A 115,343-nucleotide genomic window follows, 5' to 3' on the forward strand; every position below is an offset into this window, starting at 1 on the left:
ATGGCGGCGGCGACGGCTCCAACGCCTTCGTCATCCCGACGATGGGATGACGCGCGTGCTGGCGCGGCTTCTCGCCGGTCTCGGCGCGCTGCTTCTGGCGGCCTGTGCCAGCGTGCAACCCGCGCCGACGAACAAGCGCATCGCTCTCACCTTCGACGACGTGCCGCGCGGGGCGGGGGCTTTCCTGCCGGTGGAGGAGCGCGCCGCCATGTTGCGCCGCGAGCTGCGCCGGGCGGGGGTCAGCCAAGCGGCGTTCTTCGTCAATCCGGGCCACTATGCCGAGCATCCCGAACGCATCGCCGACCTGATTGCCTACGCGGCGGAAGGGCACGCGGTGGCGAACCATTCGAATACCCACCCGGCCCTCACGGATCTTCGCGCCGAGGACTACCTGCTGGACATCGACCGGGCCGAACGATGGCTCGTCCAGATACCCAACCACCGCGCATGGTTCCGCTATCCCTATCTCAACGAAGGGCGCAGCGACCTCGCCAAGCGCGATGCCGTGCGCGCGGGGCTTGCCGAGCGGGACCTCGCCAACGGCTATGTCACTGTGGACGCCAGCGACTGGTTCTACGAAGGCGCGGCCGTGGCAGCGCGCGATGCCGGGAAGACCATCGACCGCGAGGCGCTGCGCGATCTCTACGTCGAGAGCCACGTCGAGGCCGCCGAGTTCTACGACCGGCTGGCGCGCGAGGCCACGGGCCGCTCGCCCGCCCACGTCATGCTGCTGCACGAAACCGACCTCGCCGCGCTGTGGATCGGCGACCTGGTGGCGGCCCTGCGCGCGGCGGGCTGGACGATCGTCTCCGCCGACGAGGCCTACGCCGACCCCATCGCGCCGCTCGCCGCGACTTACGAGACACCCTCCGCGCAAGGCACGCTGACCGAGCAGGTCGCCTGGCAGCGTGGCTTGCCCGCCCCGCGCTGGTATGCGCGCAACAACACCGATCTGGCGCAGGCCGAGTTCGACCGCCGCGTACTGCACCTGTCCGATGATTGACCCCGCCCGCCCCGCTGTGCCACGCGCCACGAGGTAAAGGAGCACGAATGTCCGCCAACATCGCCGAACTCGAACGCCGTCGCGAAGCTGCCCGCTTGGGGGGCGGTGAGAAGCGCATCGCCGCGCAGCACGCCAAGGGCAAGCTGACCGCGCGCGAGCGTCTCGAAGTGCTTTTGGACGAGGGCAGCTTCGAGGAGCTCGACACCTACGTCGAGCACGACTGCAATGATTTCGGCATGGCCGAGCAGAAAATCCCGGGCGACGGCGTGGTGACGGGCAGCGGCACGATCGACGGACGGCTGGTCTATGTCTTCAGCCAGGACTTCACCGTGTTCGGCGGCAGCCTGTCGAAGCGCCACGCGGAGAAGATCCTCAAGGTCATGGACATGGCGCTGAAGGTCGGCGCGCCGGTCATCGGGCTCAACGATTCCGGCGGCGCGCGCATCCAGGAGGGTGTGGCCTCGCTTGGCGGCTATGCCGAGGTGTTCCAGCAGAACGTGCTGGCATCGGGCGTCGTGCCCCAGCTCAGCCTCATCATGGGCCCCTGCGCGGGCGGGGCGGTCTATTCGCCGGCGATGACCGACTTCATCTTCATGGTGAAGGACAGCAGCTACATGTTCGTGACCGGGCCCGAGGTGGTGAAGACCGTCACCAACGAGGTCGTGACGCAGGAGGAACTGGGCGGCGCGATCACGCACACGACCAAGACGAGCGTCGCCGACCTCGCGCTGGAGAACGACATCGAGGCGCTGCTCGCCGCGCGAGAGCTGATGGGCTTTTTGCCTTCGAGCAACCAGGCCGAGCTGCCGGTGCTGCCCACGCAAGATCCGTGGGACCGCATCGAGGACAGCCTCGACACGCTGATCCCGGCCAACGCCAACCAGCCCTACGACATGCACGAGCTGATCCGGAAGGTGGTGGACGAGGGGACCTTCTTCGAGATTCAGCCCGCCTTCGGGGCGAACGTGATCACCGGCTTCGGCCGCGTGGAGGGGAGCCCTGTGGGCTTCGTCGCCAACCAGCCGATGGTGCTGGCAGGCGTGCTCGACATCAACGCCAGCCGCAAGGCGGCGCGCTTCGTGCGCTTCTGCGATGCGTTCTCCATCCCCCTCGTCACCTTCGTCGACGTCCCCGGCTTCCTCCCCGGCACGGCGCAGGAACTGGGCGGCATCATCAAGCACGGCGCGAAGCTGCTGTTCGCCTATGCCGAGGCGACCGTGCCCAAGATCACCGTTATCACCCGCAAGGCCTACGGCGGCGCTTACGACGTGATGGCGTCGAAGCACCTGCGCGGCGACCTCAACTACGCCTGGCCCACTGCCGAGATCGCCGTGATGGGCGCGAAGGGCGCGGTGGAGATCATCTTCCGCAACGAGCGCGACGACCCGGACAAGATCGCCGAGAAGACGAAGGAATACGAAGACCGCTTCGCCAACCCCTTCGTGGCGGCCTCACGCGGCTATATCGACGAGGTGATCTACCCGCACTCGACCCGGCGGCGGATCGCGCTGGGGCTGCGCAAGCTGGCAAACAAGCAGCTCGAGAACCCGTGGAAGAAGCATGATAACCTGCCGCTGTAGCGTGACGCATGACCCTTAAGATCATCTTTGCCGGCGTGTTCGGGCTGCTCATGGCGATAGCGACGCTCTTCGCCCTGAAACGAGGCGACATGCGAAGTCCAGAGGGTATCGTCTATGCCGCGAAAGACCGGAAAGCAGGCTTGTACTGGACGATGATCGTCGTGCGGTTCGCCGTCGCCGCGCTCCTGCTGTGGTTGTTCTTCGACGCTTGGAGCCATGCATGATGAAGCTCGGCCGTCTCAACCACATCGGCATCGCCACGCCGTCCATCGCGGATAGCATCGCACATTACCGCGAGACGATGGGCGCGACCCAGATCACCGAGCCGTTCGACTTGCCTGCGCAGGGGGTGAAGGTCTGCTTTGTCGACACGCCTACCGGCTCAGATGGTTCGGGCGGCATGAACGGCACGCAGATCGAACTGATCGAGCCTCTGGGCGAAGACTCTCCAATCCACGGCTTCCTCGCGAAGAACCCCGCCGGGGGTCAGCACCATGTCTGCTTCGAGGTCGAGGATGTCGCCGAGGCGCGTGCGTGGTTCGAGGGGCAGGGCAAGCGCGTGCTCGGCCCCACCCGCATCGGCGCGCACGGGACGCCGATCTTCTTCCTCCACCCCAAGGACATGATGGGCCAGCTGACCGAGATCATGGAGACGCCGCGTGACCACTAAGTCCGACTGGCACGCCGCCGCCGCGAAGGAAGTGAAGGGCCGCGACCTTACCTGGCATACGCCGGAAGGCATCGCCGTGCGGCCGCTCTACACTGCCGAGGACGTGCCCGCCGAGCCCGCCATGCCCGGCTTCGAGCCCTTCACCCGTGGCCCCTACGCCTCGATGTACACCGGCCGCCCGTGGACGATCCGCCAGTACGCGGGCTTCTCCACCGCCGAGGAATCGAACGCTTTCTACCGCCGCAACCTCGCCGCCGGGCAGAAGGGCTTGTCGGTCGCCTTCGATCTCGCCACCCACCGCGGCTACGACAGCGACCACCCGCGCGTGGTGGGCGACGTCGGCAAGGCGGGCGTCGCCATCGACACGGTGCGCGACATGGAGATCCTGTTCGACCAGATCCCGCTCGATGAGATGAGCGTCAGCATGACCATGAACGGCGCCGTCATCCCGGTGATGGCCTTCTACATCGTCGCCGCCGAGCGGGCCGGCGTGGCGCAGGACCAGCTCAGCGGCACGATCCAGAACGACATCCTCAAGGAGTTCATGGTCCGCAACACCTACATCTATCCGCCCGAGCCATCGATGCGGATCGTGTCGGACATCATCGCCTACACCTCGGCGCACATGCCAAAGTTCAACTCGATCTCGATCAGCGGCTATCACATGCACGAGGCAGGGGCGACGGCGGTGCAGGAGCTCGCCTTTACCATCGCCGACGGCAAGGAATACGCCCGCCGCGCCTTGGCGACCGGGCTCGACATCGACGCCTTTGCCCCGCGCCTCAGCTTCTTCTGGGGCATCGGCATGAACTTCTTCATGGAGATCGCCAAGATGCGCGCGGCGCGCACGCTGTGGCACGAAGTCATGACCGAGTTGGGCGCGAAGAACCCCAAGTCGAAGATGCTGCGCACGCATTGCCAGACCTCTGGCGTCTCGTTGCAGGAGCAGGACCCCTACAACAACGTCGTGCGCACAACGCTGGAGGCGCTCTCGGCCGTGCTCGGCGGCACGCAGTCGCTGCACACCAATGCGCTGGACGAGGCCATCGCGCTCCCCACCGACTTCTCCGCCCGCATCGCGAGGAACACGCAGCTCATCCTGCAGGAGGAGACCGGCATCACCAACGTCGCCGACCCGCTGGGCGGCAGCTACTACATCGAGGCGCTGACGGCCGAGATCGCCGGCAAGGCGCGCGAGCTCCTGGCCGAGGTCGAGGCGGCGGGCGGCATGACCGCCTACGTCGCCAGCGGCGCGCCCAAGGCCGCCATCGAGAGCGCGGCGGCCGCCAAGCAGGCGAGCGTCGATAGGGGCGAGACGGTGATCGTGGGCGTCAACAAGTATCGCCTGTCCGAGGAAGCCAAGATCGACACGCTCGACATCGACAACCACGCCGTGCGCGCGAGCCAGGTCGCGCGGCTGGAGGCGGTGCGGGCAGGGCGTGACGAGGCGGCGTGCCGGTCGGCACTGGATGCGCTCACAGAAGGTGCCCGAGGGGGAGACAACGTGCTGACGCTCGCCATCGAAGCCGCGCGCCACGATGCCACCCTCGGCGAAGTGTCCGCCGCGATGGAGGAGGTGTTCGGCCGCTACGATACCGTGCCGACCCCGGTGAAGGGCGTATACTCGGCCGCCTACGAAGGCGACACCCGCTATGCGCAGGTGGTGGAGGGCGTCGAGGCCGTCGCCCGCCGCCTCGGCCACGCGCCGCGCGTGCTGGTCGCCAAGATGGGCCAGGACGGCCACGACCGCGGCGCCAACGTGATCGCATCCGCCTTTGCCGACATGGGCTTCGAGGTCGTCTCCGGCCCGCTGTTCCAGACTCCGCAAGAAACCGCAAAGATGGCGCTCGAGCACGAGGTCGACGCGGTCGGCGCCAGCTCGCTCGCGGCGGGCCACAAGACGCTGATCCCCGAACTGATCGGGCATTTGCGCGATGCTGGGCGGGCGGACATAAAGGTTGTCGCCGGCGGCGTGATCCCCCCGCAGGACTACGACTTCCTGCGTGAAGCGGGGGTGCAGGGCATCTACGGACCCGGCACGAACGTGGTCGAGGCGGCGGCGGACCTGCTGCGCCTGCTCGGGCACAATATGCCGCCTGCGGGCGAAGAACTGGAGGCGGCGGAGTAGCCATGTTCAAGAAAATCCTCATCGCCAATCGCGGCGAGATCGCGTGCCGGGTCATCAAGACGGCGCGGCGTATGGGCATCGCCACGGTGGCGGTCTATTCCGATGCCGATGCGCGCAGCCCCTTCGTGCGACAAGCCGACGAGGCGGTGCATATCGGGCCGTCGCCTGCGTCCGAGAGCTACCTGATCCCCGAGAAGATCATCGCCGCCTGCAAGCAGACCGGGGCCGAGGCGGTGCATCCGGGGTATGGCTTTCTCTCCGAGCGCGCGAGCTTCGTCGAGGCGCTGGAGGCGGAGGGCATCGCCTTTATCGGGCCGCCCGTGGGTGCCATCGCGGCGATGGGCGACAAGATCGAGAGCAAGAAGCTGGCGAAGGAAGCGGGCGTCAACGTCGTCCCCGGCTTCGTCGGCGAGATCCGCGATACCGAGCACGCGGTCCAGATCGCGGACGACATTGGCTACCCGGTGATGATGAAGGCCAGCGCGGGCGGCGGCGGCAAGGGGATGCGCCTCGCCTACAGCGAAAAGGACGTGCGCGAGGGGTTCGAGGCGACGAAGCGCGAGGGGCTGAACTCCTTCGGCGACGACCGGGTCTTCATCGAGAAGTTCATCGAGGACCCGCGCCACATCGAGATCCAGGTGCTCGGCGACAAACACGGCACGGTGCTTTACCTCAACGAGCGCGAATGCTCGATCCAGCGCCGCCACCAGAAGGTGGTCGAGGAAGCGCCTTCGCCCTTCGTCACCCCGGAAATGCGCCGCAAGATGGGCGAGCAGGCGGTCGCGCTCAGCAAGGCGGTCGGCTACCACTCGGCGGGCACGGTCGAGCTGATCGTCAGCGGGGCGGACCCGACGGGCGAGAGCTTCTACTTCCTCGAGATGAACACCCGCCTGCAGGTGGAGCATCCGGTCACCGAGGCGATCACCGGCATCGACCTCGTCGAATGGATGATCCGCGTCGCGGCGGGCGAGGCTTTGCCGTGGGCGCAGGAGGAGATCGGCATCGACGGCTGGGCCATCGAGAACCGCATCTACGCCGAGGACCCCTACCGCGGCTTCCTGCCCAGCACCGGGCGACTGGTGCGCTATCGCACGCCGGTCGAGGCCTGGGCAGGGGACCTGCGCGGTATCGACGGCGTGCGCGTGGACAGCGGGGTGCAGGAGGGCGGCGAGGTCTCGATCTTCTACGACCCGATGATCGCCAAGCTCGTCACCTGGGCTCCCACGCGCGAGGAGGCGGCGGACCTGCAGGTCGCCGCGCTCGATGCGGTGGAGCTCGACGGCCTCGGCCACAACGTCGACTTCCTCTCCGCCCTCATGCAGCACCCGCGCTTCCGCTCGGGCGGGCTCACCACCGGCTTCATCGCCGAGGAATACCCCGACGGCTTCGAGGGCGCGGAGACGGGCGAGCGCACCATCGGTGTGCTGGCAGCGGTCGCGGGCGTCATCGCCACCGCCGATGCCGACCGCGCGCGGCGCATCTCCGGCCAGCTCGGCGAGGCGCAGCTGCCGCCCGGCGACTGGATGGTCCGCATCGCCGGAGAGGACCACTCGGTCTCGCTGGGCGAGGACGGCATCACTGTCGACAGCCACAAGGTCACGCTCGCCTTCGACTACACGCCGGGGGACCGGATGGTGCATGTCGCGCTCTACGACAGCGACGAGGACGATGCCGAGGCGGTCGCCCGCTTCGGCATCCGCCTCCAGCCCTCCCGCACCGGCTACCGGATGACCACCCACGGCCGCAGCCACGACGTGCGGGTGCTCCAGCCGCGCCATGCCGAGCTCGCGCGCCACATGATCGAAAAGGTGCCGCCCGATACCAGCAAGATGCTGCTCTGCCCTATGCCCGGCCTGCTGGTCGCGCTGCACGTGGGAGAGGGCGACGCGGTAGAGGCGGGCCAGCCGCTCGCCACGGTCGAGGCGATGAAGATGGAGAACATCCTGCGCGCCGAAAAGGCGGGCACGGTCGCCAGGGTCAACGCCGCCGAGGGCGAGACGCTGGTGGTCGACGCGGTGATCCTCGAACTCGAATAGGAAATTGCAAATGGCTTACGAAACGATCCTCGTCGAACAGCGCGACGCCGTCACGCTCATCACGCTCAATCGGCCCGAGGCGCTGAATGCGCTCAACACCAAGGTGCTGGCCGAACTGACCGAGGCGCTTGCCGCGTTCGAGGCCGACGCCTCGCAGGGCTGTGCGGTGGTGACGGGATCGGGCGACAAGGCCTTTGCCGCTGGCGCCGACATCAAGGAAATGGCCGACAAGCCCGCCGCCGACTTCTTCAACGAGGACTTCTTCGCCGGCTGGAACCGCATGGTCGCCGCGACGCGCAAGCCGTGGATCGCCGCGGTCAACGGCTTCGCGCTGGGCGGCGGGTGCGAGGTCGCCATGATGGCGGACTTCATCATCGCAAGCGAGAACGCGAAGTTCGGCCAGCCCGAGATCAAGCTCGGCGTCGCGCCCGGCATGGGCGGCAGCCAGCGCCTGACCCGCGCGGTCGGCAAGGCCAAGGCCATGGACCTTTGCCTGACGGGCCGGATGATGGACGCCGCCGAGGCCGAGCGCGCCGGGCTCGTCGCCCGCGTCGTGCCGCACGAGCAGCTCCTGGACGAGGCGCTGCAGGCCGCCGCCACCATCGCCGGCATGGCCCCGATGGCGGTCAAGGTGAACAAGGAACTGGTCGATGCCGCCTACGAGACGACGCTGAGCCAAGGGATGCTGCACGAGCGGCGGCTGTTCCAGATCCTGACCGCGACCGAGGACAAGGCCGAGGGCATGAAGGCCTTCGTCGAGAAGCGCCCGGCGAACTGGAAGGGCCGCTAGCCCTCCAGATAACCGCGCAAGGACGAGAGGTCGTAGCCCGCCGCCTCGGCGCGCTCCATGCGCTCGTCGACCGATAGCCCGTCCGGGTTCGCCAGCGTCTCCAGCGTCATCGAGCGCGTGCCGCTGCGGCAGTAGGCGAGCAGCGGCCCCTTGGCATCGTGCCGGAGGCGGGCGAAGTCGCTCACCGCGTGTTCGGGAAAGGCGCCGCCCGTTACCGGCACATGGTGGAAGGCCAGCCCCGCCGCCTCCGCCGCGGCGCGCAGCTCGGCGAGCGGGGGCTGACCCGGCTCCTCGCCGTCGGGCCGGTTGCACATGACATCGGTGAAGCCGGCATCAGCCAGCGCCTGCATGTCGCTCGCGTGCACCTGCGGGGCCACCGCGAAACTCTCGTCCACCCGGCGAATATCCATCAGTCGTCTCCTTTGCCTGCCAGCATAGCGAGCAATGCGAATGTCGCCAGCCAGTGTGAACCCATGTAGTCGCCGTCAACCGCGGGGAGCGACTGGGCCATGTGCCGCTCGGCGAGATCGCCCCCGAGGCCAAGCTCGCGCCAGCACCACACCCGGGTGAAGTTCACCCCGTCGAGGTGCGCGGCCTTGCCGTCACTGGCATCGGTCACCCGGCACGGTTCGAACAGCGCGGCAGGCTCGCCAAGATGCAGTCGCGGCAGGAAACCGCGCAGCCATGCGGCGAAGTCGGCGGGCGGCAGGACGCGGCGCATCAGCGCGGCCTCGACCAGCGGCGCGGAGAGAAAGGCGTCGCCCGCCACCTCCTCGCGCGCGTCCTGGTCCTCGCCGTAGAAGCGCACCGCCCTTTCCCGCAGCAGCGCGGCGAGGTCGGCGTCGAACCTGTCCGCCCATTCCAGCGACAGGCGCATGGCGAACGCCGTATTGGGGTGCGTAGGGTTCCGGATCGGGTGGGCGAGCGTAGCAAGGTAGTCGCGCCAGCCAGCGGCGAAGTGGCGCGCCAGCGGTTCGATGTGCGCGGCCCAGGCGTGGTCCGAATGCCGGCTCACCTCGAGGTGCAAATAGAGCAGCCATGCCCAGCCGTAAGGCCGCTCGAACCCGCGCGCCTCGGGCCGCCGGGCATAAGCGAGCTCGGCGGCAAGGTTGTCGGCGGTGAGCACCTCGTCCGCCAGGACGGCAATCTCGCCCGCCTCGGGGGCGTCGGGATGCAGCCGCCGAAGCGTCAGCAGCGTCCACCAAGAATGCACGCAGCTGTGCCAGTCGAAGCTGCCGTAAAAGGCGGGGTGCAGCTCGCGCGGCGTGCGCGCATCGCCGCGCCCGGCCATGACATGGTCGAGCTTATTGGGATACTCCAGGGTGACGTGCCCAAGCGCGGTGCGGGCGAAGCGGCGAGCACTGGCGGCATCGATCATGCGGGTTCTCCATAACCGCCGCCGCCGGGCGTGCGGATGACAACGATATCGCCCTCGGCAACGTCCGCCGCCCCGGTCGCGCCGAGTTGGCTGAAGCGCCCGTCGGCGTGTTCGACATAGGTCTCGCCCTTAAGCGCATCGCCGCCGCCCGCCAGCCCGCGCGGGGCCACGGTGCGGCGGTTGGCGAGCATCTGCACGCGCATCGGTTCGAGGAAGGCGATGCGCCGCTCCACGCCGTCGCCCCCGCGATGCGCGCCCGCGCCGCCCGAGCCTTTCCGCACGGCGAAGCTCTCCACCCGCACCGGCAGGCGGGCCTCCAGCACCTCGGGGTCGGTCAGGCGGCTGTTGGTCATGTGCGTCTGCACCGCGCTCGCTCCATCAAAGCCCGGCCCCGCGCCCGCGCCGCCGCAGATGGTCTCGTAGTACTGGTGGCGCGCGTTGCCGAAGGTGAGATTGTTCATCGTACCCTGGCTGGGCGCCAGCGCCCCGCAGGCGGCGAGCACGCAGTCGGTGACGACCTGGCTGGTCTCGACATTGCCCGCGACCACGGCGGCGGGCGGGCGGGGGTTGAGCATCGAGCCTTCGGGCAGCACCAGCTCGACCGGGCGCAGGCAGCCTTCGTTCAGGGGCACATCGTCGGCCACGAGGCAGCGCAGGGCGTAGAGCACGGCGGCGCGGGCGATGGCGGCGGGCGCGTTGAAGTTGTCGGCCAGCTGGCTGCTGGTGCCGGTGAAATCGAAGCCGGCTGTGCGCGCCTGCCGGTCGATGCCCACGGTGAGCGAAACCTCGGCCCCGTTGTCCATCGCGTAGGTGAACTTGCCTTCGGGCAGGGTCGCCAGCAGGTCGCGCACCGCCGCCTCGCCGTTGTCCATCACGTGGCCCATGTAGGCGGCGAGGACGGCGCCCGAGTGCTCCGCCGCCGCCCGCGCCAGCAGGTCCGCCCCGCGCGCGCAGGCGGCGAGCTGGGCCTTGAGGTCGGCAATGTTGCGGTCGGGATTGCGTGCCGGATGCTCGCCCGCGCCGAGCAGCGCGCGGATATCGGCCTCGAAGAAGCGGCCTTCGTCCACCAGCAGCGCATCGTCGATCCGCACGCCTTCCTCGTCGATCGTGCGGCTGTCGGGGGGCATGGAGCCGGGTGCGATGCCGCCCACGTCCGCGTGGTGTCCGCGTGCAGCGACCCATGCTTGGGGAGAGGAGGCTTGCGAACCCGTCGCCGCATCGTTCCAGAATACCGGCACGATCACCGTGATGTCGGGCAGGTGGGTGCCGCCGTGATAGGGATCGTTGAGCACGTAAGCATCGCCCCGCCGGATGCCGCGTTCGCTGCCAGCGCGGTTGGCGATCACCCGGCGCACGCTCGCCGACATGGATCCGAGATGGACCGGGATGTGCGGCGCATTGGCGATCAGCGCGCCGTCCGCGTCGAACACCGCGCAGGAGAAATCCAACCGTTCCTTGATGTTGACCGAGCTCGCCGTGGCTTCCAGCACCACGCCCATTTCCTCGGCGACGGCCATGAACAGGTTGTTGAACACGGCAAGGCGCAGCGGGTCGACCTGGGTGCCGCCCGCGACGGTAGCTCGGCGAGGGGCGACGCGGGTGAGGATGAGGCTGCCGTCCGGCGCGGGCGCGGCGCGCCATCCGGGCTCGACGACGGTGGTGGATCCCGATCCGGGGATGACGGCGGGGCCGTCCACGGGCGCGTCGATAGGGGCCGCGCCAGTTTCCGCCGCCAGCGTACCGACGCTGCCCTGCGCCTCGACGCTGATGGCCTCGAGCACGACCGGCGCCGCCGCGTCCGACCAGCCGAAACGGCGGCGATGCTCGGTGCGAAATTCCTCCTCCACCCGGTCTGAAAGGGGCAGGTCGAGCGTGGTGTCGCTATCCTCGAACCGCAGGCGCAGGCGAGGGAAAAGCGCGATGCGATCCGCCGCAATACCTTGGGCAATCATATCTGCGCGCGCCCGCGATTCCACGGTCGACAGCAAGGGACCGAAATTGCACGGCAGGGGACGGATTACGCCCACCTCGCGGATGGCGACGACCGGGGCGAGGCCGATGCCGTAGGCGCTGAGCAGTCCGGCGAGCGGGTGGACCAACACGGTCTCGATGCCCAGCGCATCGGCCACGCGGCAGGCCAGCTGGCCGCCGGCGCCGCCGAAGCAGGCGAGCGCATGGGTGGTGACGTCGTGGCCGCGCGCGGTGCTGATCTTGCGGATGGCGCCGGCCATCTCGTTCACCGCGAGGGTGAGGAAAGCCTCGGCAAGCTCGGCCTCGGCCATCGGGTGCGGCAGGGCGGCGGCGATTTGCGCGAGGCGGGCGCGGGAGGCTTCGGGATCGAGCGGCTGGTCGCCGCCGGGTCCGAAGACGGCGGGAAACTCGGCCGGGTCGATGCGGCCCAGCGCGAGGTTGCAGTCGGTCAACGTCAGCGGGCCGCCCTTGCGATAGCAGGCGGGGCCGGGGTCCGCGCCCGCGCTTTGCGGGCCGACGCGCAGGCGCTGGCCGTCGAAGCGGCACACCGAGCCACCGCCTGCCGCCACCGTTTCCACCTGCATCATCGGCGCGGCGATGCGCACGCCGGCGACCACGCTGTCGCCGGTGCGCTCGTACTCGCCCGCGTAGTGGCAGACATCGGTGCTGGTGCCGCCCATGTCGAAACCGATCAGGCGCTCGTATCCCAGCGCCCGCGCCGTCTCCACCATGCCGACAACACCGCCCGCCGGGCCGGAGAGCACCGCATCCTTGCCGCGAAAGGCGCGCGCATCGGCGAGGCCGCCGTTCGACTGCATGAAGCGCAGCGCCCCGTGCGGCGGCAGGCGCTGCGCCAGCTGCTCGACATAGGCGCGGATGACGGGCGAGAGGTAGGCATCGGCAACGCTCGTGTCGCCGCGCGGGACGAGGCGGATCAGCGGTGAGACCTCGTGGCTGGCGCTGACCTGCGCGAAGCCCAGCTCGCGCGCGATTTCTGCCAGTCGCGCCTCGTGCGCGGTAAAGGTCCACCCGTGGAGGAGGACGATGGCGAGCGAGTCCACGCCCCGCTTCCGCAATTCCGCAAGTGCGGTCCGCGCCGCCGCCTCGTCCAGCGGGCGCAGCACCGTGCCGTCCGCGCCCATGCGCTCGTCGATCTCGACGACATGGCGCTCCAGCCGCTCCGGCTTCACGATGTCGAGCGCGAAGATGTCGGGCCGCGCCTGGTTGCCGATGAGCAGGGCGTCGCGGTGGCCGCGGGTGATGGCGAGCGCGACCTCGGCCCCCCGCCGTTCCAGCAGGGCATTGGTGGCGATGGTGGTGCCGATGCGCAGCTCGGCGATCGGCGCCTCGCCGTGCTCGGCCATGATCCGCCGCACGCCCTCGCTCGCGGCGTCTTCGTAGTGTCCGGGATTGCTGGAGAGCAGCTTGGCGGTGACCAGCGCGCCGCCCGGCACCTCGGCGACCACGTCGGTAAAGGTACCGCCGCGGTCGATGGCGAAGCGATAGGAGCCGGTCATGTCTGCGCTCTTGGCCGCGGTACGCCGGCCTTGCAAGCGACAGGCACGTCTTGGCCATCTCCTTCCGGCACGCATCGCCTTTACAGGGATTTATGGGCTCGGGGTTGAAATGTCCGGACTTTTTCGTATCCCTTCGCACAAGGGAGCGCACAGGAAGGGACCTGGGGTAACATGGACGAGGAACTGGATCGCTACCCGTTGACGGGGCGATTCCTGATGGGCCGCCTGCGCGACGCGCTGAGCGAGGACGAGAAGCAGACCGTCGAGAGCCTGATCGAGAAGGTCGAGCAATATGACCGCGACACGACGATCCTCGCGCGCGGCCAGCTGTCGGACCGCTCGACCATGCTGATCGACGGCTTCGTGCTGCGTACCATCAGGGATGGCGACAAGCGCTTCGTCGTCGGGGTGCAGGTGCCCGGCGACTTCGTCGACCTACACGCCTTTGCGCTGAAGCGGCTCGACCACGACGTGGTGACGCTTGGCCCTGCGCGGGTCGGCTACGTCTCGCACGACCGGCTGCGCGCGCTGATGGAGGAGAACGCCCACCTCACGCGGCTGCTGTGGTTCTCCACCCTGCTCGACGCGGCGATCCACCGCGAATGGATCATGAAGCTGGAACAGCTGCGCGCATCGAAGCGGGTGGCGCACGTCTTTTGCGAGATTCGCCAGCGGCTCGATTTCGTCGGTCTGGGCGGGGGGCGCGCCATCGACACTCCGCTGATCCAGCAGGACCTGGCGGACATGTGCGGTACCACGGCCATCCACATGAACCGCGCGCTGGGGCAGCTGCGCAAGGAAGGGCTGGCGGATTTCCGCCGCGGCACGATCCGCGTGGCCGATCGCCGCAAGCTGGAAAGCTATGCCACCTTCGATCCGACATACCTCTACGGCGAAGGCATCCTGGGCATGAAGGGCGAGCTCAGCCTTTCCTGACGAGGCCGTTTCGCCGCCTCGCGCGTTGGCTTATCCGGCTGTATGGAGGATAAGACGATCATGACTGGGCAGGCCGGGGCAGGCTTCACCACGGCGAAGAAGCGGCTCGACTGGAAGCTGGTGGTGCTGATCGCGCTGCTGCATGTCGTCGCGCTGTACGGCCTTGCCCGCCTGCTCGCGCCCGAATTCACCGCGAGGGTGATGGAGAGCGCGACCTCGATGGTGACGGTTACCGTGCGTACCTATGAGGAGCCCGAGACCGAGCCCAGCATTCCGCCGCCGCAGCCCGACGAGGGCGCCGCGGGCGAGGAAGGGCGCGAGGCCACCCCGCGCGAGGTCGTCGCCCCGCCGCAGCCCTTGCCGCGCCCCAGCCCCGCGCCGCGCGCCTCCTCCACCGGCAGCGCCAACACCAGCGGCGCGCGCGAGGAGGGCGAGGGCACCGGCGCGGGCGGCACGGGCGATGGCACGGGCAGCGGGCGCGGCGGATCGGGCGCCGGCGGCGCGGTCGCCGTAGGGCCATCGGTGCGTTCCGGCCAGATCAACGCCGCCAGCGATTTCCCCGTGCCCGAGGGCGGGCGGCAGGCCCGCTTCGGCAAGTCGGTGACGGTCAGTTTCATCGTCGGCATCGACGGGCGCGCGCGCAATTGCCGGGTCGTGGATACCCAGGTCGATGCCGAGGCGACGGCCCGCGTGTGCCCGCTGGTGATCGAGCGCATCCGCTTCAATCCCGCCACCACCGCCGACGGCACGCCGGTGGAGGCTGCCTACGGCTGGCGACAGGATTTTCGCGGCCGGTAATTTCTGCTTGAACCCGCGGCGCTTAGGCGCGAACTGCAAGGGCATGACCACCATCCATCCCGTCATCATGTGCGGCGGCAGCGGCACGCGCCTGTGGCCGCGCAGCCGCAAGTCCATGCCCAAGCCCTTCCTGCCGCTTGTGGGCGAGGCCACGCTGTTCGAGGAAACGCTGGAGCGCTGCGACGATCCAGGCCTGTTCGCCGCGCCCGTGGTCGTCACCGGCACGGCGCACCTTGCCCATGTCGAGGCGCAGACCGCCGGGCGCGAGGCCACGATCGTGGTCGAGCCCGAGGCCAAGAATACCGCGCCCGCCATCGCGCTCGCTGCCGCGCTGCTGCCCGCCGACGCCATCATGCTGGTATGCCCGAGCGATCACCACATTGCCGACATCGCCGCCTTCCGCTCTGCCGCGCTGGCCGCCGCGGCACTGGCGGGCGAGGACTACATGGTCGCCTTCGGCATCGAGGCGACCCATCCCGAAACCGGTTATGGCTACATCAAGAGCGGCGAGGTTCTGGGCAAAGGCCGCAAGGTCGAACGATTCGTCGAGAAGCCCGATCTCGAAAGCGCGCGGGCCTTTGTCGTCGACGGCGGCTATTCGTGGAACGGCGGCATCTTCGCCTTTCGAGCCGGGGCCTTCCTGGCAGAGCTGGAGGAGCAGCGCCCCGACATGGCCGTTGCCGTGCGCCGCTCGGTCGCACAGGGCCGCCACGATGGCGCGCGCTTCCACCCCGCCGCCGAACCCTTTGCCGCCATCGCCGGGGAATCGGTCGATTACGCGGTGATGGAAGGCACGCGCCGGGCGGCGATGGTGCCGGTATCGATGGGCTGGTCCGATATCGGCGGCTGGCCCGCGCTGCGCGACGCCCGCGCCGGCGACGCGCACGGCAACCGGGTGCGCGGGAACGCCGAGCTCGTCGATTGCCGCAACGTGCTGGTCGAGAGCGACGGCCCCCGGGTTTCGGTCATCGGCCTTTCGGACGTGGCCGTGGTGGTCGACGGCGACGAGGTGCTGGTGACGACGATGGACGGCGCGCAGCTCGTCGGCAAGCTGGGCGGCGCGGCTAATCAATAGCAGGTTCTGGCCAGTAGCCCTCCGTCAGCCGCCCAGTTCGGCCACGATCATCGCGAGATCGTCCGCGGAATAGGGTTTCTGGATGACCCCGCGCGCGTCGCTGTCGGACAGCTGCGCAACCGCTTCGCCGTATCCGGTGACGAACCAGAACGGGATGCCCAGCGCCGTCAGGCGTTCGGCCACGGGCTCGCTGGTCTCGTCGCCGAGGTTGTAGTCGAGGATGGCGAACATCGGCTCGTGCCGGGCCAGTTCGTTCAGCGCCATTTCCGCGTTCGAGGCGACATTCACCGTCTTGAAGCCGAGGCCGCGCAGCAGTTCCTCGGCATCCATCGCGATGATCATGCTGTCCTCGACCACCAGCACGCCGTCGCGGCTGTCCGAAGGGCTGAGCGGCATCGGCGTCACCGGCTGGGCAACATTGCTGGAATCGGACGCCTCGCCGTTGTCGGACGGCGCCGCGTACTTCGAGGGAATCACGAAATCGGCCTCCACGCCGCTCAGTTGGTAACGGATCTGCGCATCGCCCTTCAGTTCGAAGGGGATCGAGCGCTCGATGATGGTCGAGCCGAAGCCGCGCCGTTCGGGCGCCTTCACCGGCGGCCCGCCGCGCTCGCGCCACTTGATTTCGAGGTCGGTGTGACGGTTGAACGCGAGCTCGATCCTCAGCTGTCCGGAGCTGTCGCACAGCGAGCCGTATTTGGCCGAATTCGTCATCATCTCGTGCACCACCAGCGCCAGCACGGTGTAGGCGGTGGGCGCGATCTGGGCGTCGGGGCCGGTCACGATGACGCGGTTCGCCTTGCCTGAAAGGTAGGCCTCGGCCTCGGCCCGGATGAGTTCCTTGAGCGAAGCGGGCGCCCACTGATGCCGCGTGATCTGGTCGTGCGCCATCGCCAGCGCCTGGATGCGCCCGCCGATGATCTGGGCGAAGGTCTCGACATCGGTGGCTTCCGAGCGCGACTGGCCGATTACGCTGCGGATCAGCGTAAGGATGTTGCGCACGCGGTGGTTGAGCTCTGCGATCAGCAGTTCCTGCCGCTCCTGCGCCTTGGCGCGTTCCTGCATCTGCTCGTCGGTGATGCGCAGGATCACCTCGAGCAGCGTCACCCTGAGGTTTTCTGCGAGGCTGAGCTCCTCTGGCGTCCACGGCGCGGACTTGCCGTCGACCGACTGCTGCCACGCAGCAAAGCTCTTGCGCGGGGTCAGCCGGTCGCCGTTGGGGCCGACCTCGACCACCTTTTCCGGGTTGCCCGCCCACTTGACGACCTGGTTCAGTTCCTTGCGCCAGAGGGTCACGTAGTCGCGCGGGCGGCGCGAGACGGGAATGATGAGCGCACCCACCACGCGGTCGGCGAAGGCGGAGGCGGCGGGAATCAGGCCGGCAAGCGAATCCGAGGACAGGATGCGGCTGGTGGACGAGGTGTTGAGCGAGGGGACCAGCGCTCTGAACTCCTCCTCGTTCGGCGCGATGCCGCGGGTCGTGTATTCCCCGTCGATATAGGCCGACATCCCGTCGTGCGGGATCAGCCGCGCAATGGCCTGGTCGATCGACTTGAGATTATCGGTCAGAAGCTCGCCGCCGATCAGCTGGTTCATCAGCTGTTCGTGCAGCGCGCGGGCCTTGTCCTTGACGAGGCTGCCCGCGGTCTCGATCGCCAGCTGCAACTGCATGGAGAACAGCTGCGAGAACAGCTCGGCCATCGTGCGCTTGGGATAGCTCAAGGGCATCGGCGAATAGTGGTGGCACGCGAACAGGCCCCACAGCTTGCCGTCGATGACGATGGAGATGCTCAGCGAGGCGCCCACGCCCATGTTGCGCAGGTACTCGATATGGATCGGCGAGACCGCGCGCAGCGTGCTCATCGACAGGTCAAGCGGTTCGCCTCCTATCGAAAGCGCAGGCTCGATGGGCACCGGCTCTTCCGCGATATCGGCGATGATGCGGAACAGGTTCCTGAGATAGAGCGCGCGCGCCTGGGCGGGGATGTCGGTCTTGGGGTAGCGCAGCCCCTCGAAGGGCTCGAGGTGCGGCTCGCGCGCCTCGGCCACCACTTCGCCGCTCTGGTCGGGATGGAAGCGATAGACCATGACCCGGTCGAAGCCGAGGAAGCGCTTGAGCTGGGCGGCGGCCTCCACGCACAGCTGTTCGATCGAACTCGATTTCTGCAGCTTGTCCATCAGCGGGCGCAGCGAGCTGGAGAGCTCCGCGGTGCCCTCGCTAGAGCCCGGCTCGATCTCGATGATGACGTAGGAGCCGGAGACGTGGACGGCGATGTCGAACAGCCGCCCGTCCTTCAGCAGGTCGATGCCGAAGACGCGCTCCACGATGCCCATGTCGTGCGCGTCGGCGGCACGGCTGCGGATGGCCTGCATGGCATCCTGCGAGAAGTGTTCCGCCAGCCGGTCGCCGATGGCGATTTCGCCGCGCGGCTGCACGATCTCGCCCACGTTGACCGAGCGGAAGGCGACGATCCAGTCGGCGGTGACCGCGATCAGCGCGCCGAAGCCTTGGATATGGCCGAGCTGGTGGATGGGCTCGCGATCGCAGCTGGAGAGATCGACCTGGTGCATCGTGTCGGTCATGCTGCGATCCTCTCCGATGCGTGCGCGGCAAAGGCGGCGAGGAAGTGGTCGAAGACGGCTTCCGCCGCCAGCGCGGCTCCTTCGGCCTCGGCCGGCGAGACCTGCGCTTCCAGCCGCGGTCGCAGCGCCTTCCAGAACGCCTGCATCCGTTCGTCGGCGAGGAAGGCGGCGGGCGTGCCGGGCGCTTCGCGCCGCAGGCGGGCGAGCATGGCCCGGTTGCCGAGATGCGACCCGGCGACCACCCAGGCGAGACCGAGGGGATCGGCACCGGCGGGCAGCGCGAAATGGCGGGTGGGATAGTGCGGAAAGGCGCAGCCGTTCGCGGCAAGGTCGTCCGCCAGCAGCTCGGCCATCGGTGGCGGGGCCAGGTCGGCGGGGCAGTACAGGGCTACCCAATGCTCGAGACCGAGGCGCGCGGCGAACTGGCGGGCGAGGAAATCGCAATAGGCACCGCGATCGGCGAAGCTTTCGGGCGCGCCGAGCGCATCGAGCACGTCATGACGGCCCGCGGTGCGGGCCTTCAGATAGCCTCTCAGCTCTACAGTCTGTTCATGCGACAAAGCGCCTGCGACCCCCGGTTTCAAGGCGGCGCAAAGGGGGTCTCTGCGAAAAGCGCCTTGAAGTTGACATAAACACCTATAGCTGGAGCCGGTTCCCACAAGATGAACGAGGCCAAAAGCGGTCATGCCCCTTGCCGACACCATGATCGCGCAGACCATCCAGCTGGCGCTGGCACCCGTTTTCGTGCTGGTCGCCATCGGCAACATCATCGCCACGCTGACCCAGCGGCTGGGCCGGGTGGTCGATCGCAGCCGGCAATTGCAGACCCAGCACGGCGAGACCGAGGGCATGGCGCACGACCTCGTGGTGCGCGAGATACGGCTGACCGACCGCCGCATCGAGCTGATCGGCAAGGCGCTGCTGCGGCTCGTGCTGGCCGCGCTCTCGATTGGGCTGACGGTGGTGCTGCTGTTCGTCGAGGAGTTCGCCCATATCGGGCTGAATCCCGTGGCCGCGGGCACCTTCATCCTCGCCATCGCGCTGCTGATGTGGGCGCTGCTGCTGTTCCTGAGGGAAACACGCGAGGCGACGGCATCGCTGCGGATCCCGGAGATGTACCTGGAGCGTGAGCGGACGCTCTAGCTGTCCGCCCCTACGCCTTCGGCGGCGCCAGCATCTTCTGTCCCTGATCGCGCAGCGCGCCCTCGACGATGGGCTTGATGAAGCCGAGGGCGGGCGGCAGCAGGACGTGGAACACCACCTGGTGATCCTCGATGTCGATATGCCCGGTGATCGCCTGGCCCATCGCGGTGATCGAGAGGTTCATGCGGTCCTCGCTCGGCCAGCTGGTCTGCACGTCGGCCATGCCGCCGGGGATCTGGTCGCCGATCTTGTGGCTGTTGTCGCGCATCCGGCGGCGCACTTCCTCGCGGCCGAGGTTGTGGGGAATGGCGACGTCCATCAGACCTTGCTCCTGTCGGCGGTGAAGTCGGGCAGCGGCACGCCGGAGCCGGCCGCGTCCGGCGCGGAAATCGCGTCCCGTTCGCCGTACTTGTAATCGAGATAGCGCGTGCGGATAGCGAGATCGTCCAGTGCGCCGTCGGCCAGCTGGCGGGTGACGCTGTCGATCTCGCGGCTGATCTTGCCGAGGCTGTCAACGAGTTGCGCGTCGGGCGTGGAGCCGGCGCGCTCTTCGCCGCGCAGGTGCGCGGGGATGCGACCATAGGCCTCGATGGTCTCGGGCAGCACGTCGCCCACCAGCTTGCGCGTTTCGGCGGCGGCGGGGTGCGCGGGATCGACGTGGGCAAGCTGCTTGCCCAGCGCATCGAGCTGCACGCCCAAATCGTCCACCAGCTGCGCCGCGTGAGCGGGCAGGGCGGGGCGCTGGCTCTCCAGCCACAGCTCGGTGCGGGCGACGAGCTGGCGCGCATCCTGCGTGCGGGCGAGATCGGCGCGCTGCGGGGTCTTCATGCGCGGGAAGGTGCCGAACACGAAACCCGCCACGATCAGCGCGAAAATCGTCAGCATGACGCCAGCAAACCCGATGCCGTCGATGACGAGGCCGACGGCTATGGCTGCGGCAAAGATCGCGGCGGCGGCGAACATGATATTGCGCAGCTTGGTCTTGTAGTGGCGGTTGCGCAGCCGCCGGCTGCCCTCGCCGATGGGACGACGTCGCGGCGGTCCGCCGCTGCCGCCGCGCCGGTGCCGCCCGCCATCGCGGTTGTCGCGCAGCAGGGCGCGGCTGTCGGCGAGGATGCGGTCGGAATGGCGGGTGGTGTCGTCCATCAGTTCTTTCCGGTCACCCCTCCAGGCTCAGGAGGCCGCTGTCCTGCACCTGCGCCGCGGCCTGGTTCTGCCCTTCGGCGCGGGCGATGTAGCCCTTGGACTTCTCGACCTCGCCCGAGAGCACCTCGACCGTCTGCTTCATCGATTCGAGAGCGCGGACCTTGAAGTTGTCGACCTCGTCCATGGTGTCGTAGATGTTCTGGAAGGCGCGTTGGAGCGTCTCCAGCGGGATCGTGCTGGCGGCGGCCTGTTCGTGGATCTTGCCGGTGTTGTCGCGCAGCAGGGTGCTGGTGCTGTCGATGATCCCGGCAGTCGTCTCGTTCAGCGCCGTGATCTGGCCGAGCACGAGGCGCTGGTTGGTCATCGCCTGCGCCACGGTGACGGCGATGCGCAGCGCGCCCACGGTGGTGGTGCTGGCGCGGTCCACGCCCTTCACCAGTTCCACGTTGTTCTTCTTGACCAGGTCGAGCGCGAGGTAGCCCTGCACGCTGACCGCCATCTGCGTCAGCAGGTCCTGCGTGCGCTGGCGGACGTAGAACAGCGCCGTCTCACGGATGGCCTTGGCCTTGGCCGGATCGGTCGCATCGAGGCTGGCGGCTTCGTCCTCCAGCCGCGCATCGAGCGTCTTGGCGATGTGCGCCATCTGCTCCAGCTTGCCCATCGCCTCCCACAGCTTCTGGCGTTCGACGTCGATGGCGGCGTTGTCCATCAGCAGCTCGTCCTTGCCGCTGGACAGGCGGGCGAGGATCGACTGGATGTGCCCCTGCGCGCTGGTGTAGCTGTCGAAGTAATTCTTCAGCTTGTTGCCGAAGGGGATGATGCCGAGGAACTTGCGCCCCGTCATCTTGCCCTTGCGGCCGGGATCGAGCTCCTCGACCGTGCGGCGCAGTTCGGTGAGGTTCGCGCCCACGCCGCTGTCGGCATCCATCGCGCGCACCGGGCGATCGAGGAAGCGGTTGGACATCTGCGAGGCGGCCATGATCTCCTTGCGGCCCATGCCGGTGATCTGGTCCACCTTCTTGCCGAACTCGGGCGAGTTGGCGTCGAGCGCGACCAGCTCGGCGACGAAGCCGTCGACCTTTTCCTCCAGCGCGCTCTTCTTCTCGTCGGAAACGGGCACCAGGCCCGCGGCCCGCTCGGGCGCGACCTGCGGCACGGGATCGGGCGGAGTCAGTTCGAGGGCGGTCTCGGTCTTGGTGGTCGTTGCACTGGTGGCCATCGTCGCGGGTGTCCCCTAATCGTCTCCTGCCACTGTATTAGTGGCACAAGACACGCGTTTCAAGTCCGCCGAGCGCACCCCGGCGCTTGCGGTGTCACGGTTTTCAGCGATAACCGCCGTCAATGCAAACCCCAAACGCGCCTGCTGACGCTGCCCCGCCACCTGCCGACGAGCCGCTTGCCCGCGCGCGGCGCAGTGTCGCCGACGGCTGGGACCGTCTGCTCCACTGGTGGGGCCGCGAGGTGGCGGGCACGGTCGACCAGGTCGCGGTGATCGAGACCCGCCGGGCGGAGTGTGCGCTGTCGGCCCGCTACCTGTTGATGACCTGCATGTCGGCGGGCATCGCCATCCTCGGCCTGATACAGGGATCGGCCGCAGTGGTGATCGGCGCCATGCTGCTGAGCCCGCTGATGGACCCGATCATGGGCGTTGGCTTCGCGCTCGCCATCGGCGACTACAAGTGGCTGCGGCAGTCGGCGCGCTCGCTGGCCGTGGGCACGCTGGTGGCGATCCTGTTCACCGCGCTGGTGGTCTGGGCCTCGCCCCTGCAGACGATCACCAGCGAGATCGCCTCGCGCACGCGGCCGAGCCTGCTCGACCTCGGCGTCGCCATCTTCTCCTCGGTCGCGGGCGCCTATGCGATGATCCGCGGGCGGCTGGGGACGATCGTGGGCGTCGCCATCGCCACCGCCCTCATGCCGCCGCTGGCCGTGGTCGGCTTCGGCCTAGCCACGCTCAACGCAACGGTGTTCTGGGGCGCGCTGTTCCTGTTCGTCACCAACCTCACCGCCATCGCGCTGACGGCAACCGCCATGGCGCGGCTCTACGGCTTCTCGGCCAGCCTGTCGGACAAGCAGACGCGGATGCAGACCGTGCTCATCATTGCCGCCTTCATCGCGCTGTCGGTGCCCCTGTTCCTCTCGCTGCGGCAGATCGTGTGGGAAGCGCAGGCCACGCGCCAGGCGACCGCGACGGTGGAGGAGGTGTTCGGCGGGCGGGCCACCATCTCGCAGCTCGCGCCCAGCTTCGATGCCGAGCCGATGCAGGTGAGCGCCACGGTGTTCACCCCGCAGATCGTCGGCGAGGCGGAGCAGCAGGCCGAGCGATTGCTGACCGAGCGGCTGGGCCGCGAGGTGGACGTCACGTTGACGCAGGTGCGCGTCGGCTCCAGCGCGCAGGCGCAGGAGGAAGCCCAGCTCGCCGCGGCCCGATCCGCCGAGGCCGAGGCCGCCGCGCAGGCCGCCGACATCGCCGAGCGCCTCTCGCTGCTTGCAGGCGTGCCGGTCGATGCGGTGACCGTCGATCGGGCCCGCCGCCGCGCCATGGTGCGCGCCCGCCCGCTCGACGGTGCTAGCCTCGCCGCCTATTTCGAACTCGAACGCCGCATCGACGCGACCGAACCCGAGTGGGACATCCGCCTGACCCCGCCGCTCCGCCCGCTGCCGAGCGTGACGTTCGAGCGCGGCGAGGGCGGGGATGCCGCGCTCCAGCCTACGACGCAGGGCCAGCAGGCGCTGGAGCTGATCGGCTGGGCGCAGCAGCGCACCGGCGTGCCCGTCCGCCTTTCCGGTCCGGCCGAAACCGTCGCCGCAGCGGGCTCGGTGCTGGCCGGGCAGGGGGCCGAGGTGCTTGCGGCGGCGGAAGGCGGGAGCGGCCCGGTCTCCGCAAGCTGGACAACGGGAGAATGACCATGCCGATCGAACTTACCATCCTGGCGCTGGGAGCGGTGCTGCTCATCGTCCACATCCAGGTCGCCATCCGCGCCAAGACGAAGCAGTACGGCGTGGAATGGAACACCGGCCCGCGCGACAAGGACATGCCGCCGCTGGGCGAAGTGCCCGCCCGGCTGGAACGCGCCCGCGACAATTTCCAGGAAACGCTGCCCGTCGCCATCATCGGCCTCATGGGCGTGGTGGTCGCCGGCAAGACGAGCGAGATCACCGCAATCGCCGGCTGGGTCTGGCTGGCCGCGCGCGTGATCTATTTGCCGCTCTACTGGACCGGCGTCAGGCTGTGGCGAACGGTCGTGTTCGGCGTGTCGGCGCTGGCGCTGGTCGTGCTGATCGGCGTGCTGCTGCTCGGCTGAACTACGCCGCCAGGTCGAGCGGCGCGATTTCGCCCGAGAGGTAGAGCTTCTTTGCCTTGGCGCGGCTCAGCTTGCCGGAACTGGTGCGCGGCAGGGTGCGCGGGGGCACCAGCTCGACGACGCAGTTCATCCCGGTGACCGAGCGCACCTTGTCGGCGATCTGGTCACGCAGGCGCACGCGCTCTTCCGGGTCCGACACGCGGCAGTGGACGAGCACCGCGGGGGCTTCCTCGCCGCTTTCGGTCTCGACCGAGAAGGCGGCGATGTCGCCGTGGTTGAAGCCCGGCAGCTGCTCCACCGCCCACTCGATATCCTGCGGCCAGTGGTTCTTGCCGTTGATAATGATCATGTCCTTGGCGCGGCCGACGATGTAGAGATAGCCCTTGGACATGTAGCCCATGTCGCCGGTGTCGAGCCACGCCTCGCCGCCATCCTCGGCCGGCACGAGGCAATCGCGCGTCGCTTCCTCGTTTCTGAAATAGCTGTGCATCACGCTGGGGCCGCGGCACCAGACCTTGCCGATCTGGTGGTCGCCCTTGACCGCGCCGTTCTCGCCGCGGATTTCCAGTTCCATCTCGGGCAGCGGCTTGCCGCAGTTGACGATGGCGCGGTAGCGCGCCGGGCGGCTGAGGTCGCGGGGGGAGCCGCTGAGCCGTTCCTCTTCGACCAGTTCCACCTGGATGCCTTCGCCCGGCGGCATGACGGTGACCGCCAGCGTCGCCTCGGCAAGGCCATAGCTGGGGGTGAAGGCGCTGGCCTTGAAGCCGGCCTCGGCAAAGGCGTTGACGAAGCACTGCATCACGTCGGGCCGGATCATGTCCGCGCCATTGCCGGCCAACCGCCAGCGCGACAGGTCGAAGCGTTCGGCCACGTGGCTCTGGCTGGAGATGCGCCGCGCGCAGATGTCGTAACCGAAGGTGGGCGAATAGCTCATCGAATTGCCCGGATTGCGGGTGATGAGGTCGAGCCAGGCTAGCGGGCGCCGGGCAAAGTGCTCGGTGCGGATGTAATCGACGCTGACCTGGTTGCCGATCATCGACAGGAAGCAGCCGACGAGGCCCATGTCGTGATAGAGCGGCAGCCAGCTCACCCCGCGGTCGCCTTCGCCGATATTCATCGAGCGCGAGTGGCCGGAGAGGTTGTGCAGCAGCGCGCGATGGGTGACCGCGACGCCGGTGGGAAAGCGCGTGGAGCCGCTCGAGTACTGCAAGTAGCAGATGTCGTCGGGATCGAGTGCGGGCAGCTCCGCCTCGGGCGCATCGAGCGCGGCGAATTCGTCCCAGTCCATGCCCCTGCAACCCTGGTTGGCGGCGGCGGCGGCGGCCATGTCGCCGATCTCGGCGGGATAGAGCAAGAGGACGGGATCGCTGCTGGAAAGCTGCACGCCGAGCTGCTCGATATAGCTGTCCTTGCCGCCGAAGGTGGTCGGCAGCGGCAGCGGCACCGGCCAGGCGCCGGCATAGACGCAGGCGGCGAAGGCGGCGCAGAACTCGGCCGAGGTCTCGGCGATCAGCGCCACCCGGTCGCCGCGCCCCACGCCCATCCCGATCAGCCGCGCGGCGTGGCCCAGCGCATCCTCGCGCAGCTGCGCGTAGGGGTAGGCCCGTTCAAGCTGGCCGCGCGCGTCATGGAAATTCATCCCCTTTGCGCTTCTCGCGGCGTAGTCGATCGCCTCGTCGAAGGTGTCGAAGTCCGCACGCCGCCGCGGCAGCGGGCAATCGTTGGGGGTGTAGTCGAGTTCGCTCATGGGGGGACAGGTACCTTGTCTCTCGGCGTTTCTGACGACGCCTTCGTGCGATTCGCTGCCGTCCCGAATCGCGGGCGGCGAGGCTCCGATATCCAAAAAAGCGGCGCCGAAAACGTTCCGACACCGCATCAAACCTCCCCATTTGAGGGGAACTGTGGCACGAATATGGCCGAGCATGGCCTATTCCGATGGTAAACGCAGCGTCCCCAGGCCCAAAAAGCCGCTGACCCGGCAGTCGCTGGAAGACCTCGCGCTGTCTTACGCCGCGCGATACGCCACCAGCGCCGCCAAGCTGGAGCGCTATCTCGCGCGCAAGCTGTTCGAGCGTGGATGGGAGGGCGAGGAGGAGGCGGACCTGCCCGCCCTCGTCGCCCGCTTCGTGGAAAAACGCTACGTCGACGACGAGGCCTATGCCCGCGCGCGGTCGTCCGACCTGTTGCGGCGCGGCTACGGCGGGCGGCGCGTGCGGCAATCGCTGGGGCAGGCGGGTATCGGGGAGGCGGTGGCGCAAAGGGTCGCGCCGGGAGAATATGCCGCGCGCGAGGCGGTGCTGCAGATGGCGAGGAAACGCCGTCTCGGCCCCTACGCCGTCGAACCCGTGCCGCCCGAGAAGCGCGAGAAACAGATTGCGGCCATGCTGCGCGCGGGCCACAGGTTCGACCACGTGCGCGCCGTGCTCTATCTTGCAGGAGAGGACGCGGCGGAAGAGTGGCTGTTCGAGGCGAGGGACGATGATGGCGTGGCGTAACCGGATGATGGCGGCGATGGCCGCGCTGGCACTGGCGGGCTGTTCGCAGGCGGCGGAGCAGACTGCCGAGCGGGAAACTGCGCCGACGGCCTCGGCCACCACCGCCGCCAATGCGCATCCCCTGTCGGGTCTCGAGGTCGTGCCCGTCACGGTCACCACCGCCGACGGCACGGCCCACACCTTTCGCGCCGAACTCGCCGCCAGCGCCGACGAACAGCGCCGAGGGCTGATGTTCCGCACCGAAATGGGGCCGGACGAGGGGATGCTGTTCCCCTACGCGGCGCCGCAGGTGCTCAGCTTCTGGATGCACAACACCGTGCTGCCGCTCGACCTCGTCTTCATCGATGCCGATCGCACGATCATCAACATCGGCGCGGGCGAACCCTACAACGAGACCAGCATCACCTCGGATCGCCCCGGCATCGCCGTCCTCGAACTCAACGCGGGCCGTGCTGCGGAACTCGGCATCGCGCCGGGTGACCGGGTAGATTGGTGAGGACGCGGCGGCATCGCTGCTCTTGGCGCGGGCCTGCGGGGCGGCTAAGGGCGCTGGCATGAGCATCTTGGGCAAGATCTTCACCTGGTGGAACGGCGCCACCATCGGCACCCTGCTGTGGTCGCGGCGCAACGGCGAGCAGGTCGGCACCGATGCGCAGGGCAACACCTATTTCCGCTCGAAGAACGTCAAGGACGGCGAGCGGGAGCGGCGCTGGGTGATCTACGAAGGGCTCAACGATGCCAGCCGCGTGCCGAGCGAATGGCACGGCTGGCTGCACGGCTCCTACGACGACCTGCCCGAGAGCCATCTGGCCCCGGCTAAGGTCTGGGAAGCCGACTATTCGCCAAACGCCACCGGCACCGATGCGCGCTACCTGCCCGCGGGCTCGCTGGAGCGGGGCGGCCGGCGGGCCGCGGCGCGCGGCGACTACGAAGCCTGGTCGCCCGACGCATGATCCGGCGCGCCGCCGCATTGCTGGCGCTGGGCCTGTTGCCGCTGGCCGCGTGCCAGGGCGAAGCGCCCGTGCCCGAGGCGCAGCAGACCGAGGTGCCCGAGGAATTCCGCCAGCCGACGCCCGTGCAGGTCACCGGCGGGGCGGAGGCCGTGGGTACGCCGATGGAGGAGCGCGTGGCGACCATCGGCCTCGTCAACAAGCGCAACAACATCAGCCAGGACTTCGAGATGAAGCCCGGCGAATCGGTCCGTTCCGGCGATGTCATCATCCGCCTCGCTGCCTGCGAGAAGCCCGCGCCTTGGGAAGACGGCGGCATGACCGGCGCCTTCGTGCAGGTCTTCGTGAACGAACGGGCCGACGTCGATTCCGAACGGACGTGGAACCGCGTATTCTCCGGCTGGATGTTCAAGGAATCCCCCAGCCTGAACGTCGTCGAGCACCCGGTCTACGACGTGTGGATCAAGGACTGCGCGATGACCTTCCCCGACGAGGAAGCGCCCGCCGAGGACGCTTCGGATACGACCGAGGCATAGGCCGCGTTCAGCGACATGGCTGGCGGCCCGCTCGTGGCATCGCCCAGCAGTTGCTGATAGCGTTCGCGGGTGATCTCCACGGCTCCGAGCGAGGCGAGGTGGTCGGTCATGAACTGGCAGTCGAGCAGCACGTATCCCGCACGCCGCAGCAGCACGACGAGCCAGGCGAGCGCCACCTTGCTGGCGTTGTCGGCGCGGCTGAACATGCTCTCGCCGCAAAACAGCTGGTCGACCGCCACGCCGTAAAGGCCGCCGACCAGTTCGCCGTCCTGCCAGCATTCCACCGAGTGCGCCGCGCCCTGGCGGTGCAGGTTGCGATAGCTCTCCTCGATCGTCTCGCTGATCCATGTGCCTTCCCCGTCCGCGCGTGGGCCGGCGCAGGCGGTGACCACCGCGGCGAAGTCTGCATCCACGCTCACGCGATAGCGCCCCTGCTTCAGCACCTTGGCGAGCGACTTCGAGCACCGGAAGCCGTCCAGCGGCAGGATTGCGCGGCGGCGCGGTTCGACCCAGAACACCTCGTCGTCGTGGCGCGCGTCCGCCATCGGAAACACGCCGCTGCGATAGGCGAGCAGCAGGATGTCGGGCGGGATCAGCTTGGCGGCCGGGGCGTGCATTGCCGCCACCCTAGCACGGCGGGTGGACGAGGTCGCTTGCCTTTGGCCCCACGCCCGATTAGAGGCGCAATCCGTCCAGTGCAGGGGTGTAGCTCAGCTGGTAGAGCATCGGTCTCCAAAACCGAGGGCCACGGGTTCGAATCCTGTCACCCCTGCCATTTTCTTCGGGATGCGCGAGCACCCGCTGAGGACAAAGCTCTCCTGCGATACGAGCGGCGCGGCCCCTTGGCGTGACTTTTGCGAATCACGGATCGCAAGCCGATATGGTTCGTTCCCAAAATTGTTAGATCAAGCTCGCCAGATTGTCCGAGGATGCGGCAATTGGACTGACCGGGTGCCAATACGTTCGGACGATCTCACGGTTTTGAGGAGTATTTGCCCGATCGACAGGACACAACTTTTCGAACGTTGCCGTGCAGAAAAGGACGGGCTTCTCTGGCGTGGCGTGGTCGCTTTTGCGGTGACGCAGCGCGCTATTCCTGTCCTGCCAGAAATGGCCCCAACGGCGCGCTTGCCCCTCTTGCTCGCTATTCTCGAAGATGCGCGCGTGAGTAATTTCTTCTGCCGACCTTGGCTCCGGGCCCTGGCCTTCCGGTTGTCTCCGGCGTGAGGCGATGGCGCGACTTACCGGGGCCCGGACAGATCAGTGTCTGGGACTTCCCTCGGCCCGCCATTGCACGAGCCGGCAGCGACAGCGTTGTGATCGAACACGGCGGCATCGTCATCGCTCGCACCCGTTCGCCCGTCCTTACGTTCGAGACCAGCCACCCACCCAGCTACTACATACCGCCGGGCGATATCATGCCGGGCGTCCTGCGCCGAGCCGAAGGATCGAGTTTCTGCGAATGGAAGGGTGCCGCAGTGTACTGGGACGTGATCACGCAGGACGGCGTGCAGTCTCGCGTCGCGTGGAGTTACCCCAACCCCAGCCCGCCTTTTGCTATGTTGCGCGACCATGTCGCGTTCTTTGCCGGCTCCTTCGACAGGTGCAGTGTGAACGGCGAGACAGTGGTGCCCCAGCCAGGGCAATTCTACGGCGGTTGGATCACCAGCCGCTATTCCGGCCCGTTCAAGGGCATACCGGGCAGCACGGGATGGTAGTGGGTGAGCGGTAGCGACCGGGACGATAGAGGCCGCGCAGTGCCTCACAGCCGCATCGCGCGTCTGGGGCAATTCGGGCGATTGGCCGGCGGGATCGCGGGCGGGATGGTGGCGGAGGGCGCGCGCCAGCTGGCGGAAGGCAAGCGGCCGCGGATGCGCGATATGTTGCTGACGCCGGGCAACGCCATGCGGCTCGCCGAGCGCCTGTCGCATCTTCGCGGTGCGGCGATGAAGCTGGGCCGGATGATCTCGATGGATGCAGGCGATATGCTCCCGCCGGAGCTGGCAGCAATCATGGCTCGCCTGCGCAGCGATGCGCACCACATGCGGCCACAGCAGCTGCAACAGGTTCTGGCGGCCGAATGGGGAAAGGACTGGCGAACCAGGTTCCGCCGCTTCGATCCGCGCCCCATGGCGGCGGCCTCCATCGGTCAGGTGCATCGCGCCATTACGCATGACGGCCGAGATCTGGCGATCAAGATTCAGTATCCAGGCGTGCGCGAAAGCATCGATGCGGATGTCGACAACGTAGTGGTGCTTCTTCGCATGTCCGGCCTCCTGCCAGCTGGTCTGGATATCGCGCCGCTTCTCACCGAGGCCAAGCGGCAGCTGGCTGAGGAAGCCGATTACGTCCGGGAAGGCGTACAGTTGACGCGGTTCGGTACGCCGTTGGCCGACAGGCCTGACGTCGTCGTTCCCGCAATGGATGCGGCGCTGAGCACGTCGCGCGTCCTTGGCAATGGATTTCATCGAAGGTCGTCCGATCGAGTCTCTGGAGACTGCTTCGCAGGCGCAGCGCGATGCCGCCGCGCGTACGATCATCGATCTCGTCTTGCGCGAGATGTTCCAGTTCGGGCTGATGCAGATCGATCCCAACTTCGCGAATTATCGCTACCAGGAAGACAGCGGACGCATCGTTCTCCTCGACTTCGGCGCGGCGCGGGAGGTCGGGTCACGGACCGCCGAAGGCTACCGTCGCCTCTTGCGGGCAGGTCTGGACGGCGATCTTGCAGAGGTGCGCGATGCCGCGATTGCGGCGGGATTTCTCGGCGTCGGCGCGGTGGCGCGCCATCGCTCGCGGATCGACGCAATGATCGGGGTCATCCTGCGGGAAATGAACCGGGACGGCCCTTTCGATTTCGGCGATCGCCAGTTCGTGGAATTGCTGCGCGACGACGGCATGGCCATCGCTCAGGACAGGGATGCCTGGCATGTTCCGCCGGCCGATGTGCTGTACGTTCAGCGCAAGATAAGCGGAACCGCGCTGCTCGCCGCCTGGCTGAAGGCGAGAGTAAACGTGCGGGAGATGATCATGCCATGGCTGGAAATGGGCAGGGATGTTGCATCGCCAGAAGCTGCTGGCACGGTCTGGTAATGGTGTCAATTTGCCTCGGGTAGCAGTGTGCCCGTTTGTCCCTGTAATCAGGGTGCGATTTCCGTGCCATCCCAGGCAAAGCAATGGCCGGTATCGGTGGGGTCCAGGTTGTCCAGAACCGTGAGCAGGTGAGCAGCCGAAGTCTCCGCCGAAAACAGGCGATCCGAGGGAACAGCGCGCTGGAAGGGCTTGCTAAGGTCCGTGTCGACAGTACCGGGATGAAGGCCGACGCAGATCGCTTCGGGCCGGGTGCGTGCCAACTCGATCGAAATCGTTTTGATCAGCATGTTGAGAGCGGCTTTCGATGCCCTGTAGCCGTGCCATCCACCAAGGCGATTGTCGCCGATGCTTCCAACTCGCGCAGACAGCGCCGCGAAGATGCACCGTCCGCTTTTCGGGAGGAGCGGGATAAAATGCTTGGCGACGAGCGCCGGTCCGACCGCGTTGACGGCAAACAGCTGCATCAGGTTATCCTGATCGAGTTCGCGCAAGGCCTTTTCCGGTTTCAGGTTCTCGTTGTGCAACAGACCAGTGCAGACGAGTATGAGCGAGAATGGCGCTTGATCGCGCAATTGCACGGCGGCAGTCTCGATGGTGTGTTCTCGCGATAGATCGACCGACATCTGGTGCGAACTTGTGGGGAGCGAACGTGAAAGTCCGGTGACCAGCATTCCTCTGGCCCTGAGCTGCCGTTCGAAAGCGGCGCCAATCCCGCCGGAATTTCCCACGATGAGCGAGCGAGGCGGGGGATCGTCGAGCTTGTCGGAGAGCATCGCTAAGCCCTGTCATGGTAAGAGAACCATGTCATCGAACAATTGCAGCGGGGTGCGCAGGTGGCGAGCACGACGATGCTCTGACAGCCTAGGCGGCGGGTACCGAGTGACCTTGGCGTCCAGGTGCCAGATCGGACAAACTGGGATGAGTGCTGCGGCAGCTAAAAGGCGATGGATCCTGACGCCTTGATTGTGCGTGGGGCACCCTGAAGCAACGCCGGGTTGAAAGCGTCGAATGCGCTTGCCCAATAGGCCTCGTCTGTGACGTTATCGACCGTCAGCCGCAGCGTGATCGGCGCCTCGCCTGCAGTAAAGACATAGCGTGCACCCAGATCGAACACCGTCCAGCTGTCCAGTTGCAAAGTGTTCGCAGCATTCGCCTGCTGCTCGCCGGTATGAGTGACGCGGCCGTTCAGCGTCAGGCCGGGGAGGAAGGGCAGGTCCCATTCGACATTGGCGTTGGCGGCGAACTCGGGCACGCCGGGAGCCTCCAGCCGGCTGTCGAACTCGGCCTCGGCCAGCGCCAGGCCGGCGATGACGCGCAGGCCGCTGGCGACTTCACCGTTAAGCGTCAGCTCGACCCCGCGGTTGCGCTGCTCGCCGACGTAGCCGAAGCGTGTTCCGCCCGCGCCGTCGTCCTCGAACCCGTCGCCCGGTCGTTCGATCTGGTACAATGCCAGCGTGGCGAAGATCGACGGGTCGAAGTAGAATTTGCCGCCGATCTCGAGCTGCGTCGTCATGCGCGGGGCCAGCACCTCACCGGGGTTGACGATGTTCGGGTCGAGCGGCGCGACCGCGCCCTGCTGCAAGGCCTCGATGTAATTGGCGTAGAGCGAGAGCCCCTCGATAGGCTTGATCACCAGCCCGGCGACGGGCGTGACCGCGTCCTCGGTATATTCGCTCGTCAGCGCACCGCCGAGATAGCTGAAGCCCTCGACATCGATGCTCTGCCAGCGCGCGCCCAGCGTCAGCAGGAAACTGTCGCCGAGGAAGCCCAGCGTGTCGGAGGCGAAAACGCTGCCGATCTGCTTTTCCGTGATCGGGAACGGCTCATCAAGGTCACCCCCGGCAAAGGCGCGCTGCTGGACGGCGACCTGCTGCGGCGCGTAAAGGTTCGTATCGAACGGCGAGAAGAAGTCGTACGCCGTGCGGTCCTGCTGCCAGACCATGTTGCCACCAAGGTTCAGTGTGTGGGTCACCGCGCCGGTGGTGAACCCGGCACGTACTCCCGCTTCCACCGCCTCGGCGTTTTGTTCGTAGGGGATGTAGGAATGAAAGCCGCTGGTAGCAGCGCCGGTAGCGGCATCGGTGACCTCAATGCCGCCGTAAATTCCTTGCTCGTCTCCTCGCCGCGCACCCGCCCGTCCGTAGAGCATCACTTCGTCGGAAAGGTCGAATTCAAGGCTGAGCGTGCCGAACACGTCGACAAGTTCGGTGTACGTATAATCTTGCGCGTAGTTTGCGCCGGCATCGGGCACGCGGGGCAGGGTCGCCGTGCTGAAGCTGACCTTTGGGCGCAGGCTATCGATCCGCACCTCTTGGTAAGCGAAATCGAGCGCTGCGCGGAAGTCCCCGCCGTCGTAGTCGAATGCGCCGCCAAGCACCTGCGCGCGGCGATCCTCGCGTTCGATGGATACCTCTCCGTCGCGGTACGCACCGTTGACCCGGACGCCCCATTCATCGCCAGCGCCAAAGCGCCGGGCTATATCGAAGCTGCCGCCGATGTGACCTTCGCCAACGAACGTGGCGGTGGCGCGCGTCAGATCCGCGTCGGCGCGCTTCAGCAGGAGGTTGACGCTGCCGCCCAGGCCGGATCCGCCGGGCGCCGCCCCGTTCATGAAGGCGCTCGCCCCATTCAGAACCTGGACCTGGCCGAACAGTTCGGGCGCGATCAGCTGACGCGGCGCGATGCCGTAAAGGCCGTTCACGCCCACGTCGTCGCCGAACAGTGAGAAACCGCGGATTACGAACTGCTCCGCCGCGTTGCCGAACCCATAGGTTGTGCGAACGGTGGGATCGTTTTCCAGCACCTCGCCGATCGTGAGGGGCTGCTGGTTGTAGATCAGAGTCTCGTCGAAGCTGCGGATGTTGAACGGCAGGTCTTCGGCGGCGACGTCGCCAAGCGCGCCGGCGTCGCCGCCGTTGACGATCTCGGTCGCGTTGTCCCGCTGTGCGGTCACGACGATGGCATCACCCTCGTCCTGCGCGGCGGCAGGCGCCACCAGCGCGGCGGCGATAGCGAAGGTGGAAGCGGCGAGGCGGAAAGTCATGGTCGGTCCTGTCCAAGTCGAGAGGTGTTCAGCCGCGCCGTGCCCAAGCGAGGGCGAGCGCGAGCAGAGGGAGCGCGGCAAGCAGCCACGCGAGAACGTCCCGCGCCCTGTCGCCGGTAAGCCCGATGACGAGCCCGGCGAGGGTCGCCAGAAGCAGGGCCAGCGGGATAACAAGTGGGCGGGCGTAAGAGGCACGTGCGGTGCGACGCTTGCGGGCAGCGGTAATCATGCGGCGGCTACGCGTGCGATTTCGTCAACCCGGCGCTCCGTGTGGCCGGGACCGCGCCGCAACCAAAGCAGCAAGCCGGTCCACAGCACCCAGATCGTCAGCAGCGTCATCGCCGCCCAAATGAGCTTCAGGACCAACCCGCCATAGTCGCCGAAGTGCAGCGGCTTCGACAGCATCAGGGCCTGGTTGAGCGCCGGCATCTCGCGCGCATCGGTCAGTTCGCCGGTAGCGGCATCGACCAGTGCAGGGGTCAGCAGGTAACTGGTAAGGGGCCGATCGCCCTGGAAGAAAATTGCGTAGTGATGCCCGGTGCTCCAGGCGCCGCCGGGAAAGCCGATGAATTGCGGCGAGCGTCCCGGCAACGCCGCCTTTGCGGCCGCCATCGCCGCGTCGAGCGAGCCGTAATCGGCAGGTGCGAGCGGGGCCTCGCCCGCGTACTGCGCAGTCATCGCGGCGAGCTCGCCGGACTGCCAGCTTTCGGTCACGGGATCGGCCAGCGCGTTGATCACCCCGGTGGCGCCGACCACCAGCATCCAGCCCAGCGCGACGATGCCGACGAGGTTGTGACGATCGAGCGTTCGGACGCGAGCACTGCGTTTCTCGCGCAGGGTGCCAAACGGCAGGCGGCGCATGAAGGGCGCGTAAAGTACCGCGCCAGAGGCGAGCGCTAGGACAAACAGGAAGCCCATTGCACCAAGAAACAGCATGCCCGGCGTGCCGAGAAACAGGTCCGTATGCAAGGTGAGCACGAAATCCATCAAGCCTCCGGTCGGCGCCGGGCCTAGCGCCGCGCCCGTAGCGCGGTCGAAGAACAGGAGGGTCATCGCATCGCCCGGCGCGTCGGGCGCGGGGCCGGTCGTGACGGTGAGCAGGGGGCTGTCCTGGCTAAAGGCCATGAACAATGGCACCTCGCCGGGGCGCTCGGCCAAAGCGGTCGCTAGCATCGCGTCGAGCGGGCGTCCTGCGCTTGCAGATGGCGGTCCGGCAAGCGCGCCTTCGTAATCCTCGCCCAGTGCGGCGTCGATCTCGTCGTGAAAGACCAACGGCAGGCCGGTGACGCACAGCATCAGCAAGGATGCGGTTGCCACGAGGCTCGACCACTTGTGCACCAAGAACCAGAAACGAATGCTGCGCCGCGTCATCGGGTGCCCGACTACGGACGCGGAAACCAACCGTCAATGATAATCATTCGCAATAGCACCGGACGTGATCCGAGCTTGTCGGAACATTCCTATCTCGTCGATGTCGGGTGCCAGTAAATCGCAAGTATGCCGAAGTGGGGTCGATTGTCGCAGACGCGGTTACTGCTCTTCAGGCGTGCGCGCTATCAGACCTTCAAGTTGCGGTGTAATGACCACCTGGCACGCCAAACGCGAATTGGGGGTGCGCTCATCGGTGAAATCCAGCAGTGCATCCTCGTCGTCGCCCATGGCACCGGTAAGCGGCAGATAGCGATCGTCGATATAGACGTGACAAGTAGCGCACGCTGCCATCCCGCCGCACTCGGCAACTATGCCCGGAATTCCGTTGTCGCGCGCGGCAAGCATGAGTGTGGAGCCCGGTTCGGCCTGGACCTGGCGTGCTGTGCCTGCGCGATCGATGAAGGTGACGGAGACCATCATGCCGGCTCCAGCGAAGCGGATGCTGACGACATTTTCGCATATTTCCGGATTGCCCGGCGTGCCATCATGCGTGCCGCATCGGCAGCATTGTCGAACAGGCGCTCCTCGCCCAATTCATCGACGCGCAGTTGCTGAGCCTCGATGAACACCTTGTCTTCTGCGATGGCCTGCTCGATCTGCTCGAAGATGACATCGGTCGCGCGCGGATCGTCGATCGCGTGGCCGTTCTGGAGGGACCAGAAATAATAGCAGCTCGTGTCGGTGGCTGGCGTGGCGGAATGGAAAATGCGCATATCGAACCGCGGCGCTGGCGCGATGGCGCGGTCGCTGCCGGCGGGGACGCCGCCCGAATATTGCAGCACGGTGCTGGGAACCACGAAGTCGAATTCCTGCCAGCGATCGATTTGCTTGGGCAGGTCGGGCACACAGGCGGAATAGGCGGGCGGCGGCGGAGCCCCGCGCATCAGCCGCTCGAAACGCAGGCCGTTTTTCGCGGGCTTCAAAGAGCTTTCCGCGACCATGTGCACATTGGGATCGCTGCCACCCACGGTGCTGCCGTGGACGTAGGCAAGATGGGTTGCATCGAGCAGGTTGTCGGCGATCAGCATGAAGTTGCCGGCTACCGGGGCCATGGAAAATCGCGCGGGCCAGGCAGGGTCGCGATGATAGGGATAGTCGACGATCAACGTCGGATCGGCCTTTGCCGGGTCCCCGTGCCATAGCCAGACGATGTCATCCTTTTCGACCAGCGGAAAGCTCGTCACCCGGGCCTTGTCTGGAATCAAATCCTGATTGGGTATGCGGGTGCAGATGCCGTCGCCGCCGAAGACCACGCCGTGGTAGTTGCAGCGAATACCATCGGCAACGACAGTCCCGAGGCTGAGGGGCGCCCCGCGATGTGCGCAGCTGTCGATCAGCGCGCAGGCCTGTCCGGCCAGCGATCGATAGAGGACCACGGGTAGGTTGAACAGGCGGCGGGCGAGCGGATGTGTCGTGACCTCGTGCGACCATGCCGCGACGTACCAAGCGTTTTCCAAGATCATTTGACGATTCTCCTCGCTCCCAATTATCAATATACGAGAATTACCGCTCTTGCAATTGTTTGGGTGGGGAGAAATACTTTGCCTCACACGACGCATGCGGAAAGGGACGCTTCATGGCAACGACTGCCGACAGGGTTCTCAGCCTGCTTGCCTTGTTCACCGAACAACGTGCGAGATGGACAGTGGAAGAGGCGGCGGACGCGCTGTCCGTTCCTACCAGTACGGCCTATCGCTATTTCCGCAGCCTCGCCGATGCCGAACTTCTTTCTTCGGATTTGCCTGGCAGCTACGTGCTGGGTCCTGCCGTGTGTGCACTTGACCGGGCGATGCTGATCAACGATCCCTTCATCAATGCCGCCGCGGCGCAAATGCATCGGATGGCGGAGGAGCATCCGGATACGATCGTCCTGCTTGCCCGCCTCTATCGGGGTACGGTGATGTGCGTGCATCGAGAGGGCGACCGCCTGGCAGCCGATGGTTACGAACGCGGCCGTCCGATGCCACTGGGCCGCGGTGCCGCATCGAAAGTCATCCTGGCGAACCTGTCCTCGCGCCAATTCCGGGCGCTCGCCCGCGCGGAAGGCAGCGAGGCCGAAATTGCCTCCGCACAAATGCAGGAGACGTTGCGCCGTATCAGGGTCGACGGGTTCGCGGTGACGTATGGCGAGATCGATCCCGACAAGATCGGCCTGTCGGTACCGGTGATGCGCGACGATACAGCGGTGGAAGGCAGCTTGTCGTTCGTCATCCGCAAAGGGGCGGCACATGACGAGCGAGCCCTTCTGGGCAAACTCATCCGCGGACGCAAGACGATCGAGGGCAACCTGATGCTCGCGCGCTTGTCGGCTTCGCACCGGCGGGCCGGAACATCGGATTAGAATTTACGCGCACAAGATTTCTCACAGATTGATATCGTGCATTGACCGGTCGCATATCGATGACGTAGATTTCTGGGCAAGGCGCAGCAAATGGCGCACGACCCACGGAGAGGTATCATGATCGCACGACTGCTCGGATCGGCTTCCGCCGCTGCTATCTTTCTGACGCTGGCATCCGCTGCTGCAGCGCAGGACGTCCCGCCCGAACAGCAGGATGACGACCGCGATGCGGGCTTCTCCGGCGAGATTATCGTCACCGCGCAGCGCCGCGAGGAATCGCTGCAGGATACCGCCCTCGCCGTCACTGCACTGGGCGGCGACCGATTGCAGAACCAGCAGGTGACGACGCTGCAGGATCTGCAGGTGGCCGTGCCCGCGGTAACCTTCGGCAACGACTTCAACATGGCCAAGGTCTTCATCCGCGGCGTAGGTGCCAACACATCGACCACCGGCAGTTCGACTGGCGTGGCGTTGCACGTCGATGGCGTCTATGTCGCGCGCGCGGAAGCGCAGCTGACTTCGCTGTTCGATCTCGAGCGGGTAGAGGTTCTGCGCGGCCCGCAGGGTACGCTATACGGGCGCAATGCCGTGGGCGGCTCGATCAACCTGATCACCGCCAAGCCGACCGACTATTTCTCCGGCTACGTGCGCGGGACCTACGGAAACTACAACCGCTTCATCGGTGAGGCGGCCATCGGCGGCCCTATCACCGAGGGCATACGCTTTCGCGTGGCGGGGATGTCGCAGCAGGGCGACGGCTTCGGCGTCAACCCGGTCACCGGGCAGGACGTGGATGACATGAACCGCTGGATGGGCCGTGCGCATCTGGAATTCGACCTCGGCAGCACCGGCGAACTGCTGCTGACCGGAGAGTATTTCCGCCAGAACGACAGCGCTGGCGCGGTGCATTATCTCGCCCCGTCCTTCCCCGGTGTGCCGCGCCTCGCGCCGTTGGGCGTTGGCGGCTACGCCATCGAACCGCGTGATCTTGCCAGCGAGATCCAGCCGGGTACCGATACCGAGAGCTACGCCTTCACCGGACGCCTGTCGTTCGATCTCAACGATAGCCTGAGTATCGCCAACATCGCCAGCTACCGCGATTTCTACAGCAAGCTCTATCAGGATCTCGACCTGTCGGGCGTCCAGAACGGCTTTACCGTCAATGGCCGCCCGTCGACCGTGCAACGCCGCACCATCGATGCCGAGCAGTTCAGCAACGAACTGCAACTAACCTACACGTCCGATCTGATCGAGGGCGTGCTCGGCGGCTATTACTTCACCGAAGAGCAGCATCCCAACGATACGCTCGGACTTGGCCGTGAAACCGGGGTTCCGACCAACACCGCGATCCTTGCGCGCGACGGCGTGCCGCTCGACCGCGCCTATTTTCTCTGCGGCTTCCAACCCGACGGCACGACCGGGGGTAGCGCGCTGCAAACGCCCAAGCGCGTGTGTACGCGGTCCAATCTCGATACCGAGGCCTGGGCCATTTTCGGGCAGGCGACTTTCGATGTCGGCCAGCTCGTCCCGGCGCTCGACGGCTTCTCCGTGCGTCTGGGCGGTCGATTCAGTCATGAGCGGGTCGAAAGCGAGAATCCCGGCGTCGTGATCCGCTATGCCGCCGGCGCGCCCAACAACGCTCTGCCGACGCTCGTGGCGACCGAGGAAGGCACCCATGCCGAGCGTACCTTCGAGGACTTCAGTCCCGAATTCGGCCTGCAGTACCGCCCCAACCCCGACCTGCTGTTGTATTACACCTACTCTGAGGGCTTTAAGGCGGGCTCGGGCGAGAACGCCTTTGCCAGCACCACGATCGTCGATCCGGAATACATCTCCAACCACGAGGCGGGGATCAAGTACACCTTCATGGATGGGCGCCTGAACGCCAGTCTCACGGGTTATACCTACGACCTCGAAGGCCTGCAGCTCAACAAGACGATCGCCGGCGGGCCCACCGGCTACACCACCGTGTTCGACAACGCCGCCGACAGTTCGGCAAGCGGTATCGAATTCGAACTGTTCGGCAGTCCTTTCGATGGCTTCCGTTTCAGCAGCGCCGTTTCCTATACCGACGCCAGCTTCGGCGATTATGTCACTATCGATCCGTTCCGTCCGGCCAACGTCGCCGGCGGCACACCCTACAACGCGGTGACCAATCCCGATCCGACCGCCTTTGGTGCTCCCTGCGACAGCCCCGAAGACCTGCCGACCACTCAGACCTGCGAGATCAATCTGGCCGGCAATGCTTTGCGCAACACGCCCGAATGGTCGGTCAACACTCACCTCGAATACGATCTGCCCTTCGAACTCGGCGACGGCGGCGTGCTGACCGCGCAAACCGACTTCAGCTATCGCAGCCGGATCTACTTCACCGAATTCGAGCGCGAGATCGAAAGCTCGGCCCCCTATGCGCTGGTCGATGGCGCACTGCGCTACGAAAGCGGCGACGGCGATTTCACGGCGTCGGTCTGGGTGCGCAACCTGTTCGACGTCGACCGCAAAAGCAGCACTTTCGCTCTTGCGACAGGCCGCCTTATCGGCGCGACCTATCTGCCGCCGCGGACCTTCGGCGTGACTGCCGGTTACGAATTCTAGCGCGGGATTGCTGCGGGCGCCGAAACAAAGGCAGGTTTCGTGCATCATGGTCGATGGTGGGTCCGACCCGATCGGCCTTGATGCAGCCTGCCTTCCGCCCCGCAATTCTCCACAACTCGCGCCAGGTCCGCATTTCCTTGCCTGCGTGTGAGGGCGCATGACGCGGCGATGGGGCGAGCGATTTCTTTCCTGCGCGAGGCGGAGTGGCTGACGGGGGAGCGGGTGCGTGGCTATGCCGTGATCCTCGGGCTCGCCAGCCTGGCGCTGCTTGCCAATTCCTATCTCAAGGCGATGGGGCCGGGCGGCAGCGATTTCCTCGCCTTCTGGGGTGCCGGGCACGTCACCGCGGCAGGCGATCCCGCCGCCGCCTACGATCTCGCCGTGCAGGAGCGGGTGCAGACCGGCACCGGGAGCGAGGGCTGGTTCGCCTTCGTCAACCCGCCGCCGTTCCTGTTCCTCGCCGCGCCGTTCGGAGCCCTGCCGTTCCCGCTCGCCTGGATCGCCTGGGTCGCGGCGACCTATGCCGCCTATGCCTGGGCGGGCATCCGCGCTTTTCCCCGACTGTGGCCGCTGGTGCTGGTCTTCCCCGGGGCGCTGCTGGCGGCAGGCCACGCGCAGACCGGGCTGCTGACAGGCGCGCTGCTGATCGGCGGGGCGGCGCTGCTGGACAGGCGGCCGGCGCTAGCGGGCGCGCTGCTGGGCGCGCTGGTCATCAAGCCGCACCTCGCGCTGCTGATACCGTTCTGGCTGGCGGGCGCGGGCAACTGGCGCGCCTTTCTCGCCGCCGGGGCGAGCGCGCTGGGGCTGATGCTGGCCGCCTGGCTGGCCTTCGGCATCGACACGATGGCAGGCTACACGACAAGCTGGCAGGCAAGCGCCCTGCTCATGCAGAGCGAGAACCCCGATTTCTACCTGCGCATGGCGAGCGCCTACAGCCAGCTGCGCCTCGCCGTCGATCCGGGCCTCGCGCTGGCCGCCAACCTGGCGTTGGCGCTGGCGGCGATCATGCTGGCCTTTCTCGCCTGGCGGCGCATGGGCGAGGACGGGCTGGCGAGCGGGGCGCTGGTGCTTGCCGCCACCGCGCTCGCCTCCCCTTACCTCTTCAACTATGACCTGCCGTTCCTGCTGCTGCCGCTGCTGTGGCTGGTGCACACGGGCCTTCACCACGGGTTCCGCCCGTTCGAGAAGCTTGCGCTCGTCGCGCTGTTCCTCGCGCCCTATGCCACGCGCGCGGCGGCGCTGGAGATCGGCGTTAACCTGATGCCGCTTGCCTCGCTTGCGATCGTCTGGTTCGTGTGGACGCGTGGCACAAGCGAGACAGGTGTGGCCCATTTGCCATTCCCATCCCGCTTGCGGTGAGCCGAGGGGAACCGGATGCCGCGCTGAACATTTTTCCGCCTAGAGACGGGTTCACCGAAAGGAGGCATAGCCAGTGTCCATGATATTTCGCAGCAGCCGCCCCGACGGGTGGAGCAGCCCGCGCCCCTACAGCGACCCCAGCTACCGTTCGATGTCGCACGGCAAGATCCTGCCGATGGAAGAGCCGGGCTTCTTTGAGCGCCTGTTCGGCCGCCGCTGACCGGCATTTCCGTTTGCCGCCCGCGCAGCGGCCACGAAAAAAGGGCGACCGTTTTGCGGGCCGCCCTTTTTTGTTGCCTGTAACTCTCGCCGCGCCGGATCAGGTGTTCGCGCCCACGCCCGACTGGCGCCAGCTGTCGGCATAGGCCGAGCGGGCGACGTTGGAATAGGGCACCGGGCTGATGACGGCCTTGATCTCGGTCTGCTCGTGCGGCTCGACCGTGGGCTTGCTGGTGCCGCCGTCGGGCTCGCCCCAGACCAGCGTCACCTCCTTGCCCATCTCCACCTCGTCGGGGTCGAGCATGGCGAGGCTGAGCATCTTGCCCTCGTTCGAGCTGTAGCCGATCCAGGTGGAGACGCCGATGTCCTTGCCGTCGGCATTCTTCACCGTGTCGAACGGGTGCATCGCATAGACCGCGCTCGGAAACTCGAACCACTTGGCGCGCCCGCCGCTCGCGAACATCGAGCTCATCACGCGGGCCACGTTCTCGTCGTCGAGCGCGAGGGTGACCTTCTGCTTGTGCTTCTCGTCCTTTATCCGCTCCAGCGCCTCGCGCCCGATGAAGTCGTGGTCGAACTTGACGATGTGGCCGTAGCCGATGTCCCATGGGGTGAGGTAGTAGCCCTCGACGCTATCGGGCACGTAGCTGCCGCCGATGGAGGCCTTGCCGGCATAGCTGTTGGCACCCGCCCAGGCGCGGAAATCCTTCATCATCTGGCTGTCGCCGGTGTAAAAGGCGGGGAGCGGGGAGGGCAGCCAGCCCGATTCGAGCGTGTTCGAGGAATAGGCGCGGCCGCCGACCAGCTCCAGCCCGTGGTCCTTGCCAGCCGCGACCAGCGCCGAATGCACAACCTCGTAGTCCGCCCAGGGACCGAACAGCTCGTAGCCCGGCTGGCCCGCCATGCCATGGCGCAGCGCGATCACGTCCTTCCCGGCGATGTCGACGTGGGCCATGTTGAAGAACTTGAGGTCGGGCGGGGTCTTGCCCATCGCCTGTTCCAGCACCTTCATGGCGTTGGGGCCCTGCAGCTGGAAGCGGTAGTTCTTGCGCACGCCGTCGCTGCGCATGGCGGTACGCTCGTCGCGCTCCACGGTCACGTCCCATTTGCTGCCGTCGGGTTTGGGATACTGGGCGTGGAACTCCAACCACTCGATGGCGGGCGCGCGGCCTACGAGGCTGAACTCGTTCTCGGCGAGGTAGAACAGGATGACGTCGCCGATGACGTAGCCATCGGGGGTCACGGGCACGTATTGCTTGGCCTTGTTGACCGCGAAGTTCTTGAAGCTGTTGATGCCGGTATATTCCAGCAGCGCCAGCGCGTCGGGGCCGCGCACGTAGAGCTCGACCATGTGATAGCTCTGGTTGAACAGCACCGCCGCGTCGCCCCAGGCCTTCTGCTCCTTGCGCCAGTTCGAATACTCGGCCGGAACGCCGGGATAGACGTTGGGGCCGGTCTGCTGGTTGCGCAGGAAGTGGACGACGTCGCTCTCGCCGTCGAGTCTGGATTGCAGGGTCTGGTCGCTCATTGTCGTTGGTCCTCTCATGGGTTCGGTGAAAACTCAGTCGGCGGGGCGGGCGAGCCAGCGGGCGATGGCCGCGTTCACTTCGCCGGGTGCCTCGCGCATGATCATGTGCCCCGCGCCCGGCACGACGACGAGCTCGGCATCGGGAACGGCGTCGGCGATGGCGCGGTGCTGCGAGGGCGGGGCCCAGACGTCCAGTTCGCCCGTCATCACCAGCACCGGGCAGGTAAGGTGAGGTAACAGGTCGTCGATCGGCGGACGGGCGAGCAGCGCCCTTATCTGCGCGTCGAACAGGGCCTGGCCCTTCGACAGGCTCATTTCGCGCATCTCGGCATAGGCGGGAGTGTCGCGGTTGGCCTCGGCCACCATCGGCGGCAGCCATTGGTCGACGAGCGCCGCGAAGCCGTGGTCGTAGCCGACCTGTTGCAATGCCGCGCGCTTGGCGGGTTCGCCCTCGCCGACGGAATGCACGCCGGTGGACACCAGCGCGAGGCGCCGCACACGCCGGGGCGCCATGCGCGCCACCTCCATCGCCACGCGCCCGCCCATCGAATGGCCGAACAGGTCGAGGCGGTCCGCCCCGTTCTCGTCCGCGGCGGCCAGCGCCACCCGGGCCATTTGGGTGATAGAGTCCGCCATTCCGTAGCCATCGACCACAAGGGCGCCGGGAAATGCTGCCACCTGCCGGGCATACATCCGCGAATCGCAGACAAGGCCTGGCAGGAAAGTCAGCATTTCGGCGATTTCCACTCCGTTTGTTCGCGCTCTTGAAAATTTCATCTATACGAACAAACAGGCTTTCGCTAGGGTTTTGTCGCGTTGACGGGACTCGCGCTGGCGAGCGGAAAGAGGAGAGCGAGCGTGGGCTATGAGACGATCCATCCGAACTGGGAGAAGCCGGCAGGCAACATGGTCGATGGATATTCGCTGGAAATGACGGCGAAGGAGATCGATGGCCTGCGTGAGGCCGCGCCGCTGATCCGCCCGGACACCCAGATCGCCGTCACCTTCCTGCCGGGAGAGGAGATCGAGCAACGCATCGAGGCGAGCAGCGTGGTACGCGAGCTGGGCTTCGAGCCCATCGCCCACGTCTCCGCCCGCCGCATCAGGAGCCACGAGGAGCTCGACTACTACCTCAGCGAGACCGCCCGGCGCGCGCAGGCGAAGCGCATCTTCGTGATCGCCGGCGATCCGCCCGAGCCGGAAGGCCCGTTCGAGGACAGCCTGCAGATCATCGAGACCGGTCTGCTGGAGAAATACGGTTATCAGGTGATCGGTGTAGGCGGCCATCCCGAAGGCCACCCGAACGTCGACAAGGATGCGCTGTGGACGTGGATGAAACGCAAGCTGGATGCCGTGCGCGCCCGCGGCATGACCCCGCTCATCGTCACCCAGTTCGCCTTCGACGACGACGCCATCGTCGAATGGCTGGGCGAGATGCGGCGGCGCGGGATCGATGTGCCGGTGCGCCTGGGCGTGCCCGGCCCGGCGGGCATCAAGCGACTGCTCGGCTTTGCCAAGCGATGCGGTGTGGGGGCGAGCGCCAGCGTGATGAAGAAATACGGCGTCTCCATCACAAACCTCATCGGCACTGCCGGGCCGGACAAACTTGTCGACAACCTCGACAAGAAGCTTGGGCAAGAGCATGGCCGCGTCAGGTTGCACTTCTATCCCTTCGGCGCGCTGTCCGCTTCGGCGGAATGGATCAACGATTACGACGCTCGCCACAGCTGAGACGAATACAATGGCTGAGATCATCGACGGCCGCGCGATCGCGCGCCAGCTGGACGAGCGCACCAAGGCCGAGATCGACGCCATGCTCGCCGCCGGATGCCCCGCGCCGGGCCTTGCCGTAGTGCTGGTGGGCGACGATGGCGCGAGCCAGGTCTACGTCCGCCGCAAGATCAAGGCCTGTAAAAAGGTCGGCATCCGCTCCATCGAGCATCGCCTGCCCGGCGATACATCGCAGGCCGACCTGTGCGCGCTTATCTCTCGCCTCAACAAGGACGACAGCGTGCACGGCATTTTGGTGCAGGTGCCGCTGCCCGAACAGATCGATACGCGCGGCGTACTGCGCTCGATTTCGCCGGACAAGGACGTCGACGGCTTCCACCCGGTCAATGTCGGTCGCCTGACCACCGGGGTCGGCGGCATCGTGCCGTGCACCCCGCTCGGCATCATGATGCTGATCGAGAGCGTGCTCCCCGACCTGAAGGGCAAGGACGTGGTGGTGATCGGCAAGTCCAACATCGTCGGCAAGCCCGTGGCCAACCTGCTTCTGGACGCGGAGGCGACGGTCACCGTCACCCATATCTACACCGAGAACCTGCCCGACATCTGCCGCAAGGCCGACGTGATCGTTGCCGCCGCCGGCGCGCCGGAACTGGTGCGCGGGTGGTGGGTGAAGCCGGGCGCGGTGCTGATCGACGTCGGCATCACCCGCCGCACGGGCGCGGACGGCAAGGAGAAGCTGGTCGGCGACATTGCCTTTGCCGAGGTCCAGCATGCCAAGGCCGTCACCCCGGTGCCGGGCGGCGTGGGCCCGATGACCATCGCCTGCCTGCTATCCAACACGGTCAAGGCCGCGCGGTTGCTGCTGGGCGGGGCGCGGGAGGACGGCGACGACTACGCCGACGCGCCCGATCGTTCGATGTACGCCAAGGGCCAGACCGCCGAGGTTTAAGCGCGCTTGCCAAGGGCGCGGCGATCGGGGATCATCGGTGCCATGGCCGAAATCATCGACGGGCGCGCCGTGGCGCGGGAGCTGGACCAGCAGACGCAGGAGATCGTCCAGTCACTCGTGGCAGAGGGCCATGCGCCACCCGGACTTGCCGTAGTGCTGGTGGGCAATGATCCGGCGAGCGAAATCTATGTCGGGCACAAGACGAAGGCGTGCGAGCGACTCGGCCTCGCATCGTTCGAGCACCGCCTTGCGGAAACCACGTCCGAAGGCGCGTTGCTGGCCCTGATCGGCGAGCTCAACGACCGCGATGAGGTCGACGGCATCCTGGTTCAGGTGCCCCTCCCGGATCACATTGACGAGGCGCGGGTGCTGGAGGCCATCGACCCTGCCAAGGACGTCGACGGGTTCCACCCGGTCAACGTAGGCCGCGTCAGCGCCGGGACTGGCGGGATCAGGCCGTGCACTCCGGCGGGCGTGGTGATGCTGATCAAGTCGGTCGAGCGCGATATCGCCGGGCTCGACGCGGTGGTGATCGGTCGCTCCAACATCGTCGGCAAGCCGGTGGCCACGCTGCTGCTCGCCGAGGGTTGCACCGTCACCGTAACGCATTCCAAGACCCGTGACCTTGCCGCCAAGTGCGCCCGGGCCGACATCCTCGTCGCCGCCGTGGGCAAGCCGGAACTGGTGCGCGGCGACTGGGTCAAGCCCGGCGCCATCGTGATCGATGTCGGCATCAACCGCACGCAAGGTGGCGAAGGCAAGGGCAGGCTGTTGGGCGACGTGGCTTTCGACGAAGTGCAGCACGCCCGCGCCGTCACCCCCGTGCCCGGCGGCGTTGGCCCCATGACCATCGCCATGCTGCTGCACAACACGGCGCAAGCCGCGAGGACATTTGCCAGCGGCGGCGAAGGCGGTATGACGCAAGACCAGTAGCAATCCGCAACCAGACACAGGCCGCCCATGAACGCTCCCGGTACCGACGTCATCATTATCGGCGCGGGTATCTCGGGCATCTCGATGGCCGCGCACATGGGGATGCTGTCGCCGGGGCTCGATTACCTCATCCTCGACCGGCGCGAACAGATCGGCGGCACCTGGGACCTGTTCCGCTATCCCGGCATCCGTTCGGACAGCGACATGCACACGCTGGGCTTCGCCTTCGAGCCGTGGCGGCACGAGGATTCCATCGCCGACGCGCCCGCCATCCTCGAATACCTCAACCGCATCGCCGACGAACGCGGCATTCGCGAACGGATGCGCTTCGGGCAGGAGGTGCTGCGCGCCGACTGGGACTCGGCCGGCGCGCGGTGGACCGTCACCGCTCGCGCCGCCGACGGGTCGGAAACCGCCTACACCTCGCGCTGGCTCTATTTCGCCAGCGGCTATTACGATTACGACAACCCCCACGACGCGGCGATCCCCGGGATAGAGAGCTTCGGCGGCGAAGTCGTTCATCCGCAGTTCTGGCCGCAGGACCTCGACTACGCTGGCAAGGACGTGGTGGTGATCGGCTCGGGCGCGACGGCGGTCACGCTGGTCCCGGCGATGGCGGAGAGCGCGAACAGCGTCACCATGCTGCAGCGCACGCCGACCTGGATGGGCGCGATGCCGCGGCAGGACGCGGTCGGCAAGGTGCTGCAACGCTGGCTGCCGGACGAGTTCGCCTATCGCCTCACGCGGTGGAAGAACATCTTTCTGCGCGACTACATCTTTCGGCTCTCGCGCCGCAATCCGGGCAAGATCGCCGACCGCCTGCGAACGATGACGCGCGAGGCGCTGGGCGACAATTACGACCCCGTGCATTTCGAGCCGCCCTACAATCCGTGGGAACAGCGCCTGTGCCTGGTCCCCGACGGCGACCTGTTCGAGGCCATCAACGCGGGCAAGGCGAGTATCGTTACCGACCGCATCGCAGGCTTCGACGAGGGCGGCGTGCTGCTGCAATCGGGTGAGCGCCTGCCCGCGGACATCGTCATTACCGCAACCGGCCTGAGGCTGGCGCTGGCGGGCAAGGTGGCAGTATCGCTCGACGGCGAGCCGCTCGAGTGGACGCAGCACTATTTCTATCGCGGCACGATGTTCTCCAACGTGCCCAACCTGTCGTTCGTGTTCGGCTATCTCAACGCCAGCTGGACGCTGCGGGCGGACTGCAACGCGCGCTATGCCTGCGAGGTGCTGAACCACATGGACACGATCGGCGCGGACATCGCCGTGCCCGAACTGGCAGAGGCGGACGAGCCGGGCGCGGTCGATCCTTGGGATTACACTTCCGGCTATCTCGAGCGGGCGCGTAGCCTGATGCCCAAGGTCGGACCTGAGCGGCCGTGGACGCTGGCGCACGATTACCTCGCCGATCGCAGGGACTTCCGCCAGCGCCCCGTCGCCGACGGCGTGCTGCGCTTCAGCCGCGCGGCGCGACAGGCGGAGGCTGCCGAATGAGCGACCCTGACACGAACAAGAATCGGGTCTTTACCGCCGCGGTGCTGGTGATCGGGGACGAGATCCTCTCCGGCCGCACGCACGACAAGAACATCGCCCAGATCGCCAGCTGGCTGCAGGTGCAGGGCATCCGCCTTACCGAGGCGCGCGTCGTCTCCGACACGATGGAGGCCATCGTCGCCGCGGTGAACGCGCTGCGGGATAGCTACGATTACCTCTTCACCACCGGCGGCATCGGCCCGACGCACGACGACATCACCGTGGACGCGGTGGCCGAGGCGCTGGGCGTGCCGGTCGTGGTGCATCCCGGGGCGCGGGCGATCCTCGAGGACTATTACGGCGGGCGCGGGCTTGAGCTTACCGAGGCGCGGCTGAGGATGGCGCGCGTGCCAGATGGTGCCGATCTCATCCCCAACCGGATGTCGGGCGCGCCGGGCATCAGGTGGGGCAACGTTTTCATCATGGCCGGGGTGCCGCATATCACCGCGGGGATGCTCGACGCACTGACCGGCACTCTGGAAGGCGGGGCGCCGCTCATCAGCGAGACCACCGGCTGCTGGGTCGCCGAGAGCGAGGTGGCGGAAATGCTGCGCGCAGTCGAAAAGGCGCATCCCGGCTGCCAGGTCGGCAGCTACCCGTTTTTCCGCGAGGGCAGGACGGGCGCAAACTTCGTGGTCCGCTCGACCGATCCCGCCCTGCTCGCCCGCGCGGTCGAGGCCCTGCGCACCGGACTTGAGGGTGACGGCCGCGAGGCGGTGGCGGGTGGCATCTGATCTTCGCGCCGCTTGTCGGATAGGCTGCGTGCGCTAGAGTTGTCCGACAGGGGGTCGGCACCGGCGCATGGAATGGATCTTCATCATCGGTCTGGCCGTCGCGGCCTGGCGCCTGTGGGAGCGGGTGGGCGTGCTCGAGGGGCAGGTCGCCTGGCTCGAGAACCTGCTGGCGCGCGGTACGCCGCCGGGTGCCGCGTCCGAATTCGAGCCTGGCCCTGAGCCTGAGCCTGAGATAACTGCACCGCCGGTCGTTGCCGCCCCTGCGCCGCAACGGTCGCTCACGCTGGTCGACAGCGTGCGCAAGGTCGTGGCCGAGGTGCTGCCGCCGCAGGACGAGGAGCGGACGGCAGAGCGGCGCGGGCCGCGGATGCCGAGCTTCGATTTCGAGGACCTGTTCGGTCGGCGCCTGCCCATCTGGGCGGGCGGCATCGCGCTGGCGGCGGGCGGGATATTCCTCGTCATCTACGCCATCGAACAGGGGCTGATGGGGCCGGTCACGCGCGTCGCCCTGAGCTTCGTTTTCGGCCTGCTGCTGCTGGCGGCGGCGGAGGCCGCGCATCGCTTTGCCACCCGCGTGGACGATCCGCGCGTGGGGCAGGCGCTGGCGGGGGCGGGGCTCGCCACGCTCTACGCCGCCTTCTACCTCGCCGGGGCGCGCTACGGCCTGATCGGCCCCGCCGTGGCCTTTGCCGGGCTCGCGCTGGTGACGGCGAGCGCCGTGGGGCTTACCTTTCGCTACGGTCTGCCGACCGCCGTGCTAGGCCTCGTGGGCGGGTTCGCCACGCCGATGCTGGTGGCGAGCGAGGAAGCGAACGTGCCCATCCTCGCCTTCTATCTTGCCCTGCTCAGCGCCGGGCTGGCGCTGACGGCGAAGCGCCTCGGCCACGGCTGGCTGGGCGTGGCGGCGCTGGTGGGCGGGTTCGGCTGGGGCGGCGCCATCCTCTCAGGCGGTCCGCTAGCGAGCGGCGATAGGGTGGCCGTGGCGCTCTACCTGCTGGCACTTGGCGCGGCGATTCCGCTGATCGTGGGCGACCGGGCGCGCCTGCCGCTGACCCGCGCCATCGCCGGCGCAGTGGCGGCGGTGCAACTGGGTGTGCTCGTCCACCTCGCCGGATACGATATGCTGACGTGGAGCTTCTACCTGCTGCTCGCCGCAGCCCTCTCCGGACTGTCGTGGGCTTACCCCGCGCTGCGACCCGGCGCGATGCTGGCGGGCGCGGTGGGCGCTTTCCTCCTGTGGATGTGGCCCGATCCCGTGGCAGGGCGCTTTGTCGCCGTCGCCGCCGCGCTCGGCGCGGTCGTGCTGGGCACTCCGCTGGCCCTCGTCTGGAAAGAGCGCGGCGGCTGGCCGGAGATCGCGCAGGCGAGTGTCGGTGCGCTGGCGATCGGGTTCGCCGCGCGCTGGCAGTTCGGCAGTGCGGACAACGATGTGGCGCTGCCGGGACTGGCCGCAGGGCTCGCCGCGCTGGCACTGGTCGCGGGCGCGGCGGGCTGGCTCGCATGGCGGCGCCAGGCGCTCGCCCGCGTCCTGCCGCTCGCCGTTGCATCGTGCGCCGTGCTCGCCTTCGGCGCGCTGCACTCGGTCCTGCCGGACTGGGCCGAGGTAACGGGCGCCGCTGCGGTTACGCTGGCGCTTGCCGGGCTGGTGCGGCTGCGGCAGGCCCCGGCGCTCGCAGGCATCGCCTGGGCGGGCCTCGCGGTCACTCTCGCGACCCTGCTCTCGACCGGCGAAATGCTGGACGAACTGGGACGCACCGTGGGCGATACGCCGTCCTTCTCCGTGGTTCACGCCCTGCTCCGCTGGGGTGTCGTCGCGGCCGTTCTGACCGCGCTGGCGCTGGTCGAATGGCGCGCCCGTTGGCGCCGCGCGGCGGAGGCGCTGCTCGGGCTCGTGCTCTATGTCCTGCTGGCGCAGGTTGTGCCGGGGGACTGGCTCGCCTGGACCGCCGCAGTCGCCGCAATGGCCGTCGCGTGGTCCCTGCGGGAGCGCGATGGACTGTGGGGCGCGCTGGTCGCGCTGGTCTTCCTGTGGGCGCTCTGGCCGCTGGGTATCTGGGTCTCCGCCGGCTCCGAAGCACTGGCGGGCCAGCCCATGCTGGCGAGCGACGTCCCCGACGCACGCCTGACGCTGCTCCAGTTGATGCCGCTCGTCGCCAGCGCCGCGCTCGCGGCATGGCTGCTGGAGAGCGGTGCGCGGGCGCGGCTGCTGGCCCTGCTCGCCGGCAGCGCGGCGCTGGTCGCGGGCCATGCGCTGTTCAAGCAGGCCCTGCACATCGACGGACCCGGCGAATTCCTCGCCTACGGCATGGCGGAGCGAACTGTGTGGCAGGCGCTGCTGGTGGGCGGCGGCGCGGGGCTGGCCAACCTCGCTCCGCGCGCGCCGTGGCGGCAGGTCGGCATCGCGAGCGCCTCGACGGGGCTCGCGCACTTCGCGGTCTTCTCTTTCGCCATGCACAATGCGCTGTGGTGGCCGCAGGCGACAGGACCCGCGCCGCTCGCGAACTGGCTGCTGCCGAGCTACGCCGTCGCCGGGGCCGGCCTGTGGTGGCTGGCGCGGCAGGCTGGCGAGAGCCTGCGCGGTCGCCTTACCGTGCTGGCCGATGCGCTGGCGATGCTGCTGATTGCGTTCTGGGCGCTGTCCGAGCTGCGCCACGCGTTTTCGGGCAGCGTGCTCACCGCCGCGCCGATGACGCAGGCCGAGGACCTGCTGCGCTCGCTGATGGGCATCGTGCTGGCGCTCGGCTTCCTGTGGTGGGGATCGCGAACTGGACAGCGCCGCTGGCGCATCGGCTCGCTGGTGCTGATGCTGGTGGCGGTGACCAAGGTCTTCCTGTTCGACGCCGCGGGTTTGGCGGGCCTGCTGCGCGCCGCCAGCTTCATCGCGCTGGGCGCCAGTCTCATCGGCATCAGCTGGGTCTATGCAAGGCTGCTGTCGACACGCGGCGAGGCCACGCCCGCAGCGCAATGAAAAGGGCCGAGGGATCGCTCCCCCGGCCCGTTTCTTTGTCAGTCCCGCCCCGTTCGGACCCGTTTGGGTCCGCAAGGGCGACCGCCCGCCCGCAGCGGGCACGCAGCGAAGCGAAGTGCGTCTAGCGAGGACGAACCCGCGGAGGCGGGTTCGCCAACAGGTTACGCGCCCTCGACTTCGCTCAGGTCGACCTTCAGGCCCGGGCCCATCGACGAGGTCAGCGAGACCTTGCGGACGTACTTGCCCTTGGCGCCGGCGGGCTTGGACTTCACCACCGCCTCGGTCAGCGCCTTGAAGTTGGCCTTCAGCGCCGCATCGTCGAAGCTCAGCTTGCCGATGCCGGAGTGGATGATGCCCTGCTTCTCCACGCGGTATTCGACCTGGCCGCCCTTGGCGTCCTTCACGGCCTGCTCCACGTTCGGAGTCACGGTGCCCAGCTTCGGGTTCGGCATCAGGCCCTTGGGGCCCAGCACCTTGCCGAGGCGGCCGACGACGCCCATCATGTCGGGCGTGGCGATCACGCGATCGTAGTCGAGGTTGCCGTTCTGCATGTCTTCCATGAGATCTTCGGCACCCACCTTGTCGGCACCCGCCGCGGTGGCCTTCTCGGCATTGTCGCCGCGGGCGAACACGGCGACGCGCACGTCCTTGCCGGTGCCCGAGGGCAGCGACACCATGCCGCGCACCATCTGGTCGGCATGGCGCGGATCGACGCCCAGGTTCATCGCGACCTCGACGGTCTCGTCGAACTTGGCCTTGTGCTCGCGCAGGACGGCGAGCGCATCGTCGAAGGTGTAGAGCTTTTCCGCGTCGAGCTTGGCGACGGTCTGCTGCTTCTTGGTCTGCTTTGCCATGCTATCAGCCTTCCACCACGTCGAGGCCCATCGAACGGGCGGAACCCTCGATGATCTTCATGGCCTGGTCGATGTCGTTGGCGTTCAAGTCCGCCATCTTGGTCTCGGCGATCTCGCGCACCTGCGCCTTGGTCACCTTGCCCGCGCTGCTTTTGCCCGGCTCCTTGGAGCCCGACTTCAGCTTGGCGGCCTTCTTCAGCAGGAAGCTCGCCGGCGGCGTCTTGGTGATGAAGGTAAAGGAACGGTCGGCATAGACGGTGATCTTCGTCGGGATCGGCATGCCCTTTTCCAGGCTGTCGGTCGCGGCGTTGAAGGCCTTGCAGAATTCCATGATGTTGACACCGCGCTGACCCAGCGCCGGGCCGATGGGCGGGCTGGGGTTGGCGGCGCCGGCGGGCACCTGAAGGTTGATGTAACCTTCGATCTTCTTGGCCATGGTGGCCTCCTTTTCTCACTATCGTTCCGGCCAAAGTGATTTCTGGCCCGGAACTCATGGTAAGCGGTCGAACGGCTCGCCGGTGGGCGAGCCTTCCGCGCGGATTTCCCGATGCTGATGCGTGGGAAGGCGCGCACATAGCGATTCCGGGGCAAAAGGCAAGCGCGCGCGGGCGGCTCGCCTTGCGCGCGGTGTTGGGCCGCGATAGCCCGTGCGGCATGGAAACCGCACCCGGCATCGCCCCCGTCTCAGTCACTTCGCCCGCACCCGCAAAGAAGGCCGGCACGCTGGGCTACTTCTGGTTCATCGCCCAGATCGTGACCGTGGCGCTGGTCTATCTCATCGCCAGCACCGGGCCGACCATCCCCGCCATCATCGATGCGGTGCAGAACGGCACCGATCCGGAGGACGCGCTGACCTCGATGGCGACGCTGGCATCGGTCGTGCTCGGCATGGCGGGCGGCCTGCTGGTGTGCTGGCTGTGGCTGCGCAGCGAGGGCCGCGTGGCCGAGGTGTTCGACCTCACCCGCCCGCCGCCCGGCGGCTGGCGCAAGGCGCTGGCCTGGGCGGCAGGGGCGACCGTGGCGATCGTGGCCATCTTCCTGGTGGGCGCGCCGCTGGTCGAGGCGCTGGGGATGGAAACGCCCGACGCCAGCTTCGTGCTCGATTTCGTCACCGAGAGCCCGCTCATGTTCACGCTGTGGGTGCTGGGCGTCGCCTGGCTGGCGGCGGGGCTGGGCGAGGAGCTGCTCTATCGCGGCTTCCTGATGGACCGGCTGGAGCGCCTGCGCGGCATCGGCAACAGCACCGCGGCCGTGCTGATCATACAGGCCGTGCTGTTCGGCCTGCCGCACGCCTACCAAGGCGCGGGCGGCATGGTGCTGACGGGCAGCATCGGCCTGCTGCTCGGCTGGGTGCGGCTGCGCTTCGGCGGCAACCTGTGGGCCTGCGTGCTGGCCCACGGCGCGGTCGACACGATCATGATGAGCCTCGCCTACGCCGACAAGCTGGGCTGGGTGCAGGTCTGAGGCACGCGGGCGTCTGCGTTTTCCGCGTCGCCAAGCCGCGCGCCCGCGCCTATAGCGGCGGCCATTCTGCCGCAAAGGTCGCCAGCCAGTGGATCGCCAGCTCGTCATCATCTGCCTGCTGACGGTGGTCATCCACCTCATCGGCACGCTTGCCTACGCCGCCCGCATCGCCGGGGTCCGCACCCGCCGCATCGCCATGAGCTTTGCCCTGTTCAACGCCTTGGTGCTGGTCTCGCGCCTGTCCAACGGCTTCCTCGCGCCGCTGATCGCCAAGCGTGTCGAGAACGCGCTGGCGGACGAGGCATCGGCGCACCTGCTGCTGGATTTCCGGGTGATGATCGCCGCTTCCACCGTGGGCGTGATCGTGGGCGTGCTGCTGGTGCCGAGCACCCAGCGGGTCTTCGCCAAGGTGATCGAGCAGATGCGCGAGAAGAAATCGCTCGCCCGCCTTGCGCTACGCACCGCGACGCCCGCGGGTCTCAGGACCCTGCGCGATGCGGCGACGCTGCCGGGCAAGGCGCACCTGACGAACCTGCGCCGCCCCAAGTCGGTCGGCTGGGGCATCCTGGGCGCCAACTGCGTGGCGCAGGCGATCCTGGTGACGGGCGTGCTCGCCTCGATCTACGCCGGCTATCTCAACCCGGAATACCGGGTGACGGCGTCGCAGCTCTCCGCCCTCATCAACGGCTTTGCCACGATTCTGCTGTTCCTCGTCATCGACCCGCAGCTCTCCATGCTGACCGACGACGTGGTCGACGGGCAGGTGAGCGAGCCGGCCTACCGGCAGGCGATCGTGTGGATTTCCGGCAGCCGGCTCATGGGCACGTTGCTGGCGCAGGCGCTGTTCGTGCCCGCCGCGCTGGCGATCGCGTGGGTCGCCAACACCCTTTGACGATGATTACTTGGCCAGTTCGACCTGGTCGAAATCCAGCTCCACCGGGGTCGCGCGGCCGAAGATGGAGACGCTGACCTTGACCTTGGCCTTGTCGAAATCGAGTTCCTCGACCTCGCCGTTGAAGCTGGCGAAGGGGCCTTCGAGCACCTTGACCGCATCGCCGATCTCGTAATCGACGCTGATGTCCTTCTTGGGCGCGGCCTTGGCTTCCTCGACCCCGCCGAAATAACGCGCGGCCTCCTTCTCGGAAATCGGCTGCGGCTTGTTGCCGCTACCCAGGAAGCCGGTGACCTTGGGGGTGTTCTTGACGAGGTGATAGACATCGTCGGTCAGGTTCAGCTTGGCCAGCACGTAGCCGGGCATGAACTTGCGCTCGGTTTGCACCTTCTTGCCGCGCTTGATCTCGGTCACGGTCTCGGTCGGGACCTCGACCTCCTCGACGCCTTCCGAAAGGCCCAGGCGCTCGGCCTCGGACAGGATGGCGTCGCGCACCTTGTTCTCGAAACCGGAATAGGCGTGGATGATGTACCAGCGGGCAGCCATGATGCAGTCGTTTCCCTGTAGAATGTCTGGAGGCGCGGCGTCAGCCGATGAAGCCGAGCAATTCGCGCACGGTGTAACCGAACACCGAATCGACGGCGAGGAAGAACAGCGAGAGAATCAGCACGAGGATGCCGACGAAGACCGCCGTGCGCGCCGTTTCGGGCCAGGTCGGCCAGACGATCTTGTTCGCTTCCGCACGCACCTGACGCACGAATTCGCCGGGCGTGGTCCGCTGCTTCTTCGCGGGGGTGGAGGCGTGGGTCGGCTGGGCCATGTCGTGTCGCTCGCTATCAAGATTCGCTCGCCTTCCGGGTAGGGCTCCTCGCCGCCCCGGGCCAGGTCCGGGAGGGGCTTTCGAGGTTCCGCCGATGTCGGAAGACGGTGGGCTATCTAGGCCGCACCCGGCCGCTTGGCAAGGCCTTCCCAGCCGGTGCTACGACCGGAAAAAGCGCGGCGGGGGTTTGCAATACGGCCCCGCGCCGATACCAAGGGCACCTCACCCCAACCGACGGCAAGGAAAACGCGCATGACTGCGAATGGCGAGATGACATTCGACGAACGCCTGCTGGGGCCCGTCACCAATGTCGCCGACTTCATCTGGGGCGGCACCTGGGACGGCGCGCAGGTCCTGCCGTTCCCGCCGCTCGCCATCGTGCTGCTGGGTGCGGGGCTGTGGTTCATGATCGGCCTGCGCGGCTATCCGATCACCAATTTCTGGCCGGCGCTGAAGAACCTGTTCGCCGGCCGCAAGAGCGAGGGCGCGGGCGAGATCTCGCCCTTCGCCGCGCTCTCCACCGCACTTTCCGGACAGGTCGGCACGGGCAACCTCGCGGGCGTTGCCACGGCTATAGCGCTGGGCGGGCCGGGCGCGATCTTCTGGATGTGGATCACCGCGCTGTTCGGCATGGCGTTGGCCTTTGCCGAGGGCTCGCTCGCCATCCGCTACCGCGAAACGACCAGCGACGGCACCTATCGCGGCGGCCCGATGAGCTACATCATGATGGGGCTCGGCCCCAAGTGGACCTGGCTGGCGATCTTCTTCTGCGTGGGCACGCTCATCAGCGCGCTGGTGACCGGCAACGGCATTCAGGCGAACGCCGTGGCGGACGGCCTCAACGAATTGTTCGGCATCGAGGAATGGCTTGGCGGCCTGATCGTCGCCGTGCTGGTCTTCGTCGTCATCATCGGCGGCATCAAGTCGATCGGCAACGTGGCCGAGACGGTCGTGCCGTTCATGGCGGCGGCCTACATCGTCATGGCCGTGATCGCCATCGCGCTCAACATCCAGGACATCCCGGAAACCTTCGGCCGCATCTTCGGCGGTGCCTTCAACGCGCAGAGCGCCAGCGGCGGCTTCGTGGGGGCGGCGGTCATCCTCGCGATCCGTGCGGGCGTGGCGCGCGGGCTGTTCTCGAACGAGGCGGGACAGGGCTCGACCCCCATCGCCCACGCCGTGGCGCAGACCGACGATCCGCAGTTCCAGGGCCGCATGGCGATGCTGGGCACCTTCATCGACACCATCGTGATCTGCACCATGACCGCGCTCGTCATCCTGACCGTCGAGGGCGATTTCAGTGCGAACGGGCAGCCGGTGCTGCACGCCTGGCAGGACGGCCAGCTCGAAGGCTTCGCCGTCACCAGCGGCGCCTTTGCCGCGGCCTTCCCGTTCGCCGTGGGCTCGATCCCGCTCGGCACGCTGATCGCCAGCATCGCGCTGCTGCTGTTCGTCTTCACCACGCTGCTGACCTGGAGCTACTACGGCGAGCGCGCCATCACCTTCATTTACGACCGCATCCCGGGCTCCACGCTGGGCGGCGAAAAGGTCCTGCACATGGGCTGGCGCGTGCTGTGGTGCGTGGCGATCTTCGTCGGCGCGACGCGCGAGAGCGACCTGATCTGGCGCATGGGCGACATCGCCAACGGCCTGATGGTGCTGCCCAACCTCGTGGCGCTGCTGCTGCTGTCCGGCGTGGTCTTCGCGCTGGCGCGCGGCGACCGCACCGCCGGGCGCAACCATACCGCCGATACGCCGGAGGAGCCGGACCAGTACTAGCGTCCGGCTGCTAGGACGCCTCGAGCAGCGCCGCGGTCTTTTCCAGCAGGCCGCAGATGCGCTGCTCCAGCGCCTCGTCGAAGCGCACGCGCGGGACGGCCACGGAGAGCGATCCGACAGGCTCGCCGTCCACCGTCACGACGCGTGCGGTACCCACGATGCCGCGCGAATACTCGTCCTCGGTGCTGGCGAAACCGCGCGCGCGGATATCGCCAAGCTGTTTGCGCAGGCGCGTCTCGTCGGTGATGGTGGCCTCGGTAAAGGCCTCGCGCTCGCTTTCGGCGAAGTAGCGATCGAGCTCGTGCGGCGGCAGCGCGGCGAGCAGCGCCTTGCCGCCCGCCAGCGCATGCATCGGCAACGATCGGCCCCGCGGCACCGTGTAGCGCAGCGCCTGTTCGCTGCTCTCGGTCGCCAGCGCCTCGATCTGCCAGCCGTCGCGGACGAAAAAGCTGGTCGTCTCGTTCAACTGCATCCGCAACGTGCGCACCAGCGGCGCGGCACGCTCGGCGAGGGTGAAGCCGCCGCCCGCCGCCTGCAGGCGCGACAGGCCAGGGCCGGCCGAATAGCGCCTGCCCTCGCGCTGCAGATACTGCCTTTCGACAAGTGTGGAGAGCAGGTAGGAGAGACTGGAAACCGGGATGCCGAGCGCGGTCGCCACTTCCTGCGCCACCAGCGGGCGGCCGGCAGCGACGACATATTCGATGATGTCGAGCGTACGCGTGGCCGACTTGACCGAACTCGACTGCGCGAGGGTGGAAGGCGACTTGCTGGCCACAAGCAGGCTATTTCACATATACGAAATCTCCGCAATAGCGAACGAGGGCGTTGTCCATCGCAGCGCATGGGTCTGCAAACCTGAGACTGCTCCTCGCAAATGGGCGGACGCGAGCAGTGCCTTACCCGGCATCCCACTGGGCCTCATGGTCCACAACATAGGCCGCGACCGACGGATACGTTTCCCAATCGTTTTGCTTCACCGCCGATGAACGACGCGGGCACAGGCCGTTCAGACAGGTTGTAGGAAAACTTAATGCGACCGACCACAGATTCGCGCCGGGCCGGTTCTCCTTTTCGCAGCGTCCGGCGCGAACCCTGCCCGAGGACCGTTGACCATGCCGCACCCGCTCTTCCGCAAGCCGCTCGCCCTTTTCTCGGCCTCTACGCTAGCACTGTCGCTCGCCGCCTGCGGGCCCGACGACATGGCGCAGACCCCGCCGCTGTTCGGCTTCGACGACGTGAACGGTGCCTACGATTTCGCGATGGACGGCGATTACGGCGACTACGGCAACGACTACGCCGGCGGCTTCCCCTTCGGCGACGCCCTTCCGCTGCAGGCGCGGGGCTACGACGACTACGACGACTACGGCGCCGCGCCGAGCTGGAACTATGGTTCGGGCGGCTACGTCGACGACGTGCCCTATGGCGACTGGGGCCGGTACGATGAAGGCTTCGCGGACGCCTATTACGACGATGCCTACGGCGACGATCCCTATTACTACGACGACAATGCCGGGAGCGACCAGTACACCTGGCTCGCGCTGGCGGCGCTGATCGGCGGGGTGCTGGGCAACTCGCAGCCTGACTACGGATTTTCCTACGACGATGCGCAGCCCTGGGCCTGGCGCACCAACGACGGCTATTACCGCTACGCCGAGCCGGTTCGCGGGGGCTATCGTTACTACTACTACGAACCGCAGGCGACGCGGCCCTTCCTGGTGCGCGATCCGCTGTATTCCTACGGCTATCGCGACGACCGGCTGGTGGTGGTCTACGACCGCGACGGGCGGGTGCTGCGCCGCGACCACGCCGCCCGACAGCGCCGCGCCGCGCACGCGCACTACGACCGCGGCAGCGAGCTTTACCAGGTCGCCCACCGCGCCCGCCACCGCGGCGTCGATGCCCATCGCTGGGACGAGCATCGCGGCGAGATACGCGCCGAGCAGAACCGCTGGGAGGTCGCGCGAAGTGACAACCGCGCGTGGGAGCGCTGGCAGCGCGAGAATGCCGAGATCGCGGCGCGTCGCTGGCGCGGCGAACGGCAGGCGCGGCACGAGGCGAGCGAGCGCTTCACCCGCTGGCAACAGGCCGATTTCCGCGGCGAGGCCCCCCGGCTCGAACGCGTCCGCGACGAGATCCGCCCGCAGCGCCTCGCGCGCAGCGACCGTCGTCCGGACGAAGAGGCGCGCCGCTTAGCCCAGCCGGTGGAAGAGCGCGGCCGCCGCGCCTGGCGCGAGGATCGCCGTACCAACCGGGCCCATGCCGCCGCCGAGCAGCGTGGCAACGGCCGCGAGCGGGTGATGCGCGACGTTGCAGAACAGTCTTCCTCCGCGCGTGCAGAGCGGTTTGCAGACGCTCGCCGCGACGGCAATCGGCAGGAGCAACGTGCCGAACGCCGCCAGCAGGAGATAGCCGCACGCGAAGATGCGCGGCGCGACCGGGCAGAGCGTGGTGGCGATCGGCAGGATCGGCGCGCCGCTTTCGAGCAGCGCCAGGCGCGCCAACAGGAGGCGGAGCAGACCGTGAGCCGCCAGCGCGACCGGCAGTCGCAGGCCCGTCAGGAGCGCGCGGATCGCGGGCAGCGGAACCGTCGGGCCGAGGCGGAGCAGCAGCGCGCCGAGCGCCAGCAGCGCGCTCAGCAGGAGCAGCGCCAGCAGGAACGGCAGGCCCAGGCCGAGCAGTCACGTGCCCAGCGTCAGCAGCAGGAGCGGCAGTCGCAGGTCGAGCAGCAACGCGCCCAGCGCCGGCAACAGGAACGGCAGGCGCAGGTCGAACGGCAGAGCGCCCAGCGCCAGCAACGCGCCGAGAATGAGCGGCGCCAGCAGGCCGAGCAGCAGCGGGCCCAACGCCAGCAGGAGCAGCAAGCGCGGGCCGAGCAGCAGCGTGCCGAGCGCCGGCAGCGCGCCGAGAACGAGCAGCGCCAGCAGGCCGAGCAGCAGCGGGCCCAGCGTCAGCAGGAACGGCAGGCTCAGGCCGAACAGCAGCGTGCGCAGCGCCAGCAGCAGGAGCGGCAGGCTCAGGCCGAACAGCAGCGTCAGGTGCAGCTCGCGGCGGCCGAGCAGTCGCGCCAGCAGCAGGCGCAACAGCGGCAGGTCGAGCGGGCCCAGCGCCAGCAGCAAGCCCAGCAGGCGCAACCGCAGCAGCAGACCGAGGCCGCGCCGCAGGAAGACCAGGGTCGCCGGGGCGGCGGCAACGGTCGCGGCAGGCGTGCCGACCGCCAGCCGGACTAGGTTCACCTGTGCTCGCCAAACGCGGCGCGTCGGTGACCTTGTTCGGAACCGATCCGATCCGGCTCGACGCCAGTTCGGCGGGGCTGCAGGCGACCGAGGCGAGCGCCAAGCTGCCCCAAGCTCCGGCGTAGCTGGGCCATGCTTTCGCCGAAACGAGGGGCTTAAAGGCGGGCTGAGAGGCGCTGACGTCAAAGGGTCGGCGGGCTTCTCCAATCCACTTCATCGTGACCCGATCGGAAAGCGATGATCGGGTGACGTGGGCAGGGTGAACGACTAAAGCCCCGAAAAATTCAATTTCAGGCTAAATTCTCTCATGAAAACCCTGCTGCTCACCGGTGTCGCGGCCTGTCTGCTCGCCCCTCCTGCGCTCGCCCAGGATGCCGATGGCGCTGGCACGGCGACGGAGGACGAGCAGATCCTGCCGCTCGGCCAGCAGGTAATCTACGTGCTCGGCCAAGGCCTGCCCGAAACGCCAGGCACGCCCGCCTATTCAACCATCGAGCTGGACCGCGAGCAAATCGTGACCACCGCCAGCGGCCGGCTGGAGGATGCGCTGGCCAACGTGGCGGGGTTCCAGCAGTTTCGCCGCTCGGACAGTCGCTCGGCCAATCCCAGCGCGCAGGGGGCGACCTTGCGCGCGCTGGGGGGCAACGCCTCGAGCCGGGCGCTGGTGCTGCTCGACGGGGTGCCGCTGGCCGACCCGTTCTTCGGCTACATCCCCTTCAGCGCCGTTGCGCCCGAGCGGCTCGGCTCCATCCGCGTGACCCGCGGCGGCGGCTCCGGCCCCTTCGGTGGCGGCGCGTTGGCGGGCACGATCGAGCTGGAAAGCGCTGACGCGCGCGACCTCGGCCTGGTGCAGGCGAGCGCGCTTGCCAACCAGCGCGGTGATACCGAGCTGTCGGCCAGCCTCGCACCCGAAATCGGCGAGGGCTATGCCGTCATCCATGGCCGCTGGGACCGCGGGCGCGGCTTCTTCACCACGCCCGAGGACCAGCGCGTACCCGCCAGCGCACGCGCCCGCTACGATGCCTGGTCGGCGGGCGGGCGCGTGGTGCAATTGCTGGGCGATGTCGAGGTGCAGGCCCGCGCGCTCGCTTTCAAGGACAACCGCACCCTGCGCTTCGAGGGCGCGGACAATTCCATCGAGGGGCAGGACGTTTCGCTGCGCGTGGTCAGCCGCGGACCGTGGCAGGTGGATGCGATCGCCTACGGCCAGTGGCGCAACTTCACCAACGTCGTCATCTCCTCCACCCGCTTCGTGCCCGTGCTCGACCAGAAGGATACGCCCGCGAGTGGCCTTGGCGGCAAGCTGGAACTGCGCCCGCCGCTGGGCGATGCGCATACCCTGCGGCTCGGCGCGGATTTCCGCCGCAGCGAGGGCGAGCTGTTCGAGGACGCCTTTTCCGCCTTCACCGGCGCGCGCACCGAGCAGCGCTTCGCGGGCGGGATGAATACCGACCTCGGCCTTTACGTCGAGGACGACTGGCAGATCGGCGCGCTGACGCTGACGGGCGGGGTGCGCGCCGACCGTTACACCATCCGCGACGGGTTCTACCGTGCATTGAGCGGCGCGGGTGCGGTGGTGATGGACGAGGTCTATCCCGATCGCAGCGACTGGGAGGTGACCTGGCGGGCGGGCGCGCTCGCCCGGCTGAACGACGCGGTTTCCCTGCGCGGCGCCTTTTACACCAGCTTCCGCCTGCCGACGCTGAACGAGCTCTATCGCCCCTTCGTGGTCTTCCCGGTGACGACGCAGGCCAATGCCGCGCTGCTGCCGGAGCGGCTGGAAGGCTGGGAGGCGGGCCTCGACCTGACCCTCGCGCCCGGCGTGGCGGTCGCCGCGACCTGGTTCGACAACCGGGTGGACGATGCCATCGCCAACGTCACCATCGGCCCCAACCTGCGCCAGCGTCGCAATCTCGACGCAATCGAGGCACGTGGCTTCGAGTTCGCGGCCAGCGTGGAGCGCGGACCATTCAGCCTTAACGGCACGGCCGCCTACACCGATGCCGAAGTCGTCGGCACCGGGTTTGCCGCGCCGCTCGACGGCAATCGCCCGGCGCAGGTGCCGCGCTTTGCCGCCAGCCTCACGGCGGCCTACGAAATCGTGAGGGGTGGTCGGCTGGCGGCCACGCTGCGCCACGTCGGTGCGCAGTTCGAAGGCGACCAGGAGGACGACGTGCTGCCGCCCGCGACCACCATCGACATCTTCGGCCATTTGCCGCTCTGGCGCGAACTGTCGCTGGTCGCGAGGGTCGAGAACCTGACCGGCGAGGACGTCGTCACGCGCAACCAGGCCGGATCCATCGATCTTGGCACCCCGCGCACCGCGTGGCTGGGCCTGCGCTGGGGCTACTGAGGCGCGCTCACTCGCCCATCAGCCAGTCGGACAGGAAATCCGCGAGGCTGGCGTGCGAGACCGACCATGCTTCGGCCACGGTCTTGTCGTGGTCGTAGTAATGCTCGTCCCACTGCCAGACCTGCCCGGTGTCGAGATCGTAGGCGGCAGGGCCGAAATTCTCCGTGAGCGGGACGAAATGCATGGGCCATACGCCTTCGCCGCAGTAATCCGGCCCGCGCCGCTCGAGATCGTCGAGCTCGGAAATCATGCCCCGCACCGAATTGAGGCCCGGCCCGTGCCCCTCGGTGTGCGAAAATCCCGGACCCCAGCCGCCGTCGGCGATGCCGAACATCTGCCGGAGATCCTCGGGCAGCGGGCGACCGATGCGCTTCTCCAGCGCGGCGAGATCGGCCTTGCTCGCCGGCCGGGCGAGCGGGGTGTCGGGATTGCTGGACGAGGCGCTGCGGTTGCCGTTTGCGTCGGTGCTAAGGAACATCTCCGGCATCGATTGGCCCCAGTTGGCCATCTGTTGCCGGATCAGGTCGAACGGGTCCGGGCCGCCGGTGCCGTCGTCCTGCCGCCCCTCGCTCATGAACTTGCGGATGGCGTCGGGATCGCTGGTGTGGCCGTGGACGGTCTTCTCGCCGCCGAACTGGCGGCGGCGTGGATCGGCAATCCGGTCTTCCAGCATCTCGATCAGCGCTTGCGGCAGACTCGGCATGGCGGGCACTCCTTGTTTGCCCTCGCGGACTAACGGGAAATCGTTACCCGGCGGTATCGCTTTCTCCGGCTTCGGCTACCGTCATCGCATGGTCCAGCCCCAGCCATTCGGCGAGGTTGGCAAGTTCGGCGCGCACGCTGTCCGCCATCATGTGCGCGCGGCTGCCGTCGAAACGCAGGACCAGCACGTCGCCCTCGCGACGCAGCGCGCTGCCGGTGAGCGAGATGCGGGTGCCTGCGCCGATCTTGCGGCACAGGCGATTGGCGAGGCCCCAGGCGCTGGCGCGGCGCAGTTGCTCCTCGGTGGCGAGGGCGAGCCAGTCCTCGACGATCTTCGGCTGCCCGCAGCTGGCGCGCAGGGCCTGCGCCATCATCGCGCGGCCGGTATGGTCGATGCCCACCCAGCGCTTCTCCAGCGCCCAGTCGGTGGAATGCGAGAGGCGCATGTTGGGCTCTATCCGGGCGGCGGCCTGCGACAGCATGGTGGCGGCGAGGCGGATGCGTTCCGAGCCCCGGTCGCGCCCGTCCACCGCCTGCGCCGTCCACGCGCATTGCAGCGTCGCCTCGGTGATGCTCGCGCCGCGCGGAGTGGTGAAGTGGCTGACGGCGGAAAGCAGCGGGTCCTGCTCGCGCGCAGGGGCATCGAGCCGCTCGAACAGCAGTCCTTCGCGCAGGCCCCAGGCCGAGATGACGAGCGCGCTGGGTGCCAGCTCCCCGATCATCACCCGCAGCATGGCGGCGGCATCGGGCAGGCCCATGGCGCGGCTGGTGGTGATGCCGGGGACGGCGGCGAGCGCGGCCGGATCGGCCTTGGCAAGCCGCTTGGCCAGCCGGTCCGCATCCTCCGGTGTGAAGCAAAAGGCCTGTGGGTCGCCGATCGGGTACTGCGCCTCGTGCATGGCGTAGAGTGCCATGGCCCGCCAGGTGCCGCCGACGAGGTAGAGCGGGCCCTCGTGGGCGTGGGCCCAGCCGACCTTTTTCATCTCGGCTTTCACGGCCTGGCGGAAAGCGCCCGCGCCCTTCGCGCGCAGGGCAGGCAGGCGCAGGGTGCCGAGCGGCAGGCTCTCGCCGTGGTGGCACGCCCCGTCCTCCACCGCGATCAGTTCGAGGCTGCCGCCGCCGAGGTCCGCCACCACGCCATTCGCGCCGGGAAAGGCGCCGATGACGCCGTAGGCCGCCGTCTGCGCCTCCTCCACCCCGCTCAACACGCGCAGGGCAAGACCGAGGGCGCGCACCTTGTCGGCGAAGGCCATACCGTTCGAAGCCTCGCGCGCGGCGGCGGTGGCGACGGTCGCGACGTCTTCGATCCCGAGATCGCGCAGGATCGCCGCGAAGCGTTCCAGCCCGCCGAGCGCCATCGCCTCCGCCTCGGGGGGAATGGCCCCGGTCGCCGCCAGGTCGCGGCCAAGGCGGGCGGTGACTTTCTCGTTGAGCCAGGCATTGGGCGCGCGGCGCGGACCGGAATAGACGACCAGCCGGACCGTGTTCGAGCCGATGTCGATCACCGCCCGGTCGGGCACCTCGATTGCCTGTGCGCCGCGCCGCGCGGCGGGCAGGGTCACGGATGCGTCTGGCGCCCGGCCAGGTCGGGGACCCGGCTGTCCTTGAGCGCACCGCCACGACCGCTGAGCGAGGGGTTGGTCATGAAATAGCCGTGGCAGTTGAAAGGCTCGCCAGCAAGGAAATTGCCGTCGGCGACCCGGCTGTATTCGCCGCTGGTCCCGTCGAGCAGCCAGCTTTGTTCGGTGTCGAGAAGGTTGGCGAGCAGCACCTGTTCGAGCACCTGCTCGTGCACCGTCGGGTTGACGACGGGCACCAGTGCCTCGACCCGGCGGTGCAGGTTGCGGTCCATGAGGTCGGCGCTGGAGATGTAGACCTTCGCCTGCTCGGACGGCAGCGCGTGGCCGTTACCAAAGGCATAGATGCGGCTGTGTTCGAGGAAGCGGCCGATGATCGACTTGACGGTGATGTTTTCCGACAGGCCCGGCACACCCGGCCTGAGGCAGCAGATTCCGCGCACCACCAGCGTTACCTGCACCCCGGCCCGGCTCGCTTCGTAGAACTTGTCGATCATCGCCTGTTCGGTGATCGCGTTCATCTTGGCCCAGATGCTGGCGGGCTTGCCCTCGCGGGCGAGCGCAATCTCGTGGTCGATGTCGGCGAGGATGCGCGCGTCGAGGTCCAGCGGGCTCAGCGCCAGCCTTTCCATGCCTTGAGGCTCGACATAACCGGTGACGAAGTTGAACAGCTTGGCCGCATCGCGCCCGAAGGCCCGGTCGGCGGTGAAGAAGGACAGGTCGGTATACACGCGCGCGGTCAGCGGGTGGTAGTTGCCGGTGCCGAAGTGGCAGTAGGTGCGGAAGGCCCCGTCCTCCTCGCGGACGACCATGGAAACCTTGGCGTGGGTCTTCATGTCGATGAAGCCGTAGATGACCTGCACCCCGGCGCGTTCCAGCTCGCCCGCCCATTTGAGGTTCTGCTCCTCGTCGAAGCGGGCCTTCAGTTCCACGACGGCGGTGACAGACTTGCCCGCCTCCGCCGCGGCGATAAGGGCGTTGATGACGGTCGGCTGGTTGCCCGCGCGGTAGAGCGCCTGCTTGATCGACACGACCTTCGGATCGGCGGCCGCCTGGCGCAGGAAATCGACGACCACCTCGAAACTCTCGTAGGGGTGGTGGACGACGAAATCCTTGGCACCGATGGCGGCGAAGACGTCGCCGTCGTGCTCCAGCACGCGCTCGGGATAGCGCGGGGTATAGGGGGTGAACTTGAGGTCGGGCCGGTCGACGTCGACGACCTGCGCCAGGCCAGAGATGCCCAGCATCCCGGCGGTCTTGGTGACGAAGGCCTGCATCAGGCCCAGCTTCTCGCGCAGCAGGTCCTCGGCGTGGGGGTCGAAGCTCTCGTCCAGCTCCAGCATGATGACCTGCCCGCGGCGGCGGCGCTGGATGGCGCTGCGGAACAGCCGCACGAGATCCTCGGCCTCTTCCTCGATTTCGAGGTCGCTGTCGCGCAGTACGCGGAAGACGCCGTCGCCCAGCACCTCGAAACCGGGGAACAGCAGGTGGGCATAGCGGCACACGAGGCGCTCCACCGCGATCAGCACGGTCTCGCCCCCGGTTAGCTCTGTCGGCAGCGCCACGAAACGGTCGAGCGCCTGCGGGATCAGCACCATCTCGACGAGGCGGCTGCCGTCGCTCTTGCGGCGCAGCGTGAACAGCGCGCCGATGCCGCCATTGGCGACGAAGGGAAAGGGATGCGCGGGGTCGAGGGCCTGCGGGGTCACCACGGGGACGATGTGGCTCTCGAACCAGTCGCGCAGCCAGTCCTCGGCCCCGGCTTCCAGCCGCGCATCGCCCTCGATATGAATTCCCTCGGCGGCGAGGAGGCGGCGCAGCGTCGCCAGCGCCTCGAGCTGCTTGGCCTCGAGCTTGCGCACCTTCGTATCGATGGCGGAAAGCTGCTGGCGCGGGGTGCGCCCGTCGAGCGAGGTCTCGGAGATGTCGCTCCTCACCTGGCCCGCCAGCCCGGCGACGCGGATCATCACGAACTCGTCGAGATTGCTTCCCGAGATCGACAGGAACCGCAGCCGCTCGAGCAGCGGGTAAGCGGGGTTGGCGGCTTCCGCCAGCACGCGATCGTTGAAGGCCAGCCAGCTGAGCTCGCGATTGAAGTAGCGATCCGCGGGCGATGCATCCGATGCATCGTTGGCCGCAGAAGGAAGGGTGGGTTCGCTCGCCATCGGCGCTAGGTGGCAAGGCGATGCGACGGGAGCAAGACCGTGTGCGACCCGGTCACATTCTCCCTAGAGTTCGGCAATATCGCGCGCCTCGGCGATGGCGCTGATGCCGCGCTTGCCGCCCGTCCGGTCGAGCTGGACAATCACGTCGATCACGCTGGCGGCATAGGCGATGGTGTCCTGCCGGGTCAGGCCGATGCCGGTCTGCATGACCATCAGGCTGAGCTGTTCGAGCGCACCGCGCAAGCTGTTGGCGTGAATGGTCGAGAAGCTGCCCGGATGGCCGGTGTTGATCGCGCGCAGGAAGCTGACGCTTTCCGCCCCGCGCAATTCGCCCAGCACGATGCGATCGGGGCGCAGGCGCAGCGCCGATTGCAGCAGCTCGTTGGCGCCGACCTTGGCCTCGCCCAGCTCGCCTTTCACCGCCACGAGGCCGAGGCCATTGGCGCCGGGTAATTTCAGCTCGGGCGTGTCCTCGACCAGGATGACGCGCTCGTGTTCCGGGATTTCGCCGAGCATGGCGTTGAGGAAGGTGGTCTTGCCGGTGCTGGTGCCGCCGGAGATGAGGATGGTCTTGCGTGCCCGGATCGCGGCGCGCAGGAAGGCGACCGGCTCCGCCTGCGGATCGGGCATGGCCGCGTCTTCCGCCTTGCCGAGTGGCCCGGCGTCATAGGCGTCCAAGGGCAGGTCGAGCCGGCGGTGGCGGCGGATGGCCATGGCCCAGTGCTTGCGCGTTGCGGGCGGGCCGCAGAACTGCACGCGCGCGCCGTCGGGCAGGGTGGCGCCGAGCAGCGGGTGTTCGCGGTTGATGCCCTGGTGGCTGACGCGGGCGACCTGTTCGGCGAGGCGCTGGACCAGCTTGTCGTCGATGGCGGGAAGCTCGACGCGCTCCATGCCGCCGGGCCGGGCCGCGTCCTCCACCCACATCTCGCCGGGGCGATTGACGAGGATCTCGGTGACCGTGTCGCGGTCCAGCCACTCGCGGAAGGGCGCGAGGTAGGCGTCGAGATAGACCGAGCCGGACGCGACCTGCGGCAGCTCGGCAGGCGCGGGGATCTCGGGCGCGCCGCCCAGCTGGTGGATCTCGGCGCTCATGCCGATCAGCGAACCGCCGGGGCCTGCCCGAAGTCGAGATCGCGCGCGGTGTAGACGCGGATCGGTTCGCCCATGCGCACGCGCACGGTGGGCGGGCGCTGGCCGTCCTGCTGCAGTGCGGTGTTGGCCGCGCTCTGCCCGCCGCCCATGATGATACCCGCGCCGCCGCTGGCGATCGTGGTCAGCCCGCCGATCACCGAGAGCAGCATGGCCGAGCCGAAGCGGCTGAAGAAATGGTTGTTCACCTGCCCCTCGATGCCCGCGGTGCCGTCGAAGCTGGTGGCGGGGCTCTGCAGGTTCACCGTCACGCCGTCAGGCCGGATCACCCGCTGCCAGATGACATAGGCGCGGCGCTGCCCGGCCTGCAGGCCCGACTGGTACTGCCCGACAAGGCGGCTGGAGCGCGGGACCAGCACGCGGCTGCCGTCGAAGCTGCGCACGTCCTGGCTCACCACGGCGCGCACGAAGCCGGGCACGTCGGTGTTGATGGCGGTCTCGAGGATGGCGGGGATCATGGTGCCCTGCGTCACCGTGGTGGCGGGGTTGATGTCCTGCCGGGCCACGGCCGTGCCGCCGCCCACGCCGCCGATGCGGCTGGCGAAATCGCCCGCCGCGCCCGCTCCGGGGACGACGGCATTGCCCTGCGCGCCCTCGGTCGCCGCGGTCGCCGCCGCAGCCAGCGCCGCCGCCGAAGCGGGCGCGGTCGAGCCGTCGAAGACCAGCGTGGGTGAGGAATAGGGATTGGCGGCGGCGCTCGTCACCGTCTCGCCATAGGTCACCGGCTGCGCGGCGAAGACCGCCGCGGGCGCCGGATCGGCCTGGGGGACATAGCCTTGCCCCGGATCGACCACGGCGACCTCGACCGGCTGCGCGGCGGCGGCCAGCGCCGCGTCCTGCGCGGGCGTGGTCGGCGCGGGCGCAGCGGCTGCCGCGGCGGCCTGCTCGTTGTCGACCTTGCTGGCGTTGAGGCCCCACAGCGTCGCCGTGCCGAGCAGCGCGACGAAGGCGATGCCCGCCATCAGCCCCACCGCGTCGGACCGGCGGTTGCGGTTGGCCACCGCCGGGTAGGAAGTGCGGCTGGCGAGATCGATGATCTCGGTCGTCTCGGTTTCGCGCGGGTCGACGTCGTTGGCATGGGCGACGGTCTTTTCCGGCAGGCGCATGGCGAGTTTCATCGTGTCGGCTCCTTCAGTTCCGGCTCGGCTCGCGCCGCGCCGTGCCGTCGGCGAGGAAGGCCCCCGCCTCGCCCTGGTTGGTCAGCAAAGCCATGCTCTCGCCCGAGCGCAGGACGATTTCCGCGGGCACGATGTCGAGCACGATCACGTCGTCGCGGGTGGCGAAGTTGGCGGGTCCCTCGTTGCCCTGGTGATCCTTGACGAGGATCGCCGGCATGGCGCGGTCGGCGGGCCAGACGAGAAAGGTCGCCTCGCCGTTGTCGTAGACCTGCGCGGGCAGCAGGTTGGCATCGCCCGTGCTGGCCCAGGCGAAATTGAGATCGGCGGGGTTCAGCACGGCATAGTCGTCGCTCGCCGCAGCGACCTCGAGCGCGTTGGGCGCGGCTGTCTCGGCGCGGCGGACGGGCTCCTCGGCCACCGGCTCGGGCTCGGGCGGATAGGTAAAGGTCAGGATGTAGAGCGGCGTGCGGCCTGCAGGGCTCGCCACAAGGTCGAACAGGTAGGTGTGGCGGTTTGTCACCACGGTCATGTTGGTCGCGGCGCGCGGCGCGAGCGGCTTCACGAACAGCAGGTTCGCGCGGCGGTTCGGCGTCACCTGCCAGGTGGTCGAATCGCCGATGGCGACATTCTCGATCGCCTCGCCCTCGCCGAACTGGATGGTGGTCTGCACGTTGACCTGCCCGTTGATGCGGACGATCGCGGCGGGATCGTAGAGCCGCTCGACCATGCGCGAATCCTGCGCGAGGACAGGGCTCGCAAGCGCGGCGGCGGCGAGCGCGGCGGCGACTATCAGGCGGTTCATTTCAACGTCTCCTTCTGCCGCACGGGTGCGGACTTGAAGCGGCTGCCGATGCCGCGGGCGCGCGACGGCGCAAGGCCGGTGGCATCGGGATTAGCGATGTCGCGGCCGCCCACGATGCGGGTCTCGCGGCTAACGGGGGCTGAACCGGCGTCGTTGGCGGCCATCGGCATGGCACCGCGGCTGATCCGCACGTCGCGCGCGGCGGCTGCGGCCGGAGCGGCGGATTGCGCCGCGCGCTGGCTGGCGCTGCTGCCGGCAAGCGCCGGGTTGACGATCACGGGAGCGGGCGCGGGGGAGGGCACGGCGGGCCAGGCATGGCCTCGCTTGCCGGGCGCAAGGCCGAACACGCTCCAGCCCGCGACCATCGTGGAGGCGACCTTCATAACCATGAACATCAGCGCGAGGTGGATGCATCCGATCATGAAGAACGCCATAGCCGCGCGCACGTCGATCTGCTCGGGCGTGGAGCCGAGGCTCGCGAGCACGGGGATCGAGAGCTCCAGCATCAGCGATCCGCCGAGCACCGCGAACAGCGGGGCGAGCGCCATCAGCACCACGCCCTTGAGCCAGCCGGTGAACAGCCCGCGCGTCGGCTTGAACAGCGCGGCGAGGATGAACAGCGGGCCGAGGCCCATGAGGATGGCGAGCGCGATCTTGGTCGTCGCCAGCACGCCCACGGTGCCGAGCAGCAGCATCGTCCCGCCCGACCACAGCAGGCCCGGCGGCGAGAAGACCGAGGTGTTCGCGTCCATCGCGTCCCCGCCCGAGGCCTGCATGAGGCTGAGCATGACGACATCCAGCTTGTCGGCGAATATGGTGGCAGCCGAGCCATCCGTCCCCATCACCGCGCTGGCGATGAAGTCTGGCGTAAGCACGGCGAAGTTCCAGAACACCGCCTGGAAGGCCACCCAGCTGGTGGCAAAGGTGACGACGAGCGCCACGGTCATCATCTTGGGCGTCAGCGAGGCGAGGCCGATGCGCGTGCGCCCGGTCAGCATCCCGAAGCCGACGAAGGCGACGAAGATCGTCAGCGCCAACGTCAGCGTGGTGCCGAGCGCGCCGTTGGCGAAGAGGTTGCTGAAGGCGGCCTGCGCCATGGCGTTGGCGGCGCAGTCCACGCCGCGCAAGGACGCGCCGATGCCGGCGCCCACGCCCTCCATCTGCCGCTGGCATTCCGCCGCGACGGCTTCCATCGACCCGCTCATTCTGCGGCCTGCCAACCGAAGTCGTCGGCCTCGGGTTCGCCGTCCGCACCCGGCCCGGGCCAGGGGCGACCGGTGAGCGCCGGATACCAGTCGCGCGGGTGTTCGCCCACGGCCTCGCGCAGCAGGTCGAGCCGGCGCACCGTGCTCTCGCGGCCGGAGAGCATGGTGAGGACTTCCGGCGCGCCGGAGAGGTCGAGACGCACGACCACGCTCGCATCGGGCTGGCGCACGAGGAAGCAGCGGCTGTGCGCGGGAAGCGAGCGGATCAGCGCGAACTCGTGCTCGGTCAGGCCGAAGCCCTCGCAATAATCCTCCGGACGGGCGCGGGCGTTGGGCATGAACACCATCGTCGCAGTCTGCTCGACCAGCGCGGTGGCGATGCGGCTGTCGAGCGCGTCGCGCGCCGACTGCGTGGCGAAGCCGACCAGCGCGTTGCGCTTGCGCAGCGTCTTCAGCCAGTCGCGGATGCGCGCGGCGAAGACCTCGTCGTCCAGCGCCTTCCAGCCCTCGTCGATGAGGATCATCGTCGGCTCGCCGTCGAGTCGTTCCTCGATGCGGTGGAACAGATACATCATCGTCGGCGTGCGAAGGCGCGGGTTTTCCAGCAGCGCGGTCATGTCGAAACCCATGACGCGCGTGGAAAGATCGAGGTTGTCGGCCGCGTTGTCGAACAGCCAGCCGTGCTCGCCGTCCTCGATCCAGGCGGAAAGGCGGTCGGCGAGGTCGCCCGGCTGCGGGCGGCGGGTGCCGGAGACGAGCTCCTTGAAATGCCTGAGGCGGCGAAGCGAGGGATCGTTAGCATAGGCCGCGTCCACCGCGGCGGCGATGGTGGCGTTCTCCTCCGGCCCCTCGGCCTTCAGCAGGACGGAAAGCCAGTCGCGCAGGAAGCCGCGGTTGAGCGGCGTGTCGGGCAGGGCAAGCGGGTTGAAGCCCGTCGGCTCGCCCGAGCGGATGCGGTCGTAGGTGCCGCCGATGCCGCGGATGAACAGCTCCGCGCCGCGATCCTTGTCGAACAGGATGGTGCGGGGGCTGAACTTCTGCGCCTGGGCTGCGAGGAAGTTCATCACCACGGTCTTGCCGCTGCCCGACGGGCCGATGACCGAAAAGTTGCCGAGGTCGCCGTGGTGGAAGTTGAAGAAGAACGGGGTGGAACTGGTGGTCTGCAAGAGCGTCACCGCCTCGCCCCAGTGATTGCCCTCGGCCTGCCCCAGCGCGAAACCGTGAAGGCTGCCGAAGCTCGCCATGTTGGCGGTCGAGATCATCGCCCGGCGCACCAGGAAACCCTCGTTACCGGGGAACTGGCCCCAGAAGCTGGGTTCCAGGTTGGTGTCCTCGCGCACGGCGATGGCGCCGGTGTCGGCGAGCGCAGCGGCGACGGCGGCGGTGGCATCGTCGAGCCGCTCGAGGCTGCGCTCGCGCACCAGCACGGTCAGGTGATGGTCGCCGAAGCCGACCGACCCTGCGCCGAGCTCGTCGCGCGCGGCCATCATCTCGGCGCGCTCAGCCTGCGCTTCCTCGTCCGCGCTCTTGAGGCGGCGGATGGCGAGGTCGATCCGCTCGCGCGCGGTCTGGCGTTCCTGCGGCGCGAAGCTTTCGGACACGACCATCTCGAAGGGCAGGCGCAGCATCGAATCGAGCAGGCCCGGGCTGGTCGCGTCGGGGTAATCCTTGAGGCTCAGCATCGAGGCGAAGTCCGCCCCGCCGCTGCCGCGCAGTTCCATCGCGTCGAGCCCGAAGCTGGCGCGGCGGTAGGGGATCATGCGGCCGATGTCGGTGTCGCCGTCCGGGCGGCGTACGGGCCGCATCTCGCCGTTGTAGAGCGCGCTGATGAGTTCCAGCACCTCGTTGTTGCGGTTGCCGCTGGGGCCGACGTAGTCGCCCAGCGGCTGCGCGCCATAGTCGCCGAGGCTGGCGGCGAGGGCCTGCATGGCGGCGCGCAGGGTGCGCACGTCCTTGGGGTCGATGGCCGCGGCATCGGCGCGGCGGCGGCGCATGGCCTTCCCCGCCCGCTCCGCCAGGCCCGCCTTGCCGCGCGCGGGACGGCGCACGAGAGTGACAAACTGGTCGTTCACGAACAGCGATCCGGCGGACAGCTTCTCGCGCCAGCGGCGGTCGATGTGGCCGGCGATGGGGTCGTCGAACTGCGCCTCCAGCTCCACCGCCACGCGGCGGCGGATGACGTGGTGATACATCACGAAGCGCGCATCGAGGTTCGAGCGCAGCATCACCTCGCGGGTGACGGCGTGGGCGTTGAGCGCGTCGGTATCCTCGGTTTCGAACAACAGGCCCGGCACCTGCATCGCCGCCATCAAAGACCCGTCGCGCAGCAACACGACGTTCTCGTCCACCAGCGCGGCGTAGGGCAGGCGGTCGCCGGCGTGCGCCTCTTTGGCGCTCCACGCGGCGGCTCCGAGCCATTTCCTGTTGCGGCCTTTCGCCGTCATGCTCTCGCTCCGATCCGCCCGTTCGTCAGGCGGCGTATGAGTTGCAGCCCCAGCGCTTGTAGTTCTTCACGCGCGGGCACTTGCTGACGCGGGTCAGCCAAAGGTCGAAGAATCGCGGCTCGCGCAGGCAGGCGAAATAGCCGATGGCGTGCATCACGATGGGGATGGGGACGATCCACAGGCTCTGGAAAATCAGGAAGGCCTCGGTCGTCACGATCAGGTTGATGACGAAATAGTTGAACGTCACGCCCGCGAACATCTGCGGGCGGGTCAGCGCGCGATGGACGGGGTGGCGGGTGAGGTGCATCGGCCTTGGTCCGTCCTCAGCCCGCTGCGCCCTGGATGCCGGCCACGATGCTGGCGGCACCGAAGATGATGAACACGCCGATGATCACGGTCGCGCCGAAGCGCCAGTTGACCCGGCCCGTCAGCATCATGAAGCCGACCGCGGCCACCGCCATCACGGCGACCGTCGTGGCGACCGTGCCGAGCATGGTGTCGCGCATCCACGAAAAGGCATTGTTGATCGGGCTCGACCCGGCAGGGTCCTGCGCGAAGGCGGCGGTGGGCAGCATAACGGTGAAGAATGCGAGGAGGCGGGAAAGGGATTTCATGTGTCGTCGTGTTCTCAGCGTGAGTGGTTGGCAAGGCGGCCCATGATGGCAGCTACGTAGAGACGGGTCTCGCGGATGTTGGGCACGCCGCCCGCCTGCATCACGCGGCCCGGGCCGGCGTTGTAGGCGGCGAGCGCGCGTTCGAGGTCGCCGTCGAAGCGGTCGAGCTGGGCGCGCAGGTAGCGTGCGCCGCCCTCGAGGTTGGCGAGCGGATCGTCGGGGTTCACGCCCATGTCGCGGGCGGTGCCGGGCATCAGCTGGGCCAACCCGCGCGCCCCCGCGGGGGAGACGGCATCATGCCGCCAGCGGCTCTCCTGCCACACCACGGCTTCGAGCAGCGCGGGGCTGAGGTCGAAGCGCGCGGCGAGCTGGCGCACGGCGGCGGCGTAGTTGGCGGGGATGCCCGAGGCATGGCGCTCGGTATCGGCGACGGCGATGTCCGGAACGAGAGCAAGGGCCTCCGCCGGCACTTCCGCCAGCGCCCCGGCCTCGGCAAATGCGGCAACGTCGTCGCTCACGGCCACCGGGCCACCGGCGATCCATGTCGCCGCGCCATCCGCCGAAATCTCGAGCACATCGGCCCGCGCGGAAACCGCGCAGGTCGCAGCCAGCGCGAACGCCGCCAACGATGTGCCAAGCTTCAGAATCATCGCGACCCTCCAGTCAGAAGGCCCCTGCTTACGACAAATGACATGAACATGACAGAGACAGGCTAAATGCATTTGCGGCGGACACAATTACGCCCGGCGGAGCAAGTCTGCCGGGCGCAAATTTCGTGGCGACCGGAAAGACCCGGCTTTATTATGGTGTCAGCGCGAGGCGAGCGCCCGCAGTTCCACCGAGGCGAGCGCGAGGCGCGCAGCGTCGCGGCTGTCGATCCAGCGCCCGTCGGCGAGCTCCAGCTCGTAGGTCTCGTCCGCGTCGCGTGCGAGGCGGTAGTAGTATTCGGCCCGTTCGGCGTTGCCGAGCTGCGACCAGGCCGAACCAAGGTTGATGAGCAGGGCCGGGTCGCCGGGGTGATCGAGCAGTCGTGCCTCGAGCTCGGCAACGGCGGCCTCCGTCTGACCGGCAACGAGTTGCTCGTAGGCGACGTCCTGCCGCTCGACCTGCTGGTCCACCATGACGGCGGTGACGGACTGCATGAAAAACAGCGGCGCGATGGCGAGGGTGGCAAGCATCGAACGCATTTCCCCTTTAAGTTCTGAGGAGAATAGTGCGCCCACATCGGCGGTACTGCAACAAAACCGTCACATTGTCACAAATTTGTAACAATGCGCGACGGTCTTCATGCCTGTGCAGAACTATTGTCCTGACGTTACAAAGACTTGTTCGCTAATCGGCTCGAGTCTCCATAGCGTCACGAAGCCGCAAACAAACTGTCACGCGGCGGTCCTAGACGGCGTCCGGCAACATCCGCTTCGCTGGACAATTGAGGGGTCCCGACCGTGACACAGCTTTACCGTACGCTCTTCCTTGGTGCATCCGTGCTGGCGCTCGCCGGCTGCGGGCCCGACGATCTCGCCTCGCCCGGAACCGGCGGCGACGTCATCATCAACAACCCTGCTCCCACGCCGACGCCTACTCCGGCTCCGACCAGCGCGACGGTGACTCCGGCCAACGGCTGCCCGACCATCGCCGATCCGCAGGGCCTGACCGACGAGGGCACGATCACCGGACCCGAAGGCACCTGGCGCGTGTGCGCCACGCCGCTGCGCTTCAACGCCTCCACCACCCTGCCGCGCATTCCCGGCCTGCTCTATCGCCTGCCCGGCCAGGTCAACGTCGGCTCCGACGGCGGCCCGGCGGCCGATGCCAGCGACGGTTTCTCCGACACCAACGTGACGCTGACCATCGAGCCGGGCGTCATCATTTTCGCCAGCGGCTCCTCGTTCCTCAACGTCAACCGCGGCAACTTCATCCAGGCGAACGGCACCGCCAGCCGTCCGATCATCTTCACCAGCCGCGACAACGTGCTGGGCCTCAACGGCGCGGACAGTTCGGGCCAGTGGGGCGGCGTGGTCATCTCCGGCCGCGCGCCGGTGACCGACTGCTTCGAGCCCGCCGCCACCCCGGGCACCGTGAACTGCGAGCGCCAGGTGGAAGGCGCGGCCAACCCGACCTTCTTCGGCGGCGCGACCACGACGGGCACCAACGGCTCGCTCACCTTCGTGCAGATCCGCTATTCGGGCTTCGTCCTCTCGGGCGACAGCGAGCTGCAGTCGCTGACCACCGGCGGCACCCAGCCGGGGACCGTCTTCGCCAACATCCAGTCGGTCAACTCGTCCGACGACGGGGTCGAGTTCTTCGGCGGCTACGTCAACATGAAGCGCCTGATCGTGGCGGGCGCGGAGGACGATTCGATCGACACCGACACCGGCGTGAAGGCGAACATGCAGTACGTCCTCGCCGCCCAGCGCGCCGCGGCGGGCGATGCCATCATCGAGGCGGACAGCTCCAACGGCCTGAACGACCAGACCCCGCGGCAGAACACGCGGATCGCCAACGCGACCTTCATCCACCGTCGCAACAACGACCAGGTGGTGCGCCTGCGCGGGGGCACCGACTACGGCCTCTACAACACCCTGGTCTGGGACGCATCGTCCACCGGCACGCCGTGCATCCGCATGGACGACGCGCAGACGATCCGCTCGGCGAGCAGCAGCCTCGACGATGTCGGCCCGCCGGTGTTCCAGTCCGTCGCCCTCCAGTGCCGCACGAACTTCCGCAACGGCAGCAACTCGGGCGCCAGCGCCGCGCAGGCAGAGGCGATCTTCGACGCGGGCACCGGCAACACCAAGGCCTACGTCAACACGCTGGTGAACGGCTATCTCGGCGGCGCGAACGAGACCGGCTATTCGCCGATCTTCAACGTGACCACGCTCGGCAGCTTCTTCGAAGCGACGAACTTCCTCGGTGCCGTTTCGCCGAGCAACGACTGGACGCGGGGCTGGACCTGCGATTCGGCGGCCGTCTCCTTCGGCAACAACACCGGGTCCTGCACCCGCATTCCGGTCTTCAGCTGACCATGACGGGCAAGGGGGCGGTGCCATGCGCTCGCCTCCTCGCCATCTCGCGGGCCGCACACCGCCCGCTCCACGGATCGAATACGAGGGGTCTTTCGCGATGAACACCACCGGCACCAGGCTGGCGGCCATGCTTCTGCTTTCGAGCGCCCTTACCGCGCCTGCCGCCGCGCTGGCGCAGGACGGCGACGCGGGCGGGCCGGTCCCGCAGACTGAGGCGGAGCAGGAGGTGGCCCCCGATCCGCAGGCGGAAGACCCCGACATCTCCATCCCCGGCGGCGCAATCATCGTGACGGGCCGCATCAACCGCGACCCTACGCGCGGCTCGGCGCAGGTGCTGACCGTCCTCTCGACCGAGGAAATCGCGCGCACGGGCGAAGGCGACATCGCCGGCGCGCTGGGCCGCGTGACGGGCCTTTCGGTGCAGGGGCAGGGCTTCGTCTACGTCCGCGGCCTCGGCGATCGCTACTCGCTGGCGCTCTTGAACGGCCTGCCGTTGCCGAGCCCGGAACCGCTGAGCCGCGTCGTCCCGCTCGACATCTTTCCCACCAACGTCGTCGCCTCCAGCCTGGTGCAGAAGACCTATTCGGCCAATTTCCCCGGAGAATTCGGCGGCGGCGTGATCGCGCTGACCACCCGCGCCGTGCCCGACGAGAGCTTCGTCACCGTGGGCGGCGGCATCAGCGGCGACACCGAGACGACCCTGCACAAGGGCCTCGCCTACTATGGTTCGGACTACGACTGGTTCGGCTTCGACGACGGCACCCGCGACGCGCCACCCGCGCTGCAGGCCTATTTCGACAGCGGCATCCGCCTGTCCGACATCCCGCTCGATCCCGAGCGAAATACGAACGGCGCGCCGGTCACCCAGCTCGACATCGGCCAGCAGCTCGGCGACCCGAACCTGGTGCTGCTGCAGCTGATCGGCGACGTGCAGCCCAACTGGTCCGCGAGCCTCAGCGCCGGCACCGCGTTCGACGTGGGCTCCGACGGCGAGCTCGGCGTGGTCTTCACCGGTTCGATCAGCAACAAGTGGCGCACCCGCGACATCATCTCGCAGTCGATCCTCGCCGACTTCTCGCTCGACAGCGACTTCCGCGACGTGGTTACCGACAACCGCATTCTGGCCAACGCCATGCTCGGCCTCGGCCTCGAGATCGGTGACCACCGTTTCCGCTTCACCAACCTTTTCATCCGCGACACGCTGAAGCAGGCCTCGCTTTCGCAGGGCACCGACTTCCTCGACGGCGACGACGTGCAGCAGCAGCGCACCGGCTGGTTCGAGCGGCAGCTGATCGACAGCCAGCTGGTGGCGGAGATGGAGTTCGGCGACCTGTCGGTGGACCTGCGCGGCGGATACGCCCGCACCGACCGCGAGGCGCCCTACGAATACACCTTCACCTACGTCCGCGACAATTCGAACGCCCAGTTCGGCGACACCTTCATCAACACGCTCGACCGGCAGACGGGCGACGCCTCGGTGGTGTTCTCCGACCTGACCGAGGAGCTGTGGGCCGGCGGCGTCGACCTCAGCTATCCCGTCATCGACAGTCTGGTGGCGACCGTGGGCTATGCCTATTCGGACACCGACCGCTTCTCGGAACGGCGCGAATTCCTCTTCAACGCGCCCACCAGCTTCCCCGACGGCGTGGGCGCGCTGCGGCCCGACCTGCTGTTGGGCGACGCGATCCTCGATTTCTACGACATCGGCCTGATCGAATCGACCGAGAACGACCCCGCCTTCCGAGCCGGGCTCGAGATCCACGCGGGCTACGGCAAGATCAACTGGGAGCCGGTGACCGGGATCCAGATCGATGCCGGCGTGCGCTACGAGGACGCGGTGCAGTCGGTAAATCCGGCCCAGCGGTTCCTGACCCCCGGCCCGTCCGATGCCTCGACCCTGCTCGAGAACAGCTACTGGCTGCCCGGCGCGACCGTGACCTGGGAGGCGACCGACGCGCTGCAACTGCGCGCCGCCGCCTCGCGCACCATCGCCCGTCCGCAATTCCGCGAGCTGATCTTCCAGACCTACTACGACCCCGAAACCAACCGCCAGTTCAACGGCAACCCCTTCCTGGTGGACAGCGAGCTGACCAACTACGAAGTGCGCGCCGAGTACTATTTCGGCGGCCGGGACCGGGCATCGATCGCCGGCTTCTACAAGGACATCGCGAACCCCATCGAGGCATTCTCTAGCTTCAGCGACAACGCCCAGCTGACCAGCTTCGCCAACGCTCCTTCGGCAACGCTCTACGGTATCGAGGCCGACCTCGCTTATACCTTCGACCTGGTGAACCTGGGCGATGCCTTTGCCACCAAGGAGCTGGCGCTGTTCGCCAACTACACCTTCACCCAGTCCGACATCTCGGTGCAGGCCGATGACGTGACGCGGCTGTTCCCCGGCGGCGAGACGCCGGCGAGCAACCTGTTTGCCGACGGCGTGCCGCTGACCGGCCAGTCCGACCATCTCGCCAACGTGCAGATCAGCCTGGAAGATACCGAACGTCTGCAGCAGTTCACCGTGCTGATGACCTACGCCAGCGAGCGCGTGACGAGCCGGGGCACGGCGGCCCTGCCCGACATTGTCGAGAACCCCGGTTTCGGCCTCGACCTCGTGTTCCGTCAGGGCTTCACCCTGATGGGCAGCGAGGCGGAGCTGAAGGTAGAGGCGCGCAACCTGCTCGGCCGCCGCAACGAGGAGTACCAGGGCGAGGGCGCGCAGCGCATCGAGGTCAACACCTACGATGTTGGCACCACGCTGGGCGCCTCGCTCTCGCTCACCTTCTGAACCAAGACCCCTGGTAAGAGGGCGACCGGCCTCCCGTCACTCCAGTGGTGGGAGGCCTTTTGGTGGGCGAGAATGGCGTAGGCCGTCAGGGCCGGTCGAGCACGTAGCCCTTGCCGTGGACGGTGCGCAGAAGGTGGTCCGCCCCGGCGGCGCGAAGGCCTGCGCGCAGGCGCTTGATCCATACGTCCACCGTGCGCAGGTAATCCGGATCGCCTGCCTTGCCGAGCGCGGCGATCAGGTCGGCGCGGCTGAAAATGCGGTCGGGGTTCTCGGCGAGGAAGCGCAGGACGCGAAATTCGTTGGGGCGCAGGGCGATGACACGGTCCTGCCAGCGCGCGCTTTCGCCCGCGACGTTGATGGTGAGCGCGCCAAGCTCCAGCACGCGATCCGGCGCGGGGCGGGCGTAGTCGCCGTGGCGGGCCAGCACCCGGTCGAGCATGGCCTGCCGGCCCAGCGCGGCCGTCGCGTAGTCGTCCGCACCGGCGGCGAGCGCGCGGCGCTTCTCCTCGTCGGTGGCAGCGGGGATGACCATGGTGATGTGCGCGGACAGCAGCCGCGGATCGCCGCGCAGCCGCCGCACCAGTTCGAGGCCCGAGCATTCGGCCATGGTCCAGTCGACGAAAGCCCAGGGGGTGCCCTCCACCAACTGGCGCGGACCGTCGCAGGTCAGCAGGCCGAAGGCGAACTCGTTGCCATCATGGATGAAGCTGGCGAAGCGCGCCGCCTCTTCGTCGGTGGTGAGAATGGTGTTGCGCTGCATGGCCCCGGACCTGAAATCGTCGGTCCGTGGTGGCGGGCAAATTTGACTCGCACGTGACAAGCCGCGCGGGAAGCGGCCTTTTTTATCAGGCGGCTGGCGCGGGGGGAGGCGCGGGGCAGTACTGGCGCAGGAAGTCCGCGTGGCCGGGCATGACCCCCACGGCATAGCGGATCGACTTTTCCATCTCGTCGAGCTCGCGCTTGGTTTCCGCCGGGTCGAGCGTGTCGGCCATCACGTTGTGCCCGTGCATCTGGATGCCCTGGCCCATCATCACCGCCGCCCAGCTCGTCTCGGTGAAAAGCTCGTCCTCCTCGCGGAAGATCTGGCCGTTCTGCCGGAACAGCTCGACCTTCTCGGTCAGGCTGTCGGGGACGCTCATGGTGCGGCAGTAGTTCCAGAACTCGGTGTCGTCGCGGGTGGTGGTGTTGTAATGCAGGATCAGGAAATCGCGGATGCGCGCGTATTCCTTGCCCGTCAGGCGGTTGAAGGCATCCTCCTGCGCCTGCGTCACCCCGTCCAGCGACAGCAGCGAGATGAGCTTGTTGATGCCCGTGTTGATGAGGTGGATGGAGGTCGATTCCAGCGGCTCCATGAACCCGCCCGCAAGGCCGAGCGCGACCACGTTGCGGTTCCAAAACTTCCTGCGCCGCCCGGTGACGAAGCGCAGGTGATTGGGATCGGCCGTGGGCTTGCCGGCGATGTTCTTCAGCAGGATGTCGGTCGCCTCGTCCGCGCTCATGAAGGCATCGCAATAGACGTGGCCGTTGCCGTTTCGGTGCTGCAAGGGCACCTGCCATTGCCAGCCTGCGGCATGCGCGGTCGCGCGGGTGAAGGGAGCAGGCGGGCTGCCGTCGTCGCGGTTGCAGGGAAGGGCCACGGCGCGGTTACAGGGCAGCCAGTGGGTCCAGTCCTCGTAGCCGGTTTCCAGCGCCTGCTCGATCAGCAGGCCGCGAAAGCCCGAGCAGTCGACGAAGAGCTCGCCGGCGATCTCGCGCCCTCCCTCCAGCCGGATGGAATCGACGAAGCCGCTCTGCCCGTTGAGCTCGACATGCTCGACGCGGCCTTCCTGCCGCACGACGCCGCGCGCCTCGGCATAGCGGCGCAGGAAGCCGGCATAGGCGGTAGCGTTGATGTGGTAGGCGTAGTTGACCGGCGGCAGGTCCTCGCGCTGCTGGCCGTCGGTCTTGGCGAACTTGCCGAAGTAGGCAGCCATCGTCTCGGCGTTGAAGACCTGGATCGGGCGGTTGTCGCCAAGCCCCTTGAAGCGATGCCAGACGTGGTGGAAGCTCACCCCGCCGATCTCGTAGCCATAGTTGCCGAAGGGGTGGATGTAACTGTCGCCCAGCTTCCCCCAGTTGACGAACTGGATGCCCAGCTTGAAGGTGCCCTGCACGGCGGCCATCATTTCCGCCTCGTCGATCTCTAGCAGGCGCTGGAAATCGACGAAGGGCGGGATCGTCGCCTCGCCGACGCCAACGGTGCCGATGGCCTCGCTCTCGACCAGCGTGATGGCGAACTCGCGGCGCGGACTGATGAGACGCGACAGCGCCGCCGCCGCCATCCACCCGGCGGTGCCGCCGCCCACAATCACGATATGCCTGATGGGCCTCGTCACTCTGTTGCTCTCCTTGCTTACGCCTGTGCTAGCGGCTTGGGCCGCCCGCGCAAACCATCGACGACGCGGCAGGGTATAATGGCAAAAATGTTACACATCCGGCGCGCAAATGTGAACGTTCATTTTTTGCGCTTGTGAACGATATCAGTCTTGGTATCCCAGCATCGAGTCCCGCTATCGGGACGTCACGCATGAGAATTTGGGAGAAGATTGTGCGCCAGACCTTCAAGCCCGCTGGCCGGGCCCGTACCCTCGTCACCGTTTCCAGCCTCGCGCTCGCAGCGCTGGTGCCGCATGCTGCGCTCGCCCAGCAGACCGTCGAAGACGAGATGGAGGAGCAGGCCGACGAGGACGCGATCCCGGAAGATGTCATCATCGTTTCCGGCTTCCGCGCCGCCCTTGAAAGCGCGCAGGATTTCAAAGAAAACGCCGATACCGTCGGTGACTTCCTCAGTGCCGAGGACATCGGCGCGCTGGCCGACCGCTCGGTGGCCGAGGCGCTGCAGCGCGTCCCCGGCGTCACCGTCGACCGCTTCATCGGCAACAACGACCCCGACCGCTTCAGCGTCGAAGGTTCGGGCGTGGTCATCCGCGGCCTGCCCTTCGTCATGGCGGAACTGAACGGCCGCGACGTCTTCTCCGCCAACGGCGGGCGCGGGCTCGACTTCAACACCGTCTCGCCCGAGTTGCTCGGCCGGATCGAGGTGTGGAAGAACACCACCGCCGACATGATCGAGGGCGGCATCTCGGGCACGGTCAACCTCGTCACGCGCAAGCCGCTCGACAACCCCGGCTTCCACATCGCCGGCACCGCTGAATACAACTACGGCGACCTCGCCGAGGAATGGTCGCCCGGCTTCTCCGCGCTCGTTTCCAACACTTTTGAAACCGGCGCTGGTACCTTCGGCCTGCAGCTCGGCTACGCCCAGCAGGAGCTGATCACCCGCTCCGACGCCTCGCAGATCACCGATCCCTGCTATCGCAACGCCGACTTCAGCGGCGGCTGCATCCGCATCGCCCCCGTCAGCTCGGGCGGCATCGCCGGCCAGCAGTTCGACGAGACGAACTTCCCGCCCGCCGGCGCGGTCATCATCCCCAAGGGCGCGGGCGTGCGCACCACCAGTTTCGAGCGTGATCGCCGTGCCTACTCGGCCGTCGGCCAGTTCGAGAGCGCCGACCGCCGCTTCCTCGTCACCGCGGAATACCTGCGGGCCGAGAACGATGGCCAGCTGCAGGAATTCTCCGCGCTGGCGCTGGTCAACGACGACGGCCTGTTCCCCGGCTTCCGCCCGGGCACGACCCCGACGTTCCAGGACGGTATTTTCCAGAGCGGCATCCTGACGCAGAACAACCCGTTCGGCGGCATCAACGGCATCCCGACCGAGCTGCTGCGCTTCGACCAGCAGGAAGAGGACCTTGTCGAGGACGTCTCGCTGCAGGTGTTCATGGAGCCGACCGATCGGCTGCGCTTCAACTTCGAAGGGCAGTACGTCAACAACGGCCGCAACGCGCAGGGCTTCATCGCCGCGATGCAGACCTATACCGATCTCTCGATCGACACTTCGGGCGAGATCCCGCAGGTGCAGTTCCTGACCCCCGGCCAGGCCACGTCCGACGCGAGCTACTTCACCGACCCGACGAAGACCTTCTACTGGTTCGCGCTCGACAACCAGCTCGAGAACGAGGGCGACATGTACTCGCTTCGCGGCGACGTCGAATACGACATCTCCGACGACGGCTTCTTCCGTACGGCGCGTTTCGGTGCCCGCTGGTCGGAGCGCAACCGCACCACCCGCAACGCCAACTTCTCCAACTGGGGCAACCTCGGCGCGCCGTGGACGGGCCGCGGCGGCAACTGGAACTGCGGCGACTTCCAGGCCTTCGGCTGCGGCGGTGCCTACGTGTTCGACTTCCCGGAGAGCGCGAACCTCTATTCGCCGTTCGCCGACAACTTCCAGCGCGGCAATGCGCCGACGCCGTTCGGTGACGGCACCGGCTTCTTCTTCGGCGGCGACGACCTGCTGGAACGGTATCTGGACGGCAGCATCGAGCAGCAGACCGATGCGATCACCGCCTTCACGCTGACGCCCAACCCGTTCAACCCGATCTACTCGCGCGGCAATCTGGTGCCGGGCACGCCCTTCACTCAGGCCGAAATTTCGACGATCGGAGAAGAAACCCGTGCGGCGTATGCACGCGCGGACTTTGGCATCGACTTCGATGGCGGTGCAGAGTTCTCCGGCAACATCGGTGTGCGTTATGTCGAGACGACCGTGGGAACGCGGGGCGACGTCGGGTTCCCGGATCCCCGCGCCCTGGGCCTGCCGCTAGGCACCACCGTCACGGGGCCGCTATTGCGCGACAGGTGTAATCGGCCCGGACCGGGACAGGGCCTGCCAGGCACACCCGGCCTCGACTACTGCCTGTTGTCCGATGCGCGCCTCGCCGAATTTGCGTCCGCCTTCACGGGCGAGACCCTGCTTGCTGGCACGGACGTCGTCTATGACAACTGGCTCCCGTCGCTGAACCTGCGGTTCGATACCGGCACCGGCTTCGTGTTCCGCGGAGCCGCATCGCGGGGCATCTTCCGTCCCGACCTCGATGCCTTCCGCACGGGCGGAACGTTCGGCGACAACACCGGGAACCTGCGTCAGGCGGGCACCCTCGAAACCGGTCCGTTGTTCACAGTCACGAGCGGCAACCGCCGCTTGCGACCCACGACATCGTGGAACTACGACCTGTCGGCCGAATGGTACTTCGACGATGTCGGTTCACTGACCGCCGCGGTCTTCCTGAAGGACCTGCAGGACATCGTGAGCGGCGGTGCCGAAGTGGTCACGTTCACGTCTGCCAGCGGCGCGACGGCCGACGTGTTGTACAACGGCCCGTTCAACCGCGAAGGCGGGACGCTCAAGGGCTTCGAGGTCGCCTACCAGCAGACCTACGATTTCCTGCCGGGACCGCTTGCCGGCCTCGGCTTCCAGGGAACCTACACCTATGTCGATGCGGGTGCCTTCAACAACGTGAACCTGGCGGGTGCCAGCCCGATTGCGGCCAGCCTGCCGCTCGAAGGCGTGTCCGAGCACACCGTCAACGCGGTGCTGTTCTACGAGATGTACGGCCTCCAGGCGCGTGCGGCCTACAACTGGCGGTCGGACTTCCTGATCACCCCGCGCGACGTGATCTTCCCGTTCTCGCCGATCTACGGCGAGGATACCGGGCAACTCGACGCGTCGATCTTCTATGCCCTGACGGACAACATCAAGATCGGCGTGCAGGGCGTGAACCTGCTCGACGAGGTGACCCGCACGAGCCAGGTCATCGACTTCGACGGCACGCGGATCACGCGCTCGGCGTTCCGCAACGACCGCCGCTACACCTTCCTCGTCCGGTTCGACTTCTAACGGAGCCGGAGCTCCTGCGGATGGGAAAACGGCGGGCCCCGGTGCGATCATGCGCGCCGGGGCCCGTTTCGTTTCCGGATCGGACAAGTCGGAGATTGCAATGATGCGATATCGCAGGATTACGGTGGGCTGTCTTTCATCGCTGGCGATCGCGGTCGCAACGGGATGTGGCGGCGGCGGCAGTTCAGCCAGCGCTCCGCCGGTCGCGGGCACGCCGCCAAGCCCGAGCCCGTCGCCCACTCCCAGCCCCACGCCCACCCCCACCAGCGGGACGGCGGGCAACTGGCAACTCGTTTGGGCCGAGGAGTTTTCCGGCAACGCGCTCGATCCCGCCCGCTGGCGCCTGTTCAACGATTGCTGGGGCGGCGGCAACGAGGAGCGGCAATGCTATACTCCGCGCGCCGAGAACGTCAGCGTGGAAGGCGGCAACCTCGTCCTCACCGCGCGGCGCGAGGCGTGGACTGGGCCGGCCCAGCCCGGTTCGAGCAACACCGCCAGCAAGCCCTTCACCTCGGGCAAGATCGCCACGCAGGGCCTGCAGAGCTGGACCTACGGCCGGTTCGAGATGCGGGCGCGCTTTCCGCAGGGTCAGGGTGTGTGGCCGGCCTTCTGGATGCTGCCCGAACCCAACAGCTACGGCGGCTGGGCGGCCTCGGGCGAGATCGACATCCTGGAGGCTATTAATCCCGGCGTCGTCTGCCCCACTTGCGAGGCGGGGGGCGAAAACTCGATCTACGGCACCCTGCACTTCGGCGGCGCCTGGCCCGACAACCGCAATGCCGGCAGGAACCGGTCCTTCCCCGGGCTGACGGACGGCCAGTTCCATACCTACGGCGTGATCTGGGAGCGCGGGCGCTTTACCTGGACCGTCGACGGGGAAGCCTACGGCAGCCTGACCTCCGACCAGTGGTTCACGACCGCCAGCGCCGATCCGCAGGCCCCGTTCGACCGGCCCTTCCACCTCATCCTCAACCTCGCCATCGGCGGGCGCTGGCCCGAGGCGAACGCGCTGGGCGGCGTGTCCGACCAGGGTTTTCCCAAGCGCATGGAAGTGGACTGGGTCAGGGTCTGGCAATGCGACGCCGATCCGGCTAGCGGGCAGGGCTGCAACAGAGGCAGTTGAAGTGGCACGTCGGCGCCAGTCGGTAACAATCAAACATGTGGCGGCGGATGCAGGAGTTTCCCTGCAGACGGTGAGCCGCGTCATCAACAACGAGGCCAATGTACGGCCCGAGATGAAGACGCGCGTACAGGCCTCCATCGACAGGCTCGGCTACGTGCCCTCCATCGCCGCGCGGCGGATGAGCGGATCGAAGAGCTACATCATCCTTGCCCTCAACGACCGCGAGCGCACCATCGAGGCATGGAAGGCGCGCGAGGGCAGCGACTGGGTCGACCAGATGCTGATGGGCGGAATGCTCAAGTGCGCCGAACATGGCTATCGCCTGATCTTCGAACTCGTCGATACGCATGACGACAACGTCCAGCGCGAATTGAAGGCCGCCATCGCCGCCCTGCAACCCGACGGCGTGGTCCTGACCCCGCCGCATGCCGACAATCCGCTGATTACCGACCTGCTTGTCCAGCATCGCATCCCCTTCGCCGCCATAGGTGCGGAGACGCAGGCAGGGCCGATCCACATCACGATGGGCGACGATCGCATGGCGGCGCTGGCCGTGCGCCACCTCGTCGCCAAGGGGCACGAGCGCATCGGCTTCATCGCCGGCTCGCGCGAATACGCGCTGAGCGGCTGGCGCAAGCAGGGCTATCTGGCGGCGATGGCAGACGCTGGCCTGCCGACCGAGCACCTGTGCGAGCGCGGCGACTTTTCCTACGCCAGCGGAGAGGTGGCTGCGCGCAAGCTGCTGAGCGGCAAGGGCCGGCCCACCGCGATCATCGCCAGCAACGACCAGATGGCCTTGGCTACCAATGCTGTGGCGCACGAAATGGGCATGCGCGTGCCGGGCGACCTCTCGCTCGTCAGCTTCGACAATACGCCCGTGGTGCGCTTCGTCCAGCCGCCGCTGACCGCGATCGACCAGCCGGTGGCCGACACCGCCAGCTGCGCGGTCGAGCTGCTGGTGCAGGCCATTCGTGGCGAGGAATTGCCGCCGATGCCGGTGGTGATTGAGGGCAGCCTGATCGAGCGGGAATCGGTCGCCGCGCCGCGCCGTGGCTGACGACAGCGCAGGCTTCGCCGAGAACCGCTGGGGCCCGCAGCGTCAGTCCACTCGTTTCCTGCTGCTTTACGCTCTCGCCGTGGCGGGCGGGGCGATCGCCTATGTCCCCTTGCTGACCATCCTGCTGCCCGTCCACGTCGAAGGCCTGGCGGGCACTGCGAGCGTGGGTTGGCTCGCCACCCTGGCCTTTACCGGGGCCATCGCCTCCAGCCTCTCGAACATCGCCTTTGGCTGGCTGTCCGACCGCAGCGGCACGCGAAGGCCGTGGATCTGGGCGGGACTGGTGCTGAGCTCGACGCTGCTGCTGGCGATGTCCGCGCCGCGCGACCTCGCCACGCTGGTGGCGCTGGTCATGGCCTGGCAGGTGGCGCTCAACATGATGCTGGGCCCGTTGGGGGCCTGGGCCGGGGACGCGGTGCCCGACAGGCAGAAGGGCACGCTCGGCGGCCTGCTCGCCTTCGCCCCGGCGCTCGGCGCCCTGTCGGGAACGCTGGTGACGATCCCTGGGCTCGCCTTGCCCGAAGAGCGACTGGCGCTGGTGGCGGGCATGGTGATGGCCTGCGTGCTGCCCGTGCTGCTCCTGGGCCGGCCTGCGCCGTTTCCCGAACTGATGGAGCCCGCGCCCCGACCCGCCAGCGGCAGCGCGCGGCAGATGCTCGTCGCGCGGATGTGGCTGGCCCGGCTGCTGGTGCAGGTGGCCGAGGCCGCGCTGTTCGCCTACCTCTACCTCTGGCTGCGCTCCATTGCCCCCGGCACTACGGACGCGGCAACCGCGCGCATTTTCGGGGTGGTGCTGCTGGTCTCGGTGCCCGTCGCGCTGATGGTGGGGCGCTGGGCCGACCGCAGGGATCGACCGATCCAGCCACTGGGAGTGGCCGCCGCTGTTGCCGCGCTGGCGCTGGGCGTGATGGCCGCCGCGCCGGGTCTCGAGGTCGCGCTTGCCGGCTATGCCTTGTTCGGCCTGGGGGCATCGGTCTTTCTTGCACTGCACACCGCGCAGACCCTGCGCGTCCTGCCCCGCCCTAAGAGCCGCGGGCGCGACCTGGGGCTGTTCAACCTGACCAACACAGTGCCCTCGCTGATCATGCCCGGCCTGACGCTGGCGATGGTGCCCGTGTTCGGGTTCTCCGGCCTGTTCGCGCTGTTGGCGGTGCTGGCCAGCGTCGCCTGCCTCCTTCTGCTGACCGCGAAAGCCGCCCTGCAGCGCGACAATTAGCCGCTTGAAATCGCCCGCAGGGCGTGTCAGACCGCGCTTGGGAACGTTCTCAAAAGAACAACGAGGATACGATGCGGACTGGTTTTTCGATTCGAGCGATTTCGGCTGTGCTGCTTGCGAGCGCGAGCCTTGCCGGGTGTGCCACAGTGCCGGCGGATACCGTCGCCAGCGCACCCTATGCCGACGAGGATGCCTATGTGGCGTCGCTCGTCTCGCGGATGTCGGTCGAGCGCAAGGTGGCGCAGCTGATCCAGCCGCAGATCAACTCGTTCACCGCGGCGGACATGGCCCGCTATCGCTTCGGCAGCTATCTCAACGGCGGCAACGGCGGCCCCTACGGTGACGAGTTCGCGCCCGCCAGCGAGTGGTTGCGCCTCGCCGACGAGATGTACGATGCCTCGGTCCAGCCGCTGGCGAACGGCGAGCCGGTCATTCCGACGATGTGGGGCACCGACGCCGTCCACGGCCACACCAACGTCGTCGGCGCGACGATCTTTCCGCACAACGTGGCGCTCGGCGCGGCGAACGACCCCGATCTGGTGCGCCGCATAGGCCACGCCACCGCCATCGAGGTGGAGGCGACCGGCATCGACTGGGACTTTTCGCCCACCGTCGCCGTGGCGCAGGACGGCCGCTGGGGCCGCGCGTACGAAAGCTATTCGGAAGATCCCGCCCGCGTCGCTCCGCTCGGCGCGGCGCTGGTCGAGGGGCTACAGGGCCGCCCCGGCGATGCGGACTTTCTGGGCGACGGACGGGTGATCGCCACGGCTAAGCACTTTTTCGGCGACGGCGGTACCACGGACGGCGTCGACCAGGGTGAGGTGACCGGCGACATCGAGGCGCTGATCGCCCTCCACGGTCGCCCCTATCCCGCCGCCATCGACGCGGGCGTGCAGACGGTCATGGCCAGCTTCAATTCGATCAACGGCGCCAAGATGCACGGCAACGGCCCGCTGCTGACCGGCGTGCTGCGCGGCCGCATGGGTTTCGACGGACTGGTCGTGGGCGATTGGAACGGTCACGGACAGGTCCAGGGCTGCACCGTCACCAACTGCCCGCAGTCGCTGCTCGCGGGGCTCGACATCTACATGGTGCCCGACGACTGGCGCGGCCTGATGGAAACGCTCGTCGCGCAGGTGAACGACGGGACCATCCCGATGGCGCGGCTGGACGAGGCGGTGAGCCGGGTGCTGCACATCAAGTATCGCGCGGGCCTGCTCGGTCCGAATGCCGAGCGTCCTTCGGAGCGCGGCGTGGGTGGCCGCTTCGATCTCATCGGCTCGGCCGAGCACCGCGCCCTGGCGCGCGAGGCCGTGGCCGCCTCGCAGGTGATCCTGCGCAACGACGGCGTCCTGCCGCTGCGCAGCGGGGCCAATGTGCTCGTCGCCGGCAGCGCGGCGGACAACGTCGGCCAGGCCTCGGGCGGGTGGACGCTCGAATGGCAGGGCAGCACCGAATACGGCGACGATCGCCTGCCGAACACGACCTCGATCTGGGACGGCCTGCGCGATGCAGTCACCGCCAGCGGCGGGCGCGCCACGCTGTCCGCCGACGGCAGCTTCACCGCGCGGCCGGCCGTTGCCGTGGTGGTCTTCGGCGAGAAGCCCTATGCCGAATTCGCCGGCGACACGCGCGATCTCGCCTTCCGCGACGAGGAGGGGCTGAACCTGCTCCGCTCCTTCCGCGAACAGGGCATCCCGACCGTCGCCGTATTCCTCTCGGGACGCCCGATGTGGATGAACCGCGAGATGAACCTCGCCAATGCCTTCGTCGCCAGCTGGCTGCCGGGCAGCGAGGGCGCGGGCGTGGCCGACGTGCTGACGGGCGCCGTGCCCGCCACCGGCCGCCTCTCGTTCGGCTGGCCGAACGACTGCAACGGCGGGCCCATCGCCCGCACCAACCGCGCGCTGTTCCCGCTCGGCTACGGCCTGGCGACCGGCCAGACCTCGGCCATGCCCATGCTCGGAGAGGGCTGCACCGCGCTGCTCGAAGGCACCGGCACCGCGCTGTTCGGCTCGGGCCGTCTCGCCGACGGCGTGACCGTGCGCGCGGGCGACGGTTCCTCCTTCAGCCTGCTGCGCGGCACGGCGACGGACGGCTCGGTCACCGCGCGCGGGTTCGACCGCAACGCGCAGGAAGACGCGCGCGAAATCGCCATGCGCGCCGGATCGCAGATCGCCTTCGTGGAGCCGCAGGGCAGCGGCAACGCCTATCGCCTGACCTACGAGGTGCTGACGCGGCCGACCGCGCCGGTCACGCTGGTCACTGGCACCGAGGGCGGCGCAACGTCCACGCTCGACGTGACACAGCATTTCGCCCACGCCGAGGGCAAGGGGTTCCGCGAAATGCTGATCACCGATGCCTGCGTCGGCCAGCTGGGCAACCTGTTCGCCCTGCGCACGGCCTCCAACCTCACCTTCCGCATCGCCGGGATGGAGCGCATCGAGGTCGCCGAAGGAACGACTTGCGCTTTCTAGGCGATCGCCCGATTACACGACCGGCCCGCCCGCAAGAGGCGGCCTCTTGGGGAGTATGATTGAATGGCCCTGGTACCCGACGCCTCCAGCAGCACCGACCCGCGCCCGTTGACCGACGACGCACCGCCGGTCGATGCGCCGGGCCTGCAGTATTTCGTCTTCGCGCTGTTCTTCATCTTCGGCGGCATCACCAGTCTGAACGACGTGATCCTGCCCAAGCTGAAGGAGCTGTTCACGCTCAACTACACGCAGGCGATGCTGATCCAGTTCTGCTTCTTCACCGCCTATCTCGTCATCGGCATCCCCGGCGCACAGCTGGTGAAGCGCATCGGTTACATGCGCGGGGCCGTGGTCGGCCTGCTGACCATGATGACCGGCTGCCTGCTGTTCATTCCCGCCAGCCAGACGGCGACCTACGGCCTGTTCCTCTTCGCCCTGTTCGTGCTGGCGAGCGGCGTGGTGGTGGTGCAGGTGGTGACGAACCCTCTCATCAGCCTGCTCGGTCCGCAAAAGACGGTGCACAGCCGCCTGACCTTTGCGCAGGCGTTCAACAGCCTCGGCACCACGATTTTCCCGCTGGTCGGCGCGACGCTGATCCTGGGCAGCCTCGCGGGCGTGACCGCCGCCGAGCTCTCGGGCCCGGCGCTCGACCAGTACCGCACCGCCGAAAGCGCGGCCATCGTTCGCACCTACATCGGCCTCGCCGTGGCGCTGGCGGTGATCGCGGGCGTGGTGTGGATGTTCCGCAACCGCCTGAAGGGCGAGCAGCACGAGCGTAGCTCCATCGCCGGCGGCTTCCAGCTGCTGAAGCGCACCCGCTTCGGCTACGGCGCGCTATGCATCTTCCTCTACGTCGGCGCGGAAGTGGCGATTGGCTCGTTGATCGTGAACTACCTGATGCAGGAGCGTGTGCTCGGCATCGACGAGCAGAGCGCGGGCCAGATGATCGCCTATTACTGGGGGGGCGCGCTGGTCGGACGCCTGATCGGTTCTGCGCTGCTGCGCGTCATCAGCCCCGGTCTTATCCTCGCAAGCGTGGCCATCGGCGCCATTGCCCTGCTGCTGATCTCGACCAACACCACCGGGACGGTCTCGGGCTACAGCCTGCTGGCGATCGGCCTGATGAACTCGATCATGTTCCCCACCATCTTCTCGCTCGCCTGCGAGAAGCTGGGCGCGCGCGCGGCGGATGGTTCGGGTATCATCAACATCGCCATTTTCGGCGGCGCGGTGATCCCGCTGCTGACGGGGATGCTGGCGGATGCGAGCGGCAGCCTCGCCACGGCGCTGATCCTGCCCGCCATCTGCTACGCCATCATCGCCGGCTTCGGCATCTACGCCCGCCGTCCGGCGACCGACACGGCCGCCTTCGCCTAGCCACGAAGGCGCTGGACAAAAAAAGGGGCGGGGCGTCTGCACGACGCTCCGCCCTTTCTGTTCCGGCGTAAGCCTAGTTGGCGCGGGCGACCCGGCGCGGCGCCGCGCTGCCGAAGTTCATCAGCACCTGGTTGTGCGGCATCCCGTCGCCGCCGCGGTCGATGACGATGTGCTGCCAGCCCGGCGTGCGGGCGGAGCGGAAATCCTCCGCATCGGTCACCAGCGGTGTTTCGAGCACGGTGCGGTAGAATGTGGTGCGCATGTATTCCGACAGCTCGCCCGCCGAGATTGCGTTGTCGCGGTCCATGTCGGCCGCGCCCGCTATGGCGGCGCGGAAGATGTCGGACACGTAGCCGCCCGCCTTGTTCGCCGTGGCGACCAGGCTGAGCGTGTCGGCATCGGAGCTGAACACGCCCATCCGCTCGTCCTTCGCGTCGACGATCTGGTCGAACCCGCCGGAAAAGCAGCTGTCCATCACCAGCAATACGCGCCCATCGATGTCCGCCATCCAGTCGGCCAGCTCGTAGTCGTAGAGCGCGGCGTCGTAGAGCTCCATCGTCTCGGCGCTGCCGTCGCGCTCGGTGGTCATGCCCTCCACCTTGTCGCCGTGGCCCGAGTAGAAGATCATCAGCAGATCGTCCGGCCCCATCGCCGCGGCCATTCGGTCCAGCGCCGCGCGCACGTTCGCCCGCGTGGCCTGCGCATTGACGAGATTGGCGCTTTCGGGCGCGAGCACGCCCTGGTCGCGCAGCGCGGCGGCGATGCGGGTGGCATCCTCGTCGGTGCGCGACAGGCCGCTCATGCGTTCGTAGTCGGCCACGCCGATGGTCAGCGCATAAACCTGCGCCTGCCCGCCCGCGGGTCGCACCGTGCGCACGCCCGCCTCCGCCTCCGACAGGCGCAATTCGTAAGGCCCGGTGACGTTGCGACCGAAGCTGCTGGCGGCCACGTGGTAGGTGCCGTCTGCGGGCAGGGTGATCGAGAGGCGGGAATCGGTGTTCTCCACCCCCGAGATGTCGTCGTTGGTCTCCACGCGCCCGTCGGGCATGTGCACCGAGAGCAGCGTGTCGATGCTGTCGGAGGTCAGGTCGAAGGTGACGCGCTGCCCCTGCCGCCCGGCAAAGGCGTAATAGTCGACGAACTCGCCGCTGAGCGCCGTGCCGTCCGACCGGGTGAGCGCACCCGTCAGCGACTGCCCCATAGCGATCGCCGGGGCATTGCCGCCGGTCGGATGCGCCGGGTCCATCGTGCCGAGGCGAAAGGCGCCGCTGCCCTCGTTGTTGTAGGATGCGACCGTCAGGCTGTAGGCCCCGTCCACCGGCAGCAAGGCATCGATCATGCTGTTGAGCGTGCCGCCCGAATCGTCGTTCTCCATCTCGAACCCGCCGGGGCCGCGAAGGCGCAGGACCGTGTCGAAATCGTCCGAACTCAGCGCCGCCCGCAGCCGCTGCCCGGCCCGGCCCTGGATGGTGTAAGTGGCGTTCCCGCGCGAGAGCCGCCCGTCCACGCCCTCGCCCATCGCCAGGCGACCGTTGTTCGACGTGGCAGGCTTTCCGGCCTGTTTGGCCTCGGCAACGATAGTGCTGGCCACCTCGCCGACCTGGCGCGCGCTGGCCGGAGCCAGCGTCAGCAGCACTGCGCTCGCCACGATGGCGGCGGTGGTGAAATGGGCGCGCTTGGTCATGTCTGAAATCCCCCCGGATCGGCCGTGTGAACGGTTCGTCTATGCAATAGCACGTCTGAACCGTCCACTAACGCCCTTACGCGGCCTATCCCGCGCCGGGAATCTCGTAGTTGCCGCTGCCCGGCGCGACCTCCGGTTCGCTCCATGCGAGGCGCGGCTTGCGGGCTGCCATGGCTTCGTCCAGCCGGGCGCGCGGGGCGTGATGCGGCGCGGTCTTGAGAGCCTCGTCGCCTGCGCGCGCGCGTTCCGCGAGAGAGCGCATGGCCATCACGAACTGGTCGATGCCCGCCTTGCTCTCGGTCTCGGTCGGCTCGATCAGCATGGCCCCGTGGACGACCAGCGGGAAATACATGGTCATCGGGTGGAAGCCTTCGTCGATCAGGCCCTTGGCAAGATCGAGCGTCGACATGCCTTCCGCAAAGCCCGCGTCGCCGAACAGCGCCTCGTGCATGCAGGGGCCGGTCTTGCCGAAGGGTGCGTCCAGCACGTCGTCGAGCGAGCGCAGGATGTAGTTGGCATTAAGCACAGCATCGCCCGATGCCTGCCGCAAGCCGTCCGCTCCGTGCGAGAGGATGTAGGTCAGCGCGCGGGTGAACATGCCCATCTGCCCGTGGAAGGCGGTCATGCGGCCGAAGGCCTGCTTGTGCCCGTGCTCGCTGGCGTTCTCTTCCTCGACCAGCTGGATGATCCCATCGGACATCTTGGCGGTGAAGGGCAGGGGGCCGAACGGCGACAGTGCTTCCGACAGCACCACCGGACCCGAACCCGGTCCGCCGCCACCGTGGGGGGTGGAAAAGGTCTTGTGCAGGTTGATGTGCATCGCATCGATGCCGAGGTCGCCCGGGCGCACGCGGCCCATGATGGCGTTGAAGTTCGCGCCGTCGCAATAGACGAATCCGCCCGCCGCGTGGACCGCGTCGGAGATCGCCTTCATGTCGCGCTCGAACAGGCCGCAGGTGTTGGGGTTGGTGATCATCACCCCCGCGACGTCCGGGCCGAGGCGGGCCTTGAGCGCCTCCAGATCCACGCGGCCTTCGGCGTTGGCGGGAATGTCCTCCACCTTGTAGCCGGCAAAGGCGGCGGTGGCGGGGTTGGTGCCGTGCGCGCTCTCGGGCACGAGGATGACCTCGCGCGCGTCGCCGCGGGCTTCCAGCGCGGCGCGGATGCACAGGATGCCGCACAGCTCGCCGTGCGCGCCGGCCTTGGGCGTCATGGCGACGCCGTGCATGCCGGTGAGCTCGATCAGCCAGTGCGCCAGTTCGTTGATGACGCCGAGCGCGCCGCGCACGGTATCGACCGGCTGCAGCGGATGCACGTCGGCGAACCCGGGCATGCGCGCCACCTTTTCGTTGAGGCGCGGGTTGTGCTTCATGGTGCAGCTGCCGAGCGGAAACAGGCCGAGATCGATGGCATAGTTCTGGCGGCTGAGGCGAGTGTAGTGGCGCACCGTTTCGGGCTCGCTGAGGCCGGGGAGGCCGATGGGGCCCTTGCGCGCGTGGCTGCCGAGGCGGCTGGCGGTGTCGCCCTTCGCCTGCGGCAGGTCGACGCCGGTGGTCTCGGCATTGCCGATCTCGAAGATCAGCGGCTCTTCCAGCATCAGCGCCTTGTTGCCGGTGACGGTGGGGTGCGCACCCGCGTCCTCGCTGGCCATCGGCGTGCCGGGCCTCCACCCGCTCTGGTTGATCGGCTTGTTCATGCCAGTTCCTCCGTGAGGGCGGAGCAAAGGGCGTCGATGTCCGCCTCGTTCGTGGTTTCGGTGACGGCGACGACGAGGCCGTTCGCCAGCGCATCCGCATCGGGGAACAGGCGGCCGAGCGAGACGCCGGCGAGTACGCCCTTTTCCGCCAGCGCACGCACCAGCGGGCGGCTTTCGACCGGCAGGCGCAGGGTGAACTCGTTGAAAAACACCTCGTTGACGACCTCGATCCCCGGCACCGCGGCCAGCTTGTCCGCGGCCAGGCAGGCGAGGCGGTGGTTCTCGGCGGCGAGGCCGTTCAGGCCCTTTTCGCCCAGCAGCGTCATGTGGATCGAGAAGGCCAGCGCACAGAGGCCGGAGTTGGTGCAGATGTTGCTGGTCGCCTTTTCGCGGCGGATGTGCTGCTCGCGGGTCGACAGCGTCAGCACGAAGCCGCGCTTGCCGTCGGCGTCCACGGTCTCGCCGCACAGGCGGCCCGGCATCTGTCGCACCAGCTTGGAATCGCGCACGGCGAAGAGGCCGAGATAGGGCCCGCCGAATTGCAGGCCGACGCCGATCGACTGGCCTTCGCCCACCACGATGTCCGCGCCGAGGTTGCCCGGTGCCTCGAGCGCGCCGAGCGCCACCGGTTCGGTGTTGACGGCGATCAGCAGCGCGCCCGCCGCGTGCGCCGCCTCGGCGATACGGGCGAGATCGGGTACGCGGCCTATGATGTCGGGATACTGGACGACCACGCAGGACGTGGTCTCGTCGATCCGCGCGATGAGCGCCTCCTCGCCCGCGTCGGCTTCCACCACCGGCGGCTCGTAGGCGATCTCGGCATGGGTGAACTTCGCCATGGTCTGCGCGACGCCGACGTAGTGCGGGTGCAGGCCGCCGTCGATGAGCACGCGGTTGCGCTTGGTCTGCCGCCCGGCCATCACGATGGCTTCCCAGCAGGCGGTCGAGCCGTCGTACATCGAGGCATTCGCCACCGCGCAGCCGTAGAGGCGCGCGACCTGGCTCTGGAACTCGAACAGCATCTGCAGCGTGCCCTGCGCGATCTCCGGCTGGTAGGGCGTGTAGGCGGTCAGGAACTCGCCGCGCTGGATGAGGTGATCGACCGTGGCGGGCACATGGTGGCGATAGGCACCCGCGCCGCAGAAGAACGGCGCATCGCCCGCCGCGAGATTCTGCTGCGAGAGCGCGCGCATGTGCTTCTCGACCGCCATCTCGGTGGCGTGGAGCGGGAGGCCCTCGATGGGTCCGCCCAGATACTGCGCGGGCGCGATGTCGGCGAACAGCGCGTCGACGCTGGGTGCGCCGATGGTATCGAGCATCGCCGTGCGGTCGGTGTCGGTCAGGGGAAGGTAGCGCATATCAAACTCTCGTCATCCCAGCGAAAGCTGGGATCGGGTGCAGAAAGGTCACATTGGACGGCCAGCGATCCCAGCTTTCGCTGGGATGACGGCTAGAGACTATCGCAGAAGCTCTTGTAGCCCTCGGCGTCCATCAGGCCGTCGAGTTCGCCCTTGTCGGCGATGGTCATCTTGAAGAACCAACCGTCGGCCTCGGGCGAGGTGTTGACGAGTTCCGGGTCGCCTTCCAGCGCCGCATTGCCCTCGATCACGGTGCCGGCGATGGGGGCGTAGACGTCGCTCGCCGCCTTCACGCTCTCGACCACCGCGGCCTCGCCGCCCTTGGTCAGTTCTTTGCCCGCTTCGGGCACCTCGACGAAGACGATGTCGCCCAGCTGTTCCTGCGCGTGATCGGTGATGCCGACGGTCGCGGTGTCGCCGTCGACTTCGATCCACTCGTGTTCCTCGGTGAAATAGCGTGCCATGCCTCAGGCTCCTTTGCGATGATAGTTGTGCGGGACGAAGGGAAGGGGGACGACGCGGGCGGGCAGGTGCTTGCCGCGGACCTCGCAGGTGAGATCGGACCCCTGCGCGGCGCTCGCCGCGTCGACATAGGCCATGGCGATCGGATAGCCGAGCGTGGGCGAGAAGCCGCCGCTGGTGACCGTGCCTACCTTGATGTCGCCCGAATAGACATCCGCCCCCTCGCGCGCGGGGAGACGTCCTTCGAGCGCCAAGCCCACGAGCTTGCGGCCCGTGCCCTCGGCGATCTCGCGGCGGATCCGCTCGCAGCCTGGGAACCCGCCGCCGGTGTCGGCGCGGCGGCGCTTGTTGATGCCGAACACCAGCCCCGCCTCGATGGGCGAGGTCTCGGGCGAGAGGTCGTGGCCGTAGAGCGGCAGGCCCGCCTCGAGCCGCAGGCTGTCGCGCGCGCCGAGGCCGATGGGCTGGACCTCGGGCTGGTCGAGCAACAGGCTGGCCACGCGCGCCACCTCGGCAGCGGGGACGGAGATCTCGAAGCCGTCCTCGCCGGTGTAGCCCGAGCGACTGATCCAGGCGGGCACGCCATCGATGGCGAATTCCCCACCGCGCATGAAGGTGAGCGCGGAAAAGTCGCCTTCGGTAACGCGGGCCAGCGCCGTCGCGGCTTCCGGACCCTGCAGGGCGAGGAGCGCGCTGTCCTCCAGGTGGTTCAGCGAGACCTCGTCGGGCAGATGTTCGCGCAAGGTGGCGATGTCGTCCCACTTGGTCGCGCCGTTGACGACGAGGTAGAAACCCGTGCCCCAGCGCGTCACCATCAGGTCGTCGAGCACGCCGCCGTTCTCGTCGAGCAGCAGCGAATAGCGCACCTGGCCCACTGTCATGGTCGACAGGTCGATGGGCAGCACGGCCTCCAATGCCGCCTCCGCGCCCTCTCCGCTGACGTAGAGCTGGCCCATGTGGGAGACATCGAACAGGCCCGCGTGGGTCCGCGTCCAGTTATGCTCGGCCACGATGCCGCCGTGCTCGCCGGCGTACTGGATCGGCATCTCGTAGCCCGCGAAGGGCACCATGCGGGCGCCGAGGTCGCGATGCCAGGCGTCGAGCGGCAGCGTTGCGGGCGGGGCTTCGATATCGGTTTGGGGATCGCTCAAGACAGGCTCCGGCACGGGTCGGCCATGACCGGTTGCCGGCCACGTTCACCATGCCCCCTCTGTCGCTGGGACCTGAGAGATTCCGGCGCTGCCGGGGCCGCGCCTTACTCCGTCGGTGGCCGCCCTTGCGAGGCGACGCTTTCCAGAGCGTCCGTTCCAGTCGCGCGGTCCGGTGACCTGAGAGTTTCCGGGGCGGTTGCTCCTTCGGTGCCTGCCGTTGCGGACAGGCTCTCCCGCGCTGCTGCCGAGCGATTGCGCGCTCACCAGACCGCGCCGCTCTGCTGGAAACCGCCGAACCGGTCAATCGCAATTCGTCGGCTCGTGTCTATCCTGCGTGGCCTAGCTCGCTTTTGCCCGCTGCCGCCAGGCGTGGAGCAGGGGCTCGGTGTAGCCGCTCGGCTGCTCGCAGGCCTGCATGACCAGCGCCCGCGCCGCGCGGTAGGCGGGCGAGCGATCCTCGCGCCCCGCCATCGGCAGGTAGGCCGGATCGCCGAAGTTCTGCGCGTCAACCTTGGCCGCCATGCGCGCCAGCGCCGCATCGACCTCGCGCTCGCCGACGAGGCCGTGCAGCAGCCAGTTGCCGACGTGCTGGCTGGCGATCCGGAGCGTCGCGCGGTCTTCCATCAGCCCGACGTCGGCGAGGTCGGGCACCTTGGAACAGCCCACGCCCTGCTCGACCCAGCGCACCACGTAGCCGAGGATGGCCTGCAGGTTGGTGTCGAGTTCGTGCGCGATGGTCTCGTTCGACAGCGTCTCGTCGCCCAGCAGCGGCACCGTGAGCAGGTCGGCCAGCGGCGCGGGCGTCTCCCCCATGCGCGCCGCCTGCGCCTCGGCTACCGACACCTGATGATAGTGCATGGCGTGGAGCGTTGCGGCGGTGGGCGAGGGCACCCAGGCCGTGCTCGCGCCGCTGTTCGGGTGGGCGACTTTCTGCTCGAGCATGGCCTGCATCCGGTCGGGCGCGGCCCACATGCCCTTGCCGATCTGCGCCCTGCCCGCGAACCCGCAGGCGAGCCCGACCTGCACGTTGCGCGCTTCGTAGGCGGCGATCCAAGTGGCCTGCTTGATCCGCTCCTTGGGCAGCACCGGGCCGGCTAGCATGGAAGTGTGAATCTCGTCGCCCGTCCGGTCGAGGAAGCCGGTGTTGATGAAGAAGATGCGGTCCCTGACGGCATGGATGCAGGCGGCGAGGTTGGCGCTGGTGCGCCGCTCCTCGTCCATCACGCCGATTTTCACCGTGTGGCGCGGCAGGCCGAGCATGTCCTCGACGGCGTCGAACAGGTCATTGGCAAAGGCGCATTCATCCGGCCCGTGCATCTTGGGTTTCACGATGTAGATCGCGCCCGTCGCGCTGTTGCGCCCCCGGTCGTGCATGGCGGCGAGGCAGGTGATGGCGGCATCGCACAGCCCCTCGAAAGCCTCGCTGCCATCGGGCAGCAGCACGGCGGGCGTGGTCATCAGGTGGCCGACATTGCGGACAAGCAGCAGCGCGCGGCCCTTCAGCGTCAGGTCGCTGCCGTCCGTGGCGGTCCATTCGCGGTCGCCCTCCAACCGGCGCGTCATGGTGCGCCCGCCCTTGGTGAAACTCGCCTCCAGCGTGCCCTGCATCAGACCGAGCCAGTTGCGGTAGGCCGCGACCTTGTCCTCGGCGTCGACGGCGGCGACCGAGTCCTCGAGGTCGACGATGGTTGATAGCGCGCTCTCCAGGCGCACGTCGGCCAGCCCCGCCGGATGCGCCGCGCCGATGGGGTGGTTGCGGTCGACAATGAGTTCGATGTGGAGGCCGTTGCTCGCCAGCAGCAGGTCCGGCCCGCGCATGCCGCGCAGCTGCGAAGGGTCGGCAAGCGCGGGCGCGCCGCCCTGCCAATCGGCCCAGCAACCTTCGGCCAGCGGACAGGCCGCCTCGAGGAAATGCCGGGCCGCGGCGACGACCCGCGCTCCGCGTGTCGCGTCATAGGGCCCGGTGGGCGGCACCTGGCCGTCCAGAGCATCGGTGCCGTAAAGGGCGTCGTATAGACTGCCCCAGCGAGCATTGGCGGCGTTGAGCAGGAAGCGGGCGTTGAGCACCGGGACCACGAGCTGCGGCCCGGCAATCTCCGCGATCTCGGGATCGACGCCCACGGTGCCGATCCGGAACGGCGCGGGTTCGGGCACGAGATAGCCAATCTCGCGCAGGAACGCCTCGGGCGCACCCGAGCCGGCTTCGGGATTGGCTCGGTGCCATTCGTCGATCTGCGCCTGCAAGTTGTCGCGGCGGGCGAGCAGGGCGCGGTTGATCGGCGTGAAATGCCCGTGCAGCGCGGCGAAGCCTTGCCAGAAGGCTTCCGCCGCAACGCCGGAGCCGGGCAGCGCCTCCTCCTCCACAAACTCGGCGAGCGGGGCGGCGACGGCGAGCCCGGCGCGCTCGACGTAGCCCGCTGCCGTCATGTCGTCCCGAAGGGTCGGTGCCGCGCTCGCCATCAGCTTACCTCCCTCAGCCGATCCGGCCGAGACGGTGATGCAGGTTCGCCATGCGCGAATTGTCCGTATCATCGGGATTGTTGCGGACGAATTCGGCCAGCGCCCGGCGCAGCAGGGGGAAATCCTGCTTGGCGAAGACGGGGCGGGACATCGTAGGTTCGGTCATCGTCTTTCTCCTTGGTTCGGTACTCAGGCCGCAAACTGGTTCCCCGCGGCCATCAGGCCGCAAATTGATTCATCGTGTTGTGCTCGCCGCCGGCCTTGAGGGCCGCTTCGCCGGCAAAGGCTTCCTTGTGGTCGTCGCCGATGTCGGAGCCGGCCATGTTCTGGTGCCGCACGCAGGCGATGCCCTGGCGGATCTCCTCGCGCTGCACCTGCTTGACGTAGCCGAGCATGCCTTCCTCGCCGAAGTAGCGCTTCGCCAGGTTGTCGGTGCTGAGCGCCGCGGTGTGGTAGGTCGGCAGGGTAATGAGGTGGTGGAAGATTCCCGCCCGCTTCGCCGCATCGGCCTGGAAGGTGCGGATGCGCTCGTCGGCTTCCTTGCCCAGCTCGCTGTCATCGTAGTGCTGGCTCATCAGACGCTCGCGGTCGTACAGCGTCATGTCGCGGCCCTCCGCGGCCCAGGCGTCGAACACCTGCTGGCGGAAGTTCAGCGTCCAGTTGAAGCTGGGCGAATTGTTGTAGACGAGCTTGGCGTTCGGCACGACCTCGCGGATGCGGTCGACCATGCCGGCAATCTGTTCGATGTGCGGCTTCTCGGTCTCGATCCACAGCAGGTCCGCGCCGTTCTGCAGGCTGGTGATGCAGTCGAGCACGCAGCGGTCCTCGCCGGTGCCGGGGCGGAACTGGTAGAGGTTCGAGGGCAGGCGCCGGGGGCGCAGCAGCCTGCCCTCGCGGCTGACAAGCACCTCTCCCGTACCGATGTCAGCCGGATCGACCTCCTCGCAATCGAGGAAGGCGTTGTACTGGTCGCCGAGGTCGCCCGGTTCGCGGATAAAGGCGATCTGCTTGGTCAGACCGGCGCCCAGCGAATCGGTGCGAGCGACGATGATCCCGTCCTCGACACCCAGTTCGAGGAAGGCGTAACGGATGGCGCGGATCTTCTGCAGGAAGTCCTCGTGCGGCACGGTGACCTTGCCATCCTGGTGGCCGCACTGCTTCTCGTCGGACACCTGGTTCTCGACCTGGATGGCGCAGGCCCCGGCCTCGATCATTTTCTTGGCGAGCAGGTAGGTCGCCTCGGCATTGCCGAAGCCCGCGTCGATATCGGCGATGATCGGCACGACGTGGGTCTGGTGCTCGTCGATCTGGCGCAACAGGCGGTGGGTCGCGACGGCATCGCCCGCGGCCTTGGCGGCATCGAGCTCGCGGAACAGGCCGCCCAGCTCGCGCGCATCGGCCTGGCGCAGGAAGGTGTATAGCTCGCCGATGAGGGCGGGCACGCTCGTCTTCTCGTGCATCGACTGGTCGGGCAGCGGGCCGAACTCGCTGCGCAGCGCGGCGATCATCCAGCCCGAGAGATAGAGGTAGCGGCCCTTGGTGGTGCCGAAATGCTTCTTGATGGCGATCATCTTCTGCTGCCCGATGAACCCGTGCCAGCAGCCCAGCGACTGGGTGTAGGCGGCCGGGTCCGCATCGTAGGCGGCCATGTCGGCGCGCATGATTTTGGCGGTGTAGCGGGCGATGTCGAGCCCGGTGGGAAAGCGGTTCTGCACTTTCATCCGCGCGGCGACGTGCGGATCGATGCCCGCCATGCTGGCACCGGGCCGCTCGATAGCCTGCTGCATCCGGTTGATGGTGTGAGCGTAAGTCATGGTCGTGGTATCCCGTCTGGAGTGCGACGGCCCTGATGCCCTGCGAGGCGCGGGCCGGGAATCGCTGCCGGTGTGATCTTGTCAAACCTTACAAGGTCTGCTTGTAAAATTGTAAAGTCGTGAGCGGAGGCGAGTGCGATGGCCGTAAAGCCTAGTTACATGGGGCCGCGCCTCAAGCGCATTCGCCGCGATCTCTCGCTTACGCAGGCCAAGATGGCAGAGGATCTCGACGTCTCGCCCAGCTACATCGCGCTGATGGAGCGCAACCAGCGCCCGGTCACCGCCGATCTCCTGCTGCGGCTGGCGCGCACCTATGCCGTCGATCTCGCCGATCTCGCGGGCGGAGAGGACGAGGAGGCCGCGGCGCGGATGCAGGCGGCGCTGCGCAACCCGCTGTTCGCCGACATCGACCTGCCAGCGCTCGACGTCGCCGATATCGCGACCAGCTACCCGGGCTTTGCCGAGGCTTTCCTGCGCCTCGACCTGGCTCATTCGGAGGAGCAGCTGGCACTTGCCGAACGTGCCGGAGAGGACGGCGAACCGGCCATGGGGGCCAGCGACCCCGTGGCCGAGGCGCGCGCGTTTCTCGCCGCGCGGCGCAACAGCTTTCCCCTGCTCGACGCCAGTGCCGCCGCCGTCGCCGCCGACGGGGCGGACGCGCGCTCCCTCTCCGATCGCATTGCCGAACGCCACGGCCTCAGGGTGGAGATTGCCGACGAGGCGCTGATGCGCGGGGCGCTGCGCTATCACGACTATCACCGCCGCCGCATCATGATCCACGAAGGGCTCGAACCCGCCTCGCGCGCGTTCCAGCTCGCGCTGCAACTGGCCGTGCTCGAACAGTCGCAACCCATCGAGGATCTGCTGGCCGAGGGGCGCTTTTCCGGCGAGGACGCGCGGTTGCTCGCGCGCCGGGCGCTGCAAAGCTACTGGGCGGCGGCGCTGCTGATGCCCTTCGATGCCTTTGCCCGGGCGGCGAGGCAGCTGCGTTACGACATCGCCTTGCTCGCTGCGCGCTTTGCCGTCAGTTTCGAGCAGGCGGCGCACCGGCTGACGACCCTGCAGCGTCCGGGATCGGACGCGGTGCCGTTCTTCTTCCTGCGCATCGACCGCGCGGGCAACGTGTCCAAGCGCTTGGACGGGGCGGGCTTTCCCTTTGCCGCGCATGGCGGGCGCTGCCCCTTGTGGAACATTCACCATGCCTTCGACCGGCCGGGGTGCATCGACGTCCAGCGGGTCGAACTTCCCGACGGCGAGCGTTATCTGTCCATCGCGCGTACGGTGGAGGCGGGCGGGCTGACCTGGAACGGCCCGCGCACCACCCGCGCCGTCGCCCTCGTCTGCCGGGCCGCCGATGCGCCGCGGCTGGTCTATGGCGACGGACTGAAGGAAGGGGCGGAGCCGATCGGGCTCGCCTGTCGCATCTGCCATCGCCCGCGTTGCATCGCCCGATCGGCGCCGCCGGTAGGGCGCGAACTGCTGCCCAACCGCTTCAAGGACGCGGGCCTGCCCTTCGCCTTCGTGGGAGAATAGGTCAGCCGATACCGGCGAGCGCCGCGAAAACGGCCTCGGCGTGCTCCTTGCGGCAGACCAGCAGGTCGGGGACGTAGGTATCGCGCCGGTTGTAGACGAGCGGGCTGCCGTCGATGCGGCTGGCGTGGAGCCCATGCGCCAGCGCCACGGCGGCAGGGGCGCAATTGTCCCATTCGTACTGCCCGCCGGAATGCAGGTAGATGTCCGCCTGCCCGAGCACCACCGCCATCGCCTTGGCCCCGGCGCTGCCCATCGGCACGAGCTCGGCGCCGAGCGCCCCGGCCACGGCCAGCGCCTCGGCTGCGGGCCGCGTGCGGCTGACGACCATGCGCAGGGTTTCGGGCGCGGGCGGGACGGCAAGAGGTCGGTCGGAGCGCAGCACGGTGCCGAGGCCCGGGAGCGCCACCGCGCCCACGCTCGGCACGCCATCCTCCGCCAGCCCGACATGCACCGCCCAGTCGCTGCGCGCCTCGCCGTATTCGCGCGTGCCGTCGACGGGATCGACGATCCAGCAGCGCGCCTTGCCGAGCCGCGCCTCTGTATCCTTGCTCTCCTCGCTCAGCAGCCCGTCCTCGGGGCGTTGCCGGGTGAGGGCATGGACGAGGAACTGGTTGGCCGTCTCGTCCCCTGCCTTGCCGAGCGCCTTTCCCTCGAACATCCCGCTCGCACGCAGTTCGAGCAGGATGCGCCCCGCAACTTCGGCGAGGTGGGCGGCGAGCTCGGCGTCGGTCAGGGTCATTTCAGCGGGAGAATATGGCGCACGATGTGCTCGGCGGCTTCTTCTGCGGTCATCGCTACGGTGTTGACGGTGATTTCCGGTGCCTCGGGCGGCTCGTATGGGCTGTCGATACCGGTGAAGTTCTTGAGCGCGCCCGACCGCGCCTTCCTGTACAGCCCCTTCACGTCGCGCGCTTCGGCCACCTCCAGCGGGGTATCGACGAAGATCTCGACGAACTCGTGGTCCGCCAGCATCTCGCGCACCATCGCCCGCTCGGCGCGGAAGGGGCTAATGAAGGCGGTGAGGACGATAAGGCCGGCATCGGTCATCAGCTTCGCCACCTCGCCCACGCGGCGGATGTTCTCGATGCGGTCGGCCTCGGTGAAGCCCAGGTCCTTGTTCAGCCCGTGGCGCACGTTGTCGCCGTCGAGCAGGAAGGTGTGGCGGTTCATCAGCGCGAGGCGCTTTTCCACCTCGTTGGCGATGGTTGACTTGCCGGAGCCGGAAAGCCCGGTGAACCACAGCACGCGCGGCTGCTGGTTCTTGAGACTCGCGTGGTGTTCGCGGCCGATGTCAGTCGCCTGCCAGTGGACGTTCTGGCTGCGGCGCAGGCTGAACTTGAGCATCCCGGCAGCGACTGTGGCGTTGGTGATCTTGTCGACGAGGATGAAGCCGCCCAAGGTGCGGCTCTTGTCGTAAGGCTCGAACACCAGCGGCTTGTCGGCGAAGACCTCGGCGACACCGATGTCGTTGAGGCCGAGGGTCTTGGCGGCGAGCTGGTCCATCGTATTCACATCGACGCGGTATTTCGGCTGCTGCACCGTGGCGCTGACGGTCTGCGTGCCGAGCTTCAGCCAGTAGCCGCGTCCTACCGAAAGGTCGTCGTCCGCCAGCCACACGATCGTCGCCTCGAACTGGTCGGCCACCTCGGGCGGCGCATCGGCGGCGGCGATGACGGAGCCGCGCGAGCAATCGACCTCGTCGGCCAGCGTCAGCGTGACCGACTGCCCGGCGACGGCCTCGTCCAGATCGCCGTCCATCGTCACCACCCGCGCGACGGTGCTGGTGCGCCCGCCCGGCAGCACGCGCACCGCGGCACCCGGCTTCACGCTACCACCGGCGATCAGTCCGGCGAATCCGCGAAAGTCGAGGTTGGGACGGTTGACCCACTGCACCGGCAGGCGGAAGGGCTTGTCAGCTTCGATCTGGGACAACACCTCGACGCTCTCGAGATGCTCGACGAGGCTTGGCCCACGATACCACGGCGTGTTCGCGCTGGGCGCGCCGTCGGCCTTGGGGGTGATGTTGTCGCCCTTGAACCCGCTGATGGGAATGGCGGTGAAGCTCTCGATGCCGATGCTCCTGGCGAACGCGGCATAGTCGGCAACGATAGAGTCGAAGACCTGCTGGTCGTAGTCCACCAGGTCCATCTTGTTCACCGCCAGCACCACGTTGCGGATGCCGATGAGTTGGCACAGGTAGCTGTGCCGCCGCGTCTGCACGAGCACGCCCTTCCTCGCATCGACGAGAATGACGGCGAGGTCCGCCGTGCTCGCGCCGGTCACCATGTTGCGCGTGTACTGCTCGTGCCCCGGGCAATCGGCGACGATGAACTTGCGTTTCTCCGTCGTGAAGAAACGGTAGGCGACGTCGATGGTGATGCCCTGCTCGCGCTCGGCGGCGAGGCCGTCGACCAGCAATGCGAAATCGATCTCCTGCCCTTGCGTGCCGACCCGCTTGCTGTCGGCGGAAAGCGCGTCGAGCTGGTCCTCGAAAATCATCTTGCTGTCGTAGAGCAGCCGTCCGATCAGCGTGGACTTGCCATCGTCCACGCTGCCGCAGGTGATGAAGCGCAGCATGGTCTTGTGCTGGTGCGTGTCGAGATAGGCATCGATGTCCTCGGCGATGAGGGCATCGGTCTCGTAGACGGACGGGGCCGGGTGGTCGGCCATCAGAAATAGCCCTCCTGCTTCTTCTTCTCCATGCCCGCACCACCCGCATCCTTGTCGATCACGCGGCCCTGCCGCTCGCTGGTGGTGGTGAGGAGGGTTTCCTGGATGACCTCTGAAAGCGTCGACGCCTCGCTCTCCACCGCGCCGGTCAGCGGGAAGCAGCCCAGCGTGCGGAAGCGGACGGAGCGGGTGGTGATCTCGGGCAGCGTGCCCATGGCCTGCTCCAGCCGCTCGAGGTCGTCGGCCATGAAAAGCCCGCCCTCGTACTCGTAGGTCGGGCGCGGGGCGGCGAAGTAGAGCGGGACGATCTCGATGTTCTCCAGCTGGATGTATTGCCACACGTCGAGCTCGGTCCAGTTGGAGATCGGAAAGACGCGGATGGACTCACCCTTGTTCTTGCGCGCGTTGTAGAAGTTCCACAGCTCGGGCCGCTGGTTCTTGGGGTCCCAGCCGTGACTGGCGGTGCGGAAGGAAAAGATGCGCTCCTTGGCGCGGCTCTTCTCCTCGTCGCGCCGCGCGCCGCCGAAAGCCGCGTCGAAACCGTGCAGCGTCAGCGCCTGCTTCAACCCTTCCGTCTTCCACATGTCGGTGTGAAGAGCGCCATGCTGGAAGGGGTTGATGCCCTGCGCCTCTGCCTCCGGGTTGCGGTAGACCAGCAGTTCCATGCCGGCATCGCGCGCGGCCTTTTCGCGCAAGGCATACATGTCGCGGAATTTCCACGTGGTATCGACGTGCAGCAAGGGGAAGGGCGGAGGCGAGGGGTGAAAGGCCTTCCTCGCCAGATGCAGCATCACCGCCGAATCCTTGCCGATCGAATAGAGCATGACCGGCCGCTCCGCCTCGGCCACGACCTCGCGCATGATGTGGATGGCCTCGGCCTCGAGGCGCTGAAGATGGGTAAGCGGTGCGGTCATGGACGTGCCTTCGAATTTTCCCGCGCATTGGCCGCGAGCGGGCGGGCCGTGCAAGCGAGTTAAACTTGACCCGGGCGTAGCGGACGAAGGCGCGGACGGGAATGCCCGGGGCAGCGATCGGCTACCGGGTCAGCTCCCGAGCCAAAACCGGATGACCCAGGCGACACAACCCAGCACGGTAACGCTGGCGAGCCATATCGCGGCCATCCAGCCCAATCTTCGCAACAGCGGGCGCTCCTCCCGCCCGTCCATCAGTGATACCCCTCGTCCGCCACCTTGCCGCGAAACACCCAGTAGGCCCAGGCGGTGTAGGCGATGATGAGCGGCATGGTGATCGCCACTCCGACCAGCATGAAGGCCTGGCTGCGATGGGGCGCGGCGGCATCCCAGATGGTCAGGTCCGGCGGCACGACGTAGGGCCACATCGTCACGCCGAGGCCCGCCATGCCGAGAAAGAACAGCCCGATCGAGAGCCAGAACGGCTTGCTGTGCCGCTCAACCGACAGCGCCCGCAGCAGCGCCAGCGCGACGAGGCCGGTCAGGATCGGCACCGGCGCGGCGAACCAGATCTCCGGCGCGGTCAGCCAGCGCTCGGCGTAGTCGGCGTTGAGGAAGACGTTGTAGAGGCTGACTCCGCCCATCAGCACCAGCGTGGCCCAGGCCGCGCGCTTGCCCAGCCAGCGGGCGTGGTGCTGGCTTTCGCCGTCGAGCTTCCACACCAGCCACGTCGCGCCGAGCAGGGCATAGCCCGCCACCGTGCCGAGCCCGGTCAAGAGGGTGTAGGGAGTCAGCCAGTCGAACCAGCTCCCGGCATAGGCGCGGTCCACGACCTCGATGCCTTGCAACAGCGCGCCCAGCGTCATGCCCTGCGCCATCGCCGCCACCAGCGATCCGCCGGTGAAGGCCGCGTCCCAGAACCGGCGGTGACCGGGATCGCGCCAGCGATACTCGAAGGCGACGCCGCGAAACACCAGGCCGAGCAGCATGGCGATGATCAGCGGATAGGTCGCCGGCAGCACCACGGCATAGGCCAGCGGGAAGGCCGCGAACAGGCCGCCGCCGCCCAGCACCAGCCAGGTCTCGTTGCCGTCCCAGACGGGCGCGATCGAATTCATCGCGCGGTCGCGCTCCGGCCCGACCGCGAAGGTCGGAAAAAGGATGCCTATGCCGAGATCGAACCCGTCCATCACCACATAGGCGAAGACGGCAAAGGCGATGATGAAGGCCCAGATGGTCGTGAGATCGACGGCCAGGTCCATCACTCCGCATCCTCTTTGCGGCGCGGCAGGACATCGGAATCGCCGGGGTTCTGCGTCGGCCCCGGCGTGATGCCGGCGGTGCGGATGGGGCCTGTATCGCCGCGCTTCACCCCGGTCTCGCCGGCGTGCGGAGGCTTTGCCATCAGGTGCAGGATGTACCAGACACCCGCACCGAAAACGAAGAAGTAGACGACGACGAAGGCCAGCAGCGAAGCGGCGACGGCAGGCGCGTCGAGCGGGCTGGCGGCATCGGCGGTGCGCAGCAGGTTGTAGATGACATAGGGCTGTCGCCCCACCTCGGTGGTGATCCACCCGGCGATGACGGCGACGAACCCGCTCGGCGCCATGACCAGCGCGGCGCGGTGCAGCAGGCGCCAGTCGTAGAGCTTGCGCCGGAACCGCGCCAGCAGGCTCCACGCGCCGAGGCCGAGCATGGCGAAGCCGATGCCGACCATCACGCGGAACGACCAGAAGACGATGCCGACCGGCGGCTCCTCGTCGTCGGGAATGGTGTCGAGCCCGGCCAGCGGCGCATGGAGATCGTGCTTGAGGATGAGCGAGGAGAGATTGGGAATCTCGACGGCGTAATCGACCCGCTTCTCCGCGCTGTTGGGGATGCCAAACAGGATCAGCGGCGCACCGTCGGGGTGGCTCTCGAAATGCCCCTCCATCGCCATGACCTTTTGCGGCTGGTGCTCCAGCGTGTTGAGCCCGTGCGCATCGCCCAGCGCAATCTGCACCGGTGCGACCAGCGCGGCCATCCACATCGCCATCGAGAACATGGTGCGCGCGTGCACGTTGCCGCGGTCGCGCAGCAGGTGCCAGGCGCCCACTCCGCCCACAACGAAGGCGACCGTCAGGTAGGAGGCGGTGACCGTGTGCATCAGGCGGTAGGGGAAGCTGGGATTGAAGACGATCGCCCACCAGCTCGGTCCGGGCAGGAACTGGCCGTTCGCCCCCATCTCGAAGCCGGTGGGCGTGTGCATCCAGCTGTTGACCGAGAGGATCCACGTCGCCGAAATCAGCGTGCCCAGCGCCACCATGCAGGTCGCGGCGAAATGCAGCCGCTTGCCCACCTTGTTCATGCCGAACAGCATCACGCCGAGGAAGCCCGCCTCGAGGAAGAAGGCGGTCAGCACCTCGTAGGCCATCAACGGCCCGATCACCGGGCCCGCCCTGTCGCTGAAGTCCGACCAATTGGTGCCGAACTGGTAGCTCATCACGATGCCCGAGACGACGCCCATGGCAAAAGCGATGGCGAAGATCTTGAGCCAGTATTTGAACAGGTCGAGATAGCGTTGCTGGCCGGTTTTCAGCCACAGCCCTTCGAGCACCGCGAGGTAGCTCGCCAGCCCGATCGAGAACGACGGAAAGATGAAGTGGAAGCTGACGGTGAAGGCAAACTGGATGCGCGCCAGCACGATGGCATCGAGGTGCTCGAACATGGCGCTCCCTTACCTCATGGCCGCACAGACGGCGATTGCGTTGATTGCAATGCCGGTTGCGCGCGGCGACATCAGATCATCCCGCGCGCGGCATCGGCCACCGGCTCGTCGGGCACGGCGGCCAGCACGCGGAAGGCGCGGTCCTGCGACAGGAAGACCCGGCCGCCCAGTTCCTCGATGAAGTGCGTGCGCCCCAGCCTGTCCATCACCGGCCCCTTCACTTCCGACAGGTGCAGCCCGATCCCCGCGTCCTTCAGCCGGTGGTCGATCGCCTCCAGGCTCTCCAGGCCCGAGGCATCGATCTCGTTCACCGCGCTGCACATCAGGATGACGTGCCGCACTTCCGGACGGTCGGCGACCTGTTCGAGCACGTATTCCTCCAGCCAACGGGCGTTGAGGTAGGTCAGGCTCTCGTCGATGCGGATCGACAGCACGTGGGGGACGGTGAAGACCCGGTGGCGCTCGACATTGCGGAAGTGCTCGGTTTCAGGGACGCGTCCGACGATGGCGGCATGCGGGCGGCTGGCCCGCCACAGGTACAGCAGCAGCCCGACGCCAACGCCCGCGATCACCCCCATCTCCACGCCCGCGAGCAGGGTGATGATGATCGTCGCCATGTGCGCTGCGAAATCGGCCTTGGAATAGGTCCACAACCGGCCCGGCGTCTTGAGATCGACCAGGCTGAGCACCGCGACGATGATCGTTGCGGCCAGCGTGGCGATAGGCAGGCTGTAGAGCAGCGGGGTGAGGAACAATCCCGCCAGCGCGATGCCGACCGCGGTATAGGCCCCGGCGGCGGGCGTCTCCGCCCCGGCATCGAAATTGACGACCGACCGGGCGAAGCCGCCGGTGACGGGATAGCCGCCCGACAGGGCGCTGGCGATGTTCGAGGCGCCGAGGCCGATCAGCTCCTGGTTGGGCGCGATGCGCTGGCGGCGCTTGGCGGCCAGCGTCTGGGCGACCGATACGCTCTCGACGAAACCGATGATCGAGATAAGCAGCGCGGGAACCCACAGCTGCTCGATCAGGGCGAGGTCGGTCGAGGGCAGGGCGAAAGGTGGCAGGCCCTGCGGAATGGCGCCCACCAGCTTCACGCCGCGCCCTTCCAGGTCGAAGGCGACGGCAGCGGCGATCGTCACGGCCACCGCGACGACCGGCCCGGCCTTGGCGGCGATGTCGGCGGCGCGCGGGGCGAGGCCGAGCCCTACCAGCGCGGGCTTCAGGCCCTTGCGTACCCAGAACAGGAACAGCGTCGCGGGGATGCCGATGGCGAGCGTCCAGGGATTGACCGTGCCCGCTGCCCTCGCCAGTCCGCCCAGCATCGCCGGCCAGGTCTCGCCGCCCGCCGTCACGCCGAGAATGTGCTTCACCTGGCTCGTCGCGATCAGCACGCCGCTTGCGGTGATGAAGCCGCTGATGACCGGGTGGGACAGCAGGTTGGCGAGGAAGCCGAGCCGCAGCACGCCGAGCACCACCAGCATGATGCCCGACAGCGCGGCCAGCGTGATCGCCGCTTCGAGGTACAAGGCGGTGCCCTGCGCGGCTACCGCTCCGGCGGCGCTCGCCGTCATCAGCGACACCACCGCCACCGGTCCGACCGCCAGCGTGCGGCTGGTGCCGAACACGGCGTAGGCGACCAGCGGCAGGATCGAGGCGTAAAGACCGACGACGGGCGGGAGCCCCGCGAGCAAGGCATAGGCAAGGCTTTGCGGGATCAGCATGATCGTGACGATGAGCGCCGCGACCAGGTCGTTCGTCAGCACTGACCCGTTGTAGGTGCGGCCCCAGTCGAGGATGGGCAGGTACTGCGCCAGCAGCCCCGGCTTGCGGGTGCGCGGCAGGCCGGACGGCGCCTCGGCCGCCTTGCGAATGCCGTCGGTCATAGTCGGGCTGCAGTCCTCATTCGCGATTCCACCATCCATTCGCACCCCTTGCGTGTCGCTCGCCGTACACAAACGCCGCGGGCTCAATCTCGAGAGCCCAAGAAGCCTTGGAGACTAATTGTCCTGATAGGCCAATCCGGCAAGAATCTTCGTTGCGCTTTGAGAGTGGTTGCCGCGAGAGGTGCGTGCAGATCGCGGGATCAATGCTTATCTAACGTCGATGCCAGCCGCGAACCGAATCCGCGTTATCGACCTTGAAACTACCGGTTCGAGTCCGCCTGCCCATTCTGTCTGCGAAATCGGTTGGCAGGATGTCGTGCTGGGCGCCGATGGGCAATGGACGCTCGATGCCGCAGCCAATGGAGCGCGCTTCGTCGATCCGGGCCGACCGATCCCTCCCGTAACGATGGCCGTGCACCATATTCTGGACGAACACGTCCGTGGCGCCCCCTTCTGGCAGGATATTGCGCCTTCGATCCTTCGACCGGAAGAAG

General features: G+C 67.7%; 96 protein-coding genes, 1 tRNA gene, 1 pseudogene and 1 riboswitch (2 of these 99 only partly in view). Of the genes and pseudogenes, 46 read left to right on the forward strand and 52 right to left on the reverse strand.

Annotated features, from left to right (window positions below):
• The 8 genes in view from AAW00_RS10530 to AAW00_RS10565 are tightly spaced (at most 47 nt apart) and all read left to right on the forward strand, a layout consistent with a single transcriptional unit that may run on beyond the window.
• Positions 1 to 50 carry the final stretch of a CoA-acylating methylmalonate-semialdehyde dehydrogenase gene (locus tag AAW00_RS10530; RefSeq protein ID WP_047004260.1) on the forward strand. 1,450 nt of this gene lie to the left of the window's left edge, so 50 of the gene's 1,500 nt are visible here — the last part of the coding sequence; its start codon lies off the left edge, out of view; its stop codon occupies positions 48 to 50.
• A 5-nt stretch (positions 51 to 55) separates the two neighbouring features.
• Positions 56 to 1,003, forward strand: coding sequence for a polysaccharide deacetylase family protein (locus tag AAW00_RS10535; RefSeq protein WP_241461704.1), 948 nt, complete (start codon positions 56 to 58; stop codon positions 1,001 to 1,003).
• A 47-nt stretch (positions 1,004 to 1,050) separates the two neighbouring features.
• Positions 1,051 to 2,583: an acyl-CoA carboxylase subunit beta gene (locus AAW00_RS10540; RefSeq protein ID WP_047004261.1), complete on the forward strand. Its 1,533-nt coding sequence runs from the start codon at positions 1,051 to 1,053 to the stop codon at positions 2,581 to 2,583.
• A gap of 8 nt (positions 2,584 to 2,591) precedes the next feature.
• Positions 2,592 to 2,807: a hypothetical protein gene (locus AAW00_RS10545; RefSeq protein WP_047004262.1), complete on the forward strand. Its 216-nt coding sequence runs from the start codon at positions 2,592 to 2,594 to the stop codon at positions 2,805 to 2,807.
• Positions 2,807 to 3,253, forward strand: a complete 447-nt coding sequence (gene mce, locus AAW00_RS10550; RefSeq protein WP_047004263.1) for a methylmalonyl-CoA epimerase — start codon at positions 2,807 to 2,809, stop codon at positions 3,251 to 3,253. The genes AAW00_RS10545 and mce overlap by 1 nt, the downstream gene beginning before the upstream one ends.
• The gene (scpA, locus tag AAW00_RS10555; protein ID WP_047004264.1) at positions 3,243 to 5,381 is read left to right on the forward strand and encodes a methylmalonyl-CoA mutase; all 2,139 of its coding nucleotides are present in this window, start codon (positions 3,243 to 3,245) and stop codon (positions 5,379 to 5,381) included. The genes mce and scpA overlap by 11 nt, the downstream gene beginning before the upstream one ends.
• A gap of 2 nt (positions 5,382 to 5,383) precedes the next feature.
• Complete coding sequence (locus AAW00_RS10560; RefSeq protein WP_047004265.1) at positions 5,384 to 7,417, forward strand: acetyl-CoA carboxylase biotin carboxylase subunit; 2,034 nt, start codon at positions 5,384 to 5,386, stop codon at positions 7,415 to 7,417.
• Positions 7,418 to 7,427: 10 nt separating this feature from the next.
• Entirely contained in the window at positions 7,428 to 8,207 is a 780-nt protein-coding gene (locus tag AAW00_RS10565; RefSeq protein ID WP_047004266.1) for an enoyl-CoA hydratase-related protein, read from the forward strand.
• Here AAW00_RS10565 and AAW00_RS10570 read toward each other — a convergent pair.
• Genes AAW00_RS10570 through AAW00_RS10580 form a run of 3 tightly spaced genes read right to left on the reverse strand, consistent with a single transcriptional unit; the run spans position 8,204 to position 13,073 of the window.
• Complete coding sequence (locus AAW00_RS10570) at positions 8,204 to 8,617, reverse strand: TIGR01244 family sulfur transferase (protein WP_047004267.1); 414 nt, start codon at positions 8,615 to 8,617, stop codon at positions 8,204 to 8,206. The genes AAW00_RS10565 and AAW00_RS10570 overlap by 4 nt on opposite strands.
• The gene (locus tag AAW00_RS10575; protein WP_047004268.1) at positions 8,617 to 9,585 is read right to left on the reverse strand and encodes a DUF2891 domain-containing protein; all 969 of its coding nucleotides are present in this window, start codon (positions 9,583 to 9,585) and stop codon (positions 8,617 to 8,619) included. Before AAW00_RS10575 ends, AAW00_RS10570 begins: the two co-directional genes overlap by 1 nt.
• Positions 9,582 to 13,073, reverse strand: a complete 3,492-nt coding sequence (locus AAW00_RS10580; RefSeq protein ID WP_047004269.1) for a hydantoinase B/oxoprolinase family protein — start codon at positions 13,071 to 13,073, stop codon at positions 9,582 to 9,584. Before AAW00_RS10580 ends, AAW00_RS10575 begins: the two co-directional genes overlap by 4 nt.
• 171 nt (positions 13,074 to 13,244) lie before the next feature.
• Between AAW00_RS10580 and AAW00_RS10585 the strand changes: the two genes are divergently transcribed.
• From AAW00_RS10585 to AAW00_RS10595, 3 genes are read left to right on the forward strand one after another with little or no spacing between them, the layout of a single operon-like run.
• Entirely contained in the window at positions 13,245 to 14,009 is a 765-nt protein-coding gene (locus AAW00_RS10585; protein WP_047004270.1) for a Crp/Fnr family transcriptional regulator, read from the forward strand.
• Between the two features lie 60 nt (positions 14,010 to 14,069).
• On the forward strand, positions 14,070 to 14,807 hold the full coding sequence (locus AAW00_RS15005; protein ID WP_047004593.1) for a hypothetical protein: 738 nt from the start codon (positions 14,070 to 14,072) through the stop codon (positions 14,805 to 14,807).
• A 43-nt stretch (positions 14,808 to 14,850) separates the two neighbouring features.
• Positions 14,851 to 15,882, forward strand: coding sequence for a mannose-1-phosphate guanylyltransferase (locus tag AAW00_RS10595; RefSeq protein WP_047004271.1), 1,032 nt, complete (start codon positions 14,851 to 14,853; stop codon positions 15,880 to 15,882).
• Positions 15,883 to 15,906: 24 nt separating this feature from the next.
• Here AAW00_RS10595 and AAW00_RS10600 read toward each other — a convergent pair whose 3' ends face one another.
• Both AAW00_RS10600 and AAW00_RS10605 read right to left on the reverse strand, forming a co-directional pair.
• On the reverse strand, positions 15,907 to 18,465 hold the full coding sequence (locus AAW00_RS10600) for an HWE histidine kinase domain-containing protein (RefSeq protein ID WP_047004272.1): 2,559 nt from the start codon (positions 18,463 to 18,465) through the stop codon (positions 15,907 to 15,909).
• Positions 18,462 to 19,025: a biliverdin-producing heme oxygenase gene (locus AAW00_RS10605; protein ID WP_052761880.1), complete on the reverse strand. Its 564-nt coding sequence runs from the start codon at positions 19,023 to 19,025 to the stop codon at positions 18,462 to 18,464. The genes AAW00_RS10600 and AAW00_RS10605 overlap by 4 nt, the downstream gene beginning before the upstream one ends.
• A gap of 142 nt (positions 19,026 to 19,167) precedes the next feature.
• Here AAW00_RS10605 and AAW00_RS10610 point away from each other — a divergent pair, with 142 nt between their 5' ends.
• Positions 19,168 to 19,608 carry a DUF2721 domain-containing protein gene (locus AAW00_RS10610; protein ID WP_047004595.1) on the forward strand — a complete coding sequence of 147 codons (441 nt, stop codon included), beginning with the start codon at positions 19,168 to 19,170 and terminating at the stop codon, positions 19,606 to 19,608.
• A 10-nt stretch (positions 19,609 to 19,618) separates the two neighbouring features.
• On the opposite strand, the gene AAW00_RS10615 is transcribed toward AAW00_RS10610, so the two are convergent.
• The 3 genes from AAW00_RS10615 to AAW00_RS10625 are packed head-to-tail and all read right to left on the reverse strand — an operon-like array spanning position 19,619 to position 21,973.
• Complete coding sequence (locus tag AAW00_RS10615; RefSeq protein ID WP_047004273.1) at positions 19,619 to 19,927, reverse strand: polyhydroxyalkanoic acid system family protein; 309 nt, start codon at positions 19,925 to 19,927, stop codon at positions 19,619 to 19,621.
• Positions 19,927 to 20,754, reverse strand: coding sequence for a hypothetical protein (locus tag AAW00_RS10620; protein ID WP_047004274.1), 828 nt, complete (start codon positions 20,752 to 20,754; stop codon positions 19,927 to 19,929). The genes AAW00_RS10615 and AAW00_RS10620 overlap by 1 nt, the downstream gene beginning before the upstream one ends.
• Before the next feature lie 13 nt (positions 20,755 to 20,767).
• Entirely contained in the window at positions 20,768 to 21,973 is a 1,206-nt protein-coding gene (locus AAW00_RS10625) for a toxic anion resistance protein (protein WP_047004275.1), read from the reverse strand.
• Positions 21,974 to 22,095: 122 nt separating this feature from the next.
• Here AAW00_RS10625 and AAW00_RS10630 point away from each other — a divergent pair, with 122 nt between their 5' ends.
• Positions 22,096 to 23,661: a TIGR00341 family protein gene (locus AAW00_RS10630; protein WP_052761881.1), complete on the forward strand. Its 1,566-nt coding sequence runs from the start codon at positions 22,096 to 22,098 to the stop codon at positions 23,659 to 23,661.
• A 2-nt stretch (positions 23,662 to 23,663) separates the two neighbouring features.
• Complete coding sequence (locus tag AAW00_RS10635) at positions 23,664 to 24,059, forward strand: MAPEG family protein (RefSeq protein ID WP_047004597.1); 396 nt, start codon at positions 23,664 to 23,666, stop codon at positions 24,057 to 24,059.
• Between the two features lies 1 nt (position 24,060).
• On the opposite strand, the gene AAW00_RS10640 is transcribed toward AAW00_RS10635, so the two are convergent.
• On the reverse strand, positions 24,061 to 25,806 hold the full coding sequence (locus tag AAW00_RS10640) for a fatty acyl-AMP ligase (RefSeq protein WP_047004276.1): 1,746 nt from the start codon (positions 25,804 to 25,806) through the stop codon (positions 24,061 to 24,063).
• Positions 25,807 to 25,981: 175 nt separating this feature from the next.
• Between AAW00_RS10640 and AAW00_RS10645 the strand changes: the two genes are divergently transcribed.
• From AAW00_RS10645 to AAW00_RS10660, 4 genes are read left to right on the forward strand one after another with little or no spacing between them, the layout of a single operon-like run.
• A complete protein-coding gene (locus AAW00_RS10645) occupies positions 25,982 to 26,554 on the forward strand; it encodes a regulatory protein RecX (RefSeq protein ID WP_047004277.1) in 573 nt (190 codons plus the stop codon).
• The gene (locus tag AAW00_RS10650) at positions 26,538 to 27,050 is read left to right on the forward strand and encodes a DUF192 domain-containing protein (RefSeq protein ID WP_052761882.1); all 513 of its coding nucleotides are present in this window, start codon (positions 26,538 to 26,540) and stop codon (positions 27,048 to 27,050) included. Before AAW00_RS10645 ends, AAW00_RS10650 begins: the two co-directional genes overlap by 17 nt.
• 58 nt (positions 27,051 to 27,108) lie before the next feature.
• A complete protein-coding gene (locus tag AAW00_RS10655; RefSeq protein WP_047004279.1) occupies positions 27,109 to 27,507 on the forward strand; it encodes an NADH:ubiquinone oxidoreductase subunit NDUFA12 in 399 nt (132 codons plus the stop codon).
• On the forward strand, positions 27,504 to 28,040 hold the full coding sequence (locus AAW00_RS10660; RefSeq protein ID WP_047004280.1) for a DUF2155 domain-containing protein: 537 nt from the start codon (positions 27,504 to 27,506) through the stop codon (positions 28,038 to 28,040). The genes AAW00_RS10655 and AAW00_RS10660 overlap by 4 nt, the downstream gene beginning before the upstream one ends.
• Here AAW00_RS10660 and aat read toward each other — a convergent pair.
• On the reverse strand, positions 27,953 to 28,657 hold the full coding sequence (gene aat, locus AAW00_RS10665) for a leucyl/phenylalanyl-tRNA--protein transferase (protein WP_047004281.1): 705 nt from the start codon (positions 28,655 to 28,657) through the stop codon (positions 27,953 to 27,955). The two genes, AAW00_RS10660 and aat, sit on opposite strands and share 88 nt — an antisense overlap.
• Positions 28,658 to 28,739: 82 nt before the next feature.
• Between aat and AAW00_RS10670 the strand changes: the two genes are divergently transcribed.
• From AAW00_RS10670 to AAW00_RS10680, 3 genes and pseudogenes are all read left to right on the forward strand, one after another.
• Positions 28,740 to 28,815: transfer RNA gene (locus AAW00_RS10670), tRNA-Trp, on the forward strand.
• Between the two features lie 541 nt (positions 28,816 to 29,356).
• Positions 29,357 to 29,758 carry a DUF427 domain-containing protein gene (locus AAW00_RS10675; RefSeq protein WP_338151461.1) on the forward strand — a complete coding sequence of 134 codons (402 nt, stop codon included), beginning with the start codon at positions 29,357 to 29,359 and terminating at the stop codon, positions 29,756 to 29,758.
• Positions 29,759 to 29,761: 3 nt separating this feature from the next.
• A pseudogene (locus AAW00_RS10680) lies at positions 29,762 to 31,133 on the forward strand (ABC1 kinase family protein).
• Positions 31,134 to 31,180: 47 nt separating this feature from the next.
• On the opposite strand, the gene AAW00_RS10685 reads toward AAW00_RS10680, so the two are convergent.
• From AAW00_RS10685 to AAW00_RS10710, 6 genes are all read right to left on the reverse strand, one after another.
• Positions 31,181 to 31,906, reverse strand: a complete 726-nt coding sequence (locus AAW00_RS10685; protein WP_047004283.1) for an SDR family NAD(P)-dependent oxidoreductase — start codon at positions 31,904 to 31,906, stop codon at positions 31,181 to 31,183.
• A 161-nt stretch (positions 31,907 to 32,067) separates the two neighbouring features.
• Positions 32,068 to 34,176 (reverse strand): TonB-dependent receptor, encoded by a 2,109-nt coding sequence (locus AAW00_RS10690; RefSeq protein WP_047004284.1) that lies wholly within the window; start codon positions 34,174 to 34,176, stop codon positions 32,068 to 32,070.
• 28 nt (positions 34,177 to 34,204) lie between these two features.
• The gene (locus AAW00_RS10695; RefSeq protein ID WP_047004285.1) at positions 34,205 to 34,405 is read right to left on the reverse strand and encodes a hypothetical protein; all 201 of its coding nucleotides are present in this window, start codon (positions 34,403 to 34,405) and stop codon (positions 34,205 to 34,207) included.
• Positions 34,402 to 35,547 carry a PepSY-associated TM helix domain-containing protein gene (locus tag AAW00_RS10700; protein ID WP_047004286.1) on the reverse strand — a complete coding sequence of 382 codons (1,146 nt, stop codon included), beginning with the start codon at positions 35,545 to 35,547 and terminating at the stop codon, positions 34,402 to 34,404. The genes AAW00_RS10695 and AAW00_RS10700 overlap by 4 nt, the downstream gene beginning before the upstream one ends.
• A 159-nt stretch (positions 35,548 to 35,706) precedes the next feature.
• On the reverse strand, positions 35,707 to 36,027 hold the full coding sequence (locus AAW00_RS10705; RefSeq protein WP_241461706.1) for a 2Fe-2S iron-sulfur cluster-binding protein: 321 nt from the start codon (positions 36,025 to 36,027) through the stop codon (positions 35,707 to 35,709).
• Entirely contained in the window at positions 36,024 to 37,157 is a 1,134-nt protein-coding gene (locus AAW00_RS10710; protein WP_206539328.1) for an aromatic ring-hydroxylating oxygenase subunit alpha, read from the reverse strand. Before AAW00_RS10710 ends, AAW00_RS10705 begins: the two co-directional genes overlap by 4 nt.
• A 26-nt stretch (positions 37,158 to 37,183) precedes the next feature.
• Between AAW00_RS10710 and AAW00_RS15010 the strand changes: the two genes are divergently transcribed.
• The 4 genes from AAW00_RS15010 (at position 37,184) to AAW00_RS15015 (ending at position 42,122) form a co-directional block, all read left to right on the forward strand.
• Positions 37,184 to 37,948, forward strand: a complete 765-nt coding sequence (locus AAW00_RS15010; protein ID WP_047004288.1) for an IclR family transcriptional regulator — start codon at positions 37,184 to 37,186, stop codon at positions 37,946 to 37,948.
• 117 nt (positions 37,949 to 38,065) lie between these two features.
• Positions 38,066 to 40,543: a TonB-dependent receptor gene (locus tag AAW00_RS10720; RefSeq protein ID WP_047004289.1), complete on the forward strand. Its 2,478-nt coding sequence runs from the start codon at positions 38,066 to 38,068 to the stop codon at positions 40,541 to 40,543.
• Between the two features lie 168 nt (positions 40,544 to 40,711).
• The gene (locus tag AAW00_RS10725) at positions 40,712 to 41,902 is read left to right on the forward strand and encodes a glycosyltransferase family 87 protein (protein WP_047004290.1); all 1,191 of its coding nucleotides are present in this window, start codon (positions 40,712 to 40,714) and stop codon (positions 41,900 to 41,902) included.
• A 73-nt stretch (positions 41,903 to 41,975) separates the two neighbouring features.
• Positions 41,976 to 42,122: a hypothetical protein gene (locus AAW00_RS15015; RefSeq protein ID WP_156170037.1), complete on the forward strand. Its 147-nt coding sequence runs from the start codon at positions 41,976 to 41,978 to the stop codon at positions 42,120 to 42,122.
• A 99-nt stretch (positions 42,123 to 42,221) separates the two neighbouring features.
• Here the strand turns inward: AAW00_RS15015 and desA are convergent, their stop codons facing one another.
• Both desA and AAW00_RS10735 read right to left on the reverse strand, forming a co-directional pair.
• Positions 42,222 to 43,649, reverse strand: a complete 1,428-nt coding sequence (gene desA / locus AAW00_RS10730) for a syringate O-demethylase (RefSeq protein ID WP_047004291.1) — start codon at positions 43,647 to 43,649, stop codon at positions 42,222 to 42,224.
• 33 nt (positions 43,650 to 43,682) lie between these two features.
• Positions 43,683 to 44,396, reverse strand: a complete 714-nt coding sequence (locus AAW00_RS10735; protein ID WP_241461707.1) for an alpha/beta fold hydrolase — start codon at positions 44,394 to 44,396, stop codon at positions 43,683 to 43,685.
• A gap of 111 nt (positions 44,397 to 44,507) precedes the next feature.
• Between AAW00_RS10735 and AAW00_RS10740 the strand changes: the two genes are divergently transcribed.
• The 6 genes from AAW00_RS10740 to AAW00_RS10765 all read left to right on the forward strand — a co-directional run bounded on the left by AAW00_RS10740 (position 44,508) and on the right by AAW00_RS10765 (position 52,509).
• A complete protein-coding gene (locus AAW00_RS10740; RefSeq protein WP_156170038.1) occupies positions 44,508 to 45,380 on the forward strand; it encodes a methylenetetrahydrofolate reductase in 873 nt (290 codons plus the stop codon).
• Between the two features lie 10 nt (positions 45,381 to 45,390).
• Complete coding sequence (gene folD / locus AAW00_RS10745; RefSeq protein WP_082125018.1) at positions 45,391 to 46,329, forward strand: bifunctional methylenetetrahydrofolate dehydrogenase/methenyltetrahydrofolate cyclohydrolase FolD; 939 nt, start codon at positions 45,391 to 45,393, stop codon at positions 46,327 to 46,329.
• A 42-nt stretch (positions 46,330 to 46,371) separates the two neighbouring features.
• A complete protein-coding gene (gene folD, locus AAW00_RS10750; protein WP_047004293.1) occupies positions 46,372 to 47,262 on the forward strand; it encodes a bifunctional methylenetetrahydrofolate dehydrogenase/methenyltetrahydrofolate cyclohydrolase FolD in 891 nt (296 codons plus the stop codon).
• 27 nt (positions 47,263 to 47,289) lie between these two features.
• Positions 47,290 to 48,768 carry a flavin-containing monooxygenase gene (locus AAW00_RS10755; RefSeq protein WP_047004294.1) on the forward strand — a complete coding sequence of 493 codons (1,479 nt, stop codon included), beginning with the start codon at positions 47,290 to 47,292 and terminating at the stop codon, positions 48,766 to 48,768.
• The gene (locus tag AAW00_RS10760) at positions 48,765 to 49,541 is read left to right on the forward strand and encodes a competence/damage-inducible protein A (protein ID WP_047004295.1); all 777 of its coding nucleotides are present in this window, start codon (positions 48,765 to 48,767) and stop codon (positions 49,539 to 49,541) included. Before AAW00_RS10755 ends, AAW00_RS10760 begins: the two co-directional genes overlap by 4 nt.
• Before the next feature lie 67 nt (positions 49,542 to 49,608).
• Positions 49,609 to 52,509 carry a DUF2339 domain-containing protein gene (locus tag AAW00_RS10765; protein WP_052761884.1) on the forward strand — a complete coding sequence of 967 codons (2,901 nt, stop codon included), beginning with the start codon at positions 49,609 to 49,611 and terminating at the stop codon, positions 52,507 to 52,509.
• Positions 52,510 to 52,670: 161 nt separating this feature from the next.
• Here the strand turns inward: AAW00_RS10765 and rplA are convergent, their stop codons facing one another.
• Together rplA and rplK are read right to left on the reverse strand one after the other, a co-directional pair.
• Positions 52,671 to 53,363, reverse strand: a complete 693-nt coding sequence (rplA, locus tag AAW00_RS10770) for a 50S ribosomal protein L1 (RefSeq protein WP_047004296.1) — start codon at positions 53,361 to 53,363, stop codon at positions 52,671 to 52,673.
• Positions 53,364 to 53,367: 4 nt separating this feature from the next.
• Positions 53,368 to 53,799 (reverse strand): 50S ribosomal protein L11, encoded by a 432-nt coding sequence (gene rplK / locus AAW00_RS10775; protein WP_047004297.1) that lies wholly within the window; start codon positions 53,797 to 53,799, stop codon positions 53,368 to 53,370.
• A 218-nt stretch (positions 53,800 to 54,017) separates the two neighbouring features.
• Here rplK and AAW00_RS10780 point away from each other — a divergent pair, with 218 nt between their 5' ends.
• The gene (locus AAW00_RS10780; RefSeq protein ID WP_082125019.1) at positions 54,018 to 54,827 is read left to right on the forward strand and encodes a CPBP family intramembrane glutamic endopeptidase; all 810 of its coding nucleotides are present in this window, start codon (positions 54,018 to 54,020) and stop codon (positions 54,825 to 54,827) included.
• A gap of 88 nt (positions 54,828 to 54,915) precedes the next feature.
• Positions 54,916 to 55,719, forward strand: a complete 804-nt coding sequence (locus AAW00_RS10785) for a lipid II flippase Amj family protein (protein WP_047004298.1) — start codon at positions 54,916 to 54,918, stop codon at positions 55,717 to 55,719.
• A 6-nt stretch (positions 55,720 to 55,725) separates the two neighbouring features.
• Here AAW00_RS10785 and nusG read toward each other — a convergent pair whose 3' ends face one another.
• Positions 55,726 to 56,265: a transcription termination/antitermination protein NusG gene (gene nusG / locus AAW00_RS10790; RefSeq protein ID WP_047004299.1), complete on the reverse strand. Its 540-nt coding sequence runs from the start codon at positions 56,263 to 56,265 to the stop codon at positions 55,726 to 55,728.
• A gap of 40 nt (positions 56,266 to 56,305) precedes the next feature.
• A complete protein-coding gene (gene secE / locus AAW00_RS10795) occupies positions 56,306 to 56,539 on the reverse strand; it encodes a preprotein translocase subunit SecE (protein WP_047004300.1) in 234 nt (77 codons plus the stop codon).
• Between the two features lie 252 nt (positions 56,540 to 56,791).
• On the opposite strand from secE, the gene AAW00_RS10800 reads away from it, so the two are divergent.
• Positions 56,792 to 58,318, forward strand: coding sequence for an alanine/glycine:cation symporter family protein (locus AAW00_RS10800; protein WP_047004301.1), 1,527 nt, complete (start codon positions 56,792 to 56,794; stop codon positions 58,316 to 58,318).
• A 10-nt stretch (positions 58,319 to 58,328) separates the two neighbouring features.
• On the opposite strand, the gene AAW00_RS10805 is transcribed toward AAW00_RS10800, so the two are convergent.
• Positions 58,329 to 59,093: an IclR family transcriptional regulator gene (locus AAW00_RS10805; RefSeq protein ID WP_047004302.1), complete on the reverse strand. Its 765-nt coding sequence runs from the start codon at positions 59,091 to 59,093 to the stop codon at positions 58,329 to 58,331.
• A gap of 337 nt (positions 59,094 to 59,430) precedes the next feature.
• Between AAW00_RS10805 and AAW00_RS14305 the strand changes: the two genes are divergently transcribed.
• Positions 59,431 to 61,545, forward strand: a complete 2,115-nt coding sequence (locus AAW00_RS14305; RefSeq protein WP_156170039.1) for a hypothetical protein — start codon at positions 59,431 to 59,433, stop codon at positions 61,543 to 61,545.
• A gap of 313 nt (positions 61,546 to 61,858) precedes the next feature.
• Entirely contained in the window at positions 61,859 to 63,904 is a 2,046-nt protein-coding gene (locus AAW00_RS10815; RefSeq protein ID WP_047004303.1) for a TonB-dependent receptor, read from the forward strand.
• Positions 63,905 to 63,911: 7 nt separating this feature from the next.
• On the opposite strand, the gene AAW00_RS10820 is transcribed toward AAW00_RS10815, so the two are convergent.
• The 12 genes from AAW00_RS10820 to AAW00_RS10875 form a co-directional block, all read right to left on the reverse strand.
• Positions 63,912 to 64,607 carry an SMI1/KNR4 family protein gene (locus AAW00_RS10820; protein ID WP_156170040.1) on the reverse strand — a complete coding sequence of 232 codons (696 nt, stop codon included), beginning with the start codon at positions 64,605 to 64,607 and terminating at the stop codon, positions 63,912 to 63,914.
• 43 nt (positions 64,608 to 64,650) lie between these two features.
• Positions 64,651 to 66,168 (reverse strand): Ppx/GppA phosphatase family protein, encoded by a 1,518-nt coding sequence (locus AAW00_RS10825; protein WP_052761886.1) that lies wholly within the window; start codon positions 66,166 to 66,168, stop codon positions 64,651 to 64,653.
• Positions 66,165 to 68,348 carry an RNA degradosome polyphosphate kinase gene (locus AAW00_RS10830; protein ID WP_047004305.1) on the reverse strand — a complete coding sequence of 728 codons (2,184 nt, stop codon included), beginning with the start codon at positions 68,346 to 68,348 and terminating at the stop codon, positions 66,165 to 66,167. The genes AAW00_RS10825 and AAW00_RS10830 overlap by 4 nt, the downstream gene beginning before the upstream one ends.
• A gap of 63 nt (positions 68,349 to 68,411) precedes the next feature.
• Positions 68,412 to 69,440 (reverse strand): P-type DNA transfer ATPase VirB11, encoded by a 1,029-nt coding sequence (gene virB11 / locus AAW00_RS10835; protein ID WP_082125021.1) that lies wholly within the window; start codon positions 69,438 to 69,440, stop codon positions 68,412 to 68,414.
• 5 nt (positions 69,441 to 69,445) lie between these two features.
• Positions 69,446 to 70,615, reverse strand: coding sequence for a TrbI/VirB10 family protein (locus AAW00_RS10840; protein WP_047004306.1), 1,170 nt, complete (start codon positions 70,613 to 70,615; stop codon positions 69,446 to 69,448).
• Between the two features lie 13 nt (positions 70,616 to 70,628).
• On the reverse strand, positions 70,629 to 71,417 hold the full coding sequence (locus tag AAW00_RS10845) for a TrbG/VirB9 family P-type conjugative transfer protein (protein ID WP_047004307.1): 789 nt from the start codon (positions 71,415 to 71,417) through the stop codon (positions 70,629 to 70,631).
• Positions 71,414 to 72,610 (reverse strand): TrbL/VirB6 family protein, encoded by a 1,197-nt coding sequence (locus tag AAW00_RS10850; protein WP_047004308.1) that lies wholly within the window; start codon positions 72,608 to 72,610, stop codon positions 71,414 to 71,416. Before AAW00_RS10850 ends, AAW00_RS10845 begins: the two co-directional genes overlap by 4 nt.
• Before the next feature lie 8 nt (positions 72,611 to 72,618).
• Positions 72,619 to 75,066 (reverse strand): VirB4 family type IV secretion/conjugal transfer ATPase, encoded by a 2,448-nt coding sequence (locus AAW00_RS10855; protein ID WP_047004309.1) that lies wholly within the window; start codon positions 75,064 to 75,066, stop codon positions 72,619 to 72,621.
• Positions 75,067 to 75,091: 25 nt separating this feature from the next.
• Entirely contained in the window at positions 75,092 to 75,373 is a 282-nt protein-coding gene (locus AAW00_RS10860; RefSeq protein WP_047004310.1) for a VirB3 family type IV secretion system protein, read from the reverse strand.
• Between the two features lie 16 nt (positions 75,374 to 75,389).
• Complete coding sequence (locus tag AAW00_RS10865) at positions 75,390 to 75,680, reverse strand: TrbC/VirB2 family protein (RefSeq protein WP_047004311.1); 291 nt, start codon at positions 75,678 to 75,680, stop codon at positions 75,390 to 75,392.
• Positions 75,681 to 75,694: 14 nt separating this feature from the next.
• Positions 75,695 to 76,330 (reverse strand): lytic transglycosylase domain-containing protein, encoded by a 636-nt coding sequence (locus tag AAW00_RS10870; RefSeq protein WP_047004312.1) that lies wholly within the window; start codon positions 76,328 to 76,330, stop codon positions 75,695 to 75,697.
• Between the two features lie 159 nt (positions 76,331 to 76,489).
• On the reverse strand, positions 76,490 to 76,858 hold the full coding sequence (locus AAW00_RS10875; RefSeq protein WP_063359823.1) for a hypothetical protein: 369 nt from the start codon (positions 76,856 to 76,858) through the stop codon (positions 76,490 to 76,492).
• Positions 76,859 to 77,125: 267 nt separating this feature from the next.
• Here AAW00_RS10875 and AAW00_RS10880 point away from each other — a divergent pair, with 267 nt between their 5' ends.
• Both AAW00_RS10880 and AAW00_RS10885 read left to right on the forward strand, forming a co-directional pair.
• On the forward strand, positions 77,126 to 78,703 hold the full coding sequence (locus AAW00_RS10880) for a hypothetical protein (protein ID WP_047004313.1): 1,578 nt from the start codon (positions 77,126 to 77,128) through the stop codon (positions 78,701 to 78,703).
• Between the two features lie 100 nt (positions 78,704 to 78,803).
• Positions 78,804 to 81,491: a TonB-dependent receptor domain-containing protein gene (locus AAW00_RS10885; RefSeq protein ID WP_047004314.1), complete on the forward strand. Its 2,688-nt coding sequence runs from the start codon at positions 78,804 to 78,806 to the stop codon at positions 81,489 to 81,491.
• 85 nt (positions 81,492 to 81,576) lie between these two features.
• On the opposite strand, the gene AAW00_RS10890 is transcribed toward AAW00_RS10885, so the two are convergent.
• Both AAW00_RS10890 and AAW00_RS10895 read right to left on the reverse strand, forming a co-directional pair.
• The gene (locus AAW00_RS10890) at positions 81,577 to 82,251 is read right to left on the reverse strand and encodes a response regulator transcription factor (RefSeq protein WP_052761888.1); all 675 of its coding nucleotides are present in this window, start codon (positions 82,249 to 82,251) and stop codon (positions 81,577 to 81,579) included.
• An 85-nt stretch (positions 82,252 to 82,336) separates the two neighbouring features.
• Positions 82,337 to 83,866, reverse strand: coding sequence for a tryptophan halogenase family protein (locus AAW00_RS10895; protein WP_082125023.1), 1,530 nt, complete (start codon positions 83,864 to 83,866; stop codon positions 82,337 to 82,339).
• 212 nt (positions 83,867 to 84,078) lie between these two features.
• Between AAW00_RS10895 and AAW00_RS10900 the strand changes: the two genes are divergently transcribed.
• The 6 genes from AAW00_RS10900 to AAW00_RS10925 all read left to right on the forward strand — a co-directional run bounded on the left by AAW00_RS10900 (position 84,079) and on the right by AAW00_RS10925 (position 94,520).
• On the forward strand, positions 84,079 to 87,270 hold the full coding sequence (locus AAW00_RS10900; RefSeq protein WP_241461709.1) for a TonB-dependent receptor: 3,192 nt from the start codon (positions 84,079 to 84,081) through the stop codon (positions 87,268 to 87,270).
• 124 nt (positions 87,271 to 87,394) lie between these two features.
• On the forward strand, positions 87,395 to 88,393 hold the full coding sequence (locus AAW00_RS10905) for a glycoside hydrolase family 16 protein (RefSeq protein ID WP_241461710.1): 999 nt from the start codon (positions 87,395 to 87,397) through the stop codon (positions 88,391 to 88,393).
• Position 88,394: 1 nt separating this feature from the next.
• Positions 88,395 to 89,450, forward strand: a complete 1,056-nt coding sequence (locus tag AAW00_RS10910; RefSeq protein ID WP_047004318.1) for a LacI family DNA-binding transcriptional regulator — start codon at positions 88,395 to 88,397, stop codon at positions 89,448 to 89,450.
• Entirely contained in the window at positions 89,443 to 90,666 is a 1,224-nt protein-coding gene (locus AAW00_RS10915) for an MFS transporter (RefSeq protein ID WP_047004319.1), read from the forward strand. Before AAW00_RS10910 ends, AAW00_RS10915 begins: the two co-directional genes overlap by 8 nt.
• A gap of 146 nt (positions 90,667 to 90,812) precedes the next feature.
• Positions 90,813 to 93,143: a glycoside hydrolase family 3 protein gene (locus tag AAW00_RS10920; protein WP_241461711.1), complete on the forward strand. Its 2,331-nt coding sequence runs from the start codon at positions 90,813 to 90,815 to the stop codon at positions 93,141 to 93,143.
• Between the two features lie 63 nt (positions 93,144 to 93,206).
• The gene (locus AAW00_RS10925) at positions 93,207 to 94,520 is read left to right on the forward strand and encodes a sugar MFS transporter (protein WP_047004321.1); all 1,314 of its coding nucleotides are present in this window, start codon (positions 93,207 to 93,209) and stop codon (positions 94,518 to 94,520) included.
• Between the two features lie 73 nt (positions 94,521 to 94,593).
• Here AAW00_RS10925 and AAW00_RS10930 read toward each other — a convergent pair whose 3' ends face one another.
• From AAW00_RS10930 to AAW00_RS10960, 8 genes are all read right to left on the reverse strand, one after another.
• A complete protein-coding gene (locus AAW00_RS10930) occupies positions 94,594 to 96,204 on the reverse strand; it encodes a pre-peptidase C-terminal domain-containing protein (protein ID WP_047004322.1) in 1,611 nt (536 codons plus the stop codon).
• Positions 96,205 to 96,289: 85 nt separating this feature from the next.
• On the reverse strand, positions 96,290 to 97,900 hold the full coding sequence (gene gcvPB, locus AAW00_RS10935; protein WP_047004323.1) for an aminomethyl-transferring glycine dehydrogenase subunit GcvPB: 1,611 nt from the start codon (positions 97,898 to 97,900) through the stop codon (positions 96,290 to 96,292).
• A complete protein-coding gene (gene gcvPA, locus AAW00_RS10940; protein ID WP_047004324.1) occupies positions 97,897 to 99,258 on the reverse strand; it encodes an aminomethyl-transferring glycine dehydrogenase subunit GcvPA in 1,362 nt (453 codons plus the stop codon). The genes gcvPB and gcvPA overlap by 4 nt, the downstream gene beginning before the upstream one ends.
• A 92-nt stretch (positions 99,259 to 99,350) precedes the next feature.
• Positions 99,351 to 99,722 carry a glycine cleavage system protein GcvH gene (gene gcvH, locus AAW00_RS10945; RefSeq protein WP_047004325.1) on the reverse strand — a complete coding sequence of 124 codons (372 nt, stop codon included), beginning with the start codon at positions 99,720 to 99,722 and terminating at the stop codon, positions 99,351 to 99,353.
• A 3-nt stretch (positions 99,723 to 99,725) separates the two neighbouring features.
• Positions 99,726 to 100,871 (reverse strand): glycine cleavage system aminomethyltransferase GcvT, encoded by a 1,146-nt coding sequence (gcvT, locus tag AAW00_RS10950; protein ID WP_082125024.1) that lies wholly within the window; start codon positions 100,869 to 100,871, stop codon positions 99,726 to 99,728.
• 155 nt (positions 100,872 to 101,026) lie between these two features.
• Positions 101,027 to 101,117, reverse strand: a riboswitch (glycine riboswitch).
• A gap of 93 nt (positions 101,118 to 101,210) precedes the next feature.
• Positions 101,211 to 103,331, reverse strand: a complete 2,121-nt coding sequence (locus AAW00_RS10955) for a malate synthase G (RefSeq protein ID WP_241461712.1) — start codon at positions 103,329 to 103,331, stop codon at positions 101,211 to 101,213.
• 13 nt (positions 103,332 to 103,344) lie between these two features.
• Positions 103,345 to 103,497 (reverse strand): hypothetical protein, encoded by a 153-nt coding sequence (locus tag AAW00_RS15250; protein WP_169747307.1) that lies wholly within the window; start codon positions 103,495 to 103,497, stop codon positions 103,345 to 103,347.
• Between the two features lie 52 nt (positions 103,498 to 103,549).
• The gene (locus tag AAW00_RS10960; RefSeq protein ID WP_082125025.1) at positions 103,550 to 105,145 is read right to left on the reverse strand and encodes an isocitrate lyase; all 1,596 of its coding nucleotides are present in this window, start codon (positions 105,143 to 105,145) and stop codon (positions 103,550 to 103,552) included.
• Between the two features lie 159 nt (positions 105,146 to 105,304).
• Between AAW00_RS10960 and AAW00_RS10965 the strand changes: the two genes are divergently transcribed.
• Positions 105,305 to 106,678: a helix-turn-helix domain-containing protein gene (locus AAW00_RS10965; RefSeq protein WP_420911628.1), complete on the forward strand. Its 1,374-nt coding sequence runs from the start codon at positions 105,305 to 105,307 to the stop codon at positions 106,676 to 106,678.
• A gap of 1 nt (position 106,679) precedes the next feature.
• On the opposite strand, the gene AAW00_RS10970 is transcribed toward AAW00_RS10965, so the two are convergent.
• The 7 genes from AAW00_RS10970 to AAW00_RS10995 form a co-directional block, all read right to left on the reverse strand.
• Entirely contained in the window at positions 106,680 to 107,417 is a 738-nt protein-coding gene (locus AAW00_RS10970) for a 3'(2'),5'-bisphosphate nucleotidase CysQ (RefSeq protein ID WP_047004329.1), read from the reverse strand.
• On the reverse strand, positions 107,414 to 109,348 hold the full coding sequence (gene cysN / locus AAW00_RS10975) for a sulfate adenylyltransferase subunit CysN (protein WP_047004330.1): 1,935 nt from the start codon (positions 109,346 to 109,348) through the stop codon (positions 107,414 to 107,416). The genes AAW00_RS10970 and cysN overlap by 4 nt, the downstream gene beginning before the upstream one ends.
• Complete coding sequence (gene cysD, locus AAW00_RS10980; RefSeq protein WP_047004331.1) at positions 109,348 to 110,262, reverse strand: sulfate adenylyltransferase subunit CysD; 915 nt, start codon at positions 110,260 to 110,262, stop codon at positions 109,348 to 109,350. Before cysD ends, cysN begins: the two co-directional genes overlap by 1 nt.
• Before the next feature lie 129 nt (positions 110,263 to 110,391).
• Entirely contained in the window at positions 110,392 to 110,514 is a 123-nt protein-coding gene (locus AAW00_RS14675; protein WP_082125026.1) for a DUF2474 domain-containing protein, read from the reverse strand.
• Positions 110,514 to 111,521, reverse strand: a complete 1,008-nt coding sequence (cydB, locus tag AAW00_RS10985) for a cytochrome d ubiquinol oxidase subunit II (RefSeq protein WP_047004332.1) — start codon at positions 111,519 to 111,521, stop codon at positions 110,514 to 110,516. Before cydB ends, AAW00_RS14675 begins: the two co-directional genes overlap by 1 nt.
• Positions 111,521 to 112,966, reverse strand: coding sequence for a cytochrome ubiquinol oxidase subunit I (locus AAW00_RS10990; RefSeq protein ID WP_047004333.1), 1,446 nt, complete (start codon positions 112,964 to 112,966; stop codon positions 111,521 to 111,523). The genes cydB and AAW00_RS10990 overlap by 1 nt, the downstream gene beginning before the upstream one ends.
• A gap of 71 nt (positions 112,967 to 113,037) precedes the next feature.
• A complete protein-coding gene (locus AAW00_RS10995) occupies positions 113,038 to 114,849 on the reverse strand; it encodes a SulP family inorganic anion transporter (protein ID WP_082125027.1) in 1,812 nt (603 codons plus the stop codon).
• A gap of 220 nt (positions 114,850 to 115,069) precedes the next feature.
• On the opposite strand from AAW00_RS10995, the gene AAW00_RS11000 reads away from it, so the two are divergent.
• Positions 115,070 to 115,343, forward strand: partial view of an exonuclease domain-containing protein gene (locus AAW00_RS11000; protein WP_047004334.1) — the 5' end (the start) only. Its footprint extends 488 nt past the window's final position; the window shows 274 of its 762 coding nt (coding positions 1–274); its start codon is at positions 115,070 to 115,072; its stop codon lies beyond the right edge, outside the window.

It is taken from the genome of Aurantiacibacter luteus (assembly GCF_001010945.1).
GTDB classification, from domain to species: Bacteria; Pseudomonadota; Alphaproteobacteria; order Sphingomonadales; family Sphingomonadaceae; genus Alteraurantiacibacter; species Alteraurantiacibacter luteus.

Coding starts and splice junctions, on each gene's coding strand:
- AAW00_RS15005 (WP_047004593.1), top strand. CDS start 14,070: ATGACTGGGCAGGCCGGGGCAGGCTTCACCACGGCGAAGAAGCGGCTC.
- rplK (WP_047004297.1), bottom strand. CDS start 53,799: ATGGCCAAGAAGATCGAAGGTTACATCAACCTTCAGGTGCCCGCCGGC.
- AAW00_RS10885 (WP_047004314.1), top strand. CDS start 78,804: ATGAACACCACCGGCACCAGGCTGGCGGCCATGCTTCTGCTTTCGAGC.
- AAW00_RS10580 (WP_047004269.1), bottom strand. CDS start 13,073: ATGACCGGCTCCTATCGCTTCGCCATCGACCGCGGCGGTACCTTTACC.
- cydB (WP_047004332.1), bottom strand. CDS start 111,521: ATGGACCTGGCCGTCGATCTCACGACCATCTGGGCCTTCATCATCGCC.
- mce (WP_047004263.1), top strand. CDS start 2,807: ATGAAGCTCGGCCGTCTCAACCACATCGGCATCGCCACGCCGTCCATC.
- AAW00_RS10855 (WP_047004309.1), bottom strand. CDS start 75,066: ATGACGGCGAAAGGCCGCAACAGGAAATGGCTCGGAGCCGCCGCGTGG.
- aat (WP_047004281.1), bottom strand. CDS start 28,657: ATGCACGCCCCGGCCGCCAAGCTGATCCCGCCCGACATCCTGCTGCTC.
- AAW00_RS10840 (WP_047004306.1), bottom strand. CDS start 70,615: ATGAAACTCGCCATGCGCCTGCCGGAAAAGACCGTCGCCCATGCCAAC.
- gcvPB (WP_047004323.1), bottom strand. CDS start 97,900: ATGAACAAGCCGATCAACCAGAGCGGGTGGAGGCCCGGCACGCCGATG.
- AAW00_RS10955 (WP_241461712.1), bottom strand. CDS start 103,331: ATGGCGAGCGCGGCACCGACCCTTCGGGACGACATGACGGCAGCGGGC.
- AAW00_RS10820 (WP_156170040.1), bottom strand. CDS start 64,607: ATGCCGAGTCTGCCGCAAGCGCTGATCGAGATGCTGGAAGACCGGATT.
- AAW00_RS10655 (WP_047004279.1), top strand. CDS start 27,109: ATGAGCATCTTGGGCAAGATCTTCACCTGGTGGAACGGCGCCACCATC.
- AAW00_RS10875 (WP_063359823.1), bottom strand. CDS start 76,858: ATGCTTGCCACCCTCGCCATCGCGCCGCTGTTTTTCATGCAGTCCGTC.
- cysN (WP_047004330.1), bottom strand. CDS start 109,348: ATGGCCGACCACCCGGCCCCGTCCGTCTACGAGACCGATGCCCTCATC.
- cysD (WP_047004331.1), bottom strand. CDS start 110,262: ATGACCGCACCGCTTACCCATCTTCAGCGCCTCGAGGCCGAGGCCATC.
- gcvPA (WP_047004324.1), bottom strand. CDS start 99,258: ATGCGCTACCTTCCCCTGACCGACACCGACCGCACGGCGATGCTCGAT.
- AAW00_RS10595 (WP_047004271.1), top strand. CDS start 14,851: ATGACCACCATCCATCCCGTCATCATGTGCGGCGGCAGCGGCACGCGC.
- AAW00_RS10700 (WP_047004286.1), bottom strand. CDS start 35,547: ATGACGCGGCGCAGCATTCGTTTCTGGTTCTTGGTGCACAAGTGGTCG.
- AAW00_RS10685 (WP_047004283.1), bottom strand. CDS start 31,906: ATGCTCTCCGACAAGCTCGACGATCCCCCGCCTCGCTCGCTCATCGTG.
- AAW00_RS10870 (WP_047004312.1), bottom strand. CDS start 76,330: ATGATTCTGAAGCTTGGCACATCGTTGGCGGCGTTCGCGCTGGCTGCG.
- AAW00_RS10560 (WP_047004265.1), top strand. CDS start 5,384: ATGTTCAAGAAAATCCTCATCGCCAATCGCGGCGAGATCGCGTGCCGG.
- AAW00_RS10695 (WP_047004285.1), bottom strand. CDS start 34,405: ATGATTACCGCTGCCCGCAAGCGTCGCACCGCACGTGCCTCTTACGCC.
- folD (WP_047004293.1), top strand. CDS start 46,372: ATGGCCGAAATCATCGACGGGCGCGCCGTGGCGCGGGAGCTGGACCAG.
- AAW00_RS10615 (WP_047004273.1), bottom strand. CDS start 19,927: ATGGACGTCGCCATTCCCCACAACCTCGGCCGCGAGGAAGTGCGCCGC.
- AAW00_RS10960 (WP_082125025.1), bottom strand. CDS start 105,145: ATGACTTACGCTCACACCATCAACCGGATGCAGCAGGCTATCGAGCGG.
- AAW00_RS10650 (WP_052761882.1), top strand. CDS start 26,538: ATGATGGCGTGGCGTAACCGGATGATGGCGGCGATGGCCGCGCTGGCA.
- AAW00_RS10995 (WP_082125027.1), bottom strand. CDS start 114,849: ATGACCGACGGCATTCGCAAGGCGGCCGAGGCGCCGTCCGGCCTGCCG.
- desA (WP_047004291.1), bottom strand. CDS start 43,649: ATGAGCGACCAGACCCTGCAATCCAGACTCGACGGCGAGAGCGACGTC.
- AAW00_RS14305 (WP_156170039.1), top strand. CDS start 59,431: ATGCCGCACCCGCTCTTCCGCAAGCCGCTCGCCCTTTTCTCGGCCTCT.
- AAW00_RS10635 (WP_047004597.1), top strand. CDS start 23,664: ATGCCGATCGAACTTACCATCCTGGCGCTGGGAGCGGTGCTGCTCATC.
- AAW00_RS10570 (WP_047004267.1), bottom strand. CDS start 8,617: ATGGATATTCGCCGGGTGGACGAGAGTTTCGCGGTGGCCCCGCAGGTG.
- AAW00_RS10890 (WP_052761888.1), bottom strand. CDS start 82,251: ATGCAGCGCAACACCATTCTCACCACCGACGAAGAGGCGGCGCGCTTC.
- AAW00_RS10575 (WP_047004268.1), bottom strand. CDS start 9,585: ATGATCGATGCCGCCAGTGCTCGCCGCTTCGCCCGCACCGCGCTTGGG.
- nusG (WP_047004299.1), bottom strand. CDS start 56,265: ATGGCTGCCCGCTGGTACATCATCCACGCCTATTCCGGTTTCGAGAAC.
- AAW00_RS10755 (WP_047004294.1), top strand. CDS start 47,290: ATGAACGCTCCCGGTACCGACGTCATCATTATCGGCGCGGGTATCTCG.
- AAW00_RS10850 (WP_047004308.1), bottom strand. CDS start 72,610: ATGGAAGCCGTCGCGGCGGAATGCCAGCGGCAGATGGAGGGCGTGGGC.
- AAW00_RS15010 (WP_047004288.1), top strand. CDS start 37,184: ATGGCAACGACTGCCGACAGGGTTCTCAGCCTGCTTGCCTTGTTCACC.
- AAW00_RS10865 (WP_047004311.1), bottom strand. CDS start 75,680: ATGAAATCCCTTTCCCGCCTCCTCGCATTCTTCACCGTTATGCTGCCC.
- AAW00_RS10780 (WP_082125019.1), top strand. CDS start 54,018: ATGGAAACCGCACCCGGCATCGCCCCCGTCTCAGTCACTTCGCCCGCA.
- AAW00_RS10860 (WP_047004310.1), bottom strand. CDS start 75,373: ATGCACCTCACCCGCCACCCCGTCCATCGCGCGCTGACCCGCCCGCAG.
- AAW00_RS10565 (WP_047004266.1), top strand. CDS start 7,428: ATGGCTTACGAAACGATCCTCGTCGAACAGCGCGACGCCGTCACGCTC.
- AAW00_RS10930 (WP_047004322.1), bottom strand. CDS start 96,204: ATGACCAAGCGCGCCCATTTCACCACCGCCGCCATCGTGGCGAGCGCA.
- AAW00_RS10585 (WP_047004270.1), top strand. CDS start 13,245: ATGGACGAGGAACTGGATCGCTACCCGTTGACGGGGCGATTCCTGATG.
- AAW00_RS10725 (WP_047004290.1), top strand. CDS start 40,712: ATGGGGCGAGCGATTTCTTTCCTGCGCGAGGCGGAGTGGCTGACGGGG.
- AAW00_RS10970 (WP_047004329.1), bottom strand. CDS start 107,417: ATGACCCTGACCGACGCCGAGCTCGCCGCCCACCTCGCCGAAGTTGCG.
- AAW00_RS10705 (WP_241461706.1), bottom strand. CDS start 36,027: ATGATGGTCTCCGTCACCTTCATCGATCGCGCAGGCACAGCACGCCAG.
- AAW00_RS10630 (WP_052761881.1), top strand. CDS start 22,096: ATGCAAACCCCAAACGCGCCTGCTGACGCTGCCCCGCCACCTGCCGAC.
- AAW00_RS10600 (WP_047004272.1), bottom strand. CDS start 18,465: ATGACCGACACGATGCACCAGGTCGATCTCTCCAGCTGCGATCGCGAG.
- AAW00_RS10720 (WP_047004289.1), top strand. CDS start 38,066: ATGATCGCACGACTGCTCGGATCGGCTTCCGCCGCTGCTATCTTTCTG.
- secE (WP_047004300.1), bottom strand. CDS start 56,539: ATGGCCCAGCCGACCCACGCCTCCACCCCCGCGAAGAAGCAGCGGACC.
- AAW00_RS15250 (WP_169747307.1), bottom strand. CDS start 103,497: ATGACCGAACCTACGATGTCCCGCCCCGTCTTCGCCAAGCAGGATTTC.
- AAW00_RS10640 (WP_047004276.1), bottom strand. CDS start 25,806: ATGAGCGAACTCGACTACACCCCCAACGATTGCCCGCTGCCGCGGCGG.
- gcvH (WP_047004325.1), bottom strand. CDS start 99,722: ATGGCACGCTATTTCACCGAGGAACACGAGTGGATCGAAGTCGACGGC.
- AAW00_RS10645 (WP_047004277.1), top strand. CDS start 25,982: ATGGCCTATTCCGATGGTAAACGCAGCGTCCCCAGGCCCAAAAAGCCG.
- AAW00_RS10990 (WP_047004333.1), bottom strand. CDS start 112,966: ATGTTCGAGCACCTCGATGCCATCGTGCTGGCGCGCATCCAGTTTGCC.
- AAW00_RS10625 (WP_047004275.1), bottom strand. CDS start 21,973: ATGGCCACCAGTGCAACGACCACCAAGACCGAGACCGCCCTCGAACTG.
- AAW00_RS10690 (WP_047004284.1), bottom strand. CDS start 34,176: ATGACTTTCCGCCTCGCCGCTTCCACCTTCGCTATCGCCGCCGCGCTG.
- AAW00_RS10965 (WP_420911628.1), top strand. CDS start 105,305: ATGGGGCCGCGCCTCAAGCGCATTCGCCGCGATCTCTCGCTTACGCAG.
- AAW00_RS10760 (WP_047004295.1), top strand. CDS start 48,765: ATGAGCGACCCTGACACGAACAAGAATCGGGTCTTTACCGCCGCGGTG.
- AAW00_RS10540 (WP_047004261.1), top strand. CDS start 1,051: ATGTCCGCCAACATCGCCGAACTCGAACGCCGTCGCGAAGCTGCCCGC.
- AAW00_RS10765 (WP_052761884.1), top strand. CDS start 49,609: ATGGAATGGATCTTCATCATCGGTCTGGCCGTCGCGGCCTGGCGCCTG.
- folD (WP_082125018.1), top strand. CDS start 45,391: ATGGCTGAGATCATCGACGGCCGCGCGATCGCGCGCCAGCTGGACGAG.
- AAW00_RS10925 (WP_047004321.1), top strand. CDS start 93,207: ATGGCCCTGGTACCCGACGCCTCCAGCAGCACCGACCCGCGCCCGTTG.
- AAW00_RS10545 (WP_047004262.1), top strand. CDS start 2,592: ATGACCCTTAAGATCATCTTTGCCGGCGTGTTCGGGCTGCTCATGGCG.
- virB11 (WP_082125021.1), bottom strand. CDS start 69,440: ATGAGCGCCGAGATCCACCAGCTGGGCGGCGCGCCCGAGATCCCCGCG.
- AAW00_RS10830 (WP_047004305.1), bottom strand. CDS start 68,348: ATGGCGAGCGAACCCACCCTTCCTTCTGCGGCCAACGATGCATCGGAT.
- AAW00_RS10800 (WP_047004301.1), top strand. CDS start 56,792: ATGACTGCGAATGGCGAGATGACATTCGACGAACGCCTGCTGGGGCCC.
- AAW00_RS10660 (WP_047004280.1), top strand. CDS start 27,504: ATGATCCGGCGCGCCGCCGCATTGCTGGCGCTGGGCCTGTTGCCGCTG.
- AAW00_RS14675 (WP_082125026.1), bottom strand. CDS start 110,514: ATGGACGGGCGGGAGGAGCGCCCGCTGTTGCGAAGATTGGGCTGGATG.
- AAW00_RS10610 (WP_047004595.1), top strand. CDS start 19,168: ATGATCGCGCAGACCATCCAGCTGGCGCTGGCACCCGTTTTCGTGCTG.
- rplA (WP_047004296.1), bottom strand. CDS start 53,363: ATGGCAAAGCAGACCAAGAAGCAGCAGACCGTCGCCAAGCTCGACGCG.
- AAW00_RS10845 (WP_047004307.1), bottom strand. CDS start 71,417: ATGAACCGCCTGATAGTCGCCGCCGCGCTCGCCGCCGCCGCGCTTGCG.
- AAW00_RS10815 (WP_047004303.1), top strand. CDS start 61,859: ATGAAAACCCTGCTGCTCACCGGTGTCGCGGCCTGTCTGCTCGCCCCT.
- AAW00_RS10620 (WP_047004274.1), bottom strand. CDS start 20,754: ATGGACGACACCACCCGCCATTCCGACCGCATCCTCGCCGACAGCCGC.